Source organism: Cyanobium sp. Morenito 9A2 (assembly GCF_024345575.1).
Lineage (GTDB): Bacteria > Cyanobacteriota > Cyanobacteriia > PCC-6307 > Cyanobiaceae > ATX-6F1.
Genome location: NZ_JAGQBJ010000003.1, coordinates 220,945 through 305,116 on the forward strand (window position 1 = coordinate 220,945; position 84,172 = coordinate 305,116).

General features: G+C 66.5%; 80 protein-coding genes and 1 tRNA gene (1 of these 81 cut by a window edge). 45 read left to right on the plus strand and 36 right to left on the minus strand.

All coding sequences use genetic code 11. The features are described 5' to 3' along the window. Positions 1-720, plus strand: the 3' portion of a protein-coding gene (locus KBY88_RS06250; protein WP_254939052.1) for a metal ABC transporter permease. It extends 132 nt beyond the left edge of the window; the window shows 720 of its 852 coding nt (coding positions 133-852); its start codon lies beyond the left edge, outside the window; it ends in the stop codon at positions 718-720. Continuing rightward, positions 717-1,895 carry a DUF4336 domain-containing protein gene (locus tag KBY88_RS06255; RefSeq protein ID WP_254939053.1) on the plus strand — a complete coding sequence of 393 codons (1,179 nt, stop codon included), beginning with the start codon at positions 717-719 and terminating at the stop codon, positions 1,893-1,895. Before KBY88_RS06250 ends, KBY88_RS06255 begins: the two co-directional genes overlap by 4 nt. Before the next feature lie 11 nt (positions 1,896-1,906). On the opposite strand, the gene KBY88_RS06260 is transcribed toward KBY88_RS06255, so the two are convergent. Then, entirely contained in the window at positions 1,907-2,254 is a 348-nt protein-coding gene (locus KBY88_RS06260) for a DUF760 domain-containing protein (RefSeq protein ID WP_254939054.1), read from the minus strand. Between the two features lie 30 nt (positions 2,255-2,284). Beyond that, positions 2,285-2,896 carry a signal peptidase I gene (gene lepB / locus KBY88_RS06265; RefSeq protein ID WP_254939055.1) on the minus strand — a complete coding sequence of 204 codons (612 nt, stop codon included), beginning with the start codon at positions 2,894-2,896 and terminating at the stop codon, positions 2,285-2,287. A 79-nt stretch (positions 2,897-2,975) separates the two neighbouring features. Here lepB and menD point away from each other — a divergent pair, with 79 nt between their 5' ends. Together menD and menB are read left to right on the plus strand one after the other, a co-directional pair. After that, positions 2,976-4,871 carry a 2-succinyl-5-enolpyruvyl-6-hydroxy-3-cyclohexene-1-carboxylic-acid synthase gene (menD, locus tag KBY88_RS06270; protein WP_315858109.1) on the plus strand — a complete coding sequence of 632 codons (1,896 nt, stop codon included), beginning with the start codon at positions 2,976-2,978 and terminating at the stop codon, positions 4,869-4,871. After that, positions 4,871-5,713 carry a 1,4-dihydroxy-2-naphthoyl-CoA synthase gene (gene menB / locus KBY88_RS06275; protein ID WP_254939056.1) on the plus strand — a complete coding sequence of 281 codons (843 nt, stop codon included), beginning with the start codon at positions 4,871-4,873 and terminating at the stop codon, positions 5,711-5,713. The genes menD and menB overlap by 1 nt, the downstream gene beginning before the upstream one ends. Here menB and KBY88_RS06280 read toward each other — a convergent pair. Beyond that, positions 5,710-7,989: a response regulator gene (locus KBY88_RS06280; protein WP_254939057.1), complete on the minus strand. Its 2,280-nt coding sequence runs from the start codon at positions 7,987-7,989 to the stop codon at positions 5,710-5,712. The two genes, menB and KBY88_RS06280, sit on opposite strands and share 4 nt — an antisense overlap. Positions 7,990-8,214: 225 nt before the next feature. Between KBY88_RS06280 and KBY88_RS06285 the strand changes: the two genes are divergently transcribed. Next, entirely contained in the window at positions 8,215-8,577 is a 363-nt protein-coding gene (locus KBY88_RS06285) for an STAS domain-containing protein (protein ID WP_254939058.1), read from the plus strand. Between the two features lie 174 nt (positions 8,578-8,751). After that, positions 8,752-9,081 (plus strand): STAS domain-containing protein, encoded by a 330-nt coding sequence (locus tag KBY88_RS06290; RefSeq protein ID WP_254939059.1) that lies wholly within the window; start codon positions 8,752-8,754, stop codon positions 9,079-9,081. 13 nt (positions 9,082-9,094) lie between these two features. Here KBY88_RS06290 and KBY88_RS06295 read toward each other — a convergent pair whose 3' ends face one another. The 5 genes from KBY88_RS06295 to KBY88_RS06315 are packed head-to-tail and all read right to left on the minus strand — an operon-like array spanning position 9,095 to position 13,738. Continuing rightward, positions 9,095-10,288 (minus strand): PP2C family protein-serine/threonine phosphatase, encoded by a 1,194-nt coding sequence (locus tag KBY88_RS06295; protein WP_254939060.1) that lies wholly within the window; start codon positions 10,286-10,288, stop codon positions 9,095-9,097. Beyond that, complete coding sequence (locus KBY88_RS06300; protein ID WP_254939061.1) at positions 10,285-10,656, minus strand: Hpt domain-containing protein; 372 nt, start codon at positions 10,654-10,656, stop codon at positions 10,285-10,287. The genes KBY88_RS06295 and KBY88_RS06300 overlap by 4 nt, the downstream gene beginning before the upstream one ends. Before the next feature lie 12 nt (positions 10,657-10,668). Continuing rightward, positions 10,669-12,363: an ATP-binding protein gene (locus tag KBY88_RS06305; protein WP_254939062.1), complete on the minus strand. Its 1,695-nt coding sequence runs from the start codon at positions 12,361-12,363 to the stop codon at positions 10,669-10,671. A 4-nt stretch (positions 12,364-12,367) separates the two neighbouring features. Continuing rightward, a complete protein-coding gene (locus tag KBY88_RS06310) occupies positions 12,368-12,718 on the minus strand; it encodes a PAS domain-containing protein (RefSeq protein ID WP_254939063.1) in 351 nt (116 codons plus the stop codon). 39 nt (positions 12,719-12,757) lie between these two features. Continuing rightward, the gene (locus tag KBY88_RS06315; RefSeq protein ID WP_254939064.1) at positions 12,758-13,738 is read right to left on the minus strand and encodes a sensor domain-containing diguanylate cyclase; all 981 of its coding nucleotides are present in this window, start codon (positions 13,736-13,738) and stop codon (positions 12,758-12,760) included. Positions 13,739-13,814: 76 nt separating this feature from the next. On the opposite strand from KBY88_RS06315, the gene KBY88_RS06320 reads away from it, so the two are divergent. The 4 genes from KBY88_RS06320 to KBY88_RS06335 are packed head-to-tail and all read left to right on the plus strand — an operon-like array spanning position 13,815 to position 18,259. After that, a complete protein-coding gene (locus KBY88_RS06320; protein WP_396102671.1) occupies positions 13,815-14,441 on the plus strand; it encodes a L,D-transpeptidase in 627 nt (208 codons plus the stop codon). Positions 14,442-14,492: 51 nt separating this feature from the next. Beyond that, on the plus strand, positions 14,493-16,079 hold the full coding sequence (glgA, locus tag KBY88_RS06325) for a glycogen synthase GlgA (protein ID WP_254939065.1): 1,587 nt from the start codon (positions 14,493-14,495) through the stop codon (positions 16,077-16,079). A gap of 36 nt (positions 16,080-16,115) precedes the next feature. Further along, positions 16,116-16,859, plus strand: coding sequence for a hypothetical protein (locus KBY88_RS06330; protein WP_254939066.1), 744 nt, complete (start codon positions 16,116-16,118; stop codon positions 16,857-16,859). Positions 16,860-16,873: 14 nt separating this feature from the next. Continuing rightward, the gene (locus KBY88_RS06335; RefSeq protein WP_254939067.1) at positions 16,874-18,259 is read left to right on the plus strand and encodes a UDP-N-acetylmuramoyl-tripeptide--D-alanyl-D-alanine ligase; all 1,386 of its coding nucleotides are present in this window, start codon (positions 16,874-16,876) and stop codon (positions 18,257-18,259) included. Here KBY88_RS06335 and glmU read toward each other — a convergent pair. Genes glmU through KBY88_RS06360 form a run of 5 tightly spaced genes read right to left on the minus strand, consistent with a single transcriptional unit; the run spans position 18,183 to position 23,925 of the window. After that, positions 18,183-19,580, minus strand: a complete 1,398-nt coding sequence (glmU, locus tag KBY88_RS06340) for a bifunctional UDP-N-acetylglucosamine diphosphorylase/glucosamine-1-phosphate N-acetyltransferase GlmU (protein ID WP_254939068.1) — start codon at positions 19,578-19,580, stop codon at positions 18,183-18,185. The genes KBY88_RS06335 and glmU overlap by 77 nt on opposite strands. A gap of 27 nt (positions 19,581-19,607) precedes the next feature. Continuing rightward, a complete protein-coding gene (locus KBY88_RS06345) occupies positions 19,608-20,546 on the minus strand; it encodes an MnmC family methyltransferase (RefSeq protein ID WP_254939069.1) in 939 nt (312 codons plus the stop codon). Next, positions 20,521-21,828 carry a 3-phosphoshikimate 1-carboxyvinyltransferase gene (gene aroA, locus KBY88_RS06350; RefSeq protein ID WP_254939070.1) on the minus strand — a complete coding sequence of 436 codons (1,308 nt, stop codon included), beginning with the start codon at positions 21,826-21,828 and terminating at the stop codon, positions 20,521-20,523. Before aroA ends, KBY88_RS06345 begins: the two co-directional genes overlap by 26 nt. 42 nt (positions 21,829-21,870) lie before the next feature. Continuing rightward, positions 21,871-22,353 (minus strand): Rrf2 family transcriptional regulator, encoded by a 483-nt coding sequence (locus tag KBY88_RS06355; protein WP_254939071.1) that lies wholly within the window; start codon positions 22,351-22,353, stop codon positions 21,871-21,873. 9 nt (positions 22,354-22,362) lie between these two features. Beyond that, complete coding sequence (locus tag KBY88_RS06360; RefSeq protein WP_254939072.1) at positions 22,363-23,925, minus strand: UbiD family decarboxylase; 1,563 nt, start codon at positions 23,923-23,925, stop codon at positions 22,363-22,365. Positions 23,926-24,045: 120 nt separating this feature from the next. Here KBY88_RS06360 and KBY88_RS06365 point away from each other — a divergent pair, with 120 nt between their 5' ends. Continuing rightward, positions 24,046-25,389, plus strand: coding sequence for an NAD(P)/FAD-dependent oxidoreductase (locus KBY88_RS06365; RefSeq protein WP_254939073.1), 1,344 nt, complete (start codon positions 24,046-24,048; stop codon positions 25,387-25,389). 15 nt (positions 25,390-25,404) lie between these two features. Here the strand turns inward: KBY88_RS06365 and KBY88_RS06370 are convergent, their stop codons facing one another. Then, entirely contained in the window at positions 25,405-26,244 is an 840-nt protein-coding gene (locus KBY88_RS06370; protein ID WP_254939074.1) for an SDR family oxidoreductase, read from the minus strand. A gap of 78 nt (positions 26,245-26,322) precedes the next feature. On the opposite strand from KBY88_RS06370, the gene KBY88_RS06375 reads away from it, so the two are divergent. Genes KBY88_RS06375 through KBY88_RS06385 form a run of 3 tightly spaced genes read left to right on the plus strand, consistent with a single transcriptional unit; the run spans position 26,323 to position 28,807 of the window. Next, complete coding sequence (locus tag KBY88_RS06375; protein WP_254939075.1) at positions 26,323-27,249, plus strand: DMT family transporter; 927 nt, start codon at positions 26,323-26,325, stop codon at positions 27,247-27,249. Next, a complete protein-coding gene (locus KBY88_RS06380) occupies positions 27,246-28,268 on the plus strand; it encodes a VOC family protein (RefSeq protein WP_254939076.1) in 1,023 nt (340 codons plus the stop codon). The genes KBY88_RS06375 and KBY88_RS06380 overlap by 4 nt, the downstream gene beginning before the upstream one ends. Positions 28,269-28,309: 41 nt before the next feature. Beyond that, a complete protein-coding gene (locus tag KBY88_RS06385; protein WP_254939077.1) occupies positions 28,310-28,807 on the plus strand; it encodes a DoxX family membrane protein in 498 nt (165 codons plus the stop codon). Between the two features lie 19 nt (positions 28,808-28,826). On the opposite strand, the gene KBY88_RS06390 is transcribed toward KBY88_RS06385, so the two are convergent. Then, a complete protein-coding gene (locus KBY88_RS06390) occupies positions 28,827-30,425 on the minus strand; it encodes a GMC family oxidoreductase (protein WP_254939139.1) in 1,599 nt (532 codons plus the stop codon). Positions 30,426-30,452: 27 nt separating this feature from the next. Next, positions 30,453-33,122 (minus strand): MGH1-like glycoside hydrolase domain-containing protein, encoded by a 2,670-nt coding sequence (locus KBY88_RS06395; protein WP_254939078.1) that lies wholly within the window; start codon positions 33,120-33,122, stop codon positions 30,453-30,455. Positions 33,123-33,239: 117 nt separating this feature from the next. Here KBY88_RS06395 and KBY88_RS06400 point away from each other — a divergent pair, with 117 nt between their 5' ends. Genes KBY88_RS06400 through sds form a run of 5 tightly spaced genes read left to right on the plus strand, consistent with a single transcriptional unit; the run spans position 33,240 to position 37,764 of the window. After that, entirely contained in the window at positions 33,240-33,980 is a 741-nt protein-coding gene (locus tag KBY88_RS06400) for a 2-phosphosulfolactate phosphatase family protein (protein WP_254939079.1), read from the plus strand. A 41-nt stretch (positions 33,981-34,021) separates the two neighbouring features. Next, entirely contained in the window at positions 34,022-34,840 is an 819-nt protein-coding gene (locus KBY88_RS06405) for a carbon-nitrogen hydrolase family protein (protein WP_254939080.1), read from the plus strand. 8 nt (positions 34,841-34,848) lie between these two features. Then, positions 34,849-35,961: an N-acetylmuramoyl-L-alanine amidase gene (locus KBY88_RS06410; protein ID WP_254939081.1), complete on the plus strand. Its 1,113-nt coding sequence runs from the start codon at positions 34,849-34,851 to the stop codon at positions 35,959-35,961. After that, the gene (gene murI, locus KBY88_RS06415) at positions 35,958-36,770 is read left to right on the plus strand and encodes a glutamate racemase (RefSeq protein ID WP_254939082.1); all 813 of its coding nucleotides are present in this window, start codon (positions 35,958-35,960) and stop codon (positions 36,768-36,770) included. Before KBY88_RS06410 ends, murI begins: the two co-directional genes overlap by 4 nt. A 22-nt stretch (positions 36,771-36,792) precedes the next feature. Next, positions 36,793-37,764 carry a solanesyl diphosphate synthase gene (sds, locus tag KBY88_RS06420; RefSeq protein WP_254939083.1) on the plus strand — a complete coding sequence of 324 codons (972 nt, stop codon included), beginning with the start codon at positions 36,793-36,795 and terminating at the stop codon, positions 37,762-37,764. Between the two features lie 116 nt (positions 37,765-37,880). On the opposite strand, the gene KBY88_RS06425 is transcribed toward sds, so the two are convergent. From KBY88_RS06425 to KBY88_RS06440, 4 genes are all read right to left on the minus strand, one after another. Next, complete coding sequence (locus tag KBY88_RS06425; protein ID WP_254939084.1) at positions 37,881-39,257, minus strand: ammonium transporter; 1,377 nt, start codon at positions 39,255-39,257, stop codon at positions 37,881-37,883. A 1,003-nt stretch (positions 39,258-40,260) separates the two neighbouring features. Then, on the minus strand, positions 40,261-41,610 hold the full coding sequence (locus KBY88_RS06430; RefSeq protein WP_254939085.1) for an O-antigen ligase domain-containing protein: 1,350 nt from the start codon (positions 41,608-41,610) through the stop codon (positions 40,261-40,263). A 13-nt stretch (positions 41,611-41,623) separates the two neighbouring features. After that, a complete protein-coding gene (locus tag KBY88_RS06435) occupies positions 41,624-43,141 on the minus strand; it encodes a GumC family protein (protein ID WP_254939086.1) in 1,518 nt (505 codons plus the stop codon). Between the two features lie 6 nt (positions 43,142-43,147). Then, the gene (locus KBY88_RS06440) at positions 43,148-44,194 is read right to left on the minus strand and encodes a polysaccharide biosynthesis/export family protein (protein ID WP_254939087.1); all 1,047 of its coding nucleotides are present in this window, start codon (positions 44,192-44,194) and stop codon (positions 43,148-43,150) included. 159 nt (positions 44,195-44,353) lie between these two features. On the opposite strand from KBY88_RS06440, the gene KBY88_RS06445 reads away from it, so the two are divergent. From KBY88_RS06445 to KBY88_RS06490, 10 genes are all read left to right on the plus strand, one after another. Further along, the gene (locus tag KBY88_RS06445; protein ID WP_254939088.1) at positions 44,354-45,436 is read left to right on the plus strand and encodes a polysaccharide pyruvyl transferase family protein; all 1,083 of its coding nucleotides are present in this window, start codon (positions 44,354-44,356) and stop codon (positions 45,434-45,436) included. Next, a complete protein-coding gene (locus tag KBY88_RS06450) occupies positions 45,433-46,635 on the plus strand; it encodes a glycosyltransferase (RefSeq protein WP_254939089.1) in 1,203 nt (400 codons plus the stop codon). The genes KBY88_RS06445 and KBY88_RS06450 overlap by 4 nt, the downstream gene beginning before the upstream one ends. Beyond that, positions 46,632-47,627: a glycosyltransferase family 4 protein gene (locus KBY88_RS06455; protein WP_254939090.1), complete on the plus strand. Its 996-nt coding sequence runs from the start codon at positions 46,632-46,634 to the stop codon at positions 47,625-47,627. The genes KBY88_RS06450 and KBY88_RS06455 overlap by 4 nt, the downstream gene beginning before the upstream one ends. Beyond that, positions 47,624-48,901 carry a lipopolysaccharide biosynthesis protein gene (locus KBY88_RS06460; protein WP_254939091.1) on the plus strand — a complete coding sequence of 426 codons (1,278 nt, stop codon included), beginning with the start codon at positions 47,624-47,626 and terminating at the stop codon, positions 48,899-48,901. Before KBY88_RS06455 ends, KBY88_RS06460 begins: the two co-directional genes overlap by 4 nt. A gap of 5 nt (positions 48,902-48,906) precedes the next feature. Then, a complete protein-coding gene (locus KBY88_RS06465; protein WP_254939092.1) occupies positions 48,907-49,908 on the plus strand; it encodes a glycosyltransferase family 2 protein in 1,002 nt (333 codons plus the stop codon). Positions 49,909-49,953: 45 nt separating this feature from the next. Continuing rightward, positions 49,954-51,045, plus strand: coding sequence for a glycosyltransferase family 2 protein (locus KBY88_RS06470; protein ID WP_254939093.1), 1,092 nt, complete (start codon positions 49,954-49,956; stop codon positions 51,043-51,045). 3 nt (positions 51,046-51,048) lie between these two features. Further along, on the plus strand, positions 51,049-51,534 hold the full coding sequence (pssD, locus tag KBY88_RS06475; RefSeq protein ID WP_261348491.1) for a PssD/Cps14F family polysaccharide biosynthesis glycosyltransferase: 486 nt from the start codon (positions 51,049-51,051) through the stop codon (positions 51,532-51,534). Continuing rightward, positions 51,531-52,010 (plus strand): glycosyltransferase, encoded by a 480-nt coding sequence (locus KBY88_RS06480; RefSeq protein ID WP_254939095.1) that lies wholly within the window; start codon positions 51,531-51,533, stop codon positions 52,008-52,010. Before pssD ends, KBY88_RS06480 begins: the two co-directional genes overlap by 4 nt. A gap of 65 nt (positions 52,011-52,075) precedes the next feature. Beyond that, entirely contained in the window at positions 52,076-53,098 is a 1,023-nt protein-coding gene (locus tag KBY88_RS06485) for a sugar transferase (RefSeq protein WP_254939096.1), read from the plus strand. 3 nt (positions 53,099-53,101) lie between these two features. Continuing rightward, positions 53,102-53,578 carry an ATP-binding protein gene (locus tag KBY88_RS06490; RefSeq protein ID WP_254939097.1) on the plus strand — a complete coding sequence of 159 codons (477 nt, stop codon included), beginning with the start codon at positions 53,102-53,104 and terminating at the stop codon, positions 53,576-53,578. 57 nt (positions 53,579-53,635) lie between these two features. Here the strand turns inward: KBY88_RS06490 and KBY88_RS06495 are convergent, their stop codons facing one another. After that, entirely contained in the window at positions 53,636-54,112 is a 477-nt protein-coding gene (locus tag KBY88_RS06495) for a hypothetical protein (RefSeq protein WP_254939098.1), read from the minus strand. A 75-nt stretch (positions 54,113-54,187) separates the two neighbouring features. Then, on the minus strand, positions 54,188-54,841 hold the full coding sequence (locus tag KBY88_RS06500) for an HAD family hydrolase (RefSeq protein ID WP_254939099.1): 654 nt from the start codon (positions 54,839-54,841) through the stop codon (positions 54,188-54,190). 116 nt (positions 54,842-54,957) lie between these two features. Between KBY88_RS06500 and acs the strand changes: the two genes are divergently transcribed. Then, positions 54,958-56,922, plus strand: a complete 1,965-nt coding sequence (acs, locus tag KBY88_RS06505) for an acetate--CoA ligase (RefSeq protein ID WP_254939100.1) — start codon at positions 54,958-54,960, stop codon at positions 56,920-56,922. Between the two features lie 8 nt (positions 56,923-56,930). Here the strand turns inward: acs and KBY88_RS06510 are convergent, their stop codons facing one another. Genes KBY88_RS06510 through KBY88_RS06520 form a run of 3 tightly spaced genes read right to left on the minus strand, consistent with a single transcriptional unit; the run spans position 56,931 to position 58,572 of the window. Then, entirely contained in the window at positions 56,931-57,257 is a 327-nt protein-coding gene (locus tag KBY88_RS06510) for a DUF805 domain-containing protein (RefSeq protein WP_254939101.1), read from the minus strand. A gap of 57 nt (positions 57,258-57,314) precedes the next feature. Further along, a complete protein-coding gene (locus KBY88_RS06515) occupies positions 57,315-58,088 on the minus strand; it encodes a DUF1350 family protein (RefSeq protein WP_254939102.1) in 774 nt (257 codons plus the stop codon). Between the two features lie 22 nt (positions 58,089-58,110). Beyond that, positions 58,111-58,572 (minus strand): peroxiredoxin, encoded by a 462-nt coding sequence (locus KBY88_RS06520; RefSeq protein WP_254939103.1) that lies wholly within the window; start codon positions 58,570-58,572, stop codon positions 58,111-58,113. 177 nt (positions 58,573-58,749) lie between these two features. On the opposite strand from KBY88_RS06520, the gene KBY88_RS06525 reads away from it, so the two are divergent. Next, the gene (locus KBY88_RS06525; RefSeq protein WP_254939104.1) at positions 58,750-59,076 is read left to right on the plus strand and encodes an alpha/beta fold hydrolase; all 327 of its coding nucleotides are present in this window, start codon (positions 58,750-58,752) and stop codon (positions 59,074-59,076) included. 451 nt (positions 59,077-59,527) lie between these two features. On the opposite strand, the gene KBY88_RS06530 is transcribed toward KBY88_RS06525, so the two are convergent. From KBY88_RS06530 to KBY88_RS06550, 5 genes are all read right to left on the minus strand, one after another. Continuing rightward, positions 59,528-60,769, minus strand: a complete 1,242-nt coding sequence (locus KBY88_RS06530) for an MprF family protein (RefSeq protein ID WP_254939105.1) — start codon at positions 60,767-60,769, stop codon at positions 59,528-59,530. 58 nt (positions 60,770-60,827) lie between these two features. Continuing rightward, positions 60,828-60,956: a hypothetical protein gene (locus KBY88_RS06535; protein ID WP_254939106.1), complete on the minus strand. Its 129-nt coding sequence runs from the start codon at positions 60,954-60,956 to the stop codon at positions 60,828-60,830. 3 nt (positions 60,957-60,959) lie between these two features. Further along, positions 60,960-61,193 carry a hypothetical protein gene (locus tag KBY88_RS06540; protein ID WP_254939107.1) on the minus strand — a complete coding sequence of 78 codons (234 nt, stop codon included), beginning with the start codon at positions 61,191-61,193 and terminating at the stop codon, positions 60,960-60,962. An 8-nt stretch (positions 61,194-61,201) separates the two neighbouring features. Continuing rightward, the gene (locus KBY88_RS06545; RefSeq protein WP_254939108.1) at positions 61,202-61,372 is read right to left on the minus strand and encodes a hypothetical protein; all 171 of its coding nucleotides are present in this window, start codon (positions 61,370-61,372) and stop codon (positions 61,202-61,204) included. A 77-nt stretch (positions 61,373-61,449) separates the two neighbouring features. Beyond that, positions 61,450-61,881, minus strand: a complete 432-nt coding sequence (locus KBY88_RS06550) for an alpha/beta hydrolase (protein WP_254939109.1) — start codon at positions 61,879-61,881, stop codon at positions 61,450-61,452. 372 nt (positions 61,882-62,253) lie between these two features. Between KBY88_RS06550 and KBY88_RS06555 the strand changes: the two genes are divergently transcribed. Both KBY88_RS06555 and KBY88_RS06560 read left to right on the plus strand, forming a co-directional pair. Further along, positions 62,254-63,222, plus strand: coding sequence for a 3'-5' exonuclease (locus tag KBY88_RS06555; RefSeq protein ID WP_254939110.1), 969 nt, complete (start codon positions 62,254-62,256; stop codon positions 63,220-63,222). Positions 63,223-63,345: 123 nt separating this feature from the next. Further along, positions 63,346-63,612, plus strand: coding sequence for a hypothetical protein (locus KBY88_RS06560; RefSeq protein ID WP_254939111.1), 267 nt, complete (start codon positions 63,346-63,348; stop codon positions 63,610-63,612). Between the two features lie 76 nt (positions 63,613-63,688). On the opposite strand, the gene KBY88_RS06565 is transcribed toward KBY88_RS06560, so the two are convergent. The 6 genes from KBY88_RS06565 to KBY88_RS06590 all read right to left on the minus strand — a co-directional run bounded on the left by KBY88_RS06565 (position 63,689) and on the right by KBY88_RS06590 (position 67,532). Continuing rightward, positions 63,689-63,762: transfer RNA gene (locus tag KBY88_RS06565), tRNA-Pro, on the minus strand. Between the two features lie 24 nt (positions 63,763-63,786). Beyond that, complete coding sequence (locus KBY88_RS06570; protein ID WP_254939140.1) at positions 63,787-64,095, minus strand: hypothetical protein; 309 nt, start codon at positions 64,093-64,095, stop codon at positions 63,787-63,789. 239 nt (positions 64,096-64,334) lie between these two features. Further along, complete coding sequence (locus KBY88_RS06575) at positions 64,335-64,577, minus strand: hypothetical protein (RefSeq protein ID WP_254939112.1); 243 nt, start codon at positions 64,575-64,577, stop codon at positions 64,335-64,337. A gap of 6 nt (positions 64,578-64,583) precedes the next feature. Beyond that, a complete protein-coding gene (locus tag KBY88_RS06580) occupies positions 64,584-64,847 on the minus strand; it encodes a hypothetical protein (protein WP_254939113.1) in 264 nt (87 codons plus the stop codon). 170 nt (positions 64,848-65,017) lie between these two features. Beyond that, entirely contained in the window at positions 65,018-65,686 is a 669-nt protein-coding gene (msrA, locus tag KBY88_RS06585; RefSeq protein WP_254939141.1) for a peptide-methionine (S)-S-oxide reductase MsrA, read from the minus strand. Positions 65,687-65,783: 97 nt separating this feature from the next. Then, positions 65,784-67,532 carry an ABC transporter ATP-binding protein gene (locus KBY88_RS06590; RefSeq protein ID WP_254939114.1) on the minus strand — a complete coding sequence of 583 codons (1,749 nt, stop codon included), beginning with the start codon at positions 67,530-67,532 and terminating at the stop codon, positions 65,784-65,786. A gap of 79 nt (positions 67,533-67,611) precedes the next feature. Here KBY88_RS06590 and KBY88_RS06595 point away from each other — a divergent pair, with 79 nt between their 5' ends. From KBY88_RS06595 to KBY88_RS06650, 12 genes are all read left to right on the plus strand, one after another. After that, the gene (locus KBY88_RS06595; RefSeq protein WP_254939115.1) at positions 67,612-67,932 is read left to right on the plus strand and encodes a DUF3288 family protein; all 321 of its coding nucleotides are present in this window, start codon (positions 67,612-67,614) and stop codon (positions 67,930-67,932) included. A gap of 140 nt (positions 67,933-68,072) precedes the next feature. Beyond that, a complete protein-coding gene (gene trpD, locus KBY88_RS06600) occupies positions 68,073-69,116 on the plus strand; it encodes an anthranilate phosphoribosyltransferase (protein ID WP_254939116.1) in 1,044 nt (347 codons plus the stop codon). Between the two features lie 19 nt (positions 69,117-69,135). After that, positions 69,136-70,326, plus strand: a complete 1,191-nt coding sequence (gene carA / locus KBY88_RS06605) for a glutamine-hydrolyzing carbamoyl-phosphate synthase small subunit (protein WP_254939117.1) — start codon at positions 69,136-69,138, stop codon at positions 70,324-70,326. 111 nt (positions 70,327-70,437) lie between these two features. Further along, positions 70,438-70,821, plus strand: coding sequence for an STAS domain-containing protein (locus KBY88_RS06610; protein ID WP_254939118.1), 384 nt, complete (start codon positions 70,438-70,440; stop codon positions 70,819-70,821). A gap of 64 nt (positions 70,822-70,885) precedes the next feature. Further along, positions 70,886-71,272: a Mini-ribonuclease 3 gene (locus tag KBY88_RS06615; RefSeq protein WP_254939142.1), complete on the plus strand. Its 387-nt coding sequence runs from the start codon at positions 70,886-70,888 to the stop codon at positions 71,270-71,272. 19 nt (positions 71,273-71,291) lie between these two features. Beyond that, entirely contained in the window at positions 71,292-73,271 is a 1,980-nt protein-coding gene (rlmB, locus tag KBY88_RS06620; protein ID WP_254939119.1) for a 23S rRNA (guanosine(2251)-2'-O)-methyltransferase RlmB, read from the plus strand. Between the two features lie 55 nt (positions 73,272-73,326). Further along, on the plus strand, positions 73,327-73,572 hold the full coding sequence (locus tag KBY88_RS06625) for a DUF1816 domain-containing protein (protein WP_254939120.1): 246 nt from the start codon (positions 73,327-73,329) through the stop codon (positions 73,570-73,572). A gap of 33 nt (positions 73,573-73,605) precedes the next feature. Beyond that, positions 73,606-75,066 carry an Asp-tRNA(Asn)/Glu-tRNA(Gln) amidotransferase subunit GatA gene (gene gatA / locus KBY88_RS06630; protein ID WP_254939121.1) on the plus strand — a complete coding sequence of 487 codons (1,461 nt, stop codon included), beginning with the start codon at positions 73,606-73,608 and terminating at the stop codon, positions 75,064-75,066. An 11-nt stretch (positions 75,067-75,077) separates the two neighbouring features. Beyond that, positions 75,078-76,613, plus strand: coding sequence for a tetratricopeptide repeat protein (locus KBY88_RS06635; RefSeq protein WP_254939122.1), 1,536 nt, complete (start codon positions 75,078-75,080; stop codon positions 76,611-76,613). A gap of 9 nt (positions 76,614-76,622) precedes the next feature. Next, positions 76,623-78,677 (plus strand): O-linked N-acetylglucosamine transferase, SPINDLY family protein, encoded by a 2,055-nt coding sequence (locus KBY88_RS06640; RefSeq protein WP_254939123.1) that lies wholly within the window; start codon positions 76,623-76,625, stop codon positions 78,675-78,677. 115 nt (positions 78,678-78,792) lie between these two features. Beyond that, on the plus strand, positions 78,793-80,865 hold the full coding sequence (locus tag KBY88_RS06645) for a TIGR03032 family protein (protein WP_254939124.1): 2,073 nt from the start codon (positions 78,793-78,795) through the stop codon (positions 80,863-80,865). A gap of 479 nt (positions 80,866-81,344) precedes the next feature. Further along, positions 81,345-84,172 (plus strand): beta strand repeat-containing protein (locus tag KBY88_RS06650; RefSeq protein ID WP_254939125.1); only part of this gene is annotated, 2,828 nt, incomplete at its 3' end.

The window sequence follows — 84,172 nt, forward strand, 5'->3', positions numbered from 1 at the left end:
ATGGGAGATGCCGTTTCCCATGCGGTGATGCCGGGGGTGGTGATCGCCTATGCGCTCAACCTGCCCTTTGCCCTGGGTGCCTTCGTTTTTGGGGTTGGATCGGTGATCGTGATCGGTTTCATCAAGCAGACCTCTCGCATCAAGGAAGACACGGTGATCGGTCTGGTTTTCACAGGCTTCTTCGCCCTGGGCCTGCTTTTGGTTTCCAAGGTGCGCAGCACGATCGACCTCACCCACATTCTGTTTGGCAATGTTCTGGGGATCAGTTCATCCGACATTGCCCAAACCCTGCTGATCAGCGCTGGGGTCTTGGCGCTGCTGCTGGTGTTCCGTCGTGACCTGATCCTGTTCTGCTTTGATCCCACCCATGCGCGCTCCATCGGGCTCCACACGGGTGCCCTGCACTACCTTCTGCTTTCGTTGCTCTCCTTGGCGGCGGTGGCTGGGTTGCAGACGGTGGGAATCATCCTGGTGGTGGCCATGCTCGTCACCCCTGGGGCGACAGCGTTTTTGCTCACGGACCGCTTTGATCGCATGAGTTGGATTGCGATCGCCTCGGCGGTGCTCGCCAGCTTGATCGGGGTCTATTGGAGCTACTGGATGGATGCCTCCACCGCCGGCTGCATCGTGCTCGTTCAGACAGGGTTGTTCGTGCTCAGTTATCTGTTCGCTCCACGCCACGGGCTCTTCGCCCAGTGGCGCCAGAGCCGGGCGCGATGAGCGCCCGGCGCGAGCAGCGTTGGCCTTGGTGGCCCCTGCTGCCGCTCTATCCCTACGGACGACGGCGTACCTTGGTCAGGGAGCTGATCCCTGGGCAGGTCTGGAGTTTCGAGCAGCTCCTTGGTCTGTACTACGTGGCTGTGCCGATCCGGATGACCGTGCTCAAGCTGCGCCAGGGCTTGATGCTTTACGCCCCCGTGGCACCCACCGCCGAGGTGCGGGAGGCCCTGAGGGAACTGGAACAGCGCCATGGTCCCGTGCTCACGATCGTGCTGCCCACCACCTCCGGCCTGGAGCACAAGTTGCCGGTACCTGCGATGGTGAGGGCGTTTCCGGCGGCCACGCTCTGGGTGGCGCCGCAGCAGTGGAGCTTTCCACTGCGGCTCCCACTCCCTTGGCTTGGCTTCCCCACCCGCCGCACCCGGGTGCTGATCGAGCAGGGGCTGCCCCACGGCGATGAGCTCGACTGGCGCGCCCTCGGCCCCCTCGATCTGGGCATTGGCTCGTTCGGTGAGGTGGCCTGCTGCCACCGCGCCAGTGGTGCCCTGCTGCTCACCGATGCCCTGTTCGCGATAGAGGAGCAGCCGCCGGAGATTTTTACCGCTGATCCCACTCCCCTGCTCTTTCATGCCCGTGAGCGCGGTGAGGAGCCGTTGGGTGATGGCCCTGAGCAGCGGCGCCAGGGCTGGTGGCGGTTGGTGCTGTTCGCCACCTACCTGCGCCCGCCGGGCTTGGAGGTGCTGAATCTGCTGGAAACCTGCCGTGGCGCGCTGCGGCCGGGTCTGAGGGATACCCGAAGCCACTTCGGCCTCTACCCCTTCCGCTGGAGCAACGGCTGGCAGGAGGCGTTTCTGGCGTTGTTGGGACCAGGCGGTGAAGCCCGCCTGCAGGTGGCACCGGTGGTGGAGCGGCTGGTGTTTCCCCGTCAGCGGGGCGTGCTGGCGGCTTGGCTGAGGGAGCTCGCTGGGCTCCAGGATCTGCGCTGGGTAATCCCGGCCCACCACGCCGCTCCGCTGCCCTGCGCGGGGCCACAGCTGCTGACGCTGGCCGAGCAGATTGAAACCAGCGCCTGTCCCCAGGCTGGAGCCTGGACGTTTCTGCGGGAGCTGGATGAGCGGATCATTGCTCTGGGCCTGGTACCTGCCACGCCCAGAGACCGCTCAAAGGTCAGCTGATTCGCTCCGGCTTAGAGCTCCAGCTCGCCGGGATCTGCCTCAAGACCACCGTCCCCGAAAAGACTTGCCTCCAGCTCCATGCGCTGCTCCATCTGGCGCAAGAAGTACCCTGTCATCATCGCCGAGGCGAGCAGCCCAGCCAGGTTGTCGCGGCTGGCCTGGATTTTCACTTCAAACTGCTCGCCGGGCAGCAGGCCCAACAGGCCTTGGACGTTGTGGCGAATGATGTCCTGGATGTCACCACTGGCGGAGCGGGCCACCCGTTGCAGCACGTCGGGAGACTGGTCTTGCAGGTACTGAATCAGCGAGTTGCTGCTGATGGCTTCACTGTCCGTGGCCAGGAACTCCGGGTTGAACATCTCCGGTGTTTTCTGCAGCACACATCCAGACTACCGCAGGGTAACGGCCGGTTTCAGTGGGCTGGAGCGGGAGATTCCCAAGGTCCCGAGGCGATCGAGGGGCCAGTAGCGCAGCACCGCCGTGCCGATCACATGGTCCATGGCCAACGGTCCCCAGAGGTGGGAATCGAGGCTGGCATTGCGGTTGTCACCGAGCACCAGCAGCTGGTCGTCGGGCACGGTCAGAGGCGGCAACTGGTACGCCATCGGCGCGCTGATCCAGGGCTCCTCCACCGCTTCGCCATTGCGCAACAACTGGCCCTGGCGCACCTCGATCACATCGCCCGCCACGCCCACCACGCGTTTGATCAGGGCCGCTCCAGGGTCGTAGCCTGCCCGCAGCAGGGGTTCAGGGGGGCTGAACACCACGATCGTGTCGATGGGCAACGGCCCCCCAAGCCGCGGCCGCAGTTTCTCCACCAGGATCCGGTCCTGGAGCTGCAAGCCCGGCAGCATGGATCCAGAGGGAATCCAGCGCGGCTCGATCACCCACGTCCGCAGCAGCAGCGCCACCGTGACCCAGAGCAGGAGCGAGAGCAACTGGCGGCGCCAGCCGATGCGGGCCTCGTCCTTTGTGGTCGTGCCAGGGGCGGAATCGGTCATCAACGGCAGCGCTGGGCCATGGAGACGAGGCCGTTCAGCATGATCGGCACATCCTGACCAACCGAGGGCCGAGCTGACCGTGTCCCCGATCCCCACCGGCTCCCCCCCGGCAGCAGAGGCGAACCTGCGGGCCGCCCTCACCCTGCTGCGGGCGCTGCGGGGCTGCGGATTGCGCCAGTTGGTGCTCTGCCCAGGCAGTCGTTCCGGTCCCCTGGCCGTGGCGGCGGCGCTGCTGGAGCCCTCGGGCTTGGTGTTAAGTACGGCCCTCGATGAACGCTCCGCTGCTTTCTTTGCCCTGGGCCTGGGTCGGGGCGATGGCGTGGCGGCGGCGGTGGTGACCACCTCGGGCACGGCCGTGGCCAACCTGCTGCCGGCGGCGGTGGAGGCGGATTACTCCGCCATACCGCTGCTGTTGCTCACGGCCGATCGGCCCGTCCAGCTCAAGGGCAAGGGTGCCAACCAGACCGTGAACCAGGAGCAGTTCTTGAGCCGTTCCTGTCGGCGTCTGCTCCAGGGGCATCCGAGCGGTTTGTCGGCGATGGAACCGGAGGCGATCGGGCTGCTGGCCTGCTCCGCCTGGGAGGCCGCCCAGGGCCTGGATCCACTGCGCCCCGCCGGACCTGTCCACCTGAACCTGCCCTTCGCTGAACCCCTCCACCTGGGCGCTGAGGGGTTGATCGCCCTGGCTGGGGAACTGCAGCGCCTGGTGCCCACGCCACCGGGGTGCGCCGGGCTGGATCAGCCACCGCCTGCAGCGCAGCGGCGCGGCGCCCTGGCCCTTGCCCAGGCCAGAGAGCTGTCCACGGAATTGCGCTTCGATCTCGATGCCCCCGGTGTGATCGTGGCGGGTCCGTGGCGAGGGGATCGGGCCGGTTTTTCGGCCTTCACCCGCACCCTGGCTCTCTGGTGCCGTCGCACCGGCTGGCCACTGCTGGCCGATGGCCTCTCCTGGTTGCGAGGACGGCCGGGGCTGGAGGCGATCGGCGGCTACGACCTGTTCCTCGACGACCTCGGTGCCGTGCCGCCGGTGGATCAGGTGCTGCGGCTGGGGCCCTTGCCCGCCAGCCGGCGTCTGCAACGCTGGCTCAGTGCCACGCAGGGCCTGCAGCTGTTGATCAGCGAAGGCGATGACCGCCCCCTCGATCCCCTCGGCACGGCCCAGCGCCAGTGGGGTTGCGGACTGGTGGCTTGGAGCGAATCCTTGTCTGATCAGCTTGCAGCCGACTCGCCAGCCCCCTCCAGCCTGGAGCAAGGGGCCCAGTGGCGGGCGATCGAGGCCCGCACCCAGCAAGGGCTCGATCAGTGCCTGAGCCCTGGCGGCCCGTCAGGCCCAACCCCGCTGAGCGAACCGGCCGTGGCCCGTCAGCTCAGCCGCTGGCTGCCGGAGGGGGTGGCACTGATGCTCGCGAGTAGCAGTCCCGTGCGCGACTGGGAGAGCTTCGCCGACCCCTTGGCGCCGCCGCGTCGCCTCTACGGCTTCCGGGGTGCCTCCGGCATCGATGGCACCCTGTCGCTGGCCTGCGGGCTGGCCCAGAGCGAGGGGAGCCTGGTGCTGCTCACGGGCGATCTGGCCCTGCTCCATGACGCCAACGGCTGGCTCTGGCAGCGCCAGCTGCGCGGGCGCCTCACCGTGGTGCTGATCCAGAACGGCGGCGGTGGCATCTTTGAGCAACTGACGATCCGCCCTGGGGCGGCGGCCGAGCCCTGGCTGGATTTCGAGCGTCTGTTCGCCATGCCCCAACCCGTGGATCCCCTCGATCTGGCGGCGGCCCATGGGGTGCCGGTCCGGCGATTGAGCGCGTTGGGCGACCTGGGGCAGGCCCTGACCTGGGCGGAGCCCTTCCCCCTGGCGGTGATCGAATTGCGCACCGATCGCCGCAGCGATGCCGCCCTGCGGCAGCACCTGCGCCAGAGCCTGCTTCAAGGGCTGTTCGGGCCTGATCGCAGAATGAATCCCCCCATCCCCCCCCGTTGATGCCTGATCCGGTGCGCTGGACCTCCGCCGCCTCCTACACGGACATCGTGTTCGAGCTGTCTGGCGATGGCCTGGCCCGCATCGCCATCAACCGCCCGGAGCGCCGCAACGCCTTTCGGCCGCGGACGGTGCAGGAGCTCTGCGACGCCTTCTCGCGGGTGCGCGATGACCCCTCCGTCGGCGTCGTGCTCTTCACCGGGGCCGGACCGGCGCTCGATGGGGTGCATGCCTTCTGCTCCGGCGGCGATCAGAGCGTCCGTGGCGACGGTGGCTACGTGGATGAGCAGGGCTTGCCGCGCCTCAACGTGCTTGATCTGCAGCGTTTGATCCGCAGCCTGCCCAAGGTGGTGATCGCCTTGGTGGCGGGCTACGCGATCGGCGGCGGCCAGGTGCTGCACCTGCTCTGTGATCTGAGCCTGGCGGCGGAGAACGCGGTGTTCGGCCAGACGGGGCCGCGGGTGGGCAGCTTTGATGGCGGTTTCGGGGCGGGCTACCTGGCCCGGGTGGTGGGCCAGCGCAAGGCCCGGGAAATCTGGTTCCTCTGCCGTCGCTACGACGCCCATGAGGCCCTGTCCATGGGGCTTGTGAATGCCGTGGTGCCCCTGGAGAAACTGGAAGCGGAGGGCGTGCGCTGGGCCCGGGAGGTGCTGCAGCACAGCCCCACGGCGATCCGCTGCCTGAAGGCGGCCTTCAACGCTGAAACCGATGGACTGGCGGGGATCCAGGAGCTGGCGGGCCAGGCCACCCATCTATTCTACCGGACCGAGGAGGGGCAGGAGGGACGCAATGCCTTCCTCGAAAAACGCGATCCGGATTTCAGCGGAAGCCCCTGGTTGCCCTAGGTGATCGCCTTGTTCAAGGCGCCGTGGGCCCGCAGGATCGCCGCGTGGAATGCGTCCGCATCGATCGGTTTGCTGAGGAAGTCGTTCATGCCGCTCTCGAGAGCAGCACTGCGATCGCTCGGCAACGCATCGGCCGTCAGCGCCACGATCCAGGGGCGATCGCCCCGGCCGCACTGGGATCGGATCCTCCGCGTGGCTTCGTGCCCATCGAGCCGGGGCATCTGCACATCCATGAGGATGATGTCGGGATCAAGGCTGGCCTGCAGCGCCACTGCTTTCTCACCATCGAAGGCGAATTGCACCCCGTAGCCCAGGCGTTGGAAGAGCAATTCGCAGACGCGTCGGTTCACAGCATTGTCTTCGGCCACCAGGATGCTCATCGGGTGACGGCGGGCAAACTCCGCGTTGATCTCATTAGAAGGTCCTGGGGCCTCAGGAGCGGTTGGTTCCGTTTCTTGGGTGGCCCTGAGCAGCTCAGGCAACAGCACGCTCGGCTTGATCGGTTTGGTCAGGGTCGCGAAGACACCCGGGGCCTCGAGCCGCTCCCCCACCATCGTGAGGAGAATCAGCGGCAGAGAGGACCCACGCGGCTGCCCATGGATGGCAGCGGCCAGGGCCGGTCCGTCCATGTCAGCCAGGCGCCGGTCGATCAGGACAAGGTCAACGTGGTGGCGCTCCAGCAGGGCCAGGGCCTCGGCCCCGGAACTGGCGAACAGCGTCGGCAGGCCCCAGCTGGCGGTGTAGAGCTCAAGGATCCGCCGGTTCAGCGGCTGGTCCATCACCGCCAGCATCCGTTGCCCCGCCAGGGGATGGGTGCTCCTGCCACTGTCAGCGCTCAGGAGGGCGTCTGAGAGGGTGGGGACTTGGCAGGAGGGGGCGAGCGTACGAACCGTGCAGCGAAAGGAGGTTCCCTGCCGGGTGGATGAGACGAGTCGGAGATCGCCGCCCATGGCCTGGGAGAGGCGTTGGCTGATGACCAGACCAAGGCCGGTCCCGCCATGGAGACGGGTGGTGGAGGCATCCATCTGGGTGAACGGCTTGAACAGCCGCTCCCGCCGTTCGGTAGGAATGCCCGGCCCGGTGTCAGTGATGGTGAACGCCAGAGTGAAGCTGCCGTCCGCCTGCCGACTCACCCGTTCGGCGTGCAGCACGACCTCACCTTCGCTGGTGAACTTGATCGCGTTACCCACGAGATTGAGCAGGATCTGGCGCAGCCGGGTGGGATCGATCACCACCTTTGAGGGCATGTCCGGCTCCAGCAACAGGGCCAGTTCCAGTCCCTTGGCTTGGGCCAGGGTCGCGCTGATGTCGAGCACGTCTTCGAGCAAGGTGGCCAAGGGGATGGTGCGCTGCTCAAGTTCGATCCTGCCGGCTTCGATTTTGGAGAAATCGAGCACGTCATTGAGGATGGTCAGCAGCGTTTCGCCCGAGCGCTGCACGGTTTGAAGGCATTCCCTTTGGTTGGCCGTGAGCTGGGTGTCGAGCACGAGCCCGGTGAGGCCGAGCACTCCGTTGAGCGGGGTGCGGATTTCATGGCTGACGGTCGCCAGGAAGGTGTCCTTGGCTCGGTTGGCTGACTCGGCCGCCGCAGCGGCCGCCTCGGCCAGGGTGCGGGCGTGGGCCATGTCGCTGATGGCACTGGCCTCGGCTTGGCGGGAGCGGAAGTTGTCGTAGCCGGCGGCAACGGAGAGGGCCGCACTTCCCACCAGGGAGACCAGCAGCGTGAGCCGCAGGGGACGCAGCAGGTTGTCGAGGCTGGTGAGTGACATGTCGATACCAACGATGCCCGCCTCTGGATCGTCCTTGGACAGGGGGGCGAAGGCGCTCAGGAAGGTGCCCCATTTGTCGGTGTAGGGAGCGGTGCTGACCTGGGTCTCGCCCGTGCGGGCCGCCTCGCGGGCAGCGGCCGGGGCGTCGTCGTAGAGCTCGCCCGGTTTGGCAACGGGGGTCGCATCGCCCTGGTTCTTGATGTAGTAGGAGCTGTCGACCGTGAACTGAAGGCCTAGGCCGGAGGGGACCAGGGCGTAGGCGTAATAGATCTCCGGAACGGCCCGCCGCAGCTTCAGCAACGGTTCGACGGCACGGCGATAGTCGGCGCTGCCACCTTGCGACGACTGATTGAATCGTGATTGAAGCGATGGATCCATCATCGCGGCAGCGGCCTCTGCCATGGCCCGCAGATTCATCCGCGACTGCTCCCGCAGGGAGTGGCTCGAAGCAAGGTATGTGAAGGTGAGGGCGCTGGCTGCCACCAGGAAAATGCGCGCTCCCGTCAAGACGGAGTCTCGCCAGATGTGGGGAGCTAAGGCGGCCCCTTCGGCAACAGGTGAAGCCGAACGTTTCAACGTAGATCGAGACCGTGTGAAGCTAACCCTAGCTGTCGCTGTGGTGGCTCGGCCGCCCAGGATCCCTGCGACGAAAGAGCCTGATGCCAGTCCTGGCGGTCCCCAGCGACCAGGGGCTGCGGGGCTGGCACGGACGCGTCACGTGCGCTGCTTAGGATGGATCTGACTTGTGCCGACGACTTCAAGGTGGCAGACCAATCAGCCCCGCCCCATGATGATGTTTCCACGAAGGTGATTGCTCTCTCCGGGGTTTTGGATGCCTTGATGGGCAAGGCGCTTCGCGATGACGTCAACACAGCTCTGGGGCAGGGTTTCAGGACGATCCTTATAGATTTTCAAGCGGGAACCTACATCGATAGCAATGGATTCGGTGCCTTGATTGCCTGCCTTAAGAAAACCAAGGAAGCGGGGGTACGTTTGAGCTTGCGAGGGCTGAACAGCCAGGTCAGATTGGTGATGGAGATGACCGGAACGGATCGCATTTTTGATGTTTTTAACCAGGCTGGCCCAACGGTTTAAGTCCATCCAGTTTTGATGTCATCCTTTGCACGATTTCAGGAGGTTTGAGAGTCTGGCTTACCTTTCTCATTCGGCACATGAGGTGCGTGGAGGCGGCCCTGGCAGGCACCCCTGCTGTTCACATTCAAGGGTTTCGGTAGAATCAGCTTTAACTCCAGTTCCCACGATCACGCCATGGCTTCTGCCCTTGTCTGCCTTGAGCCCGTTGGCCTTCTCGACGCAGTGGCAGGGGAGGGCCTGAGGGAGGAGGCCGTGGCGGCCCTGGAGAGCGGCGCCATGGTTGTGGCGATCGATTGCCGGGCCATCAGCCTGATGGATAGCAGCGGCTTCGGTTCCCTGGTGGTCTGTCTCAAGAAAGCCCGCGAATCTTCGGCTCAGTTTGTTCTGATTGCGCCCACGCCACAGATGAGTCTTGTGCTTCAGATGACGGGCACAGACCGCATCTTCACCATCGTGGCGGAGCCCAAAGACATCGTTCTGCCGTTGCAGGCTGCGAAGGAATGATCCGGTCTGTCCTTCAGTCCTGATCAGGCTGCAGGTGGGAAAAACGAATCTGCATTAACGAGACGTCGTCGTTGAATGTGGGGGAACCGCTGAGCTGGCGGATCTCCGCCAGCAAGGCCGGCAGAGCTGGAGGCTCTGGCAGCGACGTTGCCAGAAGATGATTCTTGAATTGATCCAAATCCCAGGTAACTCTCTGATTGTCGCTGGGTAGACACTCGTAGATACCATCGGTGTAGAGATAAATCAACGATCCAGGCAGAATGGATTGCACCTGCTCCAGATACGTGACTTCTTCGAAGAGACCGATGGGCATGCCGTTGGTCTTCAGCTGTTGAATTGATTCGCCAGTTTCTGCTTGACCAGGGAGCAAGAAACAGGGTGGATGGCCGGCGCTGGCATAGGTCAGGTTGCGCGTCGTCGGCCGATAGACGCCGTACCAGATGGTGAAGTATTGCTCGTTCTGCTGCCCCATCTGAAAGAAGGCATTGAGGTTTTCCAGCACCTGGGCTGGATGGCAGCGGATGCTGCTGTCGATGGCATTGGAACGCAGCAAGTTGTGGATCGAAATGGATGGCAAGGCCGCCGCCAGCCCATGGCCGGAAACATCGAGCATGTAAACGACGAAATGATCCTGATCCAGCCAATAGAAGTCGTAGCAGTCGCCCCCCAGCCGTTGGGAGGGCAGGAACAGGCTCTCGATGCTGATCGGCCCTTTGAGGGAACTGGGCAGAATCGAGCTCACATAGTCGGCAGCGCGGGACATTTCCTCCTCCAGCTGTCGCTTCTGTCGCTCCAGATCCAGGCTCAGTTCACGCAGACTTTGGTTGCTCTCATAGAGCCTCATCCCAGCGCGCACCCGAGCCGTGAGCTCGGCCGCCTCCACCGGCTTGGTGAGGAAATCGTCGGCGCCGGCGTCGAGGCCCATGACCTGGTCCTTCACCTCGGATCGGGAGGTGAGCAGGATGAAAAAGATGGCACTGAGCTGGGGATCGGCCTTGAAGTGGCGGCACACCTCCAGCCCGTCCATGCCCTCCATGTTCCAATCGCAGAGCACCAGATGGGGAGCGTGCTCCCGGGCCATCGCCAGGCCCGTGCGCCCATCGGAGGCCAGCAGCACCTCGGCCCCTTCCCGCTTCAGCACCCGTTGGAGCACGAGCTGAAGAATCCGGTCATCGTCGATCAGCAGCAGCCGCATCGGGCCGCTCATGGGTGGTCCAGGCGCTGTTGCAAGGCGCTGATGACCCGCTGGCCCTCTTTGACGACGGCCTCTATCGGGATCTGGGCCGCGGTCCCCTCGGGCTGGTGGCCGCAGGCCAGCTCCACCTGCTGGCAGAGCTCCGCCAGCCGCAGGGCCCCGAGCGTGGCACTGGGGGAGCGCAGGGCATGGGCCGAGCGGCCTAGAGCTTTGGCGTCGCCCGCCGCCTGGTGCTGGCGGATCGCCTGAAGCAGTGCCTCGCCATCCTCGAGATACATCGTGACCAACTCCTCAATCATCACGCCAGCGTCCTCACCGCCCAGGGCGAGCAGCTCGCCCCAGGCCTGGGGGTCGATGGGGGGGGAGGTTTCGCTCGTCAAGGATTCAGAGGATCAATGGATCGCACTGGAGGTCTGCGGGTCACCGCCGGAACGCTGGCTTCTCAGCCACAGGTCATAGCGCCCCAGGGTCGCCTCCAGGTCGCGACGTCGCACGGGCTTGCTGAGAAAGTCGTTCATGCCGGCGTCGAGGCAGGCCTGCTTCTGATCAGCGAAGGCCAGGGCCGTCAGCGCCACGATGTAGGGCTGAGGCCCCGATCGCCGCCGCACGGAGTGGGTGGCTTCCAGGCCATCGATGCTGGGCATCTGCAGGTCCATGAGCACCAGATCGATGTCCCCTCGCCCGACGCGCTCGATCGCCGCCTGGCCATCGTCCACGAAGTCGGCAGACAGTCCTAGCTGGTTGAGCAGAAGTTCAAGCACCCGTTGGTTGATGCGGTTGTCTTCTGCCACCAGGATTCGTGGCGGCTGGTCCAAGGCTCCGCCCGTCGGGGCCGCTCCCCCCTTGGGCCAGCCCGGCGCCCCATCGCCGGGTTCCATCGCCTTTGGGGGAGCCTCCAACGGAAGGCTTGGCCTCAGGGGCAGCTCCACTCGCAGGCGCGTGCCCTCGCCGAGGCGGCTGCTGACCTCGATCGAGCCGCCCATGAGATGGCAGAGCCTATGGCAGATGCTCAGGCCCAAGCCGCTGCCCTGTACCTGCCGGCTGGCTCCGTCCGCCTGGGTGTAGGCCTCAAAAATGTGGGGGAGAAAATCAGAGGCGATTCCGGGGCCGCTGTCCTCCACCTCAATCTCGAGCCGTGGGCTGCCGTCGGGGCGCGAGGTGATGCGGACGCTGAGGCGCACAAAGCCCCTCTGGGTGAACTTGATCGCGTTGTTGAGCAGGTTCAGGACCACCTGACGCAGGCGCATGTCGTCCCCGAGGATCAGCTCGGGCACTTCAGGATCGACCAGGGCTTCAAACGTCAGTCCTTTGCCGCTCGCCAGGGGGCGAAGCATGCCGCAGCATTCCTCCACCAGAGAGCGCAGCGACAAGCGTTCCGTGCTCAGCAGGATCTCTTCGGATTGGATCTTGGAGAGATCGAGGATGTTGTTGATCAGTTCCAGGAGCAGTTCGCCGCTGGTGTGGATCGTGTCGACCAGTTCGCTTTGGTGGCCATCGAGAGCGGTGCCCAGGAGCAGGTCGGTCATGCCGATGACCGCATTCATCGGCGTGCGGATTTCGTGGCTGACATTGGCCAGGAACCGTCCCATCGCCCCCTGGGCCGCCAACGCCTGGTCGCGGGCCTGAAGCAGCTCCTCGGTGCGACTTTGAACCTCCTGTTCCAGGTTGTCGCGGGCCCAGCGCAACTCGTCTTGAACCTTGGTGATTGCACTCAGATCCCGGAACACAAACACCAGCGAGGGGGTCGGCTTCACCAGCACCGGTGACCAGGTCACCTCCAGCACCCGCCGGGGCTTGATTGAGGAAAGATCCCAGCGGGAGCAGCCCGCGCCATTGACGGCCCGCGCGATCAGGTCATCGCGCTCGTCCGGCCGGCCGTTGATGAAGCGGCTGGGCAGCAGCACCGGCAGGGGACGGCCGAGGCTGGCCAAGCGGGGGCGATCAACCAGGTGGTCAAACGCCCGGTTGGTCCACTCGACGATGCCGTCGTTGTTGGTGAGCGCCAGCGCATCCTCAACGCAGCTCAGGGCCGCATCGAGTCGCCCCAGGGTGCTGCGCAGCTGATCGTTGAGGGCGGCCTGGCTCAAGCGCTCACTCCAGGGGCCGCAGGGTGGCGGCGAAGCTCCAGATCTCGCCGTGGCGTTCAGCCACGATGAAGTGCTCCGATTCAAGTTCGCTGGCGTCTTTGCAGACGGTTTTGAGTTTCAAGGGATGGTTGAGGATTTCCGAGTCGCCACTGCCCATCTGAAAACGCGAAAAGCCCAGGTGATGGGCGTCGCGAAAGAAGGAGGGAAGGATCAGCCCCAGCGACTGGCCCAAGAGGTCGTCGGCGCTCCAGCCATACACCTCGCTGAAGCGAGGGTTGATCTCTTCGATGAGTCCCTCCTGATCGGCGCGCACGAACGGCAGTTCCTGGCTGCGCAGGTCTTCGATCGAAAGCATGGCGATGGGGGTTCATCGGTGCTGATTTTAAGGACGGTGCTACAGCACTTCCACACCATTGGCCCGGGCCAGGCAGAGAGCGTTGTCGGTGCGAATCAGCAGATCGCTGAAGCTCTGATCGGTTGGTCGCAGCTGACTCACGCCGATGCGCAGGCGGGTTGGTGGTCTGGTGCCCTCGGACCCTGCGCCGATGGGCACCAGCTGGCTCAAAAGCGTTTCCGCCACCTGCCGTGCCTGGTCAGCGGTGCTGTTCACCAGCGTCAGGCCGAATTCAAGCGGCCCCAGGCGGCCGAGCAGATCGGCCTTGCCGCTGGCCGCGCCGCAGCATGCGGCGATCTCCCGCAGGAGCTCCGCCCGCTCGATCCCGGCGAGATCAACAAATGGGGAGTGCGCCGGCGGGTCGATCAGCAACGTGAGCAGGGACAGGGATTGATCGGTGCGGCGGGCCCGTTCCAGTTCCTTCTGCGCCAGCAGCTGAAAGGAGGCGCGGTTGAACAGGCCTGTTTGAACGTCACAGGCGGCTTCCTGGCGCAGCTCCAGTTCGCGGATCACCTGCTGGGCCAGCATCTCCAGCACCCGATGCTGCTGGGACTCCAGCTGGTGGGGTGTGCGGTCGATCACGCAGAGGGTGCCCAGGTGTTGACCCACCGCCGTCCTGAGGGGGACTCCTGCATAAAAGCGGATCTTGGGCTCGCCCGTCACCAGCGGATTGGTGGCGAAGCGGTCATCGGCTGCGGCATCGGGCACCACCATCACCCCATCACCACAGATGGCGTGGGCGCAGAACGCCATCTCCCGGGGGGTTTCGGTGGCCTCCAACCCCACTCGGCTGAGAAACCATTGCCGGTTCCGATCCACGAGGGAGATCAGCGCGATCGGGGTTTGAATGATCTCCGCCGCCAGCTTGACGATCCGATCGAGATTCGGATCTGACGTGCCATCCAGCAGCAGGCTGCGCTCCAGGGAGCGGAGCCTGTCCTCCTCCCCAACGGGGAGGGGGTAGTCGGGATAGGGCGGCATGCTGATGGCCTGACTTTTCAGATTAACGGCCACCCCACAGGCCCCATACGATCGGAAGGATCCCGACCGTTCGATCGTGAAGCCGACTGCGGGACCAGGACGCTGCTGGGGAAGTCACCTTCGGCGCAGCAGCCTGGGGGCGCTGCTCCTGCTGGCCGCTGCCTGGGCCTCCCCCAAGGCGCTGGGCGACCCTGGCCAACCCGCCAAGACCCACCAGGCGATGGCCCATCCCCTCTCCGTTCTGCCCCCGGTCCTGCAGGTGCAGAGCGGCCTTCATCTGGTGCTCGATCGCCGCCGGCGCCGGTTGCTGGTGATCCACTCGGGTGCCCTGCTGCGGCAGTTTCCTGTGGCGGTGGGCATGCCGGGCTGGGAGACCCCTGCAGGGAACTTCAGCATTCTTGACATGCGCACCGATCCGGTCTGGGAACATCCCACCACGGGGAAGCGCATGGCGTCCGGTGCCCAGAATCCCCTGGGCAGCCGCTGGATCGGTTTCCACGTCGATTGCAACGGCCGCAAGGCCTCCGATGGCGACCAGGTGCTCGACATCAAGGGCTGCGTCAGTGCCGGCTTCCACGGCACCCCCCACCGCTGGACCGTGGGCCGCGCCGTCTCCCATGGTTGCGTGCGCCTCTACGACGAGGATGTGCGCGCTCTGTTCGCGATGGTGAGCGTCGGGACACCGGTGACCGTGCTGCCCTGAGCCCAGCCGGGCAGGGCTCCTAAAGTCGCTCCGCTCTGGACGGTCGGCCGAATGCGGGTGCTCTTTGCTGCGGCTGAATGCGCCCCGATGGTCAAGGTGGGGGGCATGGGCGATGTGGTCGGCTCGCTGCCCCCGGCCCTGGCCGCCCTCGGCCACGACGTGCGCCTGATCCTGCCGGGCTATGGCCGCCTGTGGAGTCGCCTGACGATTTCCCCTGATCCGATCTGGCGTGGCCACACCATGGGCACGAATTTCGCGATCTACGAAACCCGCCACCCGAGCAACGGCCTGACGATTTATCTGGTGGGCCATCCGGTTTTCGATCCCGAGCGCATCTACGGCGGCGAGGACGAAGACTGGCGCTTCACCTTCTTTGCCAGTGCCGTGGCGGAATTCGCCTGGCATCACTGGAAACCGGAGGTGCTCCATTGCCATGACTGGCACACGGGCATGATCCCCGTGTGGATGCACCAGGACCCGGAGATCAGCACGGTCTTCACCATCCACAACCTCCAGTACCAGGGGCCCTGGCGCTGGAAGCTCGAGCGCATGACCTGGTGCCCCTGGTACATGCAGGGGGACCACACCATGGCCGCCGCCCTGCTCTATGCCGACCGGGTCAACGCCGTCTCGCCCACCTACGCCCAGGAGATCCGCACCGCCGAGTACGGCGAACGGGTCGACGGGCTGCTCAACTTCATCAGCGGCAAGCTGCGCGGCATCCTCAACGGCATCGACAACGGGGACTGGAACCCCGCCACCGACGCCAGCCTGCCCGCAGGTTTTTCCCCCACCGACCTGGGCGGCAAAGCCGTCTGCAAGTCCGCCCTGCAGGAGCGCATGGGGCTCACGGTCAATCCCACCACCTTCCTGCTGGGGTTGGTGAGCCGCCTGGTGGACCAGAAGGGGGTGGACCTGCTGTTGCAGGTGGCGGACCGGGTGCTGGCCTACACCGACAGCCAGATCGTGGTGCTGGGAACGGGTGATCGTCACTTCGAGTCGGGATTGTGGCAACTGGCGGCGCGCCATCCGGGGCGCTTCGCGGTCTTCCTCACCTATGACGATGCCCTCTCGCGCCTGATCTACGCCGGCAGCGATGCCTTCTTGATGCCCAGCCGCTTCGAGCCCTGCGGCATCAGTCAGCTGCTGGCCATGCGCTACGGCTCGATCCCGGTGGTGCGGCGGGTGGGGGGCCTGGTGGACACCGTGCCCCCCCACGACCCCGCCCACCACAGCGGCACGGGCTTCTGCTTCGATCGCTACGACCCGCTGGATTTCTACACGGCGATCGTGCGGGCCTGGGAGGCCTACCGCCATCCAGACAGCTGGGCGGACCTGCAGCGCCGCGCCATGACCGCCGACCACAGCTGGGGCCGTTCTGCCCTCGAGTACGACCGCCTGTACCGGGAGGTGCGTGGTGTGAAGGAGCCGACCCCCTCGGCCCAGGACGTGGAAGCCTTCTCCCTCGGGCAAGACGCCGATCCCAGTCTTCAGCCCTCAGCGGATCCGAGCCATCAACTCAAAGCTGGCCCATCACCCAACCAGGGGACCGGCGCTGAGCCCTCTGCCGTTTCGGCCTCCCCCATGGGGGTGTCCCGCAACCCCCTGGCGCGGTTGCTGCGGCGGCCCCAGGGATGAGACGAGCGTGCCGCGTGCCGCGCTGAGCGTCGCTTGATGAATGTTTCGAAGGGGCGGGCCCCGGAGAACCCCCATGGAGGTTCCGCTCTTCCCAGTCTCTATGTGAGTCCCTGGAAGCTCCTGGCTGAGGATGCGAGGGCGGTGCTGGCCAGTCTGGGACTGCGGGCCCGGGAACTGTGGCGGCGGAATGGTTCGGCCGAGCTGCCCCTGCCGATGGTCTGGCCCCGGGCGCTGGCGAGCCTGTTCTGGCCGCTGGTGCTGGTGGGTGTGCTCCTGCTGGTGGGCGCTGGGGTCAGCCGCTGGCACGGCCGGGCGGCGGGGTCCGTGGCCGTGGTGCCGCTGCCAGTTCCGAGCCAACCTCTGGTGGAAGCCAGTGCTGGCTCGGAACTGGCTGTCGTGCCATCCGGGGGTGAATCCCTGGCGCTGGCGAGCAGCGCCGTCCCCCCCCTGGATGAATCGCAGGCTGAGGCCGAAGCGCTGGAGGCCAACCCCTTGCCGGAACTGGCCCTCGATCCGCTGATGGAGCTCCTGGCGCCTGGCGATGGACCGCCGTTGCTGGTCGCCGCCAGGCCCCAGCCCGAGCGCTCGCGCTTGGTGTTGGAGCTGAACGCGGCCTTTCTGGCGTTGCCCCCCCCCGCGCGTCAGCTTCAGGCGGATCGTTGGCGGGAGCAGGCGGCGGTTCTCGGTTTCGAGGAGCTTGACCTGAGGGATGGCCGTGGCCGGATGCTGGGACGCCAGGCACGGGTGGGGACCGGCATGATTCTGCTGTCGTACGGCTGAAGGGGCCTGGGGAGATGCGGTTGGCGCGCCTGGTGGAGCTGTGGGGACCGCCGCTGGGCGGAGCCGATCTGGACCCGGCGGAGACGCTGGGGCCCGTGGGCACCGACAGCCGCGCCCTCAGGCCCGGCAGTCTGTTCGTGCCGCTGGTGGGGGAGCGCTTCGATGGCCATCGCTTCCTGGCTCAGGCGCTTGAGCGCGGAGCCCGGGCGGCGGTGGTGGAGGCCTCACGGCTCGCGGAGGTGCCCGCGGGTCTGCCCGTCTGGGCCGTGGCCGACACCCTGGCGGCTTACCAGCAACTGGGAACCCTGCGCCGCCAGGAGCTGGGGGCTCCCGTGGTGGCGGTGACCGGTTCGGCCGGCAAGACCACGACACGCGAATTGCTGCGCTCGGCCCTCGCCCCCCTCGGCTTGGTGCTGGCCAGCGCGGGCAACGAAAACAACGACGTGGGCGTGCCGCACACGTTGCTCAGGGCCACCGGCGCCGAGGCGGCGGTGGTGGTGGAGATGGGCATGCGCGGCCGGGGGGAGATCGAGCGGCTCAGCCGCTGCGCCCAGCCCGACATCGCCGTGATCACGAACATCGGTACGGCCCACATCGGCCGGCTCGGCAGCCGCGAGGCGATTGCCTCCGCCAAATGCGAGATCGTCACGGGGCTTCCAGCCAGCGCTTTGGTGGTGGTTCCGGCGGGGGACCCCCTGCTGGAGGAGGCTCTGGGAGCGGTTTGGGCCGGCCGGGTGCGGCGGGTGGCCCTGGCCAGCGATGGTCCCTTCGATCCAGCCCAGCCGGCGGCCGATGCCCTGGGCCAGCTGGAGGCCGATGGCGAGCACCTGAGCCTGGGGGGGCACCGTTACCGGCTGCCATTGCCGGGGGCCCACAACGCCCGCAACCTGCTGCTCGCCCTAGTGGTGGCCCTTGAGTTGGGGGTGGCCCCCCTAGCGCTCGCTACTTTGCGGGTGGACCTGCCCGGAGGGCGCAGCGCCCGCCTGGAGGTGGGCGGCGTCCATCTGCTTGATGAGACGTACAACGCCTCTCCGGAAGCCACCGAGGCGGCCCTGCGGCTGCTCGCCCAGCAGCGGGGGCGACGCTTTGCGGTCCTCGGCACGATGCTCGAACTCGGGGAGCAGAGCCTGGAGCTCCATGGCGCCATCGGCGCCTTGGCAGCGGAGCTGGGCCTTGATGGCCTGGTGGTGGTGGATGGGGGCGCCGAGGGCGAAGCGATGGCGGCGGCGGCGGCGGCGGTGTCCCTGCTGGAGCGGGTGGCTGAACCAGCCGCCGCCGCCGGGCCCCTTCAGGACTGGCTGCGGCCGGGGGACACCGTGCTGCTCAAGGCGAGCCGGGGGGTGGCGCTGGAGCGGCTGATCCCCCTGCTGATGCAGCAGCTCCAGACCAGTCCTCCCTGACCACCTGGTTCGCCCGACCCACGGCCAGGGCGCCGGAAGGCACATCCCTGGTGAGGGTGGAGCCCGCTCCGACGGTCACGTTCTCCCCGAGCGTGATCGGCGCCACCAACACCGAATTGGCGCCGGTCTTGCTGCCGGCGCCGATCACGGTGCGGTGCTTGCGCACACCGTCGTAGTTGGCCGTGATCGTTCCGGCCCCGACATTGACGTTGACCCCCAGATCGGCATCACCGATGTAGCTGAGGTGATTCACCTTGCATTCATCGGCCAAGACGCTGTTTTTGACCTCCACGAAATTGCCCACCCGACAGCGCTCACCCAGCACGGTGCCCGGTCGAAGCTGGGCGTAGGGGCCGATGGCACAGCCTTCGCCGACGCTGGCCCGGCGCACCACCGAATAGAGCACCTCCACGGCCGCCCCCAGGGTGCTGTCCTCCACCAGGCTGCCCGGGCCCAGACGGCAGCCATCCCCCACGCTGGTGGTTCCGCGCAGGTGGGTCTGGGGCTCGATCACCACATCGCGGCCGAAGCGGCTGCCTTCGCTGAGGGTGCAGCTGGCGGGATCGATGAAGGTGACCCCCTGCTCCATCCAGTGGCGCCGGAGCCGTTCCTGCAGCACCGCTTCGCACTGGGCCAGATGAAGGCGGTCGTTGATGCCCAGAATCTCGTCGGGGTCGGCTACTTCCAGATGGGTGGCGTGGCCCAGCAGGGCCACGGTGTCGGTGAGGTAGAGCTCCCCCTGGTCGTTGTCGCTGCGGAGCCGGGGCAACACTTTGGCCAGGCGCTGCCAATCGAAAAGGTAGATTCCGGCGTTGATCAGGTTGTTGCGGCGCTGGTCGTCGCTGCAGTCACGGTGCTCGATGATGCCGCTGACTCCGCCGCCCCCATCGCTGAAGACGCGGCCGTAACCGCTCGGGTTGGCCAGGCGGGCGCTGAGCAGGGTGACTGCCGCGCCGCTGCGGCGATGCTGGTCCAGGAGTTTATCCAGGGTGGCGGCCCGCAGCAGCGGCACATCGCCATTGAGCACTAGCAGATCACCCTCGAAGCCGGCCAACGGCGCCAGCAGCTGCTGCACCGCATGGCCCGTGCCCTGTTGGGGTTGCTGCAAAACGAACTCCAGTCCCGCCACCGCCGCCAGGGAGGCCTCCACCCGCTCCGCCTGGTGCCCCACGATCAGCAACTGGCGCGCGGGGGCCAGGCCCCGGCAGCAGGCCAGCACGCGCTCCACGAGGGTGGCGCCCGCCAGGGGCTGCAGCACCTTGGGGAGCTGGCTCTTCATGCGGGTTCCCTTCCCGGCGGCCAGCACGGCGACGGCGAGCATGGAACCCCTGCAAGGAACGGCCGGAATCTACCGGTGGACCGGGCGCTCCTTGCCGAACCAGCGCCGGCGCCAGGCGGAGGTGCTCCCAGCGCTCGACTGCCCCTGGGCCATGGCCCGAGCCCGCAGAACCCCCTCGGCGCTGGCCGAGCCGGTCGGGTCGCCGTAGGGCTCTGCGGCCCGGGTGAGCAGGTGCTCCCGCTCCATCAGGCTCAACGGCCGCAGGACACGGCCTGGCTGCAACGGGCTGGGGCTGGCGGCGGTGCCCCAGGACCAGGGGGTCGTCCCCTTTGGCGAAGCAGCCCCCAGGGGTTCGGGCGGTGGCGTGATGGATGCCAGTTGCAGGCCCGAGCGCAGCAGGGTCTGGCGCACGGCGGCGGCGGAGCTGTAGGTGAGCAGGCGCCCTTCCGGGGCCAGCAGCCGCGCCAGGGCCCCCAGAAACTCCAGGCTCCAAAGCTGGGGGCAGCGGCGGGGGGAGAACGCATCCAGCAGCACCAGATCCCACTGGCCGCTGAGCGTCTCAGGCAATTGTCCGAGACGCTGACGCGCATCTCCCCAGAGCACCTGGGCTCGGCCAAGGCCATCGCTCCATTGACCCTGGTGGTGGAGGGCCTCCAGCCGGGCGGCAACGGCCGCAGTCCAACTGAGCTGAAAATCCGGCTGCGCCAGGGCCAGGGCCAGGGGCTGCGGATCCAGCTCCAGCCCGAACCAGTTCAGGACCAGTCCCCGCGCTTCGGCCGCCTCGAAGAGGGCGCCGGCGTTGGTGCCCAGCCCAAGGCCCACATCCAGCACCAGCAGACGGCCACCCGGGGAATAACGACTCAGCTCCGCCGGGGCGATGAACTTCTCCTCGGCCTCTCGCCGTGCCCCGTGCTCGCTGTGGAAACCCTCCTGGAACTCGGCGCTGTAGAGGCTGAAGCTGCCGTCGGCGGTGCGCCGGGGCTCAAGCCTGGAGGCGGGCGAGGTCATCCCAGAAGCCAGGGTAGGAGACCGCCGCCGCGCCGCTGCGGTGCAGGTGGGAGGGGCCGGAGGCGATCTGGGCGGCCACCGCCAGGCTCATCGCCACCCGGTGGTCGGTTTCACTGTCGAGCGCGGCGCCCCTGAGCGGCAGCCCACCGGTGATCGTGAGTCCATCGGGGTGCTCATCCAACTGGGCACCCATGGCCCGGAGCTGGCGCGCCATCACCGCCAGTCGGTCGGTTTCCTTCACCCGCAGTTCCTCAGCCTCGCGGATCGTCGAGATCCCCTCGGCGACGCAGGCGGCCACCGCCAGCACCGGGATCTCATCGACAAGGCGCGGAATCAGATCGCCTTCGATCGCAAAGGCCTTCAAGGGGCCATGCAGCACCCGCAGATCCCCTACCGGTTCGCCGGCCATCTCGCGGGCCTGGAGAATCTCGATGCGCGCCCCCATCTGCTCGAGCACCTCAAGCACCCCTGTGCGGGTGGGGTTGAGCCCCACGTTCTCCACCGTCAGGTCTGCGCCGGGGGTGATCGCGCCGGCCACGAGCCAGAAGGCCGCCGAACTGATGTCTCCCGGCACCACCACCCGCTGGCCGCGCAGCACCCCGCCCGGCCGCACGACCACGGTGCGGTTGCCCTCACCGCCCACCTCCAGGTCAGCGCCGAAAGCGCGCAGCATCCGCTCGCTGTGGTCGCGGGAGCGGGCCGGTTCGATCACGGTGGTGGGCCCCTCGGCCGTGAGGGCCGCCAGCAGGAGCGCCGATTTCACCTGGGCCGAGGCCACCGGGGTGGTCACGGTGGCGCCGTGGAGCCGGCGGCCCTGGATCGCCAGGGGGGCGTAGTTGCCGCCGGCGCGGCCGGCGATCGTGGCCCCCATCGCCGCCAGGGGGGTGGCCACCCGCGCCATGGGCCGCCGGCGCAGGGAGTCGTCGCCGTTGAGCACGAAGTGGCGTCCATTGCGGCCCGCCAGCAGCCCCAGCAGCAGGCGCATGGTGGTGCCGGAGTTGCCGCAGTCGAGGATCGATTCGGGTTCCCGGAGCCCATCGAGACCCACCCCGTGCACCAGCACCGGTTCGCCTGCCACGATCGGGCCCACCTCCACGCCCATGGCCCGCAGGCAGGCGGCGGTGCTCAGGGGGTCTTCGGCGGGCAGCAGTCCCTCGATCCGGGTTTCGCCTTCGGCGATCGCTCCGAAGAGCAGGGCCCGGTGGGAGATCGATTTATCCCCCGGCACGCGCACGGATCCCCGCAGGCTGCGAGCGGTGGTTGATCCCAGCTCGAGGGTCATGGACAGCTGATGGGCACAGGAAACGAGCCTACGCAGGGGCGTTCAGCCCACCATCAGGCCGCCGTCCTCCCGCAGGCATTCCTGCCAGCTGCGCAGGTCAAAGAGCAACTCTTCGAGGCTGAGGGCCTCCAGCTCCCGCTCCAGGGCCCGACTCAGCCGCCGTTGCAGCGCCGAAAGCACCCGATCACCGGCGATGGCCTCGCTGGGGATTTCTGGGAGCTGGATCTCAGGCTCTGAGCTGATGGCCTGGGTCCGCTCGACCCCCTGTGGCCCTACCTGTTCCACCGCCGCCAGGATCGCCGCCAGGCGCGTGTCCCGGGCGCTCTGGGCCAGCCGGTAGCCGCCGCTGCGCCCGCGACGGGCCTCCACCAGTTGGGCGCGGCGCAGCTGGAGCAACAGCTGCTCCAACATGGGTGCCGGCAGCTGCTGGGCCTGGGCCAGCTGGTTCACCGATTGCCAGCGCTGGGGGTCGCGGGCCAGCTCAACCAGGGCCTTGATCGCGTAGAGGGTGCGCTTGCGCAGCATCTGTTCCGCTCAGGTCCGGGCCGCGAGCCGCTCCAGCACGTGCTCAAGGGCGTAGCCAAACAGGGCTGGATCGGGCTCGATGCCATCGAGATCGGCGAGCCCCAGCTCGGCCCAGCGGCCGTCGATGTGCGCCTCCAGTTCAGGGGAGCGCGCCAGCGCTTCGCCCCAGTCGTGGCGCTTCTCAGGGCCAATTTTGGTGGTGGCATCGATCGCCAGACGGCCCCCCAGGCCCAGGCGCTCACTGGCGAAATCGAGCGAATCGAAGGGGGTGTCCTCGAGCACGAAGAGATCGCGCTGGGGATCCACCTGGGCGCTGATCGCCCAGATCACCTGACGCGGATCGCGGATGGCGATGCTCCTGTCGACCACGACCACGAACTTGGTGTAGGTGAACTGGGGCAGGGCGCTCCAGAAGGCCATCGCCGCCCGCTTGGCCTGGCCCGGGTAGGCCTTGTCGATCGAGAGGATCGCCAGCTTGTAGCTCAGCCCCTCCATCGGCAGGAAGAAATCGACGATCTCCGGGATCTGCTGGCGCAGGATCGGCGTGTAGAGCCGGTTCAGGGCGATCGCCAGCATCGCCTCTTCCTTGGGGGGCCGGCCGCTGAAGGTGGTGAGAAAGATCGGCTGCCGCCGCTGGGTGACGCAGTGGAAGCGCACGAGCGGTGAGAGTTCGGCGCCGCCGTAGAAGCCCATGTGGTCGCCGCAGGGCCCATCCGGGAGCTGCTCCCCGGGGGTGATCGTGCCCTCCAGCACCACTTCGCTGTGGGAGGGCACCTCCAGGTCCAGGGTCTTGCACTTCGCCAGCCGCACCCCCTCGCCGGCATAGAGCCCGGCGAACAGCCATTCCGAGAGCTGCACGGGGATCGGCGTGGCCGCCGCCATCACCAGCAGCGGGTGCACTCCGATCGCCACCGCCACCTCCAGCTTTTTCCCGAGCGCCGCCGCCTTGCGCAGGTGGCGGGCGCCGCCCCGCACCGAGAGCCAGTGCACGGTCATCGTCTGGGCTGACTGGCGCTGCAGCCGGTAGACCCCCACGTTGGGCACGCCGGTTTCGGGGTCCTTGGTGATCACCAGCCCCAGGGTGATCACACCGCCGGCATCGCCGGGCCAGGGGCGCAGCAGCGGCAGGGCGTCGAGATTCACCTGCTCCCCCTTGAACACCTGCTGATGGCAGGGGGGGGTGAGGTCCCGGTCGGGGCGGGAGCGGATCAGATCCCAGAGCACCCCGCCGAAACGGGCGGCTTCCTTGAGGCCCTTGGGCGGTTTGGGTTGCTGGAGCAGGGCGAGGCGGCTGCCGAGCTCCTCAAGCTCCTCGGGCCGCTCCATGCCCATCGACCAGAGCACGCGTTCCACCGTGCCCAGCAGGTTCACCGCCACGGGCATCGATGAGCCGACCACGTTTTCGAACAGCAGTGCCGGCCCACCGCGGGCCAGGACGCGGTCAGCGATGGCGGCCAGTTCCAGGTCCGGGTCCACCGGCGCCGTGATCCGCCGCAGTTGTCCGCGCCCCTCGATCAGCTCCAGGAACCCGCGCAGGTCGCGGCTCGGACGCCGCGTCCATGGCCCATCCATTCCTGTACCACCAGTGCTTCCCACTGTGACGCACCCGCGCCGGCTGGCGCGAGATGGCTCCCGGCTGCCCTTCGCGGGGAACCCCGATAGGGTGCCTGCCAAGAGCGGCTGAGAGTAAGGATGGCCCCCGAGCGGTTCTTTCTGGAACTGGAGCCACCGCTGGAGAGCCTGCGTCAGCGGCCCCATGTGGTGATCGTGGGGGGCGGCTTCGCCGGGCTCGCCGCCTGCCGCGCCCTGGCCGGAGCCGACCTGCGGGTCACCCTGATCGACCGGCGCAACTTCAATCTTTTCCAGCCCCTGCTCTATCAGGTGTCCACCGGGCTGATCTCCCCCAGCGATGTGGCCTCACCCCTGCGGCTGCTGGTGGGCCGTCAGGCCAATCTCCAGGTGCTGCTCGGGGAGGTGGACCACCTCGATGTGGACCGGCGCCGGATCGGCTTCGAGGGCAGCGATTTCGCCTACGACCACCTGATCCTGGCGGCGGGCTCCGGCAGCACCTACTTCGGTCATCCCGAGTGGGCGGAGTTGGCCCCCTCGATGAAGACCCTCGAGGACGCTGAGGAGATCCGGCGCCGGCTTCTGCTGGTGATGGAGGAGGCCGAGCGCACCCCCGATTCCGAAAGGCGCCGCCATCTGCAGGCGGTGGTGATCGTCGGCGGTGGGCCCACGGGCTGCGAGCTGGCCGGCTCGGTCTCCGACCTGATGCGCCACAGCCTCGAGCGCGATTTCAAGCAGCTCGATCCCGCCGACACCACAATCACCCTGGTGGACCCCGGCGATCGGCTGTTGCGGGCGCTGGATCCCCAGCTCTCCGCCGCCGCCGCCCAGGCGCTGGAGGCGGCCGGTGTGCGCCTGCTGCTGGGGGGACGGGTGCGGACGATCGAAGCAGGTCGCCTGAGCGTGACCAGCGCCGAGGGGGAGCAGGTGCTCGAGGCCGCCACGATCTGCTGGACCGCCGGCGTGCGCGCTTCCCCCCTGGGGGGGGAGCTGGCCCGCGCCAGCAGCTGCCGCCTCGACCGCGGCGGGCGGGTGGAGGTGGAGCCCGATTTCTCGATCCCCGGCCATCCGGAGATTCGTGTGATCGGCGATCTCTGTGCCTATGCTCACACACCCGATGGCCGCCCCCTGCCGGGGATGGCCGCACCGGCGGTGCAGATGGGGGCCTGGGTGGCCCGGGACCTGCGCGGCCGCCTGGAGGGATGGACCCCGAAGCCCTTCCGCTTCTTCGATCCCGGCAGCATGGCGGTGCTCGGTCCCGGCCGGGCGGTGGCCGACCTGCGTGGGCTGACCTTCTCGGGCCCGCTGGCCTGGCTGCTCTGGGGGCTGGCCCACCTGGCCTTCATGCCCGACCCCGAGAACCGCCTCTTGCTGCTGCTCAAGTGGTTGTGGGTCATCGGCACCCGCCAGCGCAGTGCCCTGGTGATCGGCCAGCCCCAGGCGCCCGCCGCCGTCACCGAACCCTGAGGCGGACCGCCCCTGTCAGAGGCCGGGACTGCTCTGCATGATGCCGCCGTCGGCGAACACGGTGGTGGCGGTGATGTAGCTGGCGAAGTCGCTGGCGAGGAACGCCACGACGGCGGCGATCTCCTCGGGCTGGGCCATGCGGCCCAGGGGGATCGCCGCATTGAGCTTGGCCAGCAGTTGCGGGTCGTTGATCGTGGCGTCGTTGATCGGGGTGGCCACCGCGCCAGGGCCCACGTTCACCACCGTGATGCCGTGGGGGGCCAGCTCCAGGGCGGCCGTGCGGGTGAGCATGCGCACCCCGCCCTTGGCGGCGCAATAGGGGGTGTTGCCGGGCATCGGCCAGTCCTCGTGCACCGAGGAGATGTTGATGATGCGTCCCCCTCCCCCCTGGGCGATCATCTGCTTTGCGGCGTACTGGGTGGCGAAGAACACCGCCCGCAGATTCACATCCAGCACCCTGTCGAACTGCTCCGGGGTGGTCTCGAGGATCGAGGTGCGCGTTTCGATGCCGGCGTTGTTGACGATCACATCCAGGCGGCCGTAGCGATCGACGGTGGCCTGCACGAGCCGCTGGAGATCCTCGAGCTTGGCGACATCGGCCTGGACTCCGAAGCTGCTGCCGCCGAAGGCACCAATCTCCCGTTCCAGTTCCTCGGTGGCCTCGGGATGGGAGCGGTAGTCGATCACCACCTGGGCGCCGCGGTGGGCGAGGGCTTCCACGATCGCCTTGCCGATGCCGCTGTTGCCCCCGGTGACGATCGCCACCTTGCCCTCCAGGAGCTGAGCCAGGGTGCGGGCGGCCTCCGGGTTGGTGCTTCTGGCCTCGGTGCTGCGGACCACGACAAGGGGAGCCACTGGGCAAACCCTAGGCGCCCAGACGGATCCTGGCTCCGTGCCTAGGGTGCGCTGGTGACGATTCCCCCACCAGCGCCCGTGGCATCGCCCGCGCTCGAACCCCGGCCCGAGTCCATCGCCCTCGGTGCTTCATTGCTGGTGCTCGCTTTCCTCGCCAACACCGCCCAGAGCGCCTTCGGCCGGGCTCTTGAAGCCGGCATGGGGGCGCCGGTGTTCACCTGGCTGACCTTCATGGTCGCCCTGGTGCTCGTGCTGCCTGCGCTGTTGCTGCGTGGTGGCCGCGATCTGACCACCACTGTGCTGCCGCTCCATCTGCTGCGCAGCCTCACGGGCCTGGCGGGCTTCTTCCTGTTCATCACCGCCGCCCGGCTGGTGAACCTGGTGAACGCCAACGTTCTGCTCAACACCACCCCCCTGTTCCTGCCCCTGCTGGGATTTCTGGTCTTCGGCCGGAGGGTGCCGGCGGGTCTGTGGGCCTGCCTGGGGCTGGGCTTCGCCGGGATGGTGGTGGTGGTGCAGCCCAACGCGACCCTGCTCACCCGGCCGGGGGATCTGCTCGGGCTGGCGGCCGGCCTGGTCTGCGCCGTGGAATTCCTGGCGGTGAAGCGGCTCGACCGCAGCGAAGCTCCCCTCACCCAGATGGTTTACTTCCTGGTGTTCGGCAGCCTCGGCTCCACCCTGGCCGTGCTCGGGCCCCTGCGCCCACCAGGGCCGGGGTTCCTGGGCCTCGGTGGCCTCACGGCGGAGCAGGCCGCCCTGGTGGTGGCCTCCGGCGCCTGCCTGGTGGCGTTCCAGTTCCTGCTGATCAAGGCCTACGCCCACGCCGACCCCAGCGCCATCGGCGCCTTCCAGTACTCCTCGGTGGTGTTCGCCGGCCTGATCGGATGGGTTGCCTTCGCCCAGCGCCCGAACCTGGCGGTTTGGCTCGGCACCGCCCTGATCTGCCTCGGCGGTGGCCTCAGCATCGTGCTGCAGCGCCCCAACGCGCCCCTTCCCGGTCCGTGAGCGTTCCTCCCTCCACGCCGGCGATCGAGAGCGTCGGCTTCACCACCGCCGATGCCCACCGCTGCGCAGCCTTCCTCTGCGGCCGGCTGGGCTTCCAGCAGGAGGGTCGGTGCACGATCCTGGGGGGCCCCTACGCAGAACTGATCGGCCTGGCGGGCGCCCACCTGCGGCTCGTGCGGCTGCGGCTGGGGGCCGAGCGGATCGAGCTCACCGAGGTGATCGACCCTGGCCCGCACCAGCGCCGCGGCCGGCCAATCGCCGCCGAGGCCCGCAGCTGCGATCTGAGTTTTCAGCACCTCTGCCTGGTGGTCTCCGACCTGGTGGTCGCCCACGGGGCCGTGGCGCCCCTGATCGCCTCCGGGGAGCTGCGCTCGATTTCCTCCGCCCCCCAGCGGTTGCCGTCCTGGAATGTCGCGGCCGCCGGCATCGAGGCCTTCAAGTTCCGCGATCCGGAGGGCCATGCCCTTGAGCTGCTCCAGTTCCCCCCCGGCAAGGGGGATCCCCGCTGGCAACGGCCGGCGGCGGACCCCGACTCCCCCTGGCTCGGCATCGACCACAGCGCCATCGCCATCGGCGACAGCGAGGTCAGCCAACGCTTCTACGTCGAGGGGCTTGGGCTGCGCCGGGGGGTCGAGGGACTCAACAGCGGCGTGGAGCAGGAGCGCCTCGATGGCCTGGCCGGCGCGCGGGTGCGCATCGTTCCCCTGCGTTGCCGGCAGGGCCCCGGCCTCGAGGGGCTCCAGTACCTGGAGCCGTCGGGTGGCCGGCCGATTCCTGCTGATCTCGGCGCCCAGGACCTCGACCACTGGCAGATCCGCTTGGTGGTCGATGACCTGGAGGCGATCCGTGGGCGGTTGATCTCCCTGGCACTGCTGGGCGACCTGCCCCCGAGCACCGTGGTCGACCTGGAGGGTGCCGGCCTGGGATTCCGGCGCGCGCTGCAGCTGCGCGATCCCGACGGCCATCGGATTCAGCTGGTGCAGCGAAGCGAGGCAGCCGCCCCCGCCGCTTCTCCCTAGCCTGCGCGCAGCTCGACCGGGTTCGCACCGGCGCTGAGGCCATGGCCAGTGGGTTGCTGGATCTTCTTGTGCCCCCCCCGGTCGGCGGCACCGGGGCCGTCGCCTTGCTGCTGCTGCGGCTGTTTGTGGGTGTGGCCTTCCTGCGCCATGGCTGGCCGAAGCTGCGCCATCTGCAGGTGTGGTCCGCGGCGCTGAAGACCCCCGTCTGGCTCTGTTTCCTCTCGGCGTTTTCGATGTGGGCCGGCGGTCTGGCGCTGCTGCCCGGTCTGCTCACCCCCCTGGCGGCCCTGGCGATTCTGGTGTCGATGGCCTACGCGCTGGTGCTGGAGATCCGCTCGGGATTTCCCTTCATCGCCCCCGATCCCTACCTGATTCCCGCGGGGGATTACGCCGGACCGATGGGGGTGGGGGAGCCCCCCAGCTGGGAGAAGGCGGCGATGTATGTGGTGATGGCGCTGGTGCTGATCGCCGCAGGCGGTGGGGCTCTTTCCCTGGATGGCGCCTGGGTGAGGCCGCTGCTGCAGGGCTGGCTCGGCTGAGAGGCCCTCGGCCCGACGCTCAGCGACCCAGGCGCCCCTTGAGGTGCTCACCCACCCGCAGGGCGTTGGCGATCGCGGTGAGCGAGGGATTCACGGCGCCGATGCTCGGGAAGAAGCTCGTGTCAACCACATAGAGGTTGTCGAGGTCGTGGGCCTTGCAGTGCAGATCGAGCACCGAGCTGGCCGGATCGGTGCCGAAGCGGCAGGTGCCCGCCTGGTGGCCCACGGCGGCGATCGCCATCGTGCTGCGCACGTAGATCTGGCGTTCCACCAGGTGATCTTTGAGGTACAGGCGATCGAGCAGGCCCCGCAGCCGCTTTTCCAGCTCCCGGCTCGCCGTTGGGTTGTTGGGGGTATAGCTGAGGGTGATGGCGCCGCCCGCGTCGACCGTCACCCGGTTGTCGGGGTCGGGCAGGTCTTCGCTGGAAAGCCAGAAATCGAGAGCGTGCTCGGCGATCCGATCGAGGCTCCAGCCCGGCGCCAGGAACGTTTCCACAGGCGCGTAGCCCTTCATGATGCTGCCGCGGGTCTTGCCGGTCATCTGCACGTTGCCCATCGGGTAGGGGAACGCCCCGTCGCCTAGGTACCAGTCGTTGATGGACACCGTTTTCTGAAAGACGGTGGGGTTGGGCTCGTGGGCCAGGGCCACCAGCGCCTTGCTGTTGTGGAACATGTAGTTGCGACCGACTTGATCGGAGCTGTTGGCCAGTCCCCGCGGATGCCGGTCGTTGGCCGACATCAGCAGCAGCCGGGCGCTGTTGGCCGCCCCGCAGCTCACCACCACCAGATCGGCCGCAAACGTCAACGGTTCCCCGTCCCGCTCCACCTCCACGGCGGTCACCGAGCGGCCTGAGGCGTCGGTGCGCAGCCGCCGCACTTGGGCCCGGGTGAGCAGGGACACGTTGGCGGCGGCCAGGGCTGGCCGGATCCCCAGCACCTCCGCATCCGCCTTGGCGTGCACCAGGCAGGGGAAGCCGTCGCAGCTGTTGCACTTGCGGCAGCGGCTGAAGGCCATCGCCGATTCATCGAGCAGCACGCCGCTGGGGGCATGGAAGGGCCGCAGGCCGGCGCTGCGCAGGTCGTCGACCAGCTTCTGCATGCGCGGCTCGTGGGCCACGGGTGGGTGTGGGTAGGGCCCGCTGGCGGGGGGCTCGCTGGGGTCCTCCCCCCGCAGCCCGTGCACATGGAACAGCTCCTCGGCCCGCTGGTACCAGGGCTCGAAATCGTCGTAGCGCAGCGGCCAGGCCGGCGAGAGCCCGTCGTGGTGGCGGAGCTCCTCGAAATCCTGCTGCCGCAGGCGGAAATGGGCCGCCCCGTACATCTTCGTCGCCCCCCCCACGACGTAGTGGCTGCCGGGCTGGAAGGGCTTGCCGTGGTGGTCGTGCCAGGTGTCCTTCGACACGTAGCGCCCCTTCTGGAACACCTCCTCCGCATCCCAGTTCTCCGGCTCCTGGGGCAGCCAGTCGCCCCGCTCCAGCACCAGGATCCGCAGCCCCGTCGGGGCCAAGTGCTGGGCCAGGGTGCCGCCGCCGGCGCCGCTGCCGATGATCAGCAGATCAAAATGGCTGCCGCCCCTGGGCTCCAGCTGGGCCAACCCGGGCAGGGGGGAGGAATGGATCGAGGGCACGGCGGAGTCCTCAGGGGCTCAGGGGGTGGGGTAGCGGGAGAGCTGGTCGATCATCTTGACCACCATCGCGCTCCAGCCGGTCTGGTGGCTGGCCCCCACGCCGCGGCCATCATCGCCATGGAAATACTCGTGGAACTGAATCAGATTGCGCCAGTGGGGATCGTCCTGAAACAGGGGCACTTCGCCGAGGAAGGGGCGGCGGCCGGAGGCATCCCGGCGAAAGAGTCCCACCAGCCGCTCCTCCAGCGCCAGTGAGGCCTCCCAGAGGCTGAGCCAGCAGCCCGATCCGGTGGGGAACTCCACCTGGAAGCTGTCGCCGTAATAATGGCCGAACTTCTGCAGTGCCTCGATCAGCAGGTAGTTGATCGGCATCCACACGGGACCGCGCCAGTTGGAGTTACCGCCGAACATCGCCACAGGGCTGTCGCTGGGGCTGTAGGCCAGCTGCTGGGTCTCGTTTCCTTCGGTGTAGGTGTAGGGCTGGGTTTCGTAGCGCTTGGAGAGGGAGCGGATGCCGTAAGGAGAGAGGAACTCCTCCTCATCGAACAGGCGCTTGCAGATCCGTCGCAACCGCTCCTCGGGCACCAGGGCGAACAGCAGCCGGCCGTTGTGGCGCTGGCCCAGGTGGGCCTCCACCCAGGTGGGGGTGGTGCGCTCGTGGATGAACCAAGCCATGCTGCGGCGGACATCGAGGGCCGGCAGCCGCTGCACCGTCTCCCCATCGAAGCTGGCCACCGCCAGCAGCGGAATCAGCCCCGAGACCGAGCGGGTGCGCAGGTAATCGGTGCTGCCATCGGGCCGCTTGATCACGTCGTAGTAAAAACCGTCCTCTTCGTCCCAGTTCAGGAACCCGCGCTGGGCAGGGGTGTTGAGGGCGATCGCCAGTTGCACGTAGTCGTGCACGAAGCGCTCGCAGAGGTCTTCGTACTCCGGCTCCTCCTGGCTCAGCTCCACGGCGATGCTGAGCAGATTCAGGCTCAGGGAGGCCATCCAGGCGGTGCCGTCGCACTGCTCGATCCGGCTGCCGTCGGCCAGGGGGAAGCGCCGGTCGAAGACGGCGATGTTGTCGAGGCCGAGGAAGCCCCCCTCGAAGACGTTGTCGCCGGAGCGGTCATTGCGGTTGGCCCACCAGCCGTACTCCAGCAGCAGCTTGCGCAGGGCGGTGCGCAGGAAGGGCAGATCGGGGGCGTTGCTCTGGCGCTGATCGATCTGGTAGATCCGCAGGGCGGCCCAGGCGCCGATCGGCGGATTCGGATCCGAGAGGGCCCACTCGTAGGCCGGGGTCTGGGCGTTGGGGGCGGTGTAGTGGGGGCTGCGCAGCAGCAGGGCCTGCTCCTTGGCGGTGGCGGGATCGATGAGGGCGAAGGCCACAGCGTGGAACATCAGGTCCCACTGGCAGAAGTAGGGATACTCCCAGGAATCCGGCATCGAGATGATGTCGTGGGCATGGAGCCGGCTCCAATAGGCGTTGGCCGAGCGCCTGCGCTCCGGTGGAGGCGGCGGCTGGGTGGGGTCCCCCTCCAGCCAGCGCACCACGCTCCAGCCGTAGTACTTCTTGCCCCACAGCAGGCCGGCGGCGGCGGTGCGCTGGATCAGCCGATCGTCGGCGGAGAGCACCGGCAACCGCTGTGTGAAGAAGGCCTGCCACTCCTGCTCCCGTTCCTGGAGGAGGGCGTCGAAGTGCTCGCCGAAGGGGGGCTCGCCGGCCCTGCTCACGGCCCGCAGGCGCAGCTCCACCACCCACTCCTCGCCACTTTCCAGGCTGCGCCGCAGCAGCCGGGCGGCCTTGGTGCCCCGCTGGGCCGGATTCACCGCCCCCGCCTCGGCCTCGATCACATGACGATGGAAACCATCCTTGTGGAATGGGCGGTGGTTCGGGCGTCCGAACAGGCGCTCCTCGTTGGTCTCGTTATCGGTGAACAGCCAGGGACCCTCCTCCCGGCAGGCCAGCTCATAGGCCCCCAGGGTCGGCACCCCATCGGTGTGCAGCCGATCGCCCACCAGGCCCATCGGCCGCTCGGTCTCATCCGGGTAGCCCCAGGCCCAGGTGTTGCGCAGCCAGAGCGTGGGCAGCAGGGTGAGTGGAGCGGGTTCGGGGCCTCGGTTGACCGCCCTCAGCCGGATCAGGATGTCGTCGAAGCTGGCCTTGGCGTACTCGATGAACACATCGAAGTAGCGATCGCCGCTGAACACGCCCGTGTCCACCAGTTCGTACTCGGGTTCGTCGCGTCCGCGTCGGCCGTTCTCCTCCACCAGCTGCCCGTAGGGGAAGGGCCGCTGGGGCAGCTTGTAGAGGCCCCGCAGGAAGCTGTGGGTGGGGGTGTTGGCGAGGTGAAAGGTGTAGTCCTTGATGTCCTCGCCGTGGTTGCCCTCCGGGTTGCCCAGGCCGAAGGGGCGCTCCTTGAGGATCGGATCGACGCCGTTCCAGAGCGCCACCGAGAAGCAGAGGCGGCATTCCCTGTCGCAAAGGCCCAGCAGGCCGTCCTCGCCCCAGCGGTAGGCCCGGGAACGGGCATGGTCGTGGGGGAAGGAGCGCCAGGCGTCGCCGTCGGCGGAGTAGTCCTCGCGCACGGTGCCCCACTGGCGATCCGGCAGATAGCTGCCCCAGAGATCCCAGGGCACAAGAGCGAGGTCGCGCTCGGCCATCCTGCCCAGTTCCGAGCCGTTCTCACCGTCGCTGGCGGCCATGGCGCCTCCGCCTGCACTGGCCGCATCTTGGTTCCTTCCGCCCTGACTTTCCAGCATCCCCGCCTCCCTGGCCCTGGGGGCATCTGCCTACTGTGGCCCCGGCCCTGAGTTGTGCCCGTGCTGATCTCCTATTACCCCACCTCCGAGCTGGTGCCGGAGGGGGCGCTGCCCGACGCCGCCGTCGTGATTGATGTGCTCCGGGCGACCACCACGATCGCCTGGTCGCTGCACAACGGGGCTGAGGCCGTGCAGGCCTTCGCCGATCTGGAGGCCCTGCAGGCCGCCGCCGACGCCTGGCCGGCCGAACGGCGCCTGCGGGCCGGCGAGCGGGGTGGGGCGCGGCTGGAGGGCTTTGAGCTGGGCAATTCCCCGATCGCTGTCAGCCCTGAGCTGGTGGGGGGAAAGCGCATCTTCATGAGCACCACAAACGGCACCCGTTCCCTGGACCGCGTGCGCCAGGTGCCACTGCTGCTTACGGCCTGCCTGCCCAACCGGGGCGCCGTGGCACGGCGCCTGGTCGAGCGGGGTTGTGGGCGCGTCTGGATCGTGGGCAGTGGCTGGGAAGGGGACTATTCGCTCGAGGATTCCCTCGCCGCCGGCGCGGTGGCCTCGGCGGCCATGGAGTTGGCGGTGGCTCCCCATGTGGGCGTCAACTTCGGCAACGATGAGATGCTGGCTGCCCTGGCCCTCTGGCAGCAATGGCGCCACGACCCTGAAACCTGTCTGCGGGTTGCCAGCCATGGTCAGCGCTTGATTGGCCTCGGCGACCACGACGCCGATTTCCGCTGTTGTGCCGCGATCGACAGCCTCCAGGTGGTGCCCACCCAGGTGGAGCCAGGTGTGCTCCAGGCCCGCTGAGGGAGGTCCCTTACAGTGCCGCCACTCCCAGATCTCACGCGGTGACCAGCTTCCTGGCGGCAGCTCTGCAGCTCACCTCCGGCCCCGACACGGACGCCAATTTTGCCGCCGCCGAGGAGCTGATCGAGCTGGCCACCCGTCGGGGCGCCGAGTTGGTGGGTCTGCCGGAGAACTTCGCCTTCATGGGCGATGACGAGCGGCGGCTGGAGCTGGCGCCGGCCCTGGCCGAGCGCTGCCACCGATTTCTGGTGACCATGGCCCGCCGCTACCAGGTGACGCTTCTGGGGGGGGGCTACCCGGTGCCCTCAGGGGAGCGCCTCACCCTCAACCGCGCCGAACTGATCGGCAAGGACGGCCAGCTCCTGGCCCGCTACGACAAGATCCATCTCTTTGATGTCGATCTGCCCGACGGCAACACCTACCGGGAGTCGGCAACGGTTCAACCCGGCCAGGAGCTTCCGTCGGTGGTGGACGCACCCGGTCTGTGCCGCATCGGCCTGTCCATCTGTTACGACGTGCGCTTTCCTGAGCTCTACCGCCACCTGGCCGGAGCCGGCGCCGATCTCGTGATGATTCCCGCAGCCTTCACCGCCTTCACCGGCAAGGACCACTGGCAGGTGCTGCTGCAGGCCCGGGCGATCGAAAACACCGTCTACGTGCTAGCTCCGGCTCAGACGGGCGTGCATTACGGCCGTCGCCACAGCCATGGCCACGCCATGGTGATCGATCCCTGGGGCACGGTGCTCTCCGATGCCGGCGTGACCCCTGGCCTGGCCGTGGCACCGATTGACGTGGCCCATGGCCAACGGGTGCGGGCTGTGATGCCCAGCCTCCAACACCGCCGCCCGGCGTTGTTCTGACGCCGGCCATGGGGTGTGCCCGGCTGCTGAGGGTTCTACCCGCCCTGATGTTGGGGGGTGTGGTCCAGGTGGCGATGCTGGCGGCGGCCCTGCCCGTGCTGGCGGGCAGTGCTCTCTCGGCCTGGCGATTGAGCCGTGAGGGGGTGCTGGAGCTGCGCACTTCCCCGGACATCACTCTGCAGGCCTTCTATGAGGCCGGCCGTGGGGGGCTGGGACCCCGGGTCTGGATCGATCTTCCCGGCGCCCCCCTACGCACCCGCAGCCTTCCCGCCGGTGGCGTGGTCAGGGAGGTGCGGATCGGCAAGCCCACCCCCGACAGCACCCGCCTGGTTCTGGAATTCGCGCCGGGCACGGAACTCGATCCCCGCGAGCTCAGGCTTGAGGGCACCGCTCGGGACCGCTGGCGTCTCGAGTTCAAGGGCCTGGCCAGCCGAGGTGTGCAACCCCTCGGAGAAGGGGATCTCGATGCCCCGACCCCGGTGGCCCCCACGCTCAGCTGGCGGCCGGCCGTGCCGCGCTGGTCCAGCGGTCCCAGCCCCTCCGCCGCCGGCCTCCCGGGGGTGCCCCGTGGGCGTTTCAAGGTGGTGATCGACCCCGGCCACGGCGGGCCCGACCCCGGGGCGGTGGGCATCGGCGGCCTGCGGGAAACCGATGTCGTGCTCGACGTGAGCCTGCAGGTGGCCCAATTGCTTCAACAACGGGGGGTGCAGGTGCTGCTGACGCGGACCAGCGAGGTGGATGTGGATCTGCCCCCCCGGGTGGCGCTGGCCAACAGCAGTGGCGCCGACATTTTTTTAAGCATCCATGCCAATGCGCTGAGCATGGCGCGCCCGGATGTGAACGGCATCGAGACCTTTTACTTCGAGAGCCAGAGCGCCCGCAGCCTGGCCGCCACGGTGCAGCAGGAGGTGCTGGCCGTCTCCCCCGGCAGCCCTGACCGCGGGGTCCGGCAAGGACGGTTTTTCGTGATCCGCCGCACCGTGATGCCGGCGGCGTTGGTGGAGATGGGCTTCGTCACCGGAGAACTCGATTCCCCCCGCCTGGCCGATGGCCAGCACAGGCGCAGGCTGGCCCTGGCGATCGCCACGGGTGTGCTCAATTTCCTCAGGGTCGGACGATGAGTTTGCTGCTGGGCCTCTTCGACAGCGGTCTGGGGGGGCTGACCGTTCTCAAGCAGTTGCTGGCGCGTCATCCTGAGCAGCGCTTCCTGTACCTGGGAGACACCGCCCGGGTGCCCTACGGCCAGCGCTCGCCCGCAGAGATCCGCGCGATTGCCTCCGAAGTGGTGGCCTGGCTTCGTGCCGAAGGTGTGGATGCGCTCTTGATGGCCTGCAACACCTCCAATGCCCTGGCCTTCGATGTGGCTCTCCATCAGGCCGGTGTGCCGGTCTACGGGCTGATCGACAGCGTCGCCACCCAGCTGCGCAGCAAGCGGGTGGGTGTTCTGGCCACCCCGGCCACCGCCGCCAGTGGCGCCTACGGTCGCGCGATCCGTGACCATCAGGAGGGGGCCTTGGTAGTGGAAGTGCCCTGTCCGGAGTTCGTGCCGCTGATCGAGGCTGGAGATCTGCGCGACCTACGCCTCTACAAGGCGGCTCAGGCTTACCTGCAGCCGCTCCTGGAGGCGCGGGTGGAGGCGATCGTGCTCGGCTGCACCCACTACCCGTTGCTGCGGCCGTTGCTGCGCCAGTTGGTTCCCCAGGAGGTGCTCTTGGTGGATCCCGCCGTCGCCGCCGTCGCAAGGCTGCAGATGTTGCTCGATGGCCAGGGCCAGGACCCCGACGATCGTCCTGAGCTGGAGCCCCTGGAGCGCGGCCGTTTCTGCGTGACCGGCTGCGCCGAGAGTTTTGCCACTTCCGCCACCCCGTGGCTGGGCCAGCGCCCTTCCGTGGAGCAGGTCTCACTCCAGTCGCTTTCTCGCGCCTTCTAGGATCGGTTCACCGGAGGGAGACATGGCAACGGTCGCAGAGCTGCTCCAGCCGGTCGAGGCTGATCTAGAGGCGTTGCTCAGTGATCTGCGCAACTTGATTGGCGCTGGTCACCCCATCCTGCAGGCGGCGGCCGAGCACCTGTTCAGCGCCGGGGGCAAGCGGATTCGGCCCGGCATCGTGCTGCTGCTCTCGCGGGCCCTCGCTCCCGATGGCGAGCTGAGCTCCCGCCACCGGCGCCTGGCCGAGATCACCGAGATGATCCACACGGCCTCGTTGGTCCACGACGATGTGGTCGATGGGGCCTCCACCCGCCGCGGGGTCCCCACGGTCCACAGTCGTTTCAATCACCGGGTGGCGGTGTTGGCAGGGGATTTCCTGTTCGCCCAGGCCAGCTGGCATCTGGCCAACCTCGATGACCTCGAGGTCGTCAAGCTGCTCTCGCGCGTGATCATGGATCTGGCCGATGGCGAGGTACGCCAGGGCCTTTACCGCTACGACACGGGTCAGAGCTTCGCCACCTACCTCGACAAGAGCTACTGCAAAACGGCCTCCTTGATCGCCAACAGCGCCAAGGCCGCCGGAGTGCTCAGCGGGCTTCCCTCCGATCGGCTCGATGATCTCTACCGCTTTGGGCGGCAGTTGGGATTGGCCTTCCAAGTGGTCGATGACATCCTTGATTTCACCGGCAGTGACCAGCAACTGGGCAAGCCCGCCGCCAGTGATCTGGCCAGCGGTTACCTCACGGCTCCGGTGCTGTATGCCCTCGAAGAGCGCCCTTCCTTGGCCGGCCTGATCGAACGCGAGCTCTGCGAGCCTGGCGATCTGGAACAGGCCCTCGAGTTGGTGCGTGGCTGCGAAGCGATTCCGCGCTCCCGGGCGCTGGCGGAGAGCTTTGCCCGGGAGGCGGCGGGAAGCCTTGATTGGCTCCCCCCATCGGAGTCCCGCGGCGCCTTGCTGGCATTGCCGGATTACGTTCTCAGCCGACTCTATTGAGCGCTGCCGTGGGCTGAGCAGACTGGCAATGGTTGATCCCGCAGCCTCCCTCGCCCATAGAAAAGCCCCTGCCTGGGCAGGGGCTGAACTTGTGTTTTGACCAAGGGTTGAGGGGCTCAGTAGGCCATCGGGTCGTAGGCCTCTTCCCCGTGAAGGACGTAGTCGAGACCACGATCCTCGTCTTCGGGGGTGACTCGAAGCGGCATGAACACTTTGAGAACGAAGAGAATCACAGCCGTTCCAAGGCCTACAAAACCGTAGGTGATGATGACGGCTTTGAACTGGACCACAAAGAGCCCAAAGTTGCCGGCGGCTTCCATGATTTTGGCAGATTCGGGGAAATAGTCTGCCGGAACGAGCTCCTTGACAGCGAAGACTCCCGTCAGCAGGGCACCAATGGTACCCCCGACCCCGTGAACCATGAAGGTATCAAGGGCGTCGTCAAACTTGATCGCCATTTTGACCCTCACGGCGATCAGACAGGCCACGGCAGTGGCCGCACCAATGATGATCGAGTGACCCATGTAAACGAAGCCAGCGGCAGGAGTGATTCCGACCAACCCTGCGACGGCACCCGTAGCCGCACCGACGGCGGTGGGTTTTCCATCGAGGAACCACTCGAGAAGGCACCAGGTGAGCAATGCCGCCGAAGCCGCTGTGGTGGTGGTGAGGAAAGGATAGCCAGCCGTCTTGGAGGCGAACATGCTCGCCCCGTTGAAGCCGAACCAGCCGAACCACAGCAGACCCGCCCCGAGAAGAATGAAGGGCACGTTGTGGGGGGGGCTTTTCTGCTCGGGCCAATTGGTGCGCTTACCAATGATCGCGGCGGCGACCAGGGCGGATACCCCGGAGGCGATGTGGACCACCGTGCCACCGGCGAAATCGATGGCTCCAATGCCAAAGCAGCCCAGGAACCCACCGCCCCAAACCATCTTGGCCATGGGTGAGTAGATCAGCAGGCTCCAGATCAGGGAGAACCAGAACCAGGCCTTGAAGTTGATGCGCTCCACCAAAGCACCGCTGATCAGGGCGGGGGTGATGATCGCAAACATGCCCTGGAACAGGGCGAAACTGGTGGCACTGATGGCGAAACCGTCAGCCAGGGGGGCATCGCCGAGGGGACCTCCAACTCCATTGAGCATGAAGAATTCGAGTCCTCCGATGAAGGGGCTTCCGAAGCCGACGCCGAAGGCGAGGCTGTAGCCGATCACCACCCAGAGCACCCCGATGAGACCCATCAGGAAGAAGCTCATCATCATGCAATTGAGCACGTTCTTGGCCCGGGTGAAGCCCCCGTAGAAGAAGGCCAGGCCAGGAGTCATCAGCAGCACGAGGGCTGAACCGACCAACATCAGGAGGTTGTCAGCACCATCGGTGGGAATTTTGGTGAGCGCCGCCTTGGCGGCGCCAGCCATCAATGGCATCACCAGAGCACCGGCGGCCAGGAGAACGACGGCGAGCCGGCGCAGGTGGGGGTTCTGAACTCCCGCCATGAAGCGAAGGCGGAAGCTGTCAAATGTTTCGAGAGCGGAGGGGCCGGCCGTTAGGGCGGCGCTCCAGTTGGAATGGTGGTGGTTCCTTCGCATCATCAACGCTCCTTTGCAGGAACTGATCGATAAACGGGCTTGGTCAGAGTCCGGCGAGCTGGGCGCTGGGCCTGTAGCCAAAGGCACAGAAGACGCAATTTGAGGTCAAATGGCACCGAATGGCAGAGATTCCGTAAGGATTTGGCCACTTCCCCACCCGTCAATCCGACGCCACGGGCGGCTCAATGGTCAACTGAATCAACCGCTTCGGAGGATTTGGGAACTGGGCCCGGCCTTCCTTGGTTGATCGACAGAACTTTGCCTGAATGACATGGGGCGCTTTGAATTTCCTTACCAAGCAAATGAGAAGATTTCGGAAAGTGAAGGTACGTTACATGCAGGTCCCATGGCTCAGCCCTCCTGGCATCGAGGTAGACGACCAGGGGGTGTTTCGGGCTGGTCGCCTCGGGCGCTGGATCAACGAATGGGGCCATCACTTGAATGGCATGCTTGTATTCTTCAAATCAGAATTTGAATTTAGAGTTAATAGATAAAATATAGTTTCGCTGTGGAGCAAGGGCTCTGGAGTGGGATAATGGCCCTGCCAATCGATCGGCGCATCGCCATCTTGCCATCCCTGAAGTTCCGCTATGCCTCCACACGCAGGTCAGCTTCCGCGCTATCCCATGGCAGACCATGGCACTTGGGTCATCGTTGGCATAGGCACAACGACGACGACGGGCTCACTCGCGTTTCCCTATGTGCTGCTGGGCGACAGCCCCAAGGTCACTGATCAGTTTGAAAGTCTCGACTTGAGGTGTTTTGCTGAGTCCAGCACGGCAGAAGAACCATCCGATTCCATCAAAGCAACAGGCGTTTGGGTATCCCTGAGAGGACTCAAGCACGTCAGCCCTGTCCCATTGCTCTGGGAGGGTTCAGTTCTGCCCACGCGAGGTTAGGTCGCTCAGTTTCAGATTGTGCCGGAAGCGAGCGCATGGCTAGTTGGATTAAATGCCAGGGGGCCCATCTTTTCCTGTAGAGCCAAACCCATTACAAGCATTCCTGGCCAAAAGAGATAAACAAGAATCTCCAGATTTTCACCGAACGTATACATAAATAAGATCACGATCATGCTAAGTCCAACGGAGCCCAGCTGATATCGAGGATTCATGGCACGGCGCATCAGATCGATCGCTGTGACAAGCATTGGTGCTGCTAAGGCCAGGAAACCGACGCTACCTTTAACGAAGAGCAGCCCCGCCCAGGTGTGGTGAGAGCCGATCGGCATGGCCTCCACCAGATGGGGACCAGGTTCAACAACACCATGACCCCAGAGTGGCGCTTCAGTTTCCCAGCGCTGAATGGCAATTCGCTTCAGCGCAAATCGAACACGGGTGGATCCAGCTCGTGCACCCTTGAAATTCTCCCAGAATTGATCCGCTGCCGTCAGGAGCACAGGTGATAAAAGGCCGCCCACAAACGACAGCATGCCAAGAGTGATCAACATCACCGGCTGGCGCAAACGGGCAACAATGGTGGTGAAGGCTGGGATCACAATGATGCAGATCTGTGCCAGCCGAGATTTGCAAACGAAACACATTACTATCGACCCGAGCAAACCGGCGATCTTCCAGTTTCGGTTTTTCTCCACGAGGCTCAACATGAAGTTTACATTGCCAACAAAACCAAGGGCTGGCCCCCATGGGGTAAAGAGGCGCCAGCGAAGTTCGCCGGTACTTCCATCAATTTCATAGAGTGGAACATCAAAGAATTCGTTACCAGGTCCTCCAATGGCGCGCAGGGGAGAAACATAGAGAACCTCCGGCAGCCCTATGTGTGGAGTAATCAGTAAAACTGGAATGATGATCAACGTATGCAGGCCAACGATGCAGATGGCGCGGCTTACAATGCTGCTACGAATGGGCAGGCAGCCTGCCATGGGATAGAGCGCCAATGCTGCCCAGCCCTTGGCCCAGCCGATCGACGATTTGATGATCAGTGCTGTGCCGAGATTAAAATCCATATGGCCCGCAAGCAGTGCTACTTCCATCAGCAGCATGCCTATGATCCATATCCAGATCACCGGAGAAATGGAGATCTTTTCATTCTCCACAGGATCATCCATGCGCGCCAGTATCTTGATGACTAAACACACCAGCAAAAGCCAACCCAGGATTGATCCCACCACATAGAGTCCACCAATCAGCCAGATCGGATAGGTGCTAACGATTGACCACCACACCAACCGTTCGGGCCAATTTTCAGGCCTAAGATCAGGTGAAGGATTTGTGATATGACCAACAAGGGATCTCAAGCCCATGGCACCCTCCCCATCAAGTGGAAACCCATCTGGAGAGTCGCTTGATCCAAGGCTTCCGAATCCAGAGAATCCAAAGGCCGGACGTCATCAGAATTGAGCCCAAGGCTGATCCGGCCAGGACAAGACCCTTTTTCGGTGAGGTTGGCTTTTCTGGCAGGCTCGGTTCGACAGCAATTTGAATCAGGGGAAATGCTGCAAAGATGTCGCCTTGACCCAGATCGAGCTTAGCCAGGGTGGATGCAAAAACAGCCTCGGCAATCTGCTCATTTCGTTTGAGTGTCTCCAGGGATGATTGCCTCTGTGACATCCAGCGCAGTCGTCCTTCCAAAGCAGCAATTTGTTGATCAAGTTTGACGACCTGTGCCGCAGCACCAGTGGCATCAGACTGATAAGACACTAGATTCTGAAACAGTACATCCCGGCCAGAGCTGTTACTGCCCAGAGCCAGGCGGGTGAGGGTCTGAGCGATGGGCGGGCGTCCCAGGACTGCCTGAGCACGGCGTTGCATCGCTTGTTCAGCAGATTTCTGCCGTTTAACTTCCTTGACGATACGGGGATGATTGGGTCCAAACTTTGACAACTGAACTTTGAGGATTGACGTGGCCTCACTGTAGTCTTTAAGGTTTTGCTGAAAGATCTGATCAACCTGAAGTTTGAAGGCATCCGCGGCCTCAGAGGAGCTCAGGCCTAAATTGCTGCTCAACTTCTCTAGACGTCCTTCGGCAAGAGCCTGCTGGGCTGCAAACTCGGCGCGCTGACGCCGTAGTTGCTCTACATTGGTTGAGAGCGTTTGCACTTGTTCGCTTGAATTCAGCCCAGAGCGAAGCTTGTAAGCGGACACCTTCTTCTGGGCATTTTCAAGCTTGTTTTGGGAGACGAGAAGGATCTCCTGCGTAGGGACCTCCCTCTGCTGGATCTCACTCATCCGTAACTGATTGAGGCGCTCCACAAACGCATCATAAAGTGCTATGGACTTGCGTCTAGCTAGCTCGGGCGAAGGTCCTGAAACGTCTATCTGCATCAAGGTGGTGTTATCAATGTTTTTAATGCGAGGCTCTCCAAACTTTTCCATTGGTAACTTGGCATTCTTCGCTGCTTGGCGAATCACCTGATCACTGGTGAAGATGTACTCGTAGTTTGCTCGGGGATCTGAGGTGGAGGTGGCTCCACCGGAGGAGCCACTGGATGCGGAGGCCTGACCAATTTCAGGGAGGTTCACATTCACTGCATTGATGCTTCCTGGCAGAATCAGTGCCCAGCTACTTGTGTAGACCGGCTTTGCGGTGACCAGAAACAGTAGGCTGGATCCCCAGATGAATCCATTTGCTGCTCCACTCACAAGGATGTAGCGGCTCCAGCGGAGTTTGTCTGTGCGACTGAGGTTGCTCCACCAGTTCTTTGGATCAGGAAGATTTGGGAAGGGGATGTTCCTGTACTGCTCAGCAACCAGGCGTGCCCCCTTGGCCAACGGCTCAGGCACCGGGGGTGCCCATGAGCGGATTCGACGACGGAAGGGTGGCAGAAGCTTCACGGGGCCTCAGGGGACGAAGCGATCGTAGAGAAGAACCCCTGGGCTGATGATCTCCGAGATGATTCCAAGCACATCCCTGAAGTTGACCACTGCAGAGTCGTAACAAGCCACCGCATCATTGGCCATCAGGTAGGGATTGTTGTCGTTGCTGCTGGAGCGGCGCAGTAATTCCTCAACCCCCTTGTCGAGGGTCGTCGTTTTGCCTGTCAGGGAGTGGGTTCGTACCAAAACGGCTCGGCGATAGGCATTGGTGAGCACCGAGCCTCCAGCACAGTTTCCAGACACCACCGCTTGTGAGAATCGAGAGCCATAGGGGAACGAGGTGGCATCTCGGCCAATGGCCGAGGTGGCATTGCTGGTGGCTGGTACGGTGAGATTGGATATAAAGATCTTCACCCCCACTGGCGTGATCTGAGAGGGGCGTACAATCATGGGATTGAGCATGCCTGTATCGGGGACAATCACGCGGTCTCCAGCAATCAGGGGGATATCCTTAAAGGGTTCACCATTGAATACCCCGGAGAGATCAATTACCTCCTTCTTGGACCCCCGCAACAGTTCCACCGCAGCGACATTTGCCGTGGGCATGAGACCACCTGCCTGGCGGATGGCAACAGAGAGGAAGCGGTTGAACGGTGCTTGTCCGGACTGTTGCACGGGCGTTTGGGTCTGCTCGGCATCGCTCCATTCATTGATCAGCACACGACCGGGCTGAAACGTGGAGCCGCTGACGAACACCTCAACCGGAGCCCACTGAACAACGTTGACGCTGACCTTCAAAAAGGAGGGCTGGAAATAGCCTGCCTTCACAAGCACCTGCTGGATGCGCTTCTGCACCAGGCCCGGCTCCAGGCCGGTCACCGGGATGGGATTCACATAGGGAAGTTCGAGCTCACCGTTGAGATTGACCTCGAAAATTCCACTGAATTCCTCACCTTCTGGGATGGTGACCTTGAGACGATCTCCGGCGGAGAGGGGCAGGGCAAGGGAGGGGAGTGCAAACCCCGCCACAGCAAGCGCAAGTAGGAGAGCGAGGGCGAAAGGCTGAACCATGCGCGTCGATCGTTGACTCTGACGCTTCCACTGAGCCCACGCTACCGCAAGGCACCATGCATGGCCATTCTTAAATGGTATCTCTGTATCAGCTTTCCCCAAGGGCATGGCCAATGGTGGGTGTCCACGGTTTCATGGGGATGAATAGATCCATGAACCTTGCGCGTCGGCCTGATCAACACCTACTCCACCTTCAACCTAGGTGATGCAGCGATCTACAGCGCCCTGGCCCGGTTGATTGGAGGTGAGCAGCCGGTGGTTGCCACCGTTCAAGACGTTGTACCCCTTTCGGTGCCTGGGATCTCATTTGTGGACGCGCTTGGTCCCTGTGACACTTACGTCAGTGTGGGTGGAGACATCTTCAACAATTCAAGGGAATGGCTGATCACCAAGCAGTTTCTGATCAATCTGCGTGAACTGCGACGGCATCCCAGCCGCACCATTCTCTTCGGCCAGTCCTTGCCACGCTCGTGTCATGGCCTGAGCCTCCGCCTGTTGAGCCGCTCCCTGCGCCGTCTGGCGGCCGTTTGCGTCCGTGACGAGGAAAGTCACCGCCGGCTGCTGCAGCGGGGGGTGCCCGCCCAGCTCTCCTACGACACCGCCTTCGCCCTGGAGCTCGAGGCGCCCGCCCAGGCCCAGGCGCGGGAGCTGATGACCCTTCAGGGTCTGGATCCCACCTCTTTGGCGCTGCTCTCGGTGCGGGCTTTCGATTCGATGTATGGCCACGACAACCAACGGTTCCTGAGCCAAATGGCTGGGCTCTGCAGGGAACTGGTCAAGGCGCAGCTCCAGCCCGTGGTGCTGATTCAATCGCAGGCCTACGGTGCCGACAACGATCTCCAGGTGGCCGCCGCCATCGCCGCCGAGGTGCCCCAGGTGGCGATCTTCAACCCGTTCACGGGACCCACGGGCCCATGGGCCCACTGGCAGATCGCCATGGCCGCCCTCTCCCTGGCTCGGTTGGTCGTTGGTATCCGATACCACACGACCGTCCTCAGCCTGGCCGCAGGACGACTGCCCTACAACTTGTACTACTCCAACAAGGGCCGTGACCTCTCCGAGCGGCTGGAACTTCCTGGCTGCAACCTGAAGGCCTTCGATCCCGCTGATCAGATCGCCACGATCCTCGCCAGCGCAGACCGGCCCTTCGCTGTGGAGCCGATCCGCGAACACGTGCGACGCTCGTTCATGGCCGCCCTCGCCGCAGCTGGGCCCAGCCACAGCCCTTCCATGCAACCATGAGCCGCCCCCGTCTGGCTCTGCTCTGCAATTTCCGCGCCGAGGCTTCCCCGAGCATGCAGGTCTGTGGTGACCAGCTGTTTGAGGCCCTGCGCCATGGGCATCCGGAATTCTGCACGGAGCGCCTGCAGCCCGTCTACCGGGCCGTGCTCAGTTCCCCTCCCCAGGGCCGTCGACTGCGCAAGCTGACCACGGGCGCGGACAAGATGCTCAACCGCTACATCGTCTATCCCCGTTTTCTGCGTCAGCGGGCTGGCCGCTTCGATCTGTTCCACATCTGCGACCACAGCTACGCCTCCCTGGTGCACCATCTGCCAGCCGATCGCGTGGGCGTTCTGTGCCACGACGTGGATGTGTTCCGATCGGTGTTCCAACCCAAGCTCTATCCCCGCTCCCCCCGCTACAACGCCATGCAGCGCCACGCCTTGGCGGGGCTGGCCAAGGTGGCGATCGTCTTCCATACCACGGGCCAGGTCAAGGAGGATCTGCTGCGGTTCGATTTGGTGGCGGAGGATCGGCTGGTGCAGGTGCCCCTGGGGGTTCACCCCAGCTTCCTCCTGGAAGCGGGAGGGCAGACCGGCGCCGAGGCTTTTTCGAGGCAGCCCCAGAACGTGGTTCGGCAGGCCGTGGGGGACCGGCCCTTCCTGTTGAACGTCAGTGGCACCCTTCCCCGCAAACGCCTGGAGGTGTTGCTGCGCTCCTTTGCGCTGCTGCGGCGCGAGCGCCCCGACCTGATGCTGGTGCGGGTGGGGCCTGACTGGACCGCGGCCCAAAAGCACCTGATCGCCTCGCTGAATCTGGAGGATGAGCTGCGCCGGATTCCCCGACTCGAGCAGGCTGAGCTGGTTGCTTTTTACAAGGCCGCCCGTGCCGTGTTGATGACCAGCGATTCCGAAGGATTCGGCATGCCGTTGATCGAAGCTCTGGCCTCCGGCGCCGTCGCGGTCGTGAGCGACATTCCCGTTTTCCATGAGGTTGCCGATGATGCCGCCATCTACTGCCCGGTGGGCGAACCCGAGGCCTGGGCTCGTACGTTGGCTGCGCTTCTTTCAGATCCTTCCCTGGCTCCTCCCCTCCAGCGGCGCCTTCAGCAAGTTGAGGGTTTCACCTGGTCGGCCCATGCCGCAGGGATCGCCGAGGCCTATCAGCGGCGGATCCTTGAGCGCCTGATGCCGGCCACCTCTGGAGCCTCGCTCCGATGAAAGTGCTGCACGTGCTCGGCTCCCAGGGCATGGGCTGGACCGGTGGCATTTCGGCCACCCTGGCGAGCTTGGCGGCCTCCGAGCTGGGCCGTTGGGTGGAGTTCCGCCAGAGCGCGCTTCCAGAGGCCCGCGAGCTGTGCCGCCGTTGGTCACCGGATCTGTTCGTCTGGCATGGCGCCTGCAGCTGGCGAACCCTGCCGGCCCTGGCGCGACTGGTTCGTCCCGGTGGCACCCGTGGGGTGGTGATCGAGCACCACTACAGCGCTGGTTTTGAACGGGCCAAGGTGCCGTCACCGTGGCGATTTCGCGCCATGCTCAGGCTCCATTACGGCCTGATGAAGCGTGTGGTCGCCGTCTCGGAGGGCCAGGCGGCTTGGATCAGGTCGGCGGGCCTGACGGGCGAGAGCAGCTTGCGGGTGATCCGCTCCAGCCGGCAGTTGGAGCCCTTTCTGGACCTGCCAGAGCCCCAGCCCCATGGCGGCCCCCTGCGACTGGTGGCCTACGGCCGGCTCAGTGAGCAGAAGGGATTCGACAGCCTGATCCGGGCGGTGAAGGAGTTGCCTGTGGGGAGCGTCAGCCTCTCAATCGCTGGGGAAGGGGCGCTGGGATCGGATCTGCGCGCCCTGGCGGCAGAGGATCCGCGGATTCGTTTCCTGGGGCGGATCGACGCTGTGCCCAAGCTGCTGGCCGACTGCGACGCCGTGGTGGTGCCCTCCCGTTGGGAACCCTGGGGCAATGTGGCCCTGGAGGCCCGTGCCGCCGCCAGGCCGCTGGTGGTGAGCGACGTGGATGGGCTCAGCGAACAGGTGCGGGGCTGCGGGCTGGCGGTGCCGGCCGATGATGCCCAGGCGTTGGCGGCGGCCCTGCGCCAGCTGCTGGCACTTCCGCTGGCCGAGCGGCGCGCCCTTGGCCTGCAGGGTCGGGCCACGGCGCGCACGGCCTGGGCCGATTACATCGACGGCTGGGAGAAGTTGTTGAGGGAGTTCTCATGAGCTGGCTGACCAGCCTCAAGGCCCGTTTGCCCCAGGACCGCTTCATCCGCAACATCGGCTGGATGGGCGTCGGCGAGGTGGGGATCCGCCTCTCGCGGCTGGTGGCCACCGTGCTCCTGGCCAGGCTGCTCTCCCCGGAGGCCTACGGCCTGGCCGCCATCGTGTTGATGACCACCGAATTCGTGCGGGTGTTCACCCGCAATGGCATCGGCGACAAGCTCGTGCAGGCCGATGCCGGCGAGGTGGCGGAGCTCTGCCAGACTGCCTGGTGCCTCAACTGGCTGATCGGTCTGGGGCTGTTCCTGGTGCAGTTCGCCGGTTCCTTTCTGGTGGGGCGTTTCTACGCCGACACCACCTTGGTGTTGCCGATCATCCTGGTGGGTGGCACCTATCTCATCTATCCGCTGGCGATGGTGCAGACGGCCCTGGTGCGCCGCGAGAACCGCCTCAAGATCTTCAGCCTCACCAATCTCGCCCAGGTGGTGGCCGACAACGTTCTCACCGCTGTGCTGGCCTTGATGGGCTTTGGCATGTGGGCCATCGTGCTGCCTAAATTGCTGGTGGCGCCTGTGTGGGTGTGGATGATGCTCCACTACGAGCCGTGGCGCCCACGCCTTGAATTCACCCTGGACCGTTGGCAGCGAATCCTCGGTTTCGGTAGCCGCATCCTCGGCGTGGAGCTGCTCAACACCTTCCGCGAGAACGTCGATTACCTGTTGATCGGCCGTCTCATTGGCCTGAAAGCCCTCGGGGTCTATTACTTCGCCTTCAATGCCGGTCTGGGCCTCAGCCTGAGCGTCATCAATGCCCTGGGGGTGTCGCTCTACTCAGACCTCTGCGACATCCGCTCCGACCCCACGCGCTTGAAGCTCCGTTTCGATGAGAACATCCTCACGATCACCAGGGTGATCGTGCCGCTGGTGGCCCTCCAGGCCAGTCTTGCCCCCCTCTATGTGCCGATCGTGTTCGGCCAGAAATGGGTGGAGGCCGGCGCCGTGCCGATCCTGATCCTGATCTGCCTCTCGGCCCTCTCGCGGCCCTTCGCCAACGCCGCCTCGATGCTGTTCCGGTCGGTGGGACTGCCCCAGGTGGACCTGAACTGGAACCTGGCTTTCACGGTTGTGCTCACCCTGGCGGTGGTCTTCAGTGCCCGTTGGGGCAGTCTCGGCGTGGCTGTGGCTGTGGCTGTGGTCCACCTGGGGCTCCAGCCGATCTACCTCCTGATGGGCCGTCGCCTGCTCCATCGTCAGCAGGCCCGGGCGGCCGCCGGCTGACCCCCATGGCAGCCTCGCCCCGGTCGCCCCAGGGTCCGCCGTCCATTGCGGTGGTGATCCCGGTCCACAACGGCTCCGCCCTGCTGCGGGACACCCTGCAGTCGGTACAGCGCCAGAGCCTCACCGATTGGGAGCTGATCGTGCTCGACGACGGTTCGCGCGACGACAGCGCCGCGATCGCGACCGCCATCGCCCGGGACGACCCCCGCATTCGGGTGATCACGCAGCCCAACGCCGGGGTCTCGATCGCCCGCAACCGGGGCGTGGCCGCCAGCGCCGCGCCCTTGATCGCCTTTCTCGATGCCGATGACCTCTGGCATCCCGACAAACTCCGCTGCCACGTGGAGCGTCACCAGGGCGATGCCGGGCTGGGGGTGAGCTTTGCGCGGGTGGAGTTTCTCAGCCCTGGAGGACAGCCCACCGGGAAACTGGCCTCCCACCCCGGCCATGCCCTCACACCCGTGGATTTTCTCTGTGAGAACCCCACCACCACCACGTCCAACTGGGTGCTGCGGCGCGATGTGTTCAGGGAGGTGGGGGGATTCGTGGAGAAGATGAGCTACTCCGAGGACCTGGAGTGGCTGCTGCGGGTGGCCTGCCAGGGGCGTTGGCGGATCGAACCGATCGAACGCGTGCTCACCTACTACCGCACCTCGGCCGGTGGCCTATCCGCCAGCCTGGAGCGCATGGAGGAGGGCTGGCTGGCCCTGATCGCCGCGGCCCGCGGCTATGCGCCCGAGGTGGTGGAACGCCATTTCGCGGCGGCCCAGGCCGTCCATCTCCGTTATCTCGCCCGCCGCTCGCTCCGGCTGCAGGGGGATCCTGCCCTGGGAGCTGATTTCATGGTCCGCGCCCTGCGCTCCGATTGGCGGCTACTGATCCGCCAGCCCCGCCGTACCGGGCTCACGGCCCTGGCCGTGGTCGCGCGCCTGATCCTGCAGACCCTGCGGCGCTGGCCGAGGCTGGGGGGATGGCGGTCCCGCGCCGGTCCGCGGCTTCGGCCCTGAACCAGCGTCTTTCTGCCGTCTTCATCTCCTCAGCCAGCGCCGTCCGTGCCCCGCTCCGACCCACCTCCCCAGGAGTCTTCCCGGCCCCTCGTCTCCGTGGTGATGCCGCTCTACAACGCGGCGTGCACCGTGGCCGCCAGCCTCGAATCGGTGCTGGCGCAGTCCTACTCCAACCTCGAAATCCTGGTGGTGGATGACGGTTCCACCGATGATGGAGTGGACCTTTGCCGCCACTACGACGATCCCCGCATCCGAATTGTGCAGCAGAAGAACCGCGGCTTGGCGGGGGCTCGCAACACGGGCATTCGCCACGCCAGCGGGTCGATTCTTGGCTTCCTCGACAGCGACGATCTCTGGCTGCCAGAAAAGATCGAGCGGCACGTGCGGCACCTGCAGGCCGCTCCATCGGTGGGGGTGAGCTACTCCCGTTCAGCTTTCATCGATGACCAGGGCCACCGCCTCGGGATCTACCAGACCCCGCCGCTGCAGGCCATCACCCCCGAGCTGATCCTCTGCCGCAATCCGATCAGCAATGGCTCCTGTGTCGTGCTGCGCCGGGAGGTGCTCGATGGCATCCGCTTCGAGGCGAACCTCTATGGAACGCCGGAGAGCTTCTGGTTCGATGACAGCTTTCGTCAATCGGAAGACATCGAGTGCTGGTTACGTATCGCCCTGCAGACCCATTGGACCTTTGAAGGCCTGGCCGAGCCGCTCACCCTCTACCGGATCAGCAGCGGCGGCCTCTCGGCCAACATTGAGAAGCAGTTCGACAGCTGGCAGCGGGTTCTCGACAAGACCGCCGGCTATGCCCCTGAGCTGATCTGCCGCCACGGCGCCCGGGCCCGTGGCTACCAGCTCCGCTATCTGGCCCGGCGGGCAATCCGTGAGCGGCAATCGCGCCTCGGGGTCCAGCTCAGCCACGACGCCCTGCGCACCTATCCGGACCTATGGCGGGAGGAGCCCTTGCGCACGGCGATCACCCTGGCGGCTGCTTACCTGGGAGTCCTCCTCCCGGCTTCTCTCTATAGGCTGATCGAGACCACCATGGTGCGAATCACGGGGCTGATGCAGCGTCTGAAGATCGCTCTGCAGTCAGGTCCCCGGCGTGCCAGCAACCCGGGATCGCGGCAAGCCTGAGTCATGGATTTGTTGCTGGTTTGCTCCTCGGGGGGCCATTTCAAGGGTCTGCTCCAATTGGAGCCGTTCTGGAGGCAACACAGGCGAACCTGGGTGACCTTCGATTCGGCCACCACCCGAGAGGCTCTGAAGGACGAGCGGGTGGCCTGGGCCCACAGCCCCACCAACCGCAACGTGCCCAACCTGATCCGCAACGCCCTGCTCTCCTGGCGCGTGCTGCGGCGCCAGCAGCCGGAGGTGATCCTTTCCACCGGTGCCGGCGTGGCGGTCCCCTTCCTGATCCTCGGCAAGATCCAGGGCCGCCGCACGGTGTTCGTGGAATCGATCACCAGGATCGAAACGCTCAGCCTCTCGGCGCGCTTGGCGCTGCCCTTCGTTGATGTTCTCTACGTGCACTGGCCGCAGTTGCAGGCGCGCTACCCACGGGCGGAACTGATCCGCTCGGCGGCGGTTGGCCCTGGGCTGCCGTCGAGGGGTGAACCGCGATGATTCTGGTCACCGTGGGGACTGAGAAGTTTCCCTTCAACCGCCTGATGCGCTGGATCGAGCGACTCATCGATGATGACCTGATCGGTGAGGAGGAGCTGGTGGTGCAGTACGGCACCTGCACCTTCATCCCGAGTGGGGCCAAGGTCTATCGACTGCTCCGCGAACAGGATTTCGAAGCCCTGGTGCGGCGCGCCCGGGTGGTGATGGCCCATTGCGGCGAGGGCACCGTGCTGCTGCTCGATGGCCTTCAGACGCCATACATCCTGGTGCCCCGCAGCCAGCGATACCAGGAGCACGTGGATGACCATCAGTTGGAACTGGCCCAGGCCCTCGGTTCGATCGGGGTTCCGATCGCCTGGGGGCCCGCTGATCTGGTGCGCTTTCTGGCCGACCCCACCAAGATGTCGATCGGTGATCTCTCGGTGACGGCCGCCCAGGCGGTCTGCCACCGATTGGAGCAGCAGTTTCCCGCCTGATCGGCGCTGCGACGGCGCCGGTCCCACCGCCCGATGGCGGATCCACCCTCCTCGACGCACCCCCCATGGCCCACCGCCACGATCCAGGCGCCGCCCAAGCGACCCCCACCAGTGGCGTCACGGTCACCTCCTACCGCGGCACCCTGCTGCTCGGTTTTCCGCGGCGGTTCACCGTGACCGAGGCGGTGGCCTTCCGCGATGCCCTGGCGGAGCTTCTGCCCCAGCACCCGGACACCCGCCGCATCGTGCTGGATTTCAGCCGCACCGAGCTGATCGATAGCAGTGGCCTCGGTTCGCTGATCTCCAACCTCAAAGAAGCGCGCGCCCGGGCCATCCCGATGGTGGCCTGGTCCGCCGGTGCCCAGGTGAAGCTGGCCTTTTCATTGATGGGGCTGGAGCCGATGCTGCCGCTGGCGGAGGGCTCCGAGGCGTTGAATCCCGCCCTGGCTTTGACCAGCAAGGAGCGCCCCGCGATCACCCATCCCTCGGTGCGTTCCCTGCCGAAGCGGTTGATCGACATCGTTGGAGCCCTGGTCGGTCTGGCCGTGACCGCCCTGCTGTTCCCGTTCATTGCCCTGGCGATTCGCCAGGAGAGCAAGGGACCGATTCTCTTTGCCCAGGTGCGGATGGGCTGGATGGGACGGCGCTTCCGATTGTGGAAATTCCGCTCGATGGTGGTGAATGCCGAAGCCCTCCGCCAGAGCGTCAAGAACGAAGCCAGCGGCGCCTTCTTCAAGAACGCCAATGATCCCCGCATCACCCGCGTGGGGAAATTCCTTCGGCGCACCAGCCTCGACGAACTGCCCCAGTTCTGGAATGTGCTGATCGGGGACATGAGCCTGGTGGGCACCAGGCCCCCCACCCCGGACGAGGTCGATCGCTATGCGGTTCCCAACTGGCAGCGCTTGGATGTGCGGCCTGGGCTGTCGGGTGAATGGCAGGTGAACGGGCGTTCCCAGGTGCTCGACTTCGAGGATGTGATCAAGCTCGACCTGCGCTACCAGGAGAACTGGAGCCTCCGCCATGACCTCCACTTGATGGTCAAAACCCTGACCGTGATCTTCAGCAAGCGTTCGGGCGCTTCCTGAGCCATGGCTGCCCCCCTGACTCCCGGCCGTGGCGAAGTTCTCTTTCCGAGTCGGATCGAGGTGCTTCCTGATCTGCTCGAGTGGTTCGAGCGGCACCTGTCTTCCTCCTTCGATCCGATGCTCAAGATCCAGGCCCAGACGGCCCTGGTGGAGGGGTTCAGCAACGCCGTGCGCCACGCCCACCAGGGGTTGGCCGAGCCTCCCCCTGTGTTGGTGAGTCTGACGATTGACGCCGACTCGATCGAGCTTTGCATCCGTGACCAGGGCGCATCCTTCGACATCGGCCCAGGGCTTGAAACGGCTGTCCCCTCGAGCATGGAACGTGGGGTGGACGGCCTGCCGGCCCTGCTGGAGCGCGAGGCCCACTGGGGCCTGATCATGCTGGGCAAGCTCCGTCGGGATTACGGCTGGACGATTCGCTACGACCCCCAGCCGGAAGGAGGAAACCTGTTGCTGCTGCAACACCCCCTTCCGGGCTGACCAACCAGCGCCTGCGGGCCCATGAGACGCACCAGCGGAGCGCTGGTGCGATTCCGATCAGCGGGACCCAGGCGTGCCATGACCGTGCACGAAGAAGTCCACACCGAAGCGCTCGGGCCGTCCACAGGCCTCGGGATGGAGCCAGCTCCAGCGCGTCCAGACCTCCAGGAACAGGCGGGTCCCTGCCGGTCCATGGCCCCAGCCCCAGCCAGGCCAGTCCCCCCAGAGCACCGGTGCGAGGCCTCTGTAGCGGTGGTGCCCCCGGGAGGCAGCCTCCCCTTCACTGCGGTGAAGGATCGGTCGCCCTTCATAGGTGAAGACCGGCAGGAGTTTCTCCGCGGCGGGTTCGTCGACGCGGAACCAGACCTTCTTGCTGTGGTGCAGATACCAGAATCGCCAGGAGCAGTGGGGAACGAACCGGTCCCGATGGGAGGTGAACGCGGCTCCGTGGGCCTGGGTGATGGGAGTGCCGGAGGGAAGAAAGGCAGCGGAGGCGTCGGGACGGGCCACGGACGGTGCGGTGGAGAGGGCCATCAGCATCAGGGCGGCGAGCCTGCTCCTCGGCCAGCGACTGTCTGCCATGGGCGTCAGTCTGGCCGAATCGGGCGCCTAGGCCAGCTCCACCGCTCGAAGACTGCGCAGCAGGCGTACCCCCGTGGGGAAGACGGATCGATCAAGGTCTGGGGCGACGAGCACATGCACCTGGCAGCCGGCCTCGCGAGCGGCCAGGGCCCCGGCCGGGGAATCCTCAAAGGCCCAGCAGTCGGCGGCAGGCACCCCCAGCCGGTGGGCCGCCAGCAGGAAGCTGTCGGGGGCGGGTTTGCCCCGCTCCAGCTCAGGGTCGTCGCCATGCACGTGCATCCCGATCAGTGCCAGCCAGGGATGCGGGGCCGCCTTGTGCGCCACGGCCTCGGCGCTGCTGCTGGTGACCAGAGCCATCGGAATGGAGAGTTCCTGGCAGCGGGTCAGTAACTCAGCTGCCCCATCGATCCCCCTGGCCTGGGGCAGCAGCCGCTGGGCGATCGGCTGCTGCACGGCGAACAGCGCTTCAGCCGTAGGGGCCTGGCCCTGCTGGGCCTGGATCCACTGGAGCACCTGTGCGGCGTTGTCCTGGCGCCGGCGCCCCCTGAGGCTCAGCAACTGGTCAGCGGCCAATTCCACACCGAAATGGTGGGCGGCCTGGCTCCAGGCGCGGCCATGCAGGGGCTCGGTGTCCAACAGGAGACCGTCAAGGTCGAAGAGACAGGCGGCGGGCCGGTTCATCGGGCCATCTTCCCAGCCCAACCCTTGGCCCCGGCGCCGGACCCTTCAACATCCGTCTCCCCCCCGCTCAAGCGGGACGGCCGCTGGCTTGAATGGGCCATCGCTGCAGCGGATGGATGAGCGAGGCCACGATCGAATCGGTGCTCCAGGAGCAACGGGTGTTCGCCCCCCCCGCGGAGCTCGCGGCCACAGCCCAGATCGGCAGCCTGGAGGCCTACCGGGAGCTGGTGGCCCGGGTGGAGGCTGACCCTGACGCCTTCTGGGGCGAGCAGGCCCGCACGCATCTGCACTGGTTCAAGCCTTTTGAGCAGGTGCTCGATTGGAGCCACCCGCCCTTCGCCCGCTGGTTCGAGGGCGGCAGCACCAACGTGGCCTACAACTGCCTTGATCGCCATCTCGATGGCCCCCGCGCCGACAAGACAGCCCTGATCTGGGAGGGGGAGCCGGGTGATGGGCGCACCTTCACCTACCGCCAATTGCACGCGGAGGTGGGCAAGGCCGCCAATGCCCTGCGCTCCCTGGGGATCGGCAAGGGCGACCTGGTGGCGCTCTACATGCCGATGGTGCCCGAGGCGGCGATCGCCATGCTGGCCTGCGCCCGCATCGGCGCCCCCCACTCGGTGGTCTTCGGGGGGTATTCCGCTGAGGCCCTGCGGGACCGGCTGATCGATGGGGAGGCCAAGGCGGTGATCACCGCCGATGGCGGCTTCCGCAAGGACAAGCCCGTGGCGCTCAAGCCGGCGGTGGATCAGGCCCTCGCTGACGACTGCCCCAGCGTGGAGCACGTGCTGGTGGTGCGGCGCACGGGCCAAGAGGTGAGCTTCACCAGCGGCCGGGACCACTGGTGGCATGAGCTGGTGGACCCCCAGAGCCCGGAGGCGGCGGCCGAGCCGATGGCCAGCGAAGACCGGCTGTTCGTGCTCTACACCTCCGGCTCCACCGGCAAACCGAAGGGGGTGGTGCACACCACCGCCGGCTACAACCTCTGGGCCCAGCTGACCTTCCGGTGGATCTTCGACCTGCGCGAGGACGACATCCACTGGTGCACCGCCGATGTGGGCTGGATCACCGGCCACAGCTACATCGTCTACGGCCCGCTCTCGAACGGCGCCACCACGGTGATGTACGAGGGAGCCCCGCGCCCCAGCAAGCCCGGGGCCTTCTGGGAGGTGATCGAGAAGCACAAGGTCACGATCTTCTACACCGCGCCCACGGCGATCCGGGCGTTCATGAAGAACGGCCGGGAGGTGCCCGACCAGTACGACATGAGCTCCCTGCGCATCCTTGGCACGGTGGGAGAGCCGATCAACCCCGAGGCCTGGATGTGGTACCGGGAGGTGATCGGCCACAACCGCTGCCCGGTGGTGGACACCTGGTGGCAGACCGAAACCGGCGGCGTGATGATCAGCCCCCTGCCCGGGGCCACCCCCACCAAACCCGGATCCGCCACCCTTCCCCTGCCCGGCATCTCCGCCGACGTGGTGGACATCAGCGGCAACAGCGTGGGGGTGGATGAAGGGGGCTACCTGGCGGTGCGGCGCCCCTGGCCCGGAATGATGCGCACCGTGCACGGCGATCCCGATCGCTTCCGCCGCAGCTACTGGGAGCACATCCGCCCGGCCGATGGCAGTTGGCTCTATTTCGCCGGCGATGGCGCCCGCCGCGACGGCGACGGCTATTTCTGGGTGATGGGCCGGGTCGATGACGTGATCAACGTTTCAGGGCACCGGCTGGGCACGATGGAGATCGAATCGGCTTTGGTGAGCCACCCGGCCGTGGCCGAGGCGGCTGTGGTGGGCCGCCCCGATGCGCTCAAGGGCGAGGGGATCGTGGCCTTCATCACCCTGGAGACGGGCCGGGTGGGCGATGACGCCTTGGCCGCCGAGCTCAGAAAGCATGTGGGCAAGGAAATCGGTCCGATCGCCCGTCCCGATGAGATCCGCTTCTCCGATGCCTTGCCCAAGACCCGCAGCGGCAAGATCATGCGCCGCATCCTGCGGTCCCTGGCGGCGGGCGAGGAGGTGAGCGGTGACACCAGCACCCTGGAGGACCGCAGCGTGCTGGATGCCCTGCGGGTCTGAGTGGGGCCTCAGCCGGGAATCGAGGCCTGCACGAGCAGCACGATCAGCCAGATGCCGCCGATCAAGGGCACCAGGCTGATGAAAATCCAAGGCCAGGGTTTGCCCGAATCCCGCAGTCGGCGGATCGTCAGTGGTAGGTGAGGAACAATTTGAGCGATGACGTAGATGTTGGTAAGTGCTCGAAAGGCTTCAATGAAACCAGAGAGAACCAACAACACAACGACAACAATCAAGTTCGCTAGTACAAACCACCAGTAGTCGCCGCGGTTAGTGCGCCCTTCGTAATCGAACGCTCGTTGCCAGCCAGAGACATAGGCATCAATGGGTTGGGCCATGGAAGCTCCAGCGGGACATTTGTAACCTGCATACCCTGTAACCAGCTACCAGTCCTGTCAACCGTTTTCAGGGTATTTGTTGTAGTCGTTGCGACGTTCTGCATCCACGGGATTTTGCCACCAGCCCATCAGCGCCCCACAGAGTTGGCGCATTTGGCGCACCCGTGCTGGATCGTCAGCCCAGTTGCCCAGCAGGTTCTGGCGCACGCCGGCGCTGGCGGGAGTGAGGTGATCACCCTGTAACTCCAGCAGCTCAGAGCGGTCGTTCGGGCGTTGCCGCAGCACCGACAACAGCTCTTCGCTTTGATCGATCCCATCGCGGCTGAAGCGCACCAGCAGGTTGCGACGTTGGCCGTAGCCGCTCGCGATCAGGCGCAGGGTTTCGGCCGGCGAAGGACTGAATTCGCTGCTCAGCCCCAGCCGCGGGGCCAGCTCCCCCAACAACGGAATCGAGCTGGCGGCGGCGAAGTTGTTGAAGCAGAGGGCCGCCAGGGCGGCGCTACCCCGGCCGCCGTCAGGGGCCAGCAGGTGCAGTTTGCAGCCGAGGCTGTGACCGAGTCGCAGGGGCTCCAGCGCCCCGCCGCTGGGCCGCTTCTCCCGGGCCTTTCGAAAGGCACGCCAAGCCTCGTTCGCCTGGGCCTGGTGATCGAAACCCGGCACGTAGCCCCAGGCCCGCACCTGGGCCCCCTGGCGGACGAGCGCCTCCAGCAGGCGCCGGTAGCTGAGCTGGGGTGTGAGCGCCAGACCGGTGCCGCCGATGAACTCCACCAGCCCGATGGGCTCGCGCGGGGTGAGGCACCAGAGGGGCCCCTGCTGATGCCAGTCGCTCATGGCTCGACGCCCAGGGTTCGCTTCAACCCTTTAGGGCCTTCAGCGCTGCCAGCGCCTCCCGGGCATGGGCGGCACCATCGAGCAGGTTGTTGAACACGTGGCGCACCACACCCCCCCCATCGATCACATAGGTGACGCGTCCTGGCAACAACCCCAGCACGCTGGGCACACCAAAGGCCTTGCGCAGGGAGTTGCCGCGATCGATCAGCAAGGGGAAGGGCAGCCCATGGCGCTGGGAGAAGCGGCCGTGGCTGGCCGCGTCATCGCCACTGACTCCCCACACCTGGGCACCGAGGGCCTGGAGCTCGCCATAGCCGTCACGGAAGGCGCAGACCTCGGCGGTGCAACCGGGGGTGTCGTCCTTGGGGTAGAAAAACAGCACCAGGGGCTGAGCGTTCAGTTGATCGCTACGGCGTTCGAGGCCGTTCTGGTCGGTGAGCGCGATCGGCGGGATCGAATCGCCCACCTGGAGGGCTGGGGCCACCGGGAGGCTGCGGGATGAGAGCACCCTAGGAAGGTTCCAGGGCGCCCCGTTCACCGAACACCTTCTTCGAGCGAGTGTCACAGGAGCATGCCGTAGGAGGCTTCTGGGGTAGCCATCGCCCAGGGCGATTCAATGGCTGGTGAGGCCATCACCCTGCGATCTGTCGTACAGCTTCAGGTGGCGCATTGGCGGGGCCAGGGACCGACCCTGATGTTCATCCATGGCGCCCTGGGCCATCGCTTCAATTGGCGCTGCCAGTTCGAGGCGGCCTTGGAGCGGGGTTGGGGGCCCCTGGCCTACGACCTGGGGGGCCATGGCCAGTCATCGCCCTATCCCGCCTATTCCATCGGTCGCCATGGCAGCGACCTGCGGCGGCGGCTGGAACACCAGGGGCCTCCCGGCGCCGATCCTCTGCTGCCACAGCGATGGCGTGCCGATCGGATTGGAGCTGGCGCGTCACCGGCCCCTGGCCGGCCTGGTGCTGGTCGCCGAGGGCACCCATGACCTCGACCCCTGGTGGGAAGCGCCGCTGGTGCGCTGGAGGGAGTCCATGGGACGCCATCTGTTCAAGGCACCCCTGGCCCAGGAGATCTGCCGCCGCCTCGCCAGCGGGGGCAGTGGTCCCGCCCTGGAGCGGTTTTTCCTTGAATCGCCCCTGTCCACTGACGCTGATCCGTACCGATCCGTTGGTCCGTTCTGGGACTATGACCTGCACCGCCGGCCGCAGCCGTGTCGTTGGCGGGAACCACCGGCCCTGGGGCTCACCGGCGGCCATGCCCCCGTCTTCAGCCATGCCACAGGAGACGCTCTAGCGGCCCAGTTCAGCGCCGGGCACCACCACCTCGCCGAGGCGGGCCCTCTGTTGAGAGGTCGAGCGGGCCGAGCCCGTGAACCGATTGATCGCCGCATGGATCCAGGAGCTGGGCTGATCCGGTTGGGTGGGGCCTGCTCTCGATCAGGAGGGCCGGATGTAGTCGAGCAGCCGGTCGCCGGAGTCGGCGCGCACCAGGGCCAGGATCACGTGGGGCAGGGCGCTATAGCTGGGGAAGCTCAGGTAGCGGGGTTCCCAGCGAGGGTGGAATTTGGATTTGTACGCGTGCAGCCCCTGGAACCCGTAGAAGCGGTCGAGGTGCTTTGAAAGACGATCGAGGGTGCGTGCCGCCAGCCGCGGCGTCTGCTGGTCGTCCCCCAGGCCACTGAGGGCTGAAAGCCCCAGGTTGAAACGTTCGTAGCCCGCCGCTTGATCGTGCTGAAAGAGGTGGACGAACGGGGCGGCCATGGTGCCAGGTTCGATCTGGCGGCGACGGCGCATCAGGTCGACCATCACCTCCCCCGGCCGCACGCCAGTGAGCAGGTTGGCGAAGGCGCTGAGTTGGCCCTCCCCATTGCGCACCAGGGCGAGATCCGTGGCGCGCAGGTAAGTGGGGTCGAACCAGCCCAGGGAGAAACGCTTCTCTGAACCCTCCATCGAGCGCAACCATTCTGCGCTCACAGGAGCCAGCTCGTTGATGAGTGCCTCGCCCAAGGGTGGGCTGTGGAATTCGATCTGGTGGCCCAACGTGCGCAGTTTGTTCAGCGGCGTCCGCAGGGACCCGGCGGCCTTGTCCTTGAGGCTGAAGGTCGTCAGATCCACGATTCCCTCCTCTCCGTTCTTGAGGGCACGCAGCCCCAGGGAGCGGTCGAGATCCAGATCGTCGGGCCGTACTTGATAGAAGGCGGGTTCCCAGTCGTCGCCCTGGCAGTGCTCCAGAAAGGCGCTGATCGCCCGGCGGCGGTCGGCTTCAGGGCCGATCGGATCACCGAGGGCAACGGCCCCTCGCCCCCCGGCGGCAAAGGCGATCAAGCTCTCGCCAGAGGGGCTGAAGAACAGGGTTTTGTCGGGCAAGAGGCAGAAGGCGGCCAGGGAGACACAGCCGTGGAACTGAACAATCGACCGGGCTTTCTCGCGCTCCGGAGCCGAGGGACCAGGGGGTCGGAGCACCGGCCGCAGCAGCAACACCAGGGCCCAGCCCATGGTGGCCAGGCCAAGCAGGCCGATCGAATCGGCGAAGCTGGCCCCGAACCGGGTGCGTGGGTTCAGGCCGGCGTTGTCCTCGGTGAAGAACATCGCCAGGGTCTGGGCGATCGCGTCCCCCCAGTTGAAATTGACCGAAAAGTGCCGATCGAGCAGGTAGAAGCCCAAGCTGCCGTAGGCCAAGCAACAGCAGCGCCAGGGCGAAGGCCCGCAACCCCAGTCGGATCGACCCTCGATCCGACTAGGCGGTGAACGCCGGCCACATCCGCACAAGCAACACCAGCAGCGCTCCGCTGCAGCCCACGACGGCCGGATGCACCCCGCGTAGCAGGTGGAGCGTGATCGAGGCCGACAGCAGCAGGCAGATCAACAGTCAGGCCAGCTGCTTGCGCCGCAGCAGGTTCAGCGCCAGGGTGATCAGAGGGAAGCTGGAGAAGCCGGCGAACACGTGGGCGCCCGTGCGCACCTCCAGAGGGAACACGGTCTCCAGGTCTTCAAGGACGTTCGGCAGGGTCGGGGTGATCGCCGTGATCAGATCGAGCACCCCCACCAGGGCGGTCATCAGGCTGACGGCAACGATCAGCGGGATGCTGTCCCGTCGCAGCATGGGCTTGCTCAGAGGGGTGGTGCCGCTGGCGCCGGGTGGGCCAGAGCGAAGGAGTAATCCACAAAACGAAGCGAGTCGCGCAGGTGTTTACGGATTTCGTTCCAGCCCACGTCCGGCCCGCTGAGGCAATGGCCACCGGGGAACACGGGGACCACGGGGCGGATGCCGAGCTGCCTCAAGGTGCTGGCGAATTGCAGCGTGGAGGCCAGGAAGTTGGGATCGTTCTTGCCGACATCGAGGTAGACGCGCAGACCCCTCAGCGGTTGGGCCGGCAGCGAGCGGATGAACAGGTTCGGACTGTTGGCGGGGCCGCGGCGTCCGTGAAGTAGCCGTCATGGCTGAACAGGGTGCCGAAGTGATCGAGATGGCGCAGGCCGATGGTGAGGGCTCCCCAGCCGCCCGATGAGAAGCCCCCCAGGGCCCAGCTTCCGGTCCCGCTGCTGGTGCGGTAGCGCTTTTGAAGCACCTGCACCAGGTCGCTGCCGATCAGGGTCGACATCCGGCCGTTGGGGCCGTCGCTGTAGACGGAATCGAACAGGGGGCTGGAGCCCCGGTTGTCGTTGCCGTCGGGGGGGACGATCAGACTCGGTTCGAGCGATCGGTCTCCATGGAGGGCATCGAGCACCGAGGTGATGGCGTAGTTGTTGTAGAAGGCGCGGGCGTTGTCGTGGTCGCCATAGAGCAGCACGATCCCTGGATTGTGCCGATTGCTTCACGCCCGTAGCCGGGGGGCAGGATCAGGCCTTAGCTGCGGCTCTGGCCCATGGTCCGGCTGGGAAAGCTCTCAACCAGGAAGCTGAGGTCCTTGCTGGCGGGCAGTTCCTGGGCATCCAGCTGGGGGGGCACCGGCCACGAAGGCGTACCACTAGGCCACACCCAACAGCCCCAGCAAGCCACTCACACCGAGCCCCAGGGCGATCCGCAGGCCTTTCCCCAGGCGCTGCCTCAATGGTGAGATCGCTGACGCGACGTGGCGTTTCCCCATTCAGGGAGCTGGCGCCCCGGCGGTGTCCGGCTGCTTGCCAGCTCTGGGACCATGGGTCCAACCATGGGGGGGCTGATGGCCACCGAAGCGGGAGATGCGTCGGCAGGTCAGCTGCCGCTCTGGGGTGAGCGATCGGAGACCCCCCTCGGTGATCGCCTCGAAAGTGAGCGCCTCGAAGTCGAGCGCCTCGAGACCGAGCTCAAGCAGGCCCTGGCCAGCCTGGAGGATCCGGGCGCGACTCCTTTCGATCAATCCCCGGCTCAGGTCCCAGCCCCTGCTGCCCGTTCCCGTTCGGTGGCCCTGCCCCGGTGGGCCGGAAGCGAGCCTTTCCAGGGCTGGCCTGAGCGCCTCTTGATCATCGATACGGAAACCACGGGCCTGGACCCCAGTCGGGGGGCTTGCATCGAGCTGGGGGCGATTCTGTTTGCGGTGGCTCCCAGGGCGGTACTCGGCCAGATCTCCTTCCTGTTGCCCTGCAGGGCCAACCCCTGTGAAGCGATCAATGGCATTCCCGCCGCCGTGAGCCGCCTGGATCAGCCCTGGGAGCCCCTGCGGACCGCCTTCGAGCGACTGGTGGAGGCGGCCGACGCCGTGGTGGCCCACAACGCCGCTTTCGATCGCCAGTGGTTTGGCCAGGGCCCGCTGGCGGCGATCGAGCGGCCCTGGATCTGCAGCATGGATGACATCCGCTGGCCCGCGGAGCTGCACCTGCGCCCCCAGCCCTCCCTGCGCGATCTGGCCCTGGCCCATGGCATCCCTGTCTGGGCAGCCCACCGGGCTCTCACCGATTGCACCTACCTGGCCCAGGTGTTCGAGCGCCGCCCCGATCTCGAAGCCCTGCTGCAGTCAGCCCTGGAGCCCCGCCGGCTCTACAAGGCGCGCGTCTCCTACGACGAACGCCAGCTTGCCCGGGAGGCGGGCTTCCGCTGGAACGAACCGGTGAAAGGCGCCTGGACCCGCCGACTCTCGGAGCGGGAGGTGGCGGCCCTGTCCTTTGCGGTGCAAGCCATCGAGCTCGAACCGGACCAGCGGCGCAGCGCCTGAGTGCGGAACCTGCCGGCCAAGACGTTCGTGGAGTCGCTATTGCTTAAGCAATGGAACGTTCGTTGCAGCGTTCCCCTCGACAACCCTTGGCCGCCTCAAGCTGGAGGTATCGCCGTCGCCTTGATGGTCAAACCCACCCTGCAGCCGCGGGGCGGTCGTCCGTTTGACCGCCCGTTCGGACGGCGGGCCCGTCTGCGCCGCTGGCAGGACAGCCGCACCTGGGCGCGGTTGATCCGAGAGGCCGAAGCGCTCTGGCATGTTGATGTACGCGATTTACGTCGCTTGGCGGCCGTCGAACTCGGCGTGTTGATCCAGGAGGTTCCGCCTCGGCTGCGGCCGCGGGTGAACCGCTGGCTGGCCCGCTATGGCGTGGTCACACGCCTGGGCTGAGCCATAAAAAAACCGGCTGGGGGAGCCGGTGATGAAAACGATTGTTGTGGATTTCGTAGATCTCGAAACCAGTGAATCGGAGCGACAGGATTTGAACCTGCGACCCCCACTACCCCAAAGTGGTGCGCTACCAAGCTGCGCTACGCCCCGGCGAGATGGAAGCTATCACAGCCCCTACAAGCCCCTGAGCGACCGCTGTTGCTGCCGCTTGATGCGCTTGAGCAGACGTGCCGTCAGCCGCTCACGGTTGAGGCGGCTGTAGCCGCAGAGGCGCAGCCGGGCCGCCAGTTGACGCAGTTCCAGCAGGCTCAGGGAGGCCAGGCGCAGTTCCGGCAGCCGCCGCCAGGCCATCGAGGTGACCGGCAGCTCTGAGCCACGGCGGTTGTCGCGGAAGCTGACCAGGGCTCCTCCCGCCATCCACTCGGGCACGAGCACGAAGAGCACCGCCAGCAGCCCGTAGAGCTCCACCAGCCCCTTGGGCAGGGGGTGCAACTGACGCCTGCTGCCGGGTCGGGAATCCTGCTCCGGGGGCGTCAGTTCGGGGGGCCTTGGTTCTGGGGGCCTTGGTTCGGGGGGCGTGGCGGCGATGGCGGGGACGGAACCGTCGGTTCCAGGGCTCCCGATCAGATTGGCACCATTGATGGGCCCTGCCGAGGGCCTGGCGGCCAGGCTTCCCACACAGGGGGGTCCGAACCCGCGCCCTGGGGGGCTGGCAGGGCTCTTCAGACTGTCGTTGTGGTTGCGGTTGAGTGGATCCCTGCGTTCCGCGGGGCTGGCGCGGTGGTCACGGCCCCTCCCTTGAGCCTGGTCGGCGCCTCTGGGGCAGGGCCCTGGCGCCAGAGGAACGGCGGTTCAATGGGCCCCTGGAGGCGCACGTACCAGAACACCAGGGCGAAGACGAGGCCCAGGGTGATCACCAGGCCCAGGATCACCTGGCTGTTCTCGAGCGGTTCGGGGTTGGCCATCGCCGCTCAGACCTCCTCGGTGCGCAGGCACTGGACCCGCTGGGGCAGCTGTTCGATGGTCAATTCGTCCCCGTTCAGGATCAGCCGCATTCCATCACTGGTTTTGTAGCGAACTCCTGGAAGCTCGGAGCTTTCCCGGAACAGGGTGGTGCGGAACCGGCCGCTGATGATCGAGGCCTGGGCGTCGTTACGTTCCACCACGAGCACCCCCTGATCGCGGCAGAGGTAACGGGTCTTGACCGCGTAGTCCTCCCACCAGGGGGAGGTCATGGCCAGGGCTTGTGGGCATGGCAGGGCTCCAAGCATGGGGACCAGGGCGGCCCAAAGGGCGATGCCCAGGGGGCTCGCGTGCTTCCGGCCGGGGCGGGCGAGGCCGCGCCGATGGTGATCGACCCAGGCCGTGTCCGCGCCGTGGGAGCTCGGCTGTCGGGGCCTGCTGCTCATGGCCATGCGATGGGAGCGTTGTCCCCCCGCAGGACGCAGTGGGGCACCGACCAGTCGTAGTGGGTCCAGACGCTGGGGGGAAGGCGGTAGTGGGCGGAGGCGAAATCGCCCAGGCGCACGCCGCTGGGTTGGGCCGAGCAGTAAGGCCTGCTGCCGGGTTTGGCCAGATACTGCTGGTGGTTGCTCTCTGCGAAAAAGAAGATTTTTTCGGAGGCGATCTCGGTGGTGATCGGACCGAACCCCGCAGCGCTCAGCAGGGCCTGGTAGGCCCTCCGGCTGGCCTCCGCCAGGGCCAGTTGTCCATCGCTGAAGGTGTAGATCGCCGAGCGGTACTGACTGCCCACGTCATTGCCCTGGGCGTTGCCCTGGGTGGGGTTGTGGCATTCCCAGAACAATTTCAGGAGGTCGCTGAAGTCGATGGCGTTGCAGTCCCAGACCACCCGCACCACTTCGGCATGGCCGGTGCGGCCGGAGCAGACCTGTTGGTAGGTCGGGTTGTCCCTGGAGCCACCGGCATAGCCCACCGCTGTCGTCACCACACCCGGCAGGCGCCAGAAGCCCTTCTCGGCCCCCCAGAAGCAGCCACAGCCGAAGAGCACCTCCGCCTGGTTGCTGGCCAGGGGAGCCCGCAGGGGGCCGCCCAGCACCGCATGGCGCTCGTCCATTGACACCACTGATCCGTTCCAGAGCGGACCTGGAGCCTAGGAAAAACCCCAGGCCCCCATCGTCCATCGCCAGTCCAGCGCCATGGATCGCCTGCAGCTAGACAGCCTGGAGCTGTTGCTCGGCCTCCTGCCGTTCCCACAGCCGCCGGTAGGTGCCCGGCACGCCCACGAGCGCGTCGTGGTGCCCCTGCTGCACCAACCGCCCCTCTTCCAGCACCAGGATGCGGTCACAGGCGGCCGCGGCCGAAAGCTGATGGCTGATCATCAGAATCGTGCGCCCCTGCTGGGAACGCACCGACTGGAGGATCTCCGCGGCGGTGTTGTTGTCGACGCTGGCGAGGGCGTCATCGAGCACCAGCAACGGCGAGCGCACCAGGAGAGCGCGGCCCAGGGCCGTGCGTTGACGCTGGCCGCCACTGAGGGTGATGCCGCGTTCCCCGACAAGGGTCGCGTAGCCGTCGGGGAAACCCTTGATGTCGCCCTCCAGCCGGGCGTCCTGGGCGGCCTGCTCCACCCGGGCTTGGCCCGCCTGGGGATCTCCGTAGCGCAGGTTGTCCGCCAGGGTGGCGGTGAATAGATAACCCTCCTGGGGCACCAGCGCCACCCGGCGGCGCAGGTCGTCCAGGGACAGATCGGTCACATCGACCCCGTCGAGGAAGAGCTGGCCCGCGTCCACCTCCACCATGCGCCCCAGGGCCCGGGCCAGGGTGGTCTTGCCGCAGCCCACGGGACCTACCACCGCCACCAACTCGCCGGGCTGGAGACTGAAACTCACATCCACCAAGGTCGGGTGGTTTGAGTCCGGGTAGCGCACCGAGAGGTGTTTCGCCTCCAGCACCCCTTTGCCTTGGGGGTTGGCAGGCACAGGCGTCGGGCTCGATTGCACGCTCGGCTGGCGGCTGAGCAGGTTTTGAACCCGCTCCAGGCTCACCTGGCCGGTCTGGAAGGTGTTGAGGGTGAAGCCCAGCAGGGCGGTGGGGAACACCAACCGCTCGACGTAGAGGATCAGCGCCACCAGGTTGCCGATGCTGAGCCGCCCGCTCTCCAACTGGCCGCTGCCCAGGGCCAGCAGCAGCAGCAGGCTGAGGGCAGAGATGCCCTCCAACAGGGGGAAGAGGGTGCTGCGCGTGCGCGCAAGCCCCAGGGCCGCATCGCGATAGCGGCCGTTGCGCTCGGCGAAGGCCTTCTCCTCGGTGGCCTCCTGGCCGTAGATCTTGATCGCGCTGATGCCGGAGAGGTCTTCCTGGATCAGGTCACTCAGCTGGGCGAGGGCCTCCTGCTGGCGCCGTTGCTGGCCCATCATCCGGCCGCCGAACAGGCGCACCGACATCAGCATCACGGGGTAGATGGCCAGGGCCGCCAGGCTCAGCCAGGGGTCGATCAGCAGCATCGCCGGCAGGGTGAAGGCGTAGGCCAGGGCGGTGTTGCTGAGGCTGAGGACGGCAAAGCCCAGGAGCCGGCGCACGTTCTCCACATCGCTGGTGGCCCGGCTGATCACCTCACCACTGCCCGTGGTCTGCACCCAGCCAGGTTCCTGGCGAAGCATGTGATCGAAGATCCGCTGGCGCAGGCTCACCTCCACCTGGCGACCAACACCGAAGACCACCAGGCGTGAGTAGAGACGTGCCGCCCCCATCACCGTGGCCACCAGCACGATCAGGGCGGCCTGCCTCAGCACGTCGCCCAGGGCGAAGCCCACGTGAAGACCATCGATGGCGTTGCGCACCATCAAGGGAATCGCCACGCTGATCAGGTTCACCACCAGCAGCGCCACCACGCCGATCAGCAGCTGCCGGCGGTGGGGTCTGAGGTAACTCCAGAGCAGGCCGATGCGCAGGGCGGCCATGGGATCGGGCGGCAATCCACCAACCTACGGATCCCGCGGCCATGCTGAGGGCCGTTCAATTCGGGCAGGGCCCGCCGTGATGGCTGAGACCGACGTCCTCCAGGCCCACCCTCTCTATGCCACCGACCGGGACCTGGTGGACCGGCTGTTGGCCGTGACCGTGCCGACGGACCAGGACCTGGTGGATCTGGCCCGGCTGGCGATGCGCTACGAGGGCTTTCCCGGCGCCCATGATCTGCAGACCGACCTGGTCAAGACCCTGCGCCTGTGGGGCCTCGAGCGTGCCCAGTTGCATGGGCGCACCCGGGCCATCTGGGCCGCGGGACATCGGCCCGGGGCCCAGGCCCAGCAGGAACCGGTGGGCTCCGGTTTCGATACCGCTGACCAGGGGACCAGCTGAGCCTGTCTTACGAACACCCGCCGCTGTGTTCGCCAGAACGGCCCGCTTCAGGTGATAGTGGAGTTGTCCCCATCACCTGGCCCGGCGTGCCCTGCACCCGGGCTTTTTTCTGAGCGCCCACCGCAAGCGATTGCCCCCGGATGGCTGAAACGAACGCCTGGCCTGCCCTTCTGGAAATCTTGGTGCAGGGTCGCCCACTCAATGGAGAGCAGGCTTCGGCGCTGATGGCCGGTTGGCTCGAGGAGCGCATCGAGCCCGTGCTCACCGGGGCGTTCTTGGCGGCCCTGCGGGCCAAGGGGGCCAGCGGTGAGGAGTTGGCGGCGATGGCCCAGGTGCTGCGTCAGGCCTGTTCCCTTCCTGTCGAGCGGCCCGATCTCCCCCTGGTGGACACCTGCGGCACCGGGGGGGACGGAGCCGGCAGTTTCAACATATCCACCGCCGTGGCCTTCACCGCCGCCGCCTGCGGAGCGTCGGTGGCCAAGCACGGCAACCGCAGTGCCAGCGGCCAGGTGGGCTCGGCCGATGTACTCGAAGCCCTCGGGCTCAACCTCAAGGCTGCGGCGCCCCAGGTGATCGCCGCCCTGCCCAGGGCCGGTGTCACGTTCCTGTTTGCCCCCGGCTGGCATCCGGCCCTGGTGGGTCTGGCCCCCCTGCGCCGCACCCTCGGGGTGCGCACGGTCTTCAACCTGTTGGGCCCCCTGGTCAACCCCCTGCGACCCGAGGCCCAGGTGCTGGGGGTGGCGCGCGCCGACTTGCTCGATCCGATGGCCGACGCGCTGGCCCGCCTGGGTCTGCGCCGCGCTGTGGTGGTCCATGGCCACGGCGGGCTCGATGAGGCCAGTCTTTCGGGGGTCAGTGAGCTGCGCCTCGTGGAGGGCGAGCGCATCAGCGCAGGCCAGCTTGATCCGGAGGAGCTGGGCCTTGTCAAGGCCCCTGCCGCAGCGCTTCTGGGCGGTGATCTGGCCACCAATCAGGCGATTCTCGAAACGGTGCTGAAGGGTGGTGGAAGCCAGGCCCAACGTGAGGTGGTGGCCCTCAACACCGCCCTGGTGCTCTGGGCCGCCGGTCAGTTCGATTCGGTGGCGGAGTCCCTGCCGGTGGCCCGGGAGGCCCTGGCTTCCGGTGCGGCCTGGGGTCGCCTGGTCAAGCTACGGACAGCCCTGGATCCAGGCGCTGAGGGATGATCGCGGGGCCGTGCTTTCGATGCCGTTGACCGCCTCCGTGCCGTCCCCCTCGACCGCGGATCCGCGAAGGAATTCCGCTCCTCGCCCGGCCGTGCTGGTCCTGGCCGATGGACTGGTGCTGCGGGGCACGGGCTTCGGGGCGGTGGGCACCGCCCTCGGGGAGGTGGTGTTCAACACGGGCATGAGTGGCTACCAGGAGGTCATGACCGACCCCAGCTACGCCGGCCAGCTGGTGACCTTCACCTACCCGGAACTGGGCAACACCGGGGTCAATCCCGAGGATCAGGAGGCCGACCATGCCTCCATCCGTGGCGTGATCGCCCGTCAGCTTTCCCCTGTGGCCAGCAGCTGGCGCCAGCGCGGGGATCTTGACCCGTGGCTGAAAGCCGAGGGGGTGGTGGGCATCGCCGGGGTGGACACCCGCGCCCTGGTGCGTCATCTGCGCGACGGCGGCTCCATCAATGGAGCCATCAGCAGCGATGGCACGGAGGCGGTGACGCTGTTGGAGCAGGTGCGCCGGGCCCCCTCGATGGAGGGCCTCAACCTGGCCGAGCGCGTGAGCACGGAGCAGCCCTACGGGTGGGAGACGCTCTGCCCGGCCGGCTTCGACCAGCGCCTGCAAGCTCGTCCAGAACGCCCTTTCCGGGTGGTGGCGATCGATTTCGGCATCAAACGGGCGATCCTCGAGCGCCTGGTGGCCCATGGCTGTGCCGTCACCGTGCTGCCGGCGGGCAGCGACCTGGCCGCGGTGCTGGCCCAGGAACCGGAAGGCGTCTTCCTCTCCAACGGCCCCGGTGATCCGGCGGCGGTCAGCTCCGGTATCACCCTGGCCCGGGGGCTGCTGCAGCAGCAGAACCTGCCCGTGTTCGGCATCTGCCTGGGTCACCAGATCCTGGGGCTGGCCCTGGGGGGGCGCACCTTCAAATTGACCTTTGGCCACCGGGGTCTCAACCACCCCTGCGGCGGCAGCGGCCTGGTGGAGATCACCAGCCAGAACCACGGCTTCGCGATCGATGGTTCCTCCCTGCCGCCCGACCAGGTGGAGGTCACCCATATCAACCTCAACGACCGCACCGTGGCTGCCCTGGCCCACCGCCAACGGCCGGTGTTCGGGGTGCAGTACCACCCGGAGGCCAGCCCTGGCCCCCATGATGCCGATCACCACTTCGGCCGGTTCGTGGCCCTGATGGCCGAGCGCCGCACCACCTGAGACCCCACCGGCTGAGGGCGAAGAGCCCAGGGCCCAGCTCGCTTCGTTGCCATCGGTTCAGCACGGTTCCACGGGCCGAAGAGATCTCTACACTTCTGACGCTTGTGACGTTTGAGGGCTGGACCGATCACGGATCTGCAGCGACTGACGGTCTCCCTTCGCGGTGGCTTCGAGCCGGCGGCCTCCCATCTGCTCTTTCGGTTCACCGGCCAGCTCGACGCTTACTCCGAGAAGCAGTTTCTGGAGTTCATCGTCGAGCACCGTCAAGGCAAGTCCCTGGCGGTGGTGATTGATCTGAGCCGCATCGACTTCATCGATTCCTCCGGCCTCGGGGCCCTGGTGCAGTTGGCCAAACAATGCAATGAGGCCAAGGTGCAATTCCAGGTGGTGGGCAATGCCCGGGTGGTGCAGACCGTGAAACTGGTGCGGCTGGAGAGCTTCCTGCACCTGCAGCCCGATCTGGAGACGGCGATTGGCTCCCTCGCCGCCGCCTGAGCCGCCCGGGTCCACCGCCCAGAAGTTCGCCCCTGACTCTGGTCTCGATCCTGCGGAGGCCTGGTTGGAGCGCGCCCGTTTGCTCTGCCCGGCCGATCAGCTCTCCCCGCTGCAACTGGCCTGGCTGGGGGATGCGGTCTGGGAATTGCACCAGCGGCTGCGCCGCTGCCAACGCCCAGGTCGGGTGCAGGAACTTCATGCCGCTGTGGTCAGCCAGGTACGCGCCCCGGCCCAGGCCGCCGCTCTGGAGCGCCTCGAACCCTTGCTCAATGGGCCGGAGCTGGAGTGGGTGCGGCGGGGTCGTAACCGCGCCGGTCAGGGTCCCCGCAAGGGGGAGGCCGGGATTTATGGCAGGGCAACGGGATTTGAGACAATGGTGGGCTGGCTCTTTCTGCAGAACCCGAACCGGCTCGCTCAGCTGCTGGATCGACTGGATGAGACCGACCCATAGACCTTCGCCCGTTTCTGCCATGAGCCCTAAATTCATCCGTCGGGACAAGGGTTCCGGGGCGGGCTCCCCTGGCGACGGTGAGCGCGGAGCCAAGCCCTCTCGCCCGGGTGCCTCGCGTTACGGGGCCCCCCGACAGGGTGGTGCCTTCCGGGGCCCCAAGCCTGAATGGCGCGGGGATGGGGAGCGAGGGAGTGAATGGGGCGGAGCGGCCCGTGGCGAGCGGGGCGGCTCAGAGCGGCCCGGTGCAAGCCGCCGTGACGGGCCAAGGCCCGAGGGGAGCCGTTACGAGCCCCGGCGATTCGAGGGTCGCCGGAGTGAGGGCCGTCCCTATGAGGCGCGCGGCTATGAAGGCAGGGGCGATGAGGATCGTCGCCCCCAGGGCCGGCCCGGCGGGGATCGTTTCAAGGCACCCCGGCCCGAGCGCTTCGGCGCTGGAGCGGACCGTCCCCTCGGCCGTCGCCCCGGTGGGGATCGGGCCTATGGAGACCGTCCCTACGGTGAGAAGCCCCAGGGCCGCCGATTCGAGGCGGGCCCAGCCGATGAACGGCGGGAGGCGGGAGCCTGGGGGGACGGTGCCCGCTCCTTTGGTGCACGGCCCAGCGGAGGGCGTCCCTTGGGTACCCGTCCCTTGGGAGGCCGCAGCGGAGGTGGGCGTTCAGAAGGTCGTGGGGCCGATGGGCGCCCCGGAGGCGAGCGGCCCTTCGGCGCCCGCGCGGGACGGGCGCCAGATCGCAATGCCGGCCGCAGCTTCGGCCGTAGCCCCAGCCGGGGCCCCGACCGTAGCTTTGATGCCAGGCCGGAACGTTTCGACCAGACATCCCCGCTGCCTGCCGCCAGCGGTGCCGAGGGGCCCTCGGGTTCCGATCGCTTCGGCGCCGAGCCCGCTGACGACCTGATCTGGGGGCGTCATCCAGCTCAGGCGGCGCTGGAGTCGGAGCGACCCATCCACCGCATCTGGTGCACGCCTGAGCTTCGCTTCAGCCCCAAGTTCCTGCAGCTGCTGCGCGAGGCCAAGGCCTCAGGTGTGCTGGTGGAGGAGGTGACCTGGGCCCGGCTGGGTCAGGTCACCGGCGGTGCCGTGCACCAGGGGATCGTGCTGCAGACCGCCGCCGCTGAAACCTTCGACCTCGATGACCTGATCGCAGGGTGCCGTTCCCTGGAGGAGCCAGCGTTGCTCATGGCCGTCGATGGCCTGACGGATCCCCACAACCTGGGGGCCATCGTGCGCAGTGCCGAAGCCCTTGGGGCCCACGGCCTCGTCCTGCCCCAGCGCCGCACGGCTGGCCTCACCGGTTCGGTCGCCAAGGTGGCGGCCGGGGCGTTGGAGCACCTGCCGGTGGCCCGGGTGGTGAACCTCAACCGCTCCCTCGACACCCTCAAGCAGGAGGGCTACCGGGTGATCGGTCTGGCGGAGGAGGGCAGCGTCAGCCTGATCGAGGCGGATCTCGATGGCCCCCTGGTGCTCGTGACGGGCTCCGAGGGCGACGGGCTGTCGATGCTCACGCGCAAGCACTGCGATCAGTTGGTCCGGATCCCCCTGCGCGGGGTCACCCCCAGCCTGAATGCCTCCGTGGCCACGGCCCTGCTGCTCTATGAGCTGGCCCGCAGGGGCTGGATGAGCCGGATCACCGGCTCTGCTCCTGCCCCCCGGCTGCGCCGTCCCCAGCTGCGCACCAGCCCCGCCGCCCACCCAGCGCCGCCGGCCGCCGATCCCACCGCAGCGATGCTCGCACTGGCCGAACTCCCGCGAACCGATCCAGCGGCTCCAGGGGCCGGCGCCTCGGATTCCAGCGACTCCCACTTCAGCGCAGCCGATGCCGATGGGCCAGCGACGTCTTCAGCGGTGCCACAGCCTGAGCCGCTGGCCACCGAACCACCAAGCGATGGGGAGAGCACGAATGGGGCCTCCGGAAGGGCGGCCTCCGGGGTTCCCGACCCCTGGTCGGCCACTCTGCCCACCGACCCGGGCACGGGGCCAGGTCAGGACATCCGCGTCTGAACCATGCCCTGAAGGGGCGGTCAAACCCCAGAATGGCCCCACCTTGCGAGCTGCGATGTCTTCCCTCCTGTGGCCTATCCGCAACCTCGCCAATGGACTGGGGCTGGCCTGGTGGGCGCGGATTCACACCCGTTCCCCCGAGGTCACCTACTGGTTCGGTCCCTACCTGCGTCGCAGCGAGTTGGAACAGGCCCTGCCCACCTTCCTGGCGGACGTGGAGAGTGAAGGCCCCGGCTTCGTTGAGCATGAGGTGCTGCGCATCGCTCGCTCTGAGCCGCTCACGGTCGACGGGACGCCCTGAACTAGCGTCGGCCCAGAGAAGGATTGAAGGTTGATGGGGATCACGGAGTGGCGTGGCCAGCTGGAGCGGGGTGAGATCTCCGCCCGCGAACTCACGGACCATCACCTGAACCGGATCGCCGCCATCGATCCCAGCCTGCACGCCTTCCTGACCGTGACGGCGGACCGGGCCCGTGCCGATGCCGACCGCATCGACACCAGCCGCGCCGCCGGCGAACCCTTGCCACCGCTGGCGGGCCTTCCCCTCGCCATCAAGGACAACCTCTGCACCAAAGGGGTGGTCACCACCTGCTCCAGTCGGATGCTGGAGCACTTTGTGCCGCCCTATGAATCCACCGTCACCGAGCGGTTGTGGCAGGCGGGCGGGGTCTTGCTCGGCAAGACCAACCTCGATGAGTTCGCCATGGGCAGCTCCACCGAGACCAGCGCCTTCGGGGCCACCCGCAACCCCTGGGATCTGGAGCGGGTGCCCGGTGGCAGCTCCGGTGGCAGTGCCGCCGCCGTGGCCTCTGGGGAATCTCTGGCTGCCCTGGGCTCCGACACCGGCGGCTCGATCCGCCAACCCGCCTCCTTCTGTGGCGTGGTGGGCCTCAAGCCCACCTACGGCCGTGTCAGCCGTTGGGGGCTGGTGGCCTTCGCCAGTTCCCTCGATCAGGTGGGCCCGTTCACCACCAGCGTGGCCGACGCGGCCGAGCTGCTGCAGGTGATCGCCGGGCCTGATCCCCGCGACTCCACCTGCCTGAATGTGCCCGTGCCCGATTACCGGGCCGCCCTCGAGCAGCCCGTTGCCGGCCTGCGGGTGGGCCTGATTCGTGAATGCTTCGACCAGGAGGGCCTGGATCCCCAGGTGGCCGCTTCAGTGCTGGCGGCCGCAGATCAGCTCCAGGCCCTGGGCTGCGAGCTCGTCGATGTGAGCTGCCCCCGTTTCAACGACGGCATCGCCACTTACTACGTGATTGCCCCTTCGGAGGCCTCCGCCAACCTCGCCCGCTACGACGGGGTCAAGTACGGCCTGCGCAGTGAAGGGGAGCCCAGCCTGGCGGCGATGACCGCCCGCAGCCGCGTCGAGGGTTTTGGCGATGAGGTGCAGCGCCGCATCCTGATCGGCACCTATGCCCTCTCAGCGGGCTATGTGGACGCCTACTACAAGAAAGCCCAGCAGGTGCGCACCCTGATTCGGCGGGATTTTGATGCGGCCTTCGAGCGGGTGGATGTGCTGCTCACCCCCACCTCCCCCACCACCGCCTTCCGTGGCGGTGACCACGCCGATGACCCCCTGGCCATGTATCTGGCCGACCTGCTGACGATTCCCGCCAACCTGGCCGGTCTGCCCGCCATCAGCCTCCCCTGTGGCTTCGATGGCGGGGGTCTGCCGATTGGGGTGCAGCTGATCACGGGGGTGCTGCAGGAGGAGCGCCTTCTCCAGGTGGCCCATCACTACGAACGGGCAGCCGCCGTGATGGAGCGTCGCCCTGAGGCCCCCCTGATCCCCTGAGGGATTCAACGATGCCGGCCCAGCGGCCCCCCCTGCAGCTGGTTCAGGTGGCCAGCTTCGGCGACATCGGCGACAACGTCTACCGCTCCCATCAGCCGGCCGCTGCCATGGCCCGCCAGAGCGATGTAGCCGTCTATGAGGTTCACCCCCTGGCCCGCCAGCGTGATGCCGCCGCCCTGGCCGCCGACGTGCTGGTGCTGACCATGACCTTCGACATCGAGGCGCTGCGCCTGATCCATCAGCGCCACCTGCTCGGTAGGCCCACCGTCTGTGAGATCAACGACTACCTCCCAGATGTCCAGCCCTGGAACCCCGTGCACCGCAGCTGGGCGGATCCGCGCGCCCGGCGCTTGTTCGAGGCCCTGATGGCCCGCAGTGACGCCACCCAGGTGTCAACCCCAGCGCTGGCGCAGCGGCTGTCTGGACGAGCCGAGCGCCTGGTGGTGTTCGAGAACCAGCTGGCCGCGTTGCCCCTGCCCCGCAGCCCAGGGGCCGCGGATTCGGTGGTGGTGGGCTGGGGCGGCTCGATCGGGCATCTGGGTGACATGGAGGCCGTGGCGCCGGCCCTGTGCCGGTGGCTGCAGCGCCAGCCCCGGGCCCGGCTGGAGATCATGGGCGACCCGGCCCTGGGGGCCTTGTTCGCCGCCGCCCCGCCCGAACGCTTCCGCTTCCTTCGCGCCGGTTCCCTGCAGCACTATCTGGACTGGTTGGCGGGCCTCGACATCGGCCTGGCGCCGCTTCAGCCCACCGCGTACAACCGCTGCCGCTCCGATGTGAAGTGGCTGGAGTACGCCTCCAGGGGGGTGGTGCCGGTCCTGCAGCGACTGGATCCCTATGGGGCCGTGCGCGATGGTGTGACCGGCTTCCTGTTTGACGACGACGGGGCCATGGTGCGCCACCTGGACCTGCTCGTCGCCGATGCGGCCCTGCGGCAGCGAACCGCCACAGCGGCCTATGAGCAGGTGAGCCGGGAGCGGCGTCTCGACAACCATGTGGCGCGGCGCCTGAGCTTCTACCGCACTCTGGCGCGGGAGACCCGCCCCCTGAACGCACCAGCGCAGGCGGAGCCCCTGCTGGAGCGGCTGCGCCAGCAGGTCCGACCACCGCTTTCATCCCTGCCCGGCTGGCAGGCCGTGGGCCCTCAGCACTGGCGGATGCCACTGACCTGCCCTGCGGAGCACAATCTGGCTGCCGGAGTCGAGGCCCTTCAGGCGGGGGCGGTGGCCCAGGCTGTCCACCATTGTGCTGAGGCGGCGCGGCTCGATCCCAGCGATGCCCACGCCCACGCCCTCCTGGGCGAAGGCTTGCGGCAACTGGGCCGCTGGGAGGAAGCCCGCTCGGCCCTGGAGCGCTCCACCCAGCTGGATCCCTTGATGTCCCGGCCCCTGCGCAGCCTGGCCCGGCTGCACCACCAGGCCGCCGCCCACTACCGAGGTCTGGCAGCAGAGCGCAATCCACCCCTGCCGCCCGACGAATCCAGCCGGGCTGATCTGCTGCGGGACGAGGCCAGCTGGCGTGGTGGTTCCAGCGGCGACGACCTGGAGTAAAACCGGTCGATGGCACCGACTGAGGATCCCACTGCCCTCAGGGCGCGTTTTCGAGAGGCCCGGGAGCTGGAGAGGGCCGGCGATGGGGTGGCCGCCGAACGGGCCTACAGGGAACTGCTGGAGCTGACGCCGGGCCACGGGCCCGCCTTGCTGCAACTGGCCAATGTGCGCCAACGCCTGGGCGATCCCCATGGCGCCCTCGCTCTGCTCGACCAACTGCTGGCCAGCCAGCCGACCAACGCCCGCGCCCACTGCAACCGTGGCGTCCTCCTCCAGCTCCGGGGCGACCTGGATGGCGCCAGCTCCGCTTACCAGCGCGCCCTGGGGATCGATCGAACCATCCAGGTCGCCGCTGACAACCTGGTGGTCCTGGCCAACCTTCTGAACCGGCGACAGCGGCACGACGAAGCGGTCGAGGTGCTCCGCTGCCGGCTGCGGCTGGGGCGCCATGACCCGGATGTCCTCCTGAACCTGGGCGGTCTGCTGCTCTTCCTCGGGCGTTTCGAGGCCGCGCGGCGTTGCTACGAGCGGCTGATCCTTCGCCAACCTGAACACCGCCAGGCCCTCTCCGGCCTGGGCCAGGCCCTGGAAGCCCTGGGGGAACCGGAGGCGGCGATCGAGGCCCACCAACGCGCCCTGGCCCTCGACCCCGACGCCACCGCGGAGGTGCTCCTGCTGGAGCACCTCCGCCTGTGTCTCTGCGACTGGAACGACTACCCGATGCGCATGGCGCACCTGCGCGAACGACTGGACTCCCATGGCGACCGCGTGGGTGTGGCGCTGCTCTCACCGCTAAGGCTGCTCTGCTTTCCCCTGCCTCCAAGCCTGCAACTCCGGCTGGCCAGGCAGTGGTCGTCTCAATACAGCGCGGCGATGGCCTCGCGGAACCTGTCACCGCCGCCCGCCCGCATGGGCTTGCAGCGGATCCGCGTCGGCTACCTCTCGGCCGACTTCCGCAACCACGCCATGGGCAACTTGATCCATGGCCTCTTCGCCCACCACGACCGTTCGCGATTTGAGGTGTACGCCTATGCCCTCGCCGATCTCGACGACGCTTACACCCATTCGGTGCGGCGGGGTGCGGATCACTTCATCACCCTCGCGAGCGGCGACACAGAGGCCATCGCCGAGCGGATCCGCGCCGATGGCCTCGATGTGCTGATTGATCTGATGGGGCATACCCACCACGGCCGGCCGGCGGCCCTGGCCCTGCGGCCAGCCCCGGTGCAGCTGCTGTATCTGGGGTTCCCCGGCTCGATGGGCGCTGACTTCATCGATGGGGTGATCGCCGACCACTGGCTGATTCCCCCCGGGCGTGAGCACGGCTACGTCGAACGCGTGCTGCGCCTGCCCTGGGGGTTCGTGAGCTCGCCGCCGCCCCCTGGAGCCGAGGACGCCACGATGCACGCCCCCGATGAACCTGCCCGCGCCCCAGCACCCCTGACCCGCCGGTCCTGCGGCCTGCCGGAACGAGGTGTGGTGTACGCCTGCTTCAACCGGGCCGAGAAGATCGATCCCCCCAGCTTCGATCGCTGGCTGGACATCCTGCGCGGGGCGCCGGGTTCGGTGCTCTGGCTGGCGCTGGAGCACCCGCGGGCCCGTGGGCGGCTGCTCCAGCGGGCCGAGGCCGCAGGGGTGGATCCCACTCGGCTGGTGTTCACTGCCAAGGTGGCCACGGCTGATTTCGCCACCCTCTGTGGGCTGGCCGATCTCTTCCTCGACACGGGGCTCTACGGCGCCGGCGCCACCGGCGTCGCGGCCCTGCAGGCGGGCCTGCCCCTGCTCACCTGCCCCGGTGATACCTTCGCTTCCCGCATGGGGGCCAGCCTCTGTGCCGCCGTGGGCCTGGAGGAGCTGATCGCCCCGACACCCGACACTTACAAAGAGATGGCGATCGCCCTGGGGCAGCGGCCCGCGGAGCTCGCCCGGCTGCGGCGCCACCTGCTCGACCCACGCGTTCCCTTGCCCCTGTTCGACACCGCCGCCTGGGTGGGACATCTGGAAACCCTGCTGCTTCAGGTGGTAGGCGAGCAAGGCCAGGCCACTGATGCGGCCCCCAGCTGACACAGTGGGATCAGGTCTGTGACTTCGGCGCCCTGCCATCCACAGCCCGTGCCTTCTCAGCCACGGGCTTCTCCGCAGGCCTTCTGCAGTCCTGTCAGCGACGCCACAGACCTCCATGACCAAGCCCACCGGCCCCATCCCCGCCTCGCCGGGACTGGCCAACTGGCTGCAGGAGCATCAGGTGGCGCTCGCCTTCTCCACCTACCGCGCCAACAGGCTGCTGTTCCTTGGCGTGAACCAGGCGGGTGAACTGCGCCTGCACGAGCGCCTCTTCGATCGGCCCATGGGTCTTTTCGATGCCGGCGCCTCGCTGTGGATGGCGACCCGCACCCAGATCTGGCGCCTCGACAACCTGCTCGCCCCAGGCCAGATCCATGAGGGCGGTGATCGCCTCTACGTGCCCGCCGCCGCCTTCACCACCGGCGATGTCAACGCCCACGAGATCGTGCTCACCGCAGGGGGAGAGCCGCTGTTCGTGAACACGGCTTTCAGCTGCCTGGCCAGGCTGGCCCCCGGCTGCAGCTTTGTGCCCATCTGGCAACCCCCCTTCGTCGACGCCCTGTCCGCCGATGATCGCTGCCACCTCAACGGCCTCGCCCTCCAGAACGGTGAGCCCACCTGGGCCAGCGCCTGTGGCCAGAACGGCCGCTCCGCCGGCTGGCGGGATCAACGCCATGGCGGTGGTGTGGTGGTGCATGTGCCCAGCTGCTCGGTGGTGGCCACGGGGCTGTCGATGCCCCACTCCCCCCGCTGGCACGACGGCCGCCTCTGGCTGCTCAACTCCGGCACCGGCGAACTGGGCTGGCTGGAGGGAGCCCGTTTCTGGCCCCTCTGCTCCCTGCCGGGCTTCGCGCGCGGCCTGGCCTTCGTGGGCCGCAGCAATGTCGTTGTGGGCCTCTCCAAGCTTCGTTCGCCCCAGTTCACAGGTCTGCCCCTGGAGGAGCGGCTCGCCCAGGAAGGCCACGCCGGCGGCTGTTGCGGCCTGCGGGTGATCGATCTCGCCAGTGGAGAGATCCTGCACAGCCTTGATCTGCCCGAACCGATCGACGAGTTGTTCGATGTGGTGGCCCTGCCGGGGGTGCGGCAGCCCCGGGCCCTTGGACTGCAGGGGGAGGACATCAGCTGCGTGGTCAAACTCCCGGGCCACGATCCGCTGGTGACCGTGCGGCCCAAGGCCCCTAGCGGCCACCCCCACCAGGCGGAGGCGCCGCCGCTGTTCGGCCTGCCGGAGCCCCAGAGCGCCAGCCGCTCGCCCCGGGGGTCTTCGCAGCTGCCATCCGAGCAGCCATCGGAGGAGCCGCTGCGCTATCAGCGCGTGTTTCAGCTCACCCCCACCACCCTCGTCCCCTATTCCTCCCTCACCTTCCCCTCCCTGGCGCCGGGATCCCCCGGCCTGGCGGCCCTGGCCGGCGAATTGCTGGGGGTCTCCGCCATGGCCAGCGGCACGATGGTGGGCCTGGCGATCGCTGAACGGCTCCCCAGGGGTGGATCACGCCTCTGCTCGCTGATGGTGGCGGCTGAGCACCGCCGCCGGGGCATCGGTACACGGCTGCTGAGCCACCTGCAGAGCTTCCTGGGTCAGGAAGACCTCTTGCCGCTTCAGGTGCGCTACCAGGCGTCCGCGCTCACCACCGCCGCTCTGGAGCCGATCCTGGCCCGGCTCGGTTGGAGCAGCCCCAGCGTCGATTTCGTGCTGATTCAGGCTGTCAGCGAATCGCTCGCGGCCGTTCCCTGGGCCAAGCGCTATCCCCTCAAGGACCCCCATCGGATCTTCCCCTGGGGCGAGGCCACCAGGACTGATCTCGGCCGCGCGCGTCAGCTGGGGGTCCCAGCGGAGTTGCTGCCACCGGAGTCGATGGAGGGTCTTGAAGCCAGTGTTTGCCTGGGGCTTCGCCACGGCGAAGAACTGGTGGGCTGGGTGATCGCCCATCGCACCGATCCGCTCAGCCTGCGCTACTCCAGCCTGTTTGTGGCCCCGGCCCACCGCCAGCGTGGCCAGGCCCCCGCCCTGCTGGCGGAGGCCTTTCGACGCCAACACGGCGCTGGGATTCCCAGGGCCCGGGCTGCGATCGACGCCAGGAACACGGCCATGCTTCGTTTTCTGCGCCGGCATCTGGGCGAACACCTGAGCGGCATCGGTGAATCCCGATGCAGCATTTTTGCGCTGCCAACAACGTCCAATGGCTAGCTCTTTCAGTCTTTTCTCCGTTACTTCTTGCCTGGCTCAACAGCGAAAATTGGCTGCTTGTGAAAAGGTATGAGTTGTTTCATTCAGCTCAGGCTCAAGCCAGGAGCAACGAGCGATCCGTGTCTCAGCTTCTCTTTCCCAGCTCCTGGCTGCTCTCCCCCCTGCCGGCCCTGGAGCAAGCCCTGGGTTCCCTTGAAGCTCGCCTGATCGGTTGGGCCTCCAACGCCAGCGCCTACGACGCCCTGCTGCACCAGGTGTTTGGGGCTGCGGGCACAGAGGCCTCCACCTGGAGCCTGAACGCCGGCGCCCTGCGCGAGCAGCTGCTCGGCCCTGGGCTGGGGCTGGCGCTGGAGCTTCTCCCCGCCGGAGCGCTTCCGGGCCTGCGGGGCGCCTACACCGCTGCGGCCCCCGTTGGTGGCGAGCGCGTTTATCTCAATGCCGGCTGGCTGCAGAACGCCACGGCGGCGGAGATCGAGGCGGTGCTGCTGGAGGAATTGGGCCACGCCATCGATACTCGCCTCAATGGCCGCGCCGACAGCCCGGGTGATGAGGGCGAAAGGTTCTCGGCCCTGCTGCTCGGGCAGCAACCCTCGACCGCAAGCCTCAGCGAGAACGACCAGCGGCTGATCACCGTTGCCGGCACCGCCGTGGCGGTCGAGGCCGCTGGCGACACGTCAGCGCCCCGTGGGGCCTTGAAATTTGCGCCTCGGTTCAGTACCGCCAGCGTCAATCCCTTCGGTCTTACTGATGTTGGCACCTACTCAACTCCAACTCTGGTTGACATAGACAGCGATGGTGACCTTGATGCCTTCATCGGCAACTTTTCGGGGAACACCCTCTTCTTCCGCAACAACGCCCCATTGGGTGCCACCATACCGGCTTTCTCCTCAGCCAGCAGCAACCCCTTCGGCCTCTTGGATGTAGGCTTCGGCTCCAGACCCACCTTCGCTGATATCGATGTTGACGGTGATCTCGATGCCTTCATTGGTGACAATTCCGGCAACATAGCCTTCTTCCGCAATACTGCAGCCCTGGGAGCTAGTTCACCCATATTCTCAGCGGCTATCATTAATCCCTTCGGGTTATCGGATGTGGGCGACGATGCTTTCCCCGCCTTCGCCGATATCGACAACGATGGCGATCTCGATATTTTCATCGGCAATGGTCTAGGTAACACGCTCTTCTTCCGCAACACCGCCATAGCGGGTGCCACCGTACCGATCTTCTCCTCCGTGAGCAGCAACCCCTTTGGCCTGGTGGATGTGGGATCCGCTGCCAGAGTCTCTTTTTTTGATAGTGATGCTGACGGTGATCTCGACGCCTTCATCGGCAACCTAGACGGCAATACCTTCTTCTTTCTCAACACAGCCACAGTGGGTGCCAGTGCACCTGCCTTCTCCGCTGCAGTTACAAATCCCTTTGGCCTGGCTGATGTGGGTGACTCTGCCAGTCCCAATGTCGTTGATTTCGATGCCGATGGTGATCTTGATGCCTTCATCGGTGAGGGCTTCGGCAACACCATCTTCTTGCGCAACACAGCGCCCCTACCGGTAGCGCTGGTCGGCGCTGTCAACCCCAGCGGTTCCTACGGTCTTGGTGCCGTGATCCACCTCACCGTCGCCTTCGACGAGGCCGTACTGGTGTCTGGCGTGCCTCAGTTGCAGCTGGAAACCGGCTCCGTTGATCGCTTCGCGACCTATTCCTCAGGCTCTGGCACGACCACCCTCACCTTCACTTACACCGTTCAAGCTGGTGATACCTCCGCTGATCTCGACCAGCTCTCCGCTGCTGCCCTTTCTCTCAATGGCGGCGCGATCAAGGATGCCGCAGGTAACCATGCCATCTTGGCCCTCGCGGCTCCAGGCTCCCCCGGATCACTTGCCGCCCAAAAGGCTCTGGTCATCGATGCCTCTGCGCCTCGCGGGGCCTTTGTGTTTGATCCTGTCTTCTCGGAGGCCTCCCTTAAACCCTTTGGATTGGCCAGTGTGGGCGGCGTGGCCAACCCAAGCCTCGTTGATATCGATCGAGACGGGGATCTTGATATGTTCATTGGTAATCTCAACGGCAATACGATTTTTTTTCGTAATACTGCTTCTCTAGGTACGTCCGCGCCTGCCTTTACGACTCCCGTCCTCAATCCCTTCGGCCTGGTGGATGTGGGTTCCTTCGCCAGCCCCAGCTTTGTTGATGTTGATCGTGATGGCGATCTGGATGCTCTCATCGGCAACGAACCCGGTAACACTTTGTTCTTTCGCAACATCGCCGCCGCTGGTGCCTCCGCGCCCGTTTTCTCAGCTGTCGAAACAAACCCCTTTGCGCTGGTGAGTGTGGGCTACGTTGCCAATCCCAGCTTTGTGGACATTGATGGCGATGGCGATCTCGATGCCTTTATCGGTAACTACTATGGGAATACTCTGTTCTTCCGTAACACCGCGGCGCCTGGCTCCTCCACCCTAGCTTTTTCAATCCCCTCAACCATACCCTTTGGCCTCACCAATGCGGGAGCCTACGTCAGCCCACGCCTGATCGATGTCGATGGAGATGGCGATCTCGATGCCTTCATCGGAAACTCCGACGGAAATGTTCTCTTCTTCCGCAACACCGCCACCCTGGGTTCATCCTCGCCAGCCTTCTCTGCCGCCACCACCAACCCCTTTGGCCTCACGGCTGTAGCGGGCGGCTACGCGAACCCTTGCTTGGTGGATGTCGATGGCGATGGCGATCTTGATATCTACATCGGTGACAGCCTGGGTAACTCCACCTTCTTCCGCAACATTGCGCCAGCACCGGTTGCAGCCGTTACCTCCACCACCATCGACGGCTCCTACGGCATCGGCAGCATCATCGAACTCACCGTGGCCTTCAACGAGGCTGTGCTCGTCACCGGTGTGCCGCAGCTGCAGTTGGAAACAGGAATGACCGATCGTTTTGCCGCATTCATCGCTGGCTCCGGCACCAAGACCCTCAGCTTTGCTTACACCGTTCAGGCGGGTGATAGTTCCGCTGATCTCGACCAGCTCTCCGCTGATGCCCTCACGCTCAATGGCGGCACGATTAAAGACGGCTTCGGTAACAGTGCCCTTCTCACCCTCACGGCACCCGGCAGCACCGGCTCCCTCGGTGCCAACAGGGCCCTGGTGATTGACACCACAGCCCCCACGGTCACGGGTGTGTCCTCCTCCAATGCCAACGGCTCCTACGGCATCGGTGCCCTGATCGACGTCACGGTCACTTTTTCAGAAGCCGTGCTGGTCACACGGGTGCCGCGCCTGCAGCTGGAAACCGGCCTCACCGATCGCGTAGCGAG

What these genes read in the sequence shown, in the direction of transcription:
- KBY88_RS06590 (WP_254939114.1), bottom strand. Translation starts at nt 67,532, where the DNA reads ATGGCCGCCCTGCGCATCGGCCTGCTCTGGAGTTACCTCAGACCCCAC.
- KBY88_RS06440 (WP_254939087.1), bottom strand. Translation starts at nt 44,194, where the DNA reads ATGGTTCAGCCTTTCGCCCTCGCTCTCCTACTTGCGCTTGCTGTGGCG.
- glmU (WP_254939068.1), bottom strand. Translation starts at nt 19,580, where the DNA reads ATGCTCGCCGTCGCCGTGCTGGCCGCCGGGAAGGGAACCCGCATGAAG.
- KBY88_RS06560 (WP_254939111.1), top strand. Translation starts at nt 63,346, where the DNA reads ATGGTCAAACCCACCCTGCAGCCGCGGGGCGGTCGTCCGTTTGACCGC.
- murI (WP_254939082.1), top strand. Translation starts at nt 35,958, where the DNA reads ATGAGTTTGCTGCTGGGCCTCTTCGACAGCGGTCTGGGGGGGCTGACC.
- KBY88_RS06645 (WP_254939124.1), top strand. Translation starts at nt 78,793, where the DNA reads ATGACCAAGCCCACCGGCCCCATCCCCGCCTCGCCGGGACTGGCCAAC.
- KBY88_RS06450 (WP_254939089.1), top strand. Translation starts at nt 45,433, where the DNA reads ATGAGCCGCCCCCGTCTGGCTCTGCTCTGCAATTTCCGCGCCGAGGCT.
- acs (WP_254939100.1), top strand. Translation starts at nt 54,958, where the DNA reads ATGAGCGAGGCCACGATCGAATCGGTGCTCCAGGAGCAACGGGTGTTC.
- KBY88_RS06260 (WP_254939054.1), bottom strand. Translation starts at nt 2,254, where the DNA reads ATGTTCAACCCGGAGTTCCTGGCCACGGACAGTGAAGCCATCAGCAGC.
- KBY88_RS06640 (WP_254939123.1), top strand. Translation starts at nt 76,623, where the DNA reads ATGGCACCGACTGAGGATCCCACTGCCCTCAGGGCGCGTTTTCGAGAG.
- KBY88_RS06575 (WP_254939112.1), bottom strand. Translation starts at nt 64,577, where the DNA reads ATGGCCAACCCCGAACCGCTCGAGAACAGCCAGGTGATCCTGGGCCTG.
- menB (WP_254939056.1), top strand. Translation starts at nt 4,871, where the DNA reads ATGCCTGATCCGGTGCGCTGGACCTCCGCCGCCTCCTACACGGACATC.
- lepB (WP_254939055.1), bottom strand. Translation starts at nt 2,896, where the DNA reads ATGACCGATTCCGCCCCTGGCACGACCACAAAGGACGAGGCCCGCATC.
- KBY88_RS06635 (WP_254939122.1), top strand. Translation starts at nt 75,078, where the DNA reads ATGCCGGCCCAGCGGCCCCCCCTGCAGCTGGTTCAGGTGGCCAGCTTC.
- aroA (WP_254939070.1), bottom strand. Translation starts at nt 21,828, where the DNA reads ATGACCCTCGAGCTGGGATCAACCACCGCTCGCAGCCTGCGGGGATCC.
- KBY88_RS06430 (WP_254939085.1), bottom strand. Translation starts at nt 41,610, where the DNA reads ATGGGCTTGAGATCCCTTGTTGGTCATATCACAAATCCTTCACCTGAT.
- KBY88_RS06355 (WP_254939071.1), bottom strand. Translation starts at nt 22,353, where the DNA reads ATGCTGCGCAAGCGCACCCTCTACGCGATCAAGGCCCTGGTTGAGCTG.
- KBY88_RS06345 (WP_254939069.1), bottom strand. Translation starts at nt 20,546, where the DNA reads ATGACCTCGCCCGCCTCCAGGCTTGAGCCCCGGCGCACCGCCGACGGC.
- KBY88_RS06455 (WP_254939090.1), top strand. Translation starts at nt 46,632, where the DNA reads ATGAAAGTGCTGCACGTGCTCGGCTCCCAGGGCATGGGCTGGACCGGT.
- KBY88_RS06425 (WP_254939084.1), bottom strand. Translation starts at nt 39,257, where the DNA reads ATGGCGGGAGTTCAGAACCCCCACCTGCGCCGGCTCGCCGTCGTTCTC.
- KBY88_RS06515 (WP_254939102.1), bottom strand. Translation starts at nt 58,088, where the DNA reads ATGAGCGACTGGCATCAGCAGGGGCCCCTCTGGTGCCTCACCCCGCGC.
- glgA (WP_254939065.1), top strand. Translation starts at nt 14,493, where the DNA reads ATGCGGGTGCTCTTTGCTGCGGCTGAATGCGCCCCGATGGTCAAGGTG.
- KBY88_RS06495 (WP_254939098.1), bottom strand. Translation starts at nt 54,112, where the DNA reads ATGGCCCTCTCCACCGCACCGTCCGTGGCCCGTCCCGACGCCTCCGCT.
- pssD (WP_261348491.1), top strand. Translation starts at nt 51,049, where the DNA reads ATGGATTTGTTGCTGGTTTGCTCCTCGGGGGGCCATTTCAAGGGTCTG.
- KBY88_RS06310 (WP_254939063.1), bottom strand. Translation starts at nt 12,718, where the DNA reads ATGCTTTCGATCGAAGACCTGCGCAGCCAGGAACTGCCGTTCGTGCGC.
- sds (WP_254939083.1), top strand. Translation starts at nt 36,793, where the DNA reads ATGGCAACGGTCGCAGAGCTGCTCCAGCCGGTCGAGGCTGATCTAGAG.
- KBY88_RS06255 (WP_254939053.1), top strand. Translation starts at nt 717, where the DNA reads ATGAGCGCCCGGCGCGAGCAGCGTTGGCCTTGGTGGCCCCTGCTGCCG.
- gatA (WP_254939121.1), top strand. Translation starts at nt 73,606, where the DNA reads ATGGGGATCACGGAGTGGCGTGGCCAGCTGGAGCGGGGTGAGATCTCC.
- KBY88_RS06625 (WP_254939120.1), top strand. Translation starts at nt 73,327, where the DNA reads ATGTCTTCCCTCCTGTGGCCTATCCGCAACCTCGCCAATGGACTGGGG.
- KBY88_RS06510 (WP_254939101.1), bottom strand. Translation starts at nt 57,257, where the DNA reads ATGGCCCAACCCATTGATGCCTATGTCTCTGGCTGGCAACGAGCGTTC.
- KBY88_RS06460 (WP_254939091.1), top strand. Translation starts at nt 47,624, where the DNA reads ATGAGCTGGCTGACCAGCCTCAAGGCCCGTTTGCCCCAGGACCGCTTC.
- KBY88_RS06595 (WP_254939115.1), top strand. Translation starts at nt 67,612, where the DNA reads ATGGCTGAGACCGACGTCCTCCAGGCCCACCCTCTCTATGCCACCGAC.
- KBY88_RS06580 (WP_254939113.1), bottom strand. Translation starts at nt 64,847, where the DNA reads ATGACCTCCCCCTGGTGGGAGGACTACGCGGTCAAGACCCGTTACCTC.
- KBY88_RS06385 (WP_254939077.1), top strand. Translation starts at nt 28,310, where the DNA reads ATGGCCAGTGGGTTGCTGGATCTTCTTGTGCCCCCCCCGGTCGGCGGC.
- trpD (WP_254939116.1), top strand. Translation starts at nt 68,073, where the DNA reads ATGGCTGAAACGAACGCCTGGCCTGCCCTTCTGGAAATCTTGGTGCAG.
- carA (WP_254939117.1), top strand. Translation starts at nt 69,136, where the DNA reads ATGCCGTTGACCGCCTCCGTGCCGTCCCCCTCGACCGCGGATCCGCGA.
- KBY88_RS06285 (WP_254939058.1), top strand. Translation starts at nt 8,215, where the DNA reads ATGGATCTGACTTGTGCCGACGACTTCAAGGTGGCAGACCAATCAGCC.
- rlmB (WP_254939119.1), top strand. Translation starts at nt 71,292, where the DNA reads ATGAGCCCTAAATTCATCCGTCGGGACAAGGGTTCCGGGGCGGGCTCC.
- KBY88_RS06540 (WP_254939107.1), bottom strand. Translation starts at nt 61,193, where the DNA reads ATGCTGCGACGGGACAGCATCCCGCTGATCGTTGCCGTCAGCCTGATG.
- KBY88_RS06500 (WP_254939099.1), bottom strand. Translation starts at nt 54,841, where the DNA reads ATGAACCGGCCCGCCGCCTGTCTCTTCGACCTTGACGGTCTCCTGTTG.
- KBY88_RS06365 (WP_254939073.1), top strand. Translation starts at nt 24,046, where the DNA reads ATGGCCCCCGAGCGGTTCTTTCTGGAACTGGAGCCACCGCTGGAGAGC.
- KBY88_RS06360 (WP_254939072.1), bottom strand. Translation starts at nt 23,925, where the DNA reads ATGGATGGGCCATGGACGCGGCGTCCGAGCCGCGACCTGCGCGGGTTC.
- msrA (WP_254939141.1), bottom strand. Translation starts at nt 65,686, where the DNA reads ATGGACGAGCGCCATGCGGTGCTGGGCGGCCCCCTGCGGGCTCCCCTG.
- KBY88_RS06330 (WP_254939066.1), top strand. Translation starts at nt 16,116, where the DNA reads ATGAATGTTTCGAAGGGGCGGGCCCCGGAGAACCCCCATGGAGGTTCC.
- KBY88_RS06410 (WP_254939081.1), top strand. Translation starts at nt 34,849, where the DNA reads ATGGGGTGTGCCCGGCTGCTGAGGGTTCTACCCGCCCTGATGTTGGGG.
- KBY88_RS06555 (WP_254939110.1), top strand. Translation starts at nt 62,254, where the DNA reads ATGGCCACCGAAGCGGGAGATGCGTCGGCAGGTCAGCTGCCGCTCTGG.
- KBY88_RS06295 (WP_254939060.1), bottom strand. Translation starts at nt 10,288, where the DNA reads ATGAGCGGCCCGATGCGGCTGCTGCTGATCGACGATGACCGGATTCTT.
- KBY88_RS06480 (WP_254939095.1), top strand. Translation starts at nt 51,531, where the DNA reads ATGATTCTGGTCACCGTGGGGACTGAGAAGTTTCCCTTCAACCGCCTG.
- KBY88_RS06290 (WP_254939059.1), top strand. Translation starts at nt 8,752, where the DNA reads ATGGCTTCTGCCCTTGTCTGCCTTGAGCCCGTTGGCCTTCTCGACGCA.
- KBY88_RS06485 (WP_254939096.1), top strand. Translation starts at nt 52,076, where the DNA reads ATGGCCCACCGCCACGATCCAGGCGCCGCCCAAGCGACCCCCACCAGT.
- KBY88_RS06490 (WP_254939097.1), top strand. Translation starts at nt 53,102, where the DNA reads ATGGCTGCCCCCCTGACTCCCGGCCGTGGCGAAGTTCTCTTTCCGAGT.
- KBY88_RS06335 (WP_254939067.1), top strand. Translation starts at nt 16,874, where the DNA reads ATGCGGTTGGCGCGCCTGGTGGAGCTGTGGGGACCGCCGCTGGGCGGA.
- KBY88_RS06315 (WP_254939064.1), bottom strand. Translation starts at nt 13,738, where the DNA reads ATGCCGCCCTATCCCGACTACCCCCTCCCCGTTGGGGAGGAGGACAGG.
- KBY88_RS06395 (WP_254939078.1), bottom strand. Translation starts at nt 33,122, where the DNA reads ATGGCCGCCAGCGACGGTGAGAACGGCTCGGAACTGGGCAGGATGGCC.
- KBY88_RS06465 (WP_254939092.1), top strand. Translation starts at nt 48,907, where the DNA reads ATGGCAGCCTCGCCCCGGTCGCCCCAGGGTCCGCCGTCCATTGCGGTG.